Origin of the sequence: Escherichia sp. WS3227_2 (genome assembly GCF_046486495.1) — a bacterium.
Classification (GTDB): Bacteria; Pseudomonadota; Gammaproteobacteria; order Enterobacterales; family Enterobacteriaceae; genus Escherichia; species Escherichia coli.
This window is the reverse complement of the sequence record NZ_JBJQLG010000005.1, coordinates 57,006-172,348: the sequence shown is the minus strand read 5'-3', so window position 1 is coordinate 172,348 and position 115,343 is coordinate 57,006. Positions and strand designations below refer to the sequence as shown.

116 protein-coding genes and 1 tRNA gene (2 of these 117 cut by a window edge) are annotated in these 115,343 nt (G+C 51.0%); 45 read left to right on the top strand and 72 right to left on the bottom strand.

Annotated elements, in window-relative coordinates:
- The 3 genes in view from potD to ACJHXB_RS09145 are tightly spaced (at most 57 nt apart) and all read left to right on the top strand, a layout consistent with a single transcriptional unit that may run on beyond the window.
- On the top strand, window positions 1-360 hold the 3' portion of the coding sequence (gene potD / locus ACJHXB_RS09155; RefSeq protein ID WP_000759309.1) for a spermidine/putrescine ABC transporter substrate-binding protein PotD. Its footprint begins 687 nt before the window's first position; only the last 360 of its 1,047 coding nucleotides appear in the window; its start codon lies off the left edge, out of view; it ends in the stop codon at window positions 358-360.
- Window positions 361-417: 57 nt separating this feature from the next.
- Window positions 418-879 carry a DUF3592 domain-containing protein gene (locus ACJHXB_RS09150; RefSeq protein ID WP_001366277.1) on the top strand — a complete coding sequence of 154 codons (462 nt, stop codon included), beginning with the start codon at window positions 418-420 and terminating at the stop codon, window positions 877-879.
- Window positions 876-1,661 (top strand): TPM domain-containing protein, encoded by a 786-nt coding sequence (locus ACJHXB_RS09145; RefSeq protein WP_000720218.1) that lies wholly within the window; start codon window positions 876-878, stop codon window positions 1,659-1,661. Before ACJHXB_RS09150 ends, ACJHXB_RS09145 begins: the two co-directional genes overlap by 4 nt.
- Before the next feature lie 137 nt (window positions 1,662-1,798).
- Here the strand turns inward: ACJHXB_RS09145 and cobB are convergent, their stop codons facing one another.
- From cobB to lolC, 5 genes are read right to left on the bottom strand one after another with little or no spacing between them, the layout of a single operon-like run.
- Window positions 1,799-2,620, bottom strand: coding sequence for a Sir2 family NAD+-dependent deacetylase (gene cobB, locus ACJHXB_RS09140; RefSeq protein WP_000952736.1), 822 nt, complete (start codon window positions 2,618-2,620; stop codon window positions 1,799-1,801).
- Window positions 2,621-2,635: 15 nt separating this feature from the next.
- Entirely contained in the window at window positions 2,636-3,547 is a 912-nt protein-coding gene (gene nagK, locus ACJHXB_RS09135) for an N-acetylglucosamine kinase (RefSeq protein WP_410233485.1), read from the bottom strand.
- Window positions 3,548-3,575: 28 nt separating this feature from the next.
- Window positions 3,576-4,820, bottom strand: coding sequence for a lipoprotein-releasing ABC transporter permease subunit LolE (gene lolE, locus ACJHXB_RS09130; protein WP_001251381.1), 1,245 nt, complete (start codon window positions 4,818-4,820; stop codon window positions 3,576-3,578).
- Entirely contained in the window at window positions 4,820-5,521 is a 702-nt protein-coding gene (gene lolD / locus ACJHXB_RS09125) for a lipoprotein-releasing ABC transporter ATP-binding protein LolD (protein ID WP_001033695.1), read from the bottom strand. The genes lolE and lolD overlap by 1 nt, the downstream gene beginning before the upstream one ends.
- Window positions 5,514-6,713, bottom strand: a complete 1,200-nt coding sequence (gene lolC / locus ACJHXB_RS09120) for a lipoprotein-releasing ABC transporter permease subunit LolC (protein WP_000284714.1) — start codon at window positions 6,711-6,713, stop codon at window positions 5,514-5,516. Before lolC ends, lolD begins: the two co-directional genes overlap by 8 nt.
- 261 nt (window positions 6,714-6,974) lie before the next feature.
- On the opposite strand from lolC, the gene ACJHXB_RS09115 reads away from it, so the two are divergent.
- From ACJHXB_RS09115 to ldtC, 3 genes are all read left to right on the top strand, one after another.
- Entirely contained in the window at window positions 6,975-8,048 is a 1,074-nt protein-coding gene (locus tag ACJHXB_RS09115) for an acyltransferase family protein (RefSeq protein ID WP_000810252.1), read from the top strand.
- 127 nt (window positions 8,049-8,175) lie between these two features.
- Entirely contained in the window at window positions 8,176-11,622 is a 3,447-nt protein-coding gene (gene mfd, locus ACJHXB_RS09110) for a transcription-repair coupling factor (RefSeq protein ID WP_001469338.1), read from the top strand.
- A gap of 143 nt (window positions 11,623-11,765) precedes the next feature.
- Window positions 11,766-12,728: a L,D-transpeptidase LdtC gene (gene ldtC / locus ACJHXB_RS09105; RefSeq protein WP_001469339.1), complete on the top strand. Its 963-nt coding sequence runs from the start codon at window positions 11,766-11,768 to the stop codon at window positions 12,726-12,728.
- An 82-nt stretch (window positions 12,729-12,810) separates the two neighbouring features.
- Here the strand turns inward: ldtC and bhsA are convergent, their stop codons facing one another.
- The gene (bhsA, locus tag ACJHXB_RS09100; RefSeq protein WP_000800153.1) at window positions 12,811-13,068 is read right to left on the bottom strand and encodes a multiple stress resistance protein BhsA; all 258 of its coding nucleotides are present in this window, start codon (window positions 13,066-13,068) and stop codon (window positions 12,811-12,813) included.
- A gap of 240 nt (window positions 13,069-13,308) precedes the next feature.
- Here bhsA and comR point away from each other — a divergent pair, with 240 nt between their 5' ends.
- Window positions 13,309-13,941, top strand: a complete 633-nt coding sequence (gene comR / locus ACJHXB_RS09095) for a TetR family copper-responsive transcriptional repressor ComR (RefSeq protein ID WP_020240320.1) — start codon at window positions 13,309-13,311, stop codon at window positions 13,939-13,941.
- A gap of 61 nt (window positions 13,942-14,002) precedes the next feature.
- On the opposite strand, the gene ACJHXB_RS09090 is transcribed toward comR, so the two are convergent.
- The 8 genes from ACJHXB_RS09090 to hinT form a co-directional block, all read right to left on the bottom strand.
- Entirely contained in the window at window positions 14,003-14,542 is a 540-nt protein-coding gene (locus ACJHXB_RS09090; protein ID WP_001469340.1) for a glycine zipper 2TM domain-containing protein, read from the bottom strand.
- A gap of 226 nt (window positions 14,543-14,768) precedes the next feature.
- On the bottom strand, window positions 14,769-16,073 hold the full coding sequence (ndh, locus tag ACJHXB_RS09085; protein ID WP_000211045.1) for an NADH-quinone dehydrogenase: 1,305 nt from the start codon (window positions 16,071-16,073) through the stop codon (window positions 14,769-14,771).
- Between the two features lie 399 nt (window positions 16,074-16,472).
- Window positions 16,473-17,015, bottom strand: a complete 543-nt coding sequence (gene ycfP, locus ACJHXB_RS09080; protein WP_000587933.1) for an alpha/beta hydrolase YcfP — start codon at window positions 17,013-17,015, stop codon at window positions 16,473-16,475.
- Between the two features lie 22 nt (window positions 17,016-17,037).
- The gene (gene nagZ, locus ACJHXB_RS09075) at window positions 17,038-18,063 is read right to left on the bottom strand and encodes a beta-N-acetylhexosaminidase (RefSeq protein ID WP_000529283.1); all 1,026 of its coding nucleotides are present in this window, start codon (window positions 18,061-18,063) and stop codon (window positions 17,038-17,040) included.
- A 10-nt stretch (window positions 18,064-18,073) separates the two neighbouring features.
- Window positions 18,074-18,898 carry a thiamine kinase gene (thiK, locus tag ACJHXB_RS09070; RefSeq protein WP_001116587.1) on the bottom strand — a complete coding sequence of 275 codons (825 nt, stop codon included), beginning with the start codon at window positions 18,896-18,898 and terminating at the stop codon, window positions 18,074-18,076.
- A complete protein-coding gene (gene lpoB / locus ACJHXB_RS09065; protein ID WP_000164439.1) occupies window positions 18,879-19,520 on the bottom strand; it encodes a penicillin-binding protein activator LpoB in 642 nt (213 codons plus the stop codon). The genes thiK and lpoB overlap by 20 nt, the downstream gene beginning before the upstream one ends.
- A gap of 13 nt (window positions 19,521-19,533) precedes the next feature.
- The gene (locus ACJHXB_RS09060) at window positions 19,534-19,911 is read right to left on the bottom strand and encodes a YcfL family protein (RefSeq protein ID WP_001225291.1); all 378 of its coding nucleotides are present in this window, start codon (window positions 19,909-19,911) and stop codon (window positions 19,534-19,536) included.
- Between the two features lie 2 nt (window positions 19,912-19,913).
- Window positions 19,914-20,273, bottom strand: coding sequence for a purine nucleoside phosphoramidase (gene hinT, locus ACJHXB_RS09055; RefSeq protein WP_000807125.1), 360 nt, complete (start codon window positions 20,271-20,273; stop codon window positions 19,914-19,916).
- 333 nt (window positions 20,274-20,606) lie between these two features.
- Between hinT and fhuE the strand changes: the two genes are divergently transcribed.
- Window positions 20,607-22,796, top strand: a complete 2,190-nt coding sequence (fhuE, locus tag ACJHXB_RS09050; RefSeq protein WP_410233484.1) for a ferric-rhodotorulic acid/ferric-coprogen receptor FhuE — start codon at window positions 20,607-20,609, stop codon at window positions 22,794-22,796.
- Between the two features lie 59 nt (window positions 22,797-22,855).
- On the opposite strand, the gene ptsG is transcribed toward fhuE, so the two are convergent.
- From ptsG to yceD, 14 genes are all read right to left on the bottom strand, one after another.
- Complete coding sequence (ptsG, locus tag ACJHXB_RS09045; RefSeq protein ID WP_000475720.1) at window positions 22,856-24,289, bottom strand: PTS glucose transporter subunit IIBC; 1,434 nt, start codon at window positions 24,287-24,289, stop codon at window positions 22,856-22,858.
- A 293-nt stretch (window positions 24,290-24,582) separates the two neighbouring features.
- Window positions 24,583-25,380, bottom strand: a complete 798-nt coding sequence (locus ACJHXB_RS09040) for a metal-dependent hydrolase (protein ID WP_000480245.1) — start codon at window positions 25,378-25,380, stop codon at window positions 24,583-24,585.
- A gap of 10 nt (window positions 25,381-25,390) precedes the next feature.
- Complete coding sequence (holB, locus tag ACJHXB_RS09035; protein WP_001267948.1) at window positions 25,391-26,395, bottom strand: DNA polymerase III subunit delta'; 1,005 nt, start codon at window positions 26,393-26,395, stop codon at window positions 25,391-25,393.
- A complete protein-coding gene (gene tmk, locus ACJHXB_RS09030) occupies window positions 26,392-27,033 on the bottom strand; it encodes a dTMP kinase (RefSeq protein ID WP_001257003.1) in 642 nt (213 codons plus the stop codon). Before tmk ends, holB begins: the two co-directional genes overlap by 4 nt.
- Window positions 27,023-28,045: a cell division protein YceG gene (yceG, locus tag ACJHXB_RS09025; RefSeq protein ID WP_000756838.1), complete on the bottom strand. Its 1,023-nt coding sequence runs from the start codon at window positions 28,043-28,045 to the stop codon at window positions 27,023-27,025. Before yceG ends, tmk begins: the two co-directional genes overlap by 11 nt.
- A gap of 2 nt (window positions 28,046-28,047) precedes the next feature.
- Entirely contained in the window at window positions 28,048-28,857 is an 810-nt protein-coding gene (gene pabC, locus ACJHXB_RS09020; RefSeq protein ID WP_000478686.1) for an aminodeoxychorismate lyase, read from the bottom strand.
- 119 nt (window positions 28,858-28,976) lie between these two features.
- A complete protein-coding gene (gene fabF, locus ACJHXB_RS09015) occupies window positions 28,977-30,218 on the bottom strand; it encodes a beta-ketoacyl-ACP synthase II (RefSeq protein WP_000044681.1) in 1,242 nt (413 codons plus the stop codon).
- Window positions 30,219-30,305: 87 nt separating this feature from the next.
- Window positions 30,306-30,542, bottom strand: a complete 237-nt coding sequence (gene acpP / locus ACJHXB_RS09010; protein ID WP_000103754.1) for an acyl carrier protein — start codon at window positions 30,540-30,542, stop codon at window positions 30,306-30,308.
- Between the two features lie 210 nt (window positions 30,543-30,752).
- A complete protein-coding gene (fabG, locus tag ACJHXB_RS09005) occupies window positions 30,753-31,487 on the bottom strand; it encodes a 3-oxoacyl-ACP reductase FabG (RefSeq protein ID WP_000007233.1) in 735 nt (244 codons plus the stop codon).
- Between the two features lie 12 nt (window positions 31,488-31,499).
- Window positions 31,500-32,429 (bottom strand): ACP S-malonyltransferase, encoded by a 930-nt coding sequence (gene fabD / locus ACJHXB_RS09000; RefSeq protein ID WP_000191372.1) that lies wholly within the window; start codon window positions 32,427-32,429, stop codon window positions 31,500-31,502.
- A gap of 15 nt (window positions 32,430-32,444) precedes the next feature.
- Entirely contained in the window at window positions 32,445-33,398 is a 954-nt protein-coding gene (fabH, locus tag ACJHXB_RS08995) for a beta-ketoacyl-ACP synthase III (RefSeq protein WP_000288132.1), read from the bottom strand.
- Between the two features lie 67 nt (window positions 33,399-33,465).
- The gene (gene plsX / locus ACJHXB_RS08990; protein ID WP_000197578.1) at window positions 33,466-34,536 is read right to left on the bottom strand and encodes a phosphate acyltransferase PlsX; all 1,071 of its coding nucleotides are present in this window, start codon (window positions 34,534-34,536) and stop codon (window positions 33,466-33,468) included.
- Window positions 34,537-34,616: 80 nt separating this feature from the next.
- Window positions 34,617-34,790 carry a 50S ribosomal protein L32 gene (gene rpmF / locus ACJHXB_RS08985; protein WP_000290727.1) on the bottom strand — a complete coding sequence of 58 codons (174 nt, stop codon included), beginning with the start codon at window positions 34,788-34,790 and terminating at the stop codon, window positions 34,617-34,619.
- Window positions 34,791-34,841: 51 nt separating this feature from the next.
- Window positions 34,842-35,363: a 23S rRNA accumulation protein YceD gene (yceD, locus tag ACJHXB_RS08980; RefSeq protein ID WP_001174481.1), complete on the bottom strand. Its 522-nt coding sequence runs from the start codon at window positions 35,361-35,363 to the stop codon at window positions 34,842-34,844.
- 198 nt (window positions 35,364-35,561) lie between these two features.
- Here yceD and yceF point away from each other — a divergent pair, with 198 nt between their 5' ends.
- Entirely contained in the window at window positions 35,562-36,146 is a 585-nt protein-coding gene (gene yceF / locus ACJHXB_RS08975) for a 7-methyl-GTP pyrophosphatase (RefSeq protein ID WP_001125202.1), read from the top strand.
- A gap of 111 nt (window positions 36,147-36,257) precedes the next feature.
- Here yceF and rluC read toward each other — a convergent pair whose 3' ends face one another.
- Complete coding sequence (gene rluC / locus ACJHXB_RS08970) at window positions 36,258-37,217, bottom strand: 23S rRNA pseudouridine(955/2504/2580) synthase RluC (RefSeq protein ID WP_000846342.1); 960 nt, start codon at window positions 37,215-37,217, stop codon at window positions 36,258-36,260.
- A 572-nt stretch (window positions 37,218-37,789) separates the two neighbouring features.
- Here rluC and rne point away from each other — a divergent pair.
- Complete coding sequence (rne, locus tag ACJHXB_RS08965) at window positions 37,790-40,975, top strand: ribonuclease E (RefSeq protein WP_001605239.1); 3,186 nt, start codon at window positions 37,790-37,792, stop codon at window positions 40,973-40,975.
- Window positions 40,976-41,169: 194 nt separating this feature from the next.
- On the opposite strand, the gene flgL is transcribed toward rne, so the two are convergent.
- The 11 genes from flgL to flgB all read right to left on the bottom strand — a co-directional run bounded on the left by flgL (window position 41,170) and on the right by flgB (window position 51,100).
- Window positions 41,170-42,123: a flagellar hook-associated protein FlgL gene (gene flgL, locus ACJHXB_RS08960; RefSeq protein WP_001212787.1), complete on the bottom strand. Its 954-nt coding sequence runs from the start codon at window positions 42,121-42,123 to the stop codon at window positions 41,170-41,172.
- Between the two features lie 11 nt (window positions 42,124-42,134).
- Window positions 42,135-43,778: a flagellar hook-associated protein FlgK gene (gene flgK / locus ACJHXB_RS08955; protein WP_000096489.1), complete on the bottom strand. Its 1,644-nt coding sequence runs from the start codon at window positions 43,776-43,778 to the stop codon at window positions 42,135-42,137.
- Between the two features lie 65 nt (window positions 43,779-43,843).
- Complete coding sequence (gene flgJ, locus ACJHXB_RS08950) at window positions 43,844-44,785, bottom strand: flagellar assembly peptidoglycan hydrolase FlgJ (protein ID WP_001305885.1); 942 nt, start codon at window positions 44,783-44,785, stop codon at window positions 43,844-43,846.
- On the bottom strand, window positions 44,785-45,882 hold the full coding sequence (gene flgI / locus ACJHXB_RS08945) for a flagellar basal body P-ring protein FlgI (RefSeq protein ID WP_000589326.1): 1,098 nt from the start codon (window positions 45,880-45,882) through the stop codon (window positions 44,785-44,787). Before flgI ends, flgJ begins: the two co-directional genes overlap by 1 nt.
- An 11-nt stretch (window positions 45,883-45,893) precedes the next feature.
- A complete protein-coding gene (gene flgH, locus ACJHXB_RS08940; protein WP_001295442.1) occupies window positions 45,894-46,592 on the bottom strand; it encodes a flagellar basal body L-ring protein FlgH in 699 nt (232 codons plus the stop codon).
- Between the two features lie 52 nt (window positions 46,593-46,644).
- Window positions 46,645-47,427 (bottom strand): flagellar basal-body rod protein FlgG, encoded by a 783-nt coding sequence (flgG, locus tag ACJHXB_RS08935; RefSeq protein WP_000625837.1) that lies wholly within the window; start codon window positions 47,425-47,427, stop codon window positions 46,645-46,647.
- Between the two features lie 136 nt (window positions 47,428-47,563).
- Window positions 47,564-48,319: a flagellar basal-body rod protein FlgF gene (gene flgF, locus ACJHXB_RS08930; RefSeq protein ID WP_000349312.1), complete on the bottom strand. Its 756-nt coding sequence runs from the start codon at window positions 48,317-48,319 to the stop codon at window positions 47,564-47,566.
- A gap of 19 nt (window positions 48,320-48,338) precedes the next feature.
- Window positions 48,339-49,544, bottom strand: a complete 1,206-nt coding sequence (gene flgE / locus ACJHXB_RS08925) for a flagellar hook protein FlgE (protein ID WP_000885855.1) — start codon at window positions 49,542-49,544, stop codon at window positions 48,339-48,341.
- A 24-nt stretch (window positions 49,545-49,568) separates the two neighbouring features.
- Window positions 49,569-50,264 carry a flagellar hook assembly protein FlgD gene (gene flgD / locus ACJHXB_RS08920; RefSeq protein WP_000020484.1) on the bottom strand — a complete coding sequence of 232 codons (696 nt, stop codon included), beginning with the start codon at window positions 50,262-50,264 and terminating at the stop codon, window positions 49,569-49,571.
- Between the two features lie 11 nt (window positions 50,265-50,275).
- Entirely contained in the window at window positions 50,276-50,680 is a 405-nt protein-coding gene (gene flgC / locus ACJHXB_RS08915) for a flagellar basal body rod protein FlgC (RefSeq protein ID WP_001196460.1), read from the bottom strand.
- Window positions 50,681-50,683: 3 nt separating this feature from the next.
- A complete protein-coding gene (gene flgB, locus ACJHXB_RS08910) occupies window positions 50,684-51,100 on the bottom strand; it encodes a flagellar basal body rod protein FlgB (RefSeq protein WP_000884702.1) in 417 nt (138 codons plus the stop codon).
- Window positions 51,101-51,254: 154 nt separating this feature from the next.
- Here flgB and flgA point away from each other — a divergent pair, with 154 nt between their 5' ends.
- The 3 genes from flgA (at window position 51,255) to flgN (ending at window position 52,704) form a co-directional block, all read left to right on the top strand.
- Window positions 51,255-51,914 carry a flagellar basal body P-ring formation chaperone FlgA gene (gene flgA, locus ACJHXB_RS08905; protein ID WP_000879689.1) on the top strand — a complete coding sequence of 220 codons (660 nt, stop codon included), beginning with the start codon at window positions 51,255-51,257 and terminating at the stop codon, window positions 51,912-51,914.
- A gap of 75 nt (window positions 51,915-51,989) precedes the next feature.
- Complete coding sequence (gene flgM / locus ACJHXB_RS08900; protein ID WP_000020873.1) at window positions 51,990-52,283, top strand: flagellar biosynthesis anti-sigma factor FlgM; 294 nt, start codon at window positions 51,990-51,992, stop codon at window positions 52,281-52,283.
- A gap of 4 nt (window positions 52,284-52,287) precedes the next feature.
- Window positions 52,288-52,704 carry a flagella biosynthesis chaperone FlgN gene (gene flgN, locus ACJHXB_RS08895; RefSeq protein WP_000197345.1) on the top strand — a complete coding sequence of 139 codons (417 nt, stop codon included), beginning with the start codon at window positions 52,288-52,290 and terminating at the stop codon, window positions 52,702-52,704.
- Window positions 52,705-52,743: 39 nt separating this feature from the next.
- Here flgN and murJ read toward each other — a convergent pair whose 3' ends face one another.
- The 4 genes from murJ to rimJ all read right to left on the bottom strand — a co-directional run bounded on the left by murJ (window position 52,744) and on the right by rimJ (window position 56,556).
- Window positions 52,744-54,279, bottom strand: coding sequence for a murein biosynthesis integral membrane protein MurJ (gene murJ / locus ACJHXB_RS08890; protein ID WP_001050683.1), 1,536 nt, complete (start codon window positions 54,277-54,279; stop codon window positions 52,744-52,746).
- Between the two features lie 109 nt (window positions 54,280-54,388).
- Window positions 54,389-55,312, bottom strand: a complete 924-nt coding sequence (locus tag ACJHXB_RS08885; protein ID WP_000736139.1) for a Gfo/Idh/MocA family protein — start codon at window positions 55,310-55,312, stop codon at window positions 54,389-54,391.
- Window position 55,313: 1 nt separating this feature from the next.
- Window positions 55,314-55,961 carry a YceH family protein gene (locus tag ACJHXB_RS08880; RefSeq protein ID WP_000877109.1) on the bottom strand — a complete coding sequence of 216 codons (648 nt, stop codon included), beginning with the start codon at window positions 55,959-55,961 and terminating at the stop codon, window positions 55,314-55,316.
- Window positions 55,962-55,971: 10 nt separating this feature from the next.
- Window positions 55,972-56,556 carry a ribosomal protein S5-alanine N-acetyltransferase gene (gene rimJ / locus ACJHXB_RS08875; protein WP_000468186.1) on the bottom strand — a complete coding sequence of 195 codons (585 nt, stop codon included), beginning with the start codon at window positions 56,554-56,556 and terminating at the stop codon, window positions 55,972-55,974.
- A gap of 235 nt (window positions 56,557-56,791) precedes the next feature.
- Between rimJ and mdtH the strand changes: the two genes are divergently transcribed.
- The 10 genes from mdtH to ACJHXB_RS08825 all read left to right on the top strand — a co-directional run bounded on the left by mdtH (window position 56,792) and on the right by ACJHXB_RS08825 (window position 64,220).
- A complete protein-coding gene (gene mdtH / locus ACJHXB_RS08870) occupies window positions 56,792-58,000 on the top strand; it encodes a multidrug efflux MFS transporter MdtH (RefSeq protein WP_000092206.1) in 1,209 nt (402 codons plus the stop codon).
- A 63-nt stretch (window positions 58,001-58,063) separates the two neighbouring features.
- The gene (grxB, locus tag ACJHXB_RS08865) at window positions 58,064-58,711 is read left to right on the top strand and encodes a glutaredoxin 2 (RefSeq protein WP_000780912.1); all 648 of its coding nucleotides are present in this window, start codon (window positions 58,064-58,066) and stop codon (window positions 58,709-58,711) included.
- A 133-nt stretch (window positions 58,712-58,844) separates the two neighbouring features.
- Complete coding sequence (locus ACJHXB_RS08860) at window positions 58,845-59,405, top strand: lipoprotein (RefSeq protein ID WP_001366232.1); 561 nt, start codon at window positions 58,845-58,847, stop codon at window positions 59,403-59,405.
- Between the two features lie 105 nt (window positions 59,406-59,510).
- Entirely contained in the window at window positions 59,511-60,557 is a 1,047-nt protein-coding gene (gene pyrC / locus ACJHXB_RS08855) for a dihydroorotase (protein WP_000126523.1), read from the top strand.
- 73 nt (window positions 60,558-60,630) lie between these two features.
- Window positions 60,631-60,876, top strand: coding sequence for a DNA damage-inducible protein I (gene dinI, locus ACJHXB_RS08850; RefSeq protein ID WP_001217754.1), 246 nt, complete (start codon window positions 60,631-60,633; stop codon window positions 60,874-60,876).
- 289 nt (window positions 60,877-61,165) lie between these two features.
- Window positions 61,166-61,420, top strand: coding sequence for a biofilm formation regulator BssS (gene bssS, locus ACJHXB_RS08845; RefSeq protein WP_000414437.1), 255 nt, complete (start codon window positions 61,166-61,168; stop codon window positions 61,418-61,420).
- Between the two features lie 114 nt (window positions 61,421-61,534).
- The gene (solA, locus tag ACJHXB_RS08840) at window positions 61,535-62,653 is read left to right on the top strand and encodes an N-methyl-L-tryptophan oxidase (protein ID WP_000872831.1); all 1,119 of its coding nucleotides are present in this window, start codon (window positions 61,535-61,537) and stop codon (window positions 62,651-62,653) included.
- Between the two features lie 47 nt (window positions 62,654-62,700).
- Window positions 62,701-62,814, top strand: coding sequence for a YceO family protein (locus tag ACJHXB_RS08835; protein WP_001253418.1), 114 nt, complete (start codon window positions 62,701-62,703; stop codon window positions 62,812-62,814).
- A gap of 260 nt (window positions 62,815-63,074) precedes the next feature.
- Window positions 63,075-63,641: a cytochrome b gene (locus tag ACJHXB_RS08830; protein ID WP_000011118.1), complete on the top strand. Its 567-nt coding sequence runs from the start codon at window positions 63,075-63,077 to the stop codon at window positions 63,639-63,641.
- Between the two features lie 3 nt (window positions 63,642-63,644).
- Window positions 63,645-64,220, top strand: a complete 576-nt coding sequence (locus tag ACJHXB_RS08825; protein WP_000749257.1) for a YceI family protein — start codon at window positions 63,645-63,647, stop codon at window positions 64,218-64,220.
- A gap of 41 nt (window positions 64,221-64,261) precedes the next feature.
- Here the strand turns inward: ACJHXB_RS08825 and ACJHXB_RS08820 are convergent, their stop codons facing one another.
- On the bottom strand, window positions 64,262-65,314 hold the full coding sequence (locus ACJHXB_RS08820) for a rhodanese-related sulfurtransferase (RefSeq protein ID WP_001305889.1): 1,053 nt from the start codon (window positions 65,312-65,314) through the stop codon (window positions 64,262-64,264).
- Between the two features lie 224 nt (window positions 65,315-65,538).
- Between ACJHXB_RS08820 and lpxL the strand changes: the two genes are divergently transcribed.
- From lpxL to ACJHXB_RS08805, 3 genes are all read left to right on the top strand, one after another.
- A complete protein-coding gene (lpxL, locus tag ACJHXB_RS08815; protein ID WP_000183364.1) occupies window positions 65,539-66,459 on the top strand; it encodes a kdo(2)-lipid IV(A) lauroyltransferase in 921 nt (306 codons plus the stop codon).
- Window positions 66,460-66,630: 171 nt separating this feature from the next.
- Complete coding sequence (mdtG, locus tag ACJHXB_RS08810) at window positions 66,631-67,857, top strand: multidrug efflux MFS transporter MdtG (RefSeq protein WP_000074172.1); 1,227 nt, start codon at window positions 66,631-66,633, stop codon at window positions 67,855-67,857.
- Between the two features lie 82 nt (window positions 67,858-67,939).
- A complete protein-coding gene (locus ACJHXB_RS08805; protein ID WP_000180056.1) occupies window positions 67,940-68,314 on the top strand; it encodes a MysB family protein in 375 nt (124 codons plus the stop codon).
- Here the strand turns inward: ACJHXB_RS08805 and ACJHXB_RS08800 are convergent, their stop codons facing one another.
- The 3 genes from ACJHXB_RS08800 to mdoG all read right to left on the bottom strand — a co-directional run bounded on the left by ACJHXB_RS08800 (window position 68,315) and on the right by mdoG (window position 72,785).
- Window positions 68,315-68,542: a YceK/YidQ family lipoprotein gene (locus ACJHXB_RS08800; RefSeq protein WP_001237205.1), complete on the bottom strand. Its 228-nt coding sequence runs from the start codon at window positions 68,540-68,542 to the stop codon at window positions 68,315-68,317. It abuts the gene before it with no gap.
- Window positions 68,543-68,713: 171 nt separating this feature from the next.
- On the bottom strand, window positions 68,714-71,257 hold the full coding sequence (gene mdoH / locus ACJHXB_RS08795) for a glucans biosynthesis glucosyltransferase MdoH (RefSeq protein WP_001309403.1): 2,544 nt from the start codon (window positions 71,255-71,257) through the stop codon (window positions 68,714-68,716).
- A complete protein-coding gene (mdoG, locus tag ACJHXB_RS08790; protein ID WP_001300662.1) occupies window positions 71,250-72,785 on the bottom strand; it encodes a glucans biosynthesis protein MdoG in 1,536 nt (511 codons plus the stop codon). Before mdoG ends, mdoH begins: the two co-directional genes overlap by 8 nt.
- Window positions 72,786-73,178: 393 nt before the next feature.
- On the opposite strand from mdoG, the gene mdoC reads away from it, so the two are divergent.
- Entirely contained in the window at window positions 73,179-74,336 is a 1,158-nt protein-coding gene (gene mdoC / locus ACJHXB_RS08785; RefSeq protein WP_001070350.1) for a glucans biosynthesis protein MdoC, read from the top strand.
- Between the two features lie 7 nt (window positions 74,337-74,343).
- Here mdoC and clsC read toward each other — a convergent pair whose 3' ends face one another.
- The 6 genes from clsC to csgB form a co-directional block, all read right to left on the bottom strand.
- A complete protein-coding gene (clsC, locus tag ACJHXB_RS08780) occupies window positions 74,344-75,825 on the bottom strand; it encodes a cardiolipin synthase ClsC (RefSeq protein WP_001605229.1) in 1,482 nt (493 codons plus the stop codon).
- A complete protein-coding gene (gene ymdB, locus ACJHXB_RS08775) occupies window positions 75,767-76,300 on the bottom strand; it encodes an O-acetyl-ADP-ribose deacetylase (protein ID WP_000857405.1) in 534 nt (177 codons plus the stop codon). The genes clsC and ymdB overlap by 59 nt, the downstream gene beginning before the upstream one ends.
- Window positions 76,301-76,394: 94 nt before the next feature.
- A complete protein-coding gene (locus tag ACJHXB_RS08770; protein ID WP_000489565.1) occupies window positions 76,395-76,706 on the bottom strand; it encodes a type 1 fimbrial protein in 312 nt (103 codons plus the stop codon).
- A 120-nt stretch (window positions 76,707-76,826) separates the two neighbouring features.
- On the bottom strand, window positions 76,827-77,159 hold the full coding sequence (csgC, locus tag ACJHXB_RS08765; protein WP_000992814.1) for a curli assembly chaperone CsgC: 333 nt from the start codon (window positions 77,157-77,159) through the stop codon (window positions 76,827-76,829).
- A 58-nt stretch (window positions 77,160-77,217) separates the two neighbouring features.
- Window positions 77,218-77,676: a curli major subunit CsgA gene (gene csgA / locus ACJHXB_RS08760; protein ID WP_000771429.1), complete on the bottom strand. Its 459-nt coding sequence runs from the start codon at window positions 77,674-77,676 to the stop codon at window positions 77,218-77,220.
- A gap of 40 nt (window positions 77,677-77,716) precedes the next feature.
- Window positions 77,717-78,172 (bottom strand): curli minor subunit CsgB, encoded by a 456-nt coding sequence (csgB, locus tag ACJHXB_RS08755; RefSeq protein ID WP_001469343.1) that lies wholly within the window; start codon window positions 78,170-78,172, stop codon window positions 77,717-77,719.
- Between the two features lie 754 nt (window positions 78,173-78,926).
- On the opposite strand from csgB, the gene csgD reads away from it, so the two are divergent.
- Genes csgD through csgG form a run of 4 tightly spaced genes read left to right on the top strand, consistent with a single transcriptional unit; the run spans window position 78,927 to window position 81,272 of the window.
- On the top strand, window positions 78,927-79,577 hold the full coding sequence (csgD, locus tag ACJHXB_RS08750) for a biofilm master transcriptional regulator CsgD (protein WP_000481500.1): 651 nt from the start codon (window positions 78,927-78,929) through the stop codon (window positions 79,575-79,577).
- A gap of 4 nt (window positions 79,578-79,581) precedes the next feature.
- Window positions 79,582-79,971, top strand: a complete 390-nt coding sequence (gene csgE, locus ACJHXB_RS08745; RefSeq protein ID WP_000833288.1) for a curli production assembly/transport protein CsgE — start codon at window positions 79,582-79,584, stop codon at window positions 79,969-79,971.
- 24 nt (window positions 79,972-79,995) lie between these two features.
- Window positions 79,996-80,412 carry a curli production assembly/transport protein CsgF gene (gene csgF, locus ACJHXB_RS08740; protein ID WP_001264096.1) on the top strand — a complete coding sequence of 139 codons (417 nt, stop codon included), beginning with the start codon at window positions 79,996-79,998 and terminating at the stop codon, window positions 80,410-80,412.
- Window positions 80,413-80,438: 26 nt separating this feature from the next.
- Window positions 80,439-81,272, top strand: a complete 834-nt coding sequence (gene csgG, locus ACJHXB_RS08735) for a curli production assembly/transport protein CsgG (RefSeq protein ID WP_001189321.1) — start codon at window positions 80,439-80,441, stop codon at window positions 81,270-81,272.
- Window positions 81,273-81,335: 63 nt separating this feature from the next.
- Here the strand turns inward: csgG and ACJHXB_RS08730 are convergent, their stop codons facing one another.
- The 4 genes from ACJHXB_RS08730 to ghrA form a co-directional block, all read right to left on the bottom strand.
- Complete coding sequence (locus ACJHXB_RS08730; protein ID WP_032159295.1) at window positions 81,336-81,827, bottom strand: DUF1097 domain-containing protein; 492 nt, start codon at window positions 81,825-81,827, stop codon at window positions 81,336-81,338.
- A gap of 101 nt (window positions 81,828-81,928) precedes the next feature.
- A complete protein-coding gene (gene ycdY / locus ACJHXB_RS08725; protein ID WP_001001926.1) occupies window positions 81,929-82,483 on the bottom strand; it encodes a molecular chaperone YcdY in 555 nt (184 codons plus the stop codon).
- Window positions 82,484-82,506: 23 nt separating this feature from the next.
- Window positions 82,507-83,244 (bottom strand): zinc-binding phosphatase, encoded by a 738-nt coding sequence (gene ycdX, locus ACJHXB_RS08720; protein WP_000283664.1) that lies wholly within the window; start codon window positions 83,242-83,244, stop codon window positions 82,507-82,509.
- A 54-nt stretch (window positions 83,245-83,298) separates the two neighbouring features.
- On the bottom strand, window positions 83,299-84,237 hold the full coding sequence (ghrA, locus tag ACJHXB_RS08715) for a glyoxylate/hydroxypyruvate reductase GhrA (RefSeq protein ID WP_000351297.1): 939 nt from the start codon (window positions 84,235-84,237) through the stop codon (window positions 83,299-83,301).
- A gap of 233 nt (window positions 84,238-84,470) precedes the next feature.
- On the opposite strand from ghrA, the gene ACJHXB_RS08710 reads away from it, so the two are divergent.
- Window positions 84,471-84,558 (top strand) — tRNA-Ser (locus ACJHXB_RS08710).
- 270 nt (window positions 84,559-84,828) lie between these two features.
- Here ACJHXB_RS08710 and ACJHXB_RS08705 read toward each other — a convergent pair.
- The 5 genes from ACJHXB_RS08705 to efeU form a co-directional block, all read right to left on the bottom strand.
- Window positions 84,829-85,515, bottom strand: coding sequence for a DUF2726 domain-containing protein (locus ACJHXB_RS08705; protein ID WP_001605227.1), 687 nt, complete (start codon window positions 85,513-85,515; stop codon window positions 84,829-84,831).
- A gap of 561 nt (window positions 85,516-86,076) precedes the next feature.
- The gene (gene phoH / locus ACJHXB_RS08700; RefSeq protein WP_000533536.1) at window positions 86,077-86,865 is read right to left on the bottom strand and encodes a phosphate starvation-inducible protein PhoH; all 789 of its coding nucleotides are present in this window, start codon (window positions 86,863-86,865) and stop codon (window positions 86,077-86,079) included.
- Between the two features lie 598 nt (window positions 86,866-87,463).
- Window positions 87,464-88,735 carry an iron uptake transporter deferrochelatase/peroxidase subunit gene (gene efeB, locus ACJHXB_RS08695; protein WP_001199465.1) on the bottom strand — a complete coding sequence of 424 codons (1,272 nt, stop codon included), beginning with the start codon at window positions 88,733-88,735 and terminating at the stop codon, window positions 87,464-87,466.
- A gap of 5 nt (window positions 88,736-88,740) precedes the next feature.
- The gene (efeO, locus tag ACJHXB_RS08690; protein WP_000154392.1) at window positions 88,741-89,868 is read right to left on the bottom strand and encodes an iron uptake system protein EfeO; all 1,128 of its coding nucleotides are present in this window, start codon (window positions 89,866-89,868) and stop codon (window positions 88,741-88,743) included.
- 57 nt (window positions 89,869-89,925) lie between these two features.
- Window positions 89,926-90,756, bottom strand: coding sequence for an iron uptake transporter permease EfeU (gene efeU, locus ACJHXB_RS08685; protein WP_000497935.1), 831 nt, complete (start codon window positions 90,754-90,756; stop codon window positions 89,926-89,928).
- Window positions 90,757-91,946: 1,190 nt separating this feature from the next.
- On the opposite strand from efeU, the gene ACJHXB_RS08680 reads away from it, so the two are divergent.
- The gene (locus ACJHXB_RS08680; protein WP_001247486.1) at window positions 91,947-93,290 is read left to right on the top strand and encodes a hypothetical protein; all 1,344 of its coding nucleotides are present in this window, start codon (window positions 91,947-91,949) and stop codon (window positions 93,288-93,290) included.
- Window positions 93,291-93,437: 147 nt separating this feature from the next.
- Here the strand turns inward: ACJHXB_RS08680 and putP are convergent, their stop codons facing one another.
- Entirely contained in the window at window positions 93,438-94,946 is a 1,509-nt protein-coding gene (gene putP / locus ACJHXB_RS08675) for a sodium/proline symporter PutP (RefSeq protein WP_001018485.1), read from the bottom strand.
- Between the two features lie 158 nt (window positions 94,947-95,104).
- Complete coding sequence (locus ACJHXB_RS08670) at window positions 95,105-95,314, bottom strand: hypothetical protein (protein ID WP_000979516.1); 210 nt, start codon at window positions 95,312-95,314, stop codon at window positions 95,105-95,107.
- A 54-nt stretch (window positions 95,315-95,368) separates the two neighbouring features.
- Here ACJHXB_RS08670 and putA point away from each other — a divergent pair, with 54 nt between their 5' ends.
- Window positions 95,369-99,331 (top strand): trifunctional transcriptional regulator/proline dehydrogenase/L-glutamate gamma-semialdehyde dehydrogenase, encoded by a 3,963-nt coding sequence (gene putA, locus ACJHXB_RS08665; protein ID WP_001469502.1) that lies wholly within the window; start codon window positions 95,369-95,371, stop codon window positions 99,329-99,331.
- Window positions 99,332-99,370: 39 nt separating this feature from the next.
- Here putA and rutR read toward each other — a convergent pair whose 3' ends face one another.
- Window positions 99,371-100,009 (bottom strand): HTH-type transcriptional regulator RutR, encoded by a 639-nt coding sequence (gene rutR, locus ACJHXB_RS08660; protein WP_237998192.1) that lies wholly within the window; start codon window positions 100,007-100,009, stop codon window positions 99,371-99,373.
- Window positions 100,010-100,296: 287 nt separating this feature from the next.
- Between rutR and rutA the strand changes: the two genes are divergently transcribed.
- The 7 genes from rutA to rutG are packed head-to-tail and all read left to right on the top strand — an operon-like array spanning window position 100,297 to window position 105,740.
- Complete coding sequence (gene rutA / locus ACJHXB_RS08655; protein WP_001605219.1) at window positions 100,297-101,388, top strand: pyrimidine utilization protein A; 1,092 nt, start codon at window positions 100,297-100,299, stop codon at window positions 101,386-101,388.
- On the top strand, window positions 101,388-102,080 hold the full coding sequence (gene rutB / locus ACJHXB_RS08650) for a peroxyureidoacrylate/ureidoacrylate amidohydrolase RutB (protein WP_024185248.1): 693 nt from the start codon (window positions 101,388-101,390) through the stop codon (window positions 102,078-102,080). The genes rutA and rutB overlap by 1 nt, the downstream gene beginning before the upstream one ends.
- Window positions 102,081-102,091: 11 nt before the next feature.
- The gene (gene rutC, locus ACJHXB_RS08645) at window positions 102,092-102,478 is read left to right on the top strand and encodes a 3-aminoacrylate deaminase (RefSeq protein ID WP_001126780.1); all 387 of its coding nucleotides are present in this window, start codon (window positions 102,092-102,094) and stop codon (window positions 102,476-102,478) included.
- A 7-nt stretch (window positions 102,479-102,485) separates the two neighbouring features.
- Window positions 102,486-103,286, top strand: a complete 801-nt coding sequence (gene rutD, locus ACJHXB_RS08640) for a pyrimidine utilization protein D (RefSeq protein ID WP_001605216.1) — start codon at window positions 102,486-102,488, stop codon at window positions 103,284-103,286.
- 9 nt (window positions 103,287-103,295) lie between these two features.
- On the top strand, window positions 103,296-103,886 hold the full coding sequence (locus ACJHXB_RS08635; RefSeq protein ID WP_001001058.1) for a malonic semialdehyde reductase: 591 nt from the start codon (window positions 103,296-103,298) through the stop codon (window positions 103,884-103,886).
- A gap of 10 nt (window positions 103,887-103,896) precedes the next feature.
- Window positions 103,897-104,391, top strand: coding sequence for an NADH-dependent FMN reductase RutF (gene rutF, locus ACJHXB_RS08630; protein ID WP_001028095.1), 495 nt, complete (start codon window positions 103,897-103,899; stop codon window positions 104,389-104,391).
- A gap of 20 nt (window positions 104,392-104,411) precedes the next feature.
- The gene (gene rutG / locus ACJHXB_RS08625) at window positions 104,412-105,740 is read left to right on the top strand and encodes a pyrimidine utilization transport protein G (protein WP_001240613.1); all 1,329 of its coding nucleotides are present in this window, start codon (window positions 104,412-104,414) and stop codon (window positions 105,738-105,740) included.
- Window positions 105,741-105,822: 82 nt separating this feature from the next.
- Here the strand turns inward: rutG and ACJHXB_RS08620 are convergent, their stop codons facing one another.
- Complete coding sequence (locus ACJHXB_RS08620) at window positions 105,823-105,996, bottom strand: general stress protein (protein WP_001273658.1); 174 nt, start codon at window positions 105,994-105,996, stop codon at window positions 105,823-105,825.
- Between the two features lie 372 nt (window positions 105,997-106,368).
- Here ACJHXB_RS08620 and wrbA point away from each other — a divergent pair, with 372 nt between their 5' ends.
- Entirely contained in the window at window positions 106,369-106,965 is a 597-nt protein-coding gene (gene wrbA / locus ACJHXB_RS08615) for an NAD(P)H:quinone oxidoreductase (protein ID WP_001151437.1), read from the top strand.
- Between the two features lie 20 nt (window positions 106,966-106,985).
- Window positions 106,986-107,213 carry a YccJ family protein gene (locus ACJHXB_RS08610; RefSeq protein ID WP_001143120.1) on the top strand — a complete coding sequence of 76 codons (228 nt, stop codon included), beginning with the start codon at window positions 106,986-106,988 and terminating at the stop codon, window positions 107,211-107,213.
- 37 nt (window positions 107,214-107,250) lie between these two features.
- Here the strand turns inward: ACJHXB_RS08610 and agp are convergent, their stop codons facing one another.
- Window positions 107,251-108,492 (bottom strand): bifunctional glucose-1-phosphatase/inositol phosphatase, encoded by a 1,242-nt coding sequence (gene agp / locus ACJHXB_RS08605; RefSeq protein WP_001044305.1) that lies wholly within the window; start codon window positions 108,490-108,492, stop codon window positions 107,251-107,253.
- A gap of 290 nt (window positions 108,493-108,782) precedes the next feature.
- Window positions 108,783-110,045 (bottom strand): YccE family protein, encoded by a 1,263-nt coding sequence (locus tag ACJHXB_RS08600; protein ID WP_000535339.1) that lies wholly within the window; start codon window positions 110,043-110,045, stop codon window positions 108,783-108,785.
- A gap of 259 nt (window positions 110,046-110,304) precedes the next feature.
- Between ACJHXB_RS08600 and cbpA the strand changes: the two genes are divergently transcribed.
- Together cbpA and cbpM are read left to right on the top strand one after the other, a co-directional pair.
- Window positions 110,305-111,225 (top strand): curved DNA-binding protein, encoded by a 921-nt coding sequence (cbpA, locus tag ACJHXB_RS08595; RefSeq protein WP_000420621.1) that lies wholly within the window; start codon window positions 110,305-110,307, stop codon window positions 111,223-111,225.
- Window positions 111,225-111,530 (top strand): chaperone modulator CbpM, encoded by a 306-nt coding sequence (gene cbpM / locus ACJHXB_RS08590; RefSeq protein WP_000024560.1) that lies wholly within the window; start codon window positions 111,225-111,227, stop codon window positions 111,528-111,530. Before cbpA ends, cbpM begins: the two co-directional genes overlap by 1 nt.
- 92 nt (window positions 111,531-111,622) lie before the next feature.
- On the opposite strand, the gene torD is transcribed toward cbpM, so the two are convergent.
- The 3 genes in view from torD to torC are tightly spaced (each overlapping or abutting the next) and all read right to left on the bottom strand, a layout consistent with a single transcriptional unit that may run on beyond the window.
- On the bottom strand, window positions 111,623-112,222 hold the full coding sequence (gene torD / locus ACJHXB_RS08585; protein WP_001605214.1) for a molecular chaperone TorD: 600 nt from the start codon (window positions 112,220-112,222) through the stop codon (window positions 111,623-111,625).
- The gene (torA, locus tag ACJHXB_RS08580; RefSeq protein WP_001062077.1) at window positions 112,219-114,765 is read right to left on the bottom strand and encodes a trimethylamine-N-oxide reductase TorA; all 2,547 of its coding nucleotides are present in this window, start codon (window positions 114,763-114,765) and stop codon (window positions 112,219-112,221) included. The genes torD and torA overlap by 4 nt, the downstream gene beginning before the upstream one ends.
- Window positions 114,765-115,343: the 3' portion of a pentaheme c-type cytochrome TorC gene (gene torC, locus ACJHXB_RS08575; protein ID WP_001230244.1), read on the bottom strand. 594 nt of this gene lie beyond the right edge of the window; 579 of the gene's 1,173 nt are visible here — the last part of the coding sequence; the start codon falls outside the window, past its right edge; its stop codon occupies window positions 114,765-114,767. Before torC ends, torA begins: the two co-directional genes overlap by 1 nt.

Sequence of the window (115,343 nt, the reverse complement as noted above, 5' to 3'; positions counted from 1 at the left end):
AACGGTTCTGCTTTCGTTGCACGCCAGGCGGGTACGCCTATTGACGTGGTGTGGCCGAAAGAAGGCGGCATTTTCTGGATGGACAGCCTGGCGATCCCAGCAAATGCCAAAAACAAAGAAGGCGCGCTGAAATTGATCAACTTCCTGCTGCGCCCGGATGTGGCAAAACAGGTTGCTGAAACTATCGGTTATCCAACGCCAAACCTTGCGGCGCGTAAGCTGTTAAGTCCGGAAGTGGCGAACGATAAAACGCTCTACCCGGATGCTGAAACCATTAAAAATGGTGAATGGCAGAATGACGTTGGCGCAGCCAGCAGCATTTATGAAGAGTATTATCAGAAGCTGAAAGCAGGACGTTAATTCAGCAAGCGGGCGGTGGTATTACCGCCCGTTTTTTATTTAGCAAGGATGTGGCTAATGAGTCAGGACAGTAGAGTTTTCTTTCGTATATTCCTCGGTATCGGTCTGGTACTGATCCTCATTTCTGTTGTTGTCTTTTATAACCAGTTCACCTATAGCAAAGACGCGATTCATACTGAAGGCGTCATTGTTGATACCGTCTGGCACTCCAGTCATTCTCATCGCACGGGTAAAAATGGTTCGTGGTATCCCGTCGTTGCCTTTCGACCGACGCCTGATTACACGCTAATTTTCAATTCGAGTATCGGCAGCGATTTTTATGAAGACAGCGAAGGCGATAAAGTTAATGTTTATTATTCTCCAGGGCATCCTGAAAAGGCTGAGATAAATAACCCGTGGGTTAATTTTTTTAAATGGGGGTTTATCGGCATTATGGGCGTTATTTTTATCGCCGTCGGTTTATTAATCAGTATGCCCTCCTCTAAAAAGTCACGCAGGAAACGGAAGTCCCGTCCATGAAAAAAATCATAATACTGCTCAGTTTACTGATACTGCTGCCTCTGACAGCAACCAGTAAGCCCTTAATCCCAATAATGAAGACACTTTTTACGGATGTTACAGGTACTGTACCGGATGCTGAGGAGATTGCGCAGAAAGCGGAGCTTTTTCGTCAACAAACCGGGATTGCGCCGTTTATCGTGGTTGTACCTGGCGTTAATGAAGCAAGCTTCAGGCAAAATGGCAAAGCGATGCTGGCGCATGCGTCATCTTCATTGAGTGATGTAAAAGGCAGCGTCCTGTTACTTTTTACCACCCGCGAGCCACGGTTAATTATGATAACCAACGGCCAGGTTGAAAGCGGTCTGGACGATAAACATCTCGGCCTTCTGGTAGAAAATCACACTCAGGCTTATTTACATGCGGACCTCTGGTATCAGGGAATCAATAATGCATTGGCTGTTTTACAAGCACAGATATTAAAACAACCGACGCCGCCACTGACATATTATCCGCATCCCGGACAACAGCAGGAGAATGATCCTCCCGGCAGTACCACGATATTAGGTCTTTTTGCCTGGGCAGTTGCATTCATCGTCTTTACTGCATTTTTTTACTACACGACGCGCCTTAATTATGCATTAAAGTTTGCAGTGGCGATGACTATTGCCAATATGGGTTATCAGGCTTTATGTTTGTACATCGATAATAGCTTTGCGATTACCAGAATATCGCCGCTCTGGGCAGGGCTGATTGGTGTCTGTACGTTTATTGCCGCGTTGTTATTGACGAGTAAACGGTAAAAGAGGCAGTAAAGTGTGCGTTTATTATGCCGGATGCGGCGCGAACGCCTTATCTGGCCCACAAAACCCGCAAATTCAATTAATTGCGTCCCCTTGTAGGCCTGATAAGCGTAGCGCATCAGGCAATGCTTCCTGCTTTATAAGCCCTTCAGCAACTTTTCAACAAACTCTGGCACCACCTGGCTTGCCGGGCCGTAATATTTCTCGGCAAATTCATTACCGACCTGGCTTGGTTCAAGATTCAGTTCCACGGTGTGTGCGCCATGCAGTTTCGCTTCGTGAACAAACCCAGCCGCCGGATAAACATGCCCTGATGTACCAATGGCAATGAAAATATCGGCCATTGACAACGCCATATAAATTTCATCCATGCCGAGTGGCATTTCGCCAAACCAAACGACGTGCGGGCGCAAGGGTGCCGGGAACTGGCAACAATGGCATTTATCTTCTGGCGTAACGTCTCCGGTCCAGTCGAGAACCTGACCACTTTGCGAACAGCGAACTTTCAGCAGTTCCCCATGCATATGAATGACATTGGTATTACCTGCGCGTTCATGCAGGTTGTCGATATTCTGCGTCACCAGCAAAAAGCGATCGCCGAGGGCGTCTTGCAGTTTAGCCAGCGCAAGATGCGCGGCGTTAGGCTGAATTTCTGGCTGCTGTAGCTGTCGACGACGGGCGTTATAAAACGCTTGCACCAGTTCAGGATCGCGATCGAAACCTTCCGGCGTTGCCACATCTTCAACCCGATGTTCTTCCCACAGGCCATCTGCGGCGCGAAAGGTACGAATACCTGATTCCGCAGAAATCCCTGCCCCTGTCAGTACGAGTACTCTTGGTTTTTCCATTGCTTCCGGCACCACTTTATCTCTGAAAAAAATACGCTGACGCAAACGCTCGCGCAGGCGGCGTTTATTTTTACGAAAACGACTTAACCGATGACCCCGACGCGACAGCATAGCAACCTCTGTTGTTTAATCGGTTAGATGTAGGAAAGCCGCACCACGCATTCCTCCCGCATCACCGTGGCGCGCGCGTTCAATGCGCGGAACACGAGCTACAGGTAAGAGATGACGAGGCAGCCTGTCCGCCAGTTGCGTTGTGATTGCCGGGAAATTCGATAAGCCACCACCAATGACGACCAGGTCAGGGTCAACAATGGTCAGGATATTTCCCAGACAAACCGCTAATAAATCCAGATAACGCTCAACGTGCGCCCTTGCCTGCTCATCGCCTTGATCATAAAGCGCAATAATTTTGGGAGCCTGCAACGGTTGATGATAATAGTGTTGATACAGCCACGCAAAACCGCGACCAGACAGATAATTTTCAATGCAGCCATGCTGACCACAGCCGCAGCGGCGTAACGGGAAATCCAGCCCCATCATGGTTAACGCATCAACCGGCAGACGCATATGGCCAAACTCGCCGGTAATATAGCTTTTACCGGTAATTGGTTTACCGTTGAAAATCAGCCCGCCGCCAACGCCGGTGCCGAGAATCAACCCCATCACCAGTGGATATTGAGTAAATTCATCATCCCAGGCTTCTGAAAGGGCAAAACAGTTGGCATCGTTATCAAGGCGGACATCGCGATCAAGACGTACGCTCAGGTCGGCACGCAACGGTTTACCGCTGGCAGCGGGGACATTGGCAGCATACAGCGTACCATCTTCTGTTTCCGGCATTCCCGGAATACCGATGCCTACAGAACCTTTACAGCCAAAACGCTTATCGGCTTCAGTCACCAGCTCGCACACTGCATCTAAAAATGCGTCATAGCTGTCACGCGGTGTCGGCACCCGCTTTTCCCACTGCAACTGCCGACCACTATCAAACACGCCAAGCGCAATTTTCGTTCCACCAATATCAAACCCGTAATACATTGCCGCTCCTTGTTTTAATGTACTGCCTTTACTGGCCGCTAAGGACTCGCGCAGGGTCAATATTACTGGCGCGCCGCGCCGGATACCAACTTGCCAAAAGACTCAGCAACAATGCTGTGACCAGTACGTAGAAGACGTCCAGCCAGTGCAATTCCGATGGCAGGAAGTCAATAAAATAGATATCGCTGGAGAGGAACTGATGACCGATCAACTTTTCAATCCACTCAATAATCGGGGTAAGTTGCAGTGAAACAACTACGCCGATAATCACACCACACAGGCTGCCGAACAGCCCTGCCAGCAATCCATACCAGACAAAGATGGCGCGAATTAAACCATCTTTCGCCCCCAGCGTTCTTAATACTGCGATATCGCCACTCTTGTCTTTCACCGCCATAACTAAGGTTGAGACGATGTTGAAACAGGCCACGCCAATCACCAGTACCATCGCCAGATACATAATGGCGCGGATCATCTGGATATCGCGATACATATAGCCGTAAGTACCAATCCAGCTTTTAATATAAACATAGCTGTTGGTCACTTCACCCGCATCGCGTACCAGCTTATTGGCGTTGAAAACATCCGTCATTTTAAGGGCAATACCTGACACGCTGGAACCCATATCAAGATATTGCTGGGCATCTGCCAGCGGGATCATGGCAAAACTGTGATCGAGTTGACCACTCAACTGCAAAATACCGGCAACGTGCAAACGCACACGTTTTGGCTGCATCAGTTTATGCTCGGGATTCGAGTTGGGGATCATAATCGACACCCAATCGCCCTGCTTCACTTTCAGCGCATCCGCCACGCCTTTGCCGATGATAATTTGCTGTTCGCCCGCTTTAAAATTATTCCAGGCATCCCCCTGAACAAACGAGGGTAATGCGCTCAGACGCTGTTCCTGTTGCGGATCAACGCCTTTAACCTGCAGAGCGCGCAGATTCGCGCCGCTCTCCACCAGCCCGGTGAAATTGATATACGGCGCAGCGGCGGCAATACCCGGCACTTTCTGCACTTTATCCAGTGCTTCCTGCCAGTTAGTCCATGGCTGATTTACCGCTTCGATTTCACCATGCGGCACCACCGCCAGAATACGGTTGTTCAGTTCGCGTTCAAAGCCGTTCATCGCGCTTAAGCCGACGATCAATACCGCCACGCCGAGGGCAATGCCAATGGTAGAAATGACGGAGATCAGCGACACCATGCCGCCGCGTCGCCGTCCGCGGCTAAAACGCAGGCCAATTAATAACGATAAAGGCATCGCCATTACTCCGCCCCCATCAGGCTCAGTTCCGCCGTCAGACGTCCATCACGCATTTCCAGTTGGCGGCTCATACGTTTCGCCAGTTGCAGGTCGTGAGTGACCACCAGGAAGGCGGTGCCCTGCAAGCGATTCAACTCCCCAAGCAACTGGAAGATGCTGTCGGCGTTACGCGCATCAAGGTTACCGGTAGGTTCATCCGCCAGTACCAGACGAGGGTTATTGACCAGCGCACGGGCAATCGCCACACGCTGGCGTTCGCCACCAGAAAGTTCAGATGGGCGGTGATTCGCACGATGCTCCAGCCCCACCGCTTTTAACATTTCCAACGCTCGACTGTTGATTTCAGCGGGCTTTTTCTTGCCAATCAGCAGTGGCATAGCCACGTTTTCCAGGGCAGTAAAATCCGGCAGCAGGTGGTGAAACTGATAAATAAAGCCCAGCTTCTGGTTGCGCAGTTCTGCTTTCGCCGCCGAAGACAGTTTGCTCATCGGTTGACCGTTAAAGATCACATCGCCGGAGGTTGGCGTATCCAGCCCGCCCAGCAGGTGCAGCAAGGTACTTTTACCGGAACCAGAGCTACCGACGATCGCCATCATTTCACCTTCGCCGACGCTGAAACTGACATTGTGCAGTACATCGGTTTGCACACTGCCTTCCTGATAGCGTTTGCACAGGTTGTCGCATTGCAACAGGATCTTATTCATAACGTAAAGCCTCAGCGGGTTGAGTGGCGGCAGCGCGCCATGAAGGGTAAAGCGTAGACAGCAGCGCGATAGCCATCGCCACCAGCGCAATAACAATGACCTGTAAAGGTTCGATAGCGACCGGCAGTGCCGCGCCATCAAGCAGGACGCCGATTATCGGCATCAGATTATTTAACTGGCTGGCAAGCAGTGCGCCAAGCGCCGCTCCGAGGATCGCACCGATAATCCCGGCGCTGGCCCCTTGCACCATAAAGACCATCATGATTTGTCGCGGAGTTAAGCCTTGCGTTTGCAGGATCGCTACTTCGCCCTGCTTCTCCATCACCATCAGCCCTAGCGAGGTAATAATGTTAAACGCCGCTACGGCGACAATCAGGCTCAGCAGCAAGCCCATCATATTTTTTTCCATGCGTACGGCCTGGAACAGCTCGCCTTTACGGTCACGCCAGTCCTGCCATTTGCTGCCTTCAGGCAGTTTTTGCTGGCTTAAAGAATCCACTTTCAGTGGTTCATCCAGCCACAAACGCCAGCCGGTAATATTGCCTGCCGGATAACGCATCAGACGCGAGGCATCCTCAATATTCACCAGCATTTCATAGCCATCGACTTCACTGTTGGCGGCGAAAGTGCCAATCACATTGAACAGGCGCTGGCTTGGAATACGCCCCATCGGCGTGAACTGGCTGGCAGATGGCACCATCACGCGGATTTGATCACCGCGATTGACGCCCAACTGTGAGGCCAGCTGTTCACCGAGGATGACATTATATTTCCCCGGCTCGAGGTCAGTTTGTTTCACATTGACCAGATACGGCGTTAGTGGATCTTTTTGCGCCGGGTCGATACCCAGCATCACCCCGACCGCCACGCTGCGCGCGCTTTGCAGTACCACATCACCGGTAGTGATAGGTGCGACGCGATTAACGCCGTCCAGTTTGACGGCCGTTTCCGGGAGTTGCTGCGGGTTAAGAGAGCCATGCTCAGAAGAGAGAATTGCCTGTGGCATCAGGCCAAGGATGTTGTTTTGCAGCTCGCGCTCAAAGCCGTTCATCACTGACAATACTGTGACCAGCGCCATCACCCCGAGGGTAATGCCGATGGTAGAAAGCCAGGAGACGAAACGACCGAAGCGATCCGCTGCACGCCCACGCATGTAACGCAGGCCAATAAATAGAGCGACAGGTTGGTACATGAAATCCGTCTGGTTGCTGTTAGCAAAGACACGAGTATATAAGCGAAAGCGGGATGGGTAAACGTCTGAACTGTAAGTGATCGTCAGGGCTAATCTGAAAAGTGCCAGCAAATCAATCGGCTAAAGGGCCTCATTTTCTCATCGGCCTTGTAGCCTGATCTTTATCTGAAAAATAACCAAATACAGACAGATACGCATTACACCACGCGACTGGCCCCTCAGGATCAACAGCATGTTAAATAAAAAGAGCGTGTTGTCCTGATGAAACAAAAAGAGCTATGGATTAACCAGATCAAAGGGTTATGTATTTGTCTGGTGGTGATTTATCACTCGGTTATTACCTTTTATCCGCATCTGACCACTTTCCAGCATCCGTTATCGGAAGTCCTGAGCAAATGCTGGATCTATTTCAATCTTTACCTTGCACCCTTTCGTATGCCGGTTTTTTTCTTTATATCCGGCTATTTGATTCGCCGCTATATCGACAGCGTACCGTGGGGAAATTGTCTCGATAAACGGATCTGGAACATCTTCTGGGTGCTGGCGCTTTGGGGCGTGGTGCAGTGGCTGGCGTTAAGTGCGCTGAACCAGTGGCTGGCACCTGAGCGCGATTTAAGCAATGCCTCCAATGCCGCTTATGCCGATTCCACCGGTGAGTTCCTGCACGGGATGATCACCGCCAGCACCAGCTTGTGGTATCTGTATGCGTTAATTGTCTATTTCGTGGTATGTAAAATTTTTAGCCGTCTGGCGCTGCCACTATTCGCCTTGTTTGTACTGCTGAGTGTGGCGGTTAATTTCGTTCCCACGCCGTGGTGGGGAATGAACAGTGTGATCCGCAATTTGCCTTATTACAGCCTTGGCGCATGGTTTGGCGCAACAATAATGACCTGTGTTAAAGAGGTGCCGTTGCGCCGCCATCTGCTGATGGCTTCTTTGCTTACCGTTCTGGCGGTCGGTGCCTGGTTGTTTACTATCTCGCTGCTGTTGTCGCTGGTATCGATTGTGGTGATCATGAAGCTGTTTTATCAATACGAGCAACGTTTCGGTATGCGCTCCACCATCCTGCTGAATGTGATTGGTTCCAACACCATTGCTATCTACACCACCCATCGCATTCTGGTTGAAATATTCAGCTTAACTCTGCTTGCGCAAATGAACGCAGCACGCTGGTCGCCGCAAGTCGAACTGACACTCCTGCTGGTTTACCCCTTTGTTAGTTTGTTCATCTGTACTGTTGCGGGCTTGCTGGTAAGAAAACTTTCACAGCGCGCATTCAGCGATCTGTTGTTCTCCCCGCCTTCTCTGCCCGCGGCCGTCAGTTACTCCCGCTAAGCCATCGCCCCAGCCGGGGCGATTCAATTTGCTAAACCATGTCGATTACGGATAATGAACAGCATTGCTTATCAGAGATATGCCCCCATATGTTGAGGCATATCCTAACGAGAATCTGACAACCGTTATGCCTGAACAATATCGTTATACGCTGCCCGTCAAAGCGGGTGAGCAGCGTCTGCTGGGCGAGTTAACCGGCGCTGCCTGCGCGACGCTGGTAGCGGAAATTGCCGAACGTCACGCCGGTCCGGTGGTACTCATTGCACCAGATATGCAAAATGCCCTGCGTTTGCATGATGAAATCAGCCAGTTTACCGATCAGATGGTGATGAATCTGGCGGACTGGGAAACCCTTCCCTACGACAGTTTTTCGCCTCATCAGGACATTATCTCCTCGCGCCTTTCCACCCTTTACCAGCTACCGACGATGCAGCGTGGCGTACTGATTGTTCCGGTGAATACGCTTATGCAGCGCGTTTGCCCGCACAGTTTTCTCCACGGTCATGCGCTGGTGATGAAAAAAGGTCAGCGCCTGTCACGAGATGCATTACGAACCCAACTGGACAGCGCCGGTTATCGCCATGTTGACCAGGTTATGGAGCACGGCGAATACGCCACGCGCGGCGCGTTGCTGGATCTCTTCCCGATGGGAAGTGAGCTGCCTTATCGTCTTGATTTCTTTGATGATGAAATCGACAGTCTGCGGGTGTTTGACGTCGACAGCCAGCGCACGCTGGAGGAAGTAGAAGCGATCAATCTGCTGCCCGCGCACGAATTTCCGGCCGATAAAGCGGCAATTGAACTGTTCCGCAGCCAGTGGCGCGATACCTTCGAAGTAAAGCGCGATCCGGAACATATTTACCAGCAAGTGAGTAAAGGCACATTACCTGCCGGGATCGAGTACTGGCAGCCATTGTTCTTCAGCGAACCACTGCCGCCGCTGTTCAGTTATTTCCCTGCCAATACCTTGCTGGTGAATACTGGCGATCTGGAAAACAGTGCCGAACGTTTCCAGGCTGACACGCTGGCGCGTTTTGAGAATCGCGGCGTCGATCCGATGCGCCCACTGTTGCCACCACAATCGCTCTGGCTGCGGGTGGACGAGCTCTTCTCAGAGCTGAAAAACTGGCCCCGAGTGCAGCTAAAAACTGAACATTTACCGACAAAAGCCGCGAATGCCAATTTAGGTTTCCAGAAACTGCCAGACCTGGCCGTTCAGGCACAACAAAAAGCGCCGCTGGATGCGCTGCGTAAGTTCCTCGAGTCTTTCGACGGTCCGGTGGTGTTCTCGGTAGAAAGTGAAGGTCGCCGTGAAGCGCTGGGTGAACTGCTCGCGCGAATTAAAATTGCTCCGCAACGCATTATGCGTCTTGATGAAGCCAAAGACCGTGGGCGTTATCTGATGATTGGCGCTGCCGAACATGGTTTTGTCGATACGGTACGTAATCTGGCGCTGATTTGCGAAAGCGATCTGCTCGGTGAACGCGTTGCCCGTCGTCGTCAGGATTCTCGCCGCGCCATCAACCCCGATACACTGATCCGTAACCTTGCGGAGCTGCATATTGGTCAGCCGGTGGTCCATCTGGAGCACGGCGTCGGTCGTTATGCCGGAATGACCACGCTCGAAGCTGGAGGCATTACTGGCGAGTATTTGATGCTCACCTATGCCAACGACGCCAAACTGTATGTTCCGGTGTCGTCACTGCATCTGATTAGCCGTTACGCAGGTGGCGCGGAAGAAAACGCCCCGCTGCATAAACTTGGCGGCGATGCGTGGTCACGCGCGCGGCAGAAAGCGGCGGAAAAAGTGCGTGATGTGGCGGCGGAATTGCTGGATATCTACGCGCAACGCGCCGCCAAAGAGGGCTTCGCGTTTAAACACGATCGTGAGCAGTATCAGTTGTTCTGCGACAGCTTCCCGTTTGAAACCACGCCGGATCAGGCGCAGGCCATTAATGCGGTACTTAGCGACATGTGTCAGCCGCTGGCAATGGATCGTCTGGTGTGCGGCGATGTTGGCTTTGGTAAAACAGAAGTGGCGATGCGCGCCGCTTTCCTGGCAGTAGATAACCACAAGCAGGTGGCGGTGCTGGTGCCTACCACCCTTCTCGCGCAGCAGCATTACGACAACTTCCGCGACCGTTTCGCCAACTGGCCGGTACGTATCGAAATGATCTCCCGTTTCCGCAGCGCCAAAGAGCAGACGCAAATCCTTGCGGAAGTAGCGGAAGGGAAAATCGATATTCTGATCGGTACGCACAAACTGCTGCAAAGTGACGTCAAGTTTAAAGATTTAGGCCTGCTGATTGTCGATGAAGAACACCGCTTCGGGGTGCGTCATAAAGAGCGCATTAAAGCGATGCGCGCGAACGTGGATATTCTGACGCTTACCGCTACGCCGATCCCACGTACGCTGAATATGGCGATGAGCGGAATGCGCGATCTGTCGATTATCGCCACACCGCCCGCCCGTCGTCTGGCAGTTAAAACCTTTGTCCGTGAGTATGACAGTCTGGTGGTCCGGGAGGCGATCCTGCGTGAAATTTTGCGCGGGGGACAGGTTTATTATCTCTACAATGATGTGGAAAACATCCAGAAAGCCGCCGAACGGCTGGCAGAACTGGTACCTGAAGCGCGGATTGCCATCGGTCACGGGCAGATGCGTGAGCGCGAACTGGAACGGGTGATGAATGATTTCCATCATCAACGTTTCAACGTGCTGGTTTGTACCACCATTATCGAAACCGGGATCGACATCCCGACAGCCAACACCATTATCATTGAACGCGCGGATCACTTCGGTCTGGCGCAGCTGCACCAGTTGCGCGGTCGCGTCGGACGTTCGCATCATCAGGCATATGCATGGCTGCTGACGCCGCATCCAAAAGCGATGACTACCGATGCGCAAAAACGTCTTGAAGCGATTGCCTCGCTGGAAGATCTCGGGGCAGGTTTTGCGCTGGCAACGCACGATCTGGAGATTCGGGGCGCGGGTGAACTGCTTGGCGAAGAACAAAGCGGCTCAATGGAAACCATCGGTTTCTCGCTGTATATGGAGTTGCTGGAAAACGCCGTCGATGCACTGAAAGCCGGACGCGAGCCGTCGCTGGAAGATCTCACCAGCCAGCAAACAGAAGTCGAGCTGCGGATGCCGTCGCTATTGCCAGATGATTTCATTCCTGACGTGAATACGCGTTTGTCGTTCTATAAACGTATTGCCAGCGCCAAAACGGAAAACGAACTGGAAGAGATCAAAGTCGAGCTTATCGATCGCTTCGGCCTGCTGCCGGATCCGGCGCGTACCCTGCTGGATATTGCCCGTCTGCGCCAGCAAGCGCAGAAACTGGGGATCAGGAAGCTGGAAGGTAATGAGAAAGGCGGCGTGATCGAATTTGCCGAGAAGAATCACGTTAATCCGGCATGGCTGATTGATTTGCTGCAAAAACAGCCGCAGCATTATCGCCTCGATGGCCCGACTCGCCTGAAGTTTATTCAGGATTTGAGCGAGCGAAAAACGCGTATCGAATGGGTACGCCAGTTTATGCGTGAACTGGAAGAGAACGCGATCGCTTAATAGTAAATCGGGGGCGTTTCTGCGCCCCCATCTGCAACATTTACAAATTCTTTGCACTTCCCTGCACTATCCGACACTGTCACCATCCATAATTCAGGCTTATCTGTTTATTACAATAACCTTATATTTATTATGGATTTTTGGTGATGATCAAAACGCGTTTTTCTCGCTGGCTAACGTTTTTTACGTTCGCCGCTGCCGTGGTGCTGGCGCTGCCGGCAAAAGCCAACACCTGGCCGCTGCCGCCAGCGGGCAGTCGTCTGGTTGGCGAAAACAAATTTCATGTGGTGGAAAATGACGGTGGTTCTCTGGAAGCCATCGCCAAAAAATATAACGTCGGCTTTCTCGCTCTGTTACAGGCTAACCCCGGCGTTGATCCTTACGTACCGCGCGCGGGTAGCGTGTTAACGATCCCGTTGCAAACCCTACTTCCAGATGCGCCGCGCGAAGGCATTGTGATCAATATTGCGGAGCTGCGTCTCTATTACTACCCGCCGGGTAAAAATTCGGTAACCGTGTATCCAATAGGTATTGGTCAGTTGGGTGGTGACACGCTGACACCGACAATGGTGACCACCGTTTCAGACAAACGAGCAAACCCAACCTGGACGCCAACGGCAAACATCCGCGCCCGTTATAAAGCACAGGGAATTGAGTTGCCTGCGGTAGTGCCGGCTGGACCGGATAACCCAATGGGCCATCATGCGATTCGTCTGGCGGCCTATGGCGGCGTTTATTTGCTTCATGGTACGAACGCCGATTTCGGCATTGGCATGCGGGTAAGTTCTGGCTGTATTCGTCTGCGGGATGACGATATCAAAACACTCTTTAGCCAGGTCACCCCAGGTACCAAAGTAAATATCATCAACACCCCGATTAAAGTCTCTGCCGAACCAAACGGTGCGCGTCTGGTTGAAGTACATCAGCCGCTGTCAGAGAAGATTGATGACGATCCGCAGCTGCTGCCAATTACGCTGAATAGCGCAATGCAATCATTTAAAGATGCAGCACAAACTGACGCTGAAGTGATGCAACATGTGATGGATGTCCGTTCCGGGATGCCGGTGGATGTCCGCCGTCATCAAGTGAGCCCACAAACTTTGTAAATCCTGGATAAAAAAATCCCCGCGACACGGCATGTCGCGGGGAAAAAAATCAGCAGTAGCAGGCATTAATGAGGGTTAATGCTTATTTATAAATTACTGCTGTTCCATGGAGGGTATTCGGACCGGTTACAGAAGTAATACGGAAAGATTTTGCGCCCATCTCATCCGCTTTTTGCGCCAGCTGCTCTTCCAGCGATCCCAGATTTGTCCCCGCGTTAGCACTGATAGTACCGACTTTTTGTTGGCCTTCTGGCGTTGACTGAACTTCGACAGCCGCAAAGCTGGCAAATGACATTGAGCTTAAAATCGCCGCAGCGATGAGGGTTTTTACGTTTTTCATAATAGTGGCCTTATGCAGATGAATGACGTCGCAAGCAATTACTTAACGATCGATAACTAAATGATAGATGTGATCTGGATCACATACAAGATATTTTTTATAACAATCATTAATTAATTTAAAAATCCTTAAATTTCAGTTAAATAGAAAGCAATTATTTTTATGGGATCTGGACTGGTGAACGGAGGTAATTATTTTTATAATAACCTTTCATTCACAGTCACCAGGTACAACGGCATCATGGCAACTGACTCAACACAATGTGTAAAAAAAAGCCGTGGCCGCCCAAAAGTGTTCGACAGGGATGCCGCGCTTGATAAGGCCATGAAATTGTTCTGGCAACACGGTTATGAAGCGACTTCTCTTGCGGACCTCGTCGAAGCGACCGGAGCCAAAGCGCCCACGCTATACGCGGAATTTACCAACAAAGAGGGGTTATTCCGCGCCGTACTCGACCGCTATATCGATCGTTTTGCCGCTAAGCATGAAGCACAGCTGTTTTGTGAAGAGAAAAGCGTGGAGACTGCGCTGGCTGACTATTTTGCTGCCGTCGCCAACTGCTTTACCAGCAAAGACACCCCGGCTGGCTGCTTTATGATCAACAACTGCACCACCCTCTCCCCGGATTCCGGAGATATCGGCAATACGCTGAAATCACGCCATGCGATGCAAGAGCGCACTTTGCAGCAGTTTTTATGTCAACGACAAGCGCGCGGGGAAATCCCGACCCACTGTGACGTGACGCATCTGGCAGAATTCCTTAATTGTATTATTCAGGGGATGTCGATCAGCGCACGCGAAGGTGCATCGCTGGAAAAACTGATGCAGATTGCCCGAACGACTTTGCATTTATGGCCCGAACTGGTGAAATAAGTCGCAAAAAAAGCCCCTCAGCCTGAGCGAATGAGGGGCTAAATTGCAGAGTACAGCCTTGTTATACTTTGTTATTCAAAATCAGTTGCCCGTTGCTATCTAGCGGGATCTGCGTACCCGGATCGCGGTCCATGCGGATTTTGCCCTGCTGATCGCCAATCTTATAGGTCACATCATAACCGAGCATTTTTTCTGACTTGTCATACACCGTTTTACAACGCTGTTGCGTAGTCGTGTAAGTATCGCTTTCCTGGAGAGAGCCCTGGATCTGGTTACCGGCATAGCCACCTCCCAGCGCCCCCACAACAGTGGCGACATCTTTACCGCGACCACCGCCAAACTGATGCCCTATCACGCCGCCAGCAACAGCGCCGAGCACCGACCCGGTAATGCGATTTTCATCCTGCACCGGTCGACGATGGGTCACTGTGACGTTGCGACACTCCTGACGCGGTGTTTTAACCGTTTCCTTGATTGGGGTTGCAGAAACAACCTGAGCGTATTGCGGGCCACGTTCAAACACGTTCAGACTGGCCACTGCCGCTACGCCCAACGCAGCTGCGACACCAATCCCCATACCCGCCAACATTGATTTATTCACGGGAACACCTCCTTCTTTGCTGTTATGCCAATCATGCAAGCGAAGGAGAAAAGCAGCTATCAGACAGAAGATGAAAAGCGCGGGAATGGCTGGAAATACTTAGGGATTCGGAGGAGTCTGAAGGAATGCCTGATGCGACGCTTAACGCGTCTTATCAGGCCTACCGCTCGTACCATTTGTCCAGGGCGGATAAGGCGTTTACGCCGCATCCGCCAGTACAAGCCGATTAATGCAACTTCAAACGTGGACGGATAACGCGGTTAATACTCCCCACCAGCATCATTAATCCGGTTTTAAAGTAACCATGCAGCGCAATCTGGTGCATTCGGTATAGCGAGATGTATACAAAGCGCGCAATTCGTCCTTCAATCATCATTGAGCCGCGCGTCAGGTTACCCATCAGGCTACCGACGGTGGAGAAGTTCGACAGCGATACCAGAGAACCGTGATCTTTATACTGATAATTTTTCAGCGGCTTACCATTCATCTGCGCCAGAATGTTGTTCATTGCGCAAGTTGCCATCTGGTGTGCAGCCTGAGCGCGCGGCGGAACAAAGCCCCCTTCCGGACGCGGGCATGACGCGCAATCGCCAATAGCGTAAATGTCTGGATCGCGAGTGGTTTGCAGCGTCGGTTCCACCACCAGCTGGTTGATACGGTTGGTTTCAAGACCACCGATATCTTTCAGGAAGTCTGGCGCTTTGATCCCGGCTGCCCACACCATCAGATCAGCCTCAATATATTCGCCATCTTTAGTATGCAGGCCGCCTTCATCAGCACTGGTGACCATGGTTTGCGTCAGCACGCGAACGCCAAGTTTCGTTAACTCATTATGGGCCGCAGCAGAGATACGTGGCGGTAATGCAGGCAAAATACGTTCGCCCGCTTCTACCAGCGTTACGTTCAGGGCTTCGTTGGTCAGACCTTTATAGCCGTAGCTGTGCAGTTGCTTGACCGCGTTGTGCAATTCAGCGGAGAGTTCTACACCCGTCGCGCCGCCACCGACAATCGCAATGTTCACTTTGCCATTCGCGCCCAGGTTGGCGGAGTATTTCAGGAACAGATTCAGCATCTCCTGGTGGAAGCGACGCGCCTGGTGCGGGTTATCGAGGAAAATGCAGTTCTCTTTGACACCTGGCGTATTGAAATCGTTAGAGGTGCTACCCAGCGCCATTACCAGGGTGTCATAGGCGATTTTACGTTCCGGAACCAGCAATTCACCTTTTTCGTCGCGCAGTTCTGCAATAGTGATTGTTTTCGCTTCACGATCAATATCAATGACGGAACCCAGCTGGAACTGGAAACCATGATTACGCGCATGGGCCAGATAGCTCAACGCATCGACGCCTTCATCAAGCGAGCCAGTCGCCACTTCGTGCAGCAGCGGTTTCCACAGGTGGCTGTGGTTACGATCGACCAGCGTGATTTTGGCTTTTTTCTTGCGTCCCAGCTTATGCCCCAGCTGTGTTGCCATTTCCAGCCCACCAGCACCGCCGCCGACAATCACAATTTTTTTCAATGGCGTAGTCAACGTGACCCCCTTAAATTTATTAACCAATTGTTAATTAATAGTTATTAACATAGCTCTTAATTAACAACAGGTTACAGCAATGAAAATGTTCTTCGCTATTGAGAATAACATGAATGGTGCATTGGTCATACCAAAATTGATGTTAATCAAGTTTTGTTGCTGAAAAGATAGGCGACTTTACCGGGCGAGATCAAAAAACAGAGTTTGTTGTTTATTATTTGAGCTGATTTGTGAGAATGATATAGAGTGAGGTGTGTATGGAGGGCGTTCGGTAGGCCTGATAAGAAGCGCATCAGGCATTGATGCTCGACTGTCGGATGCGGCGTGAACGCCTTATCCGACCCACAGAATCCGGAGCGCATCAGGTACCGGCAAGGTTACCTGATGCGACGAGGGCATTTACCCGAGGGTTTTGAACGCTTTAATGCGCTGTAAATGCGGGGAGATATTCTTAAATTTGTGCGTCTGCTCTTCGTCCCAGACAATCTCGTAATAATGATGCAACTCTTCAGATGTCCGCTGGCTGTTAAGCGCTTCATCATTACGCGACAAAATCACCAGGCAACGATCGCGATTCTTTTCGCGGAAGTTGGTCACACACTTAGTGGCAATATCGGCATACTCTTCCGGGCGATCAATCTTGCCTTCCATGTTCTCATAAGGGAACAAATTAGGGTTGAAGATCACCTGGCGGATATCGCAAAGAAAACCAATCCGTTCCGCCCAGTATCCGCCCAGACCAACGCCGCAAATCAGCGGACGCTCGTCGACGTTCAGTTGCAACATTTTGTCCACTTCTTTGAGCAGATGCTGCATATCATGTTTCGGATGCCGCGTACTGTAGCTTATCAAGCGTACATCCGGGTCAATAAACTGCAATTGTAAGACTTTCTCGTGGTTACCCGGACTGTTAGAGTCAAAACCGTGTAAATAGATAATCATCGCTTCCTCACATAAGCCAGGGTTAGTGACCTGCTTTCTCTTCCTGCCAGCGTTCATGTAACTGATTCAGACGGGCGCTAATCGCTTTCCAGCGAGCCGAGTCCATCAGTTCCTGTCGCGAAAATGAACCTTTATGATACAAACGTGTAACACGTTCTGCCTTGATCGGTGACAGATTATCTAACACGCTGACGGCCCCTTTACGATTATTGCAGACCAGGATCATATCGCAACCCGCGTCCAGTGATGCCTGCCCGCGTTCGGCATAACTGCCCATAATCGCGGCACCTTCCATCGATAAATCGTCAGAGAAAATCACGCCATCAAAACCCAGTTCCTGACGCAAAACGTTTTTCAGCCAATAGGGAGAACCGCTCGCCGGACGCGGGTCGACATCACTGTAGATCACATGCGCAGGCATAATGGCGTCGAGTTTATTTTCGCGGATTAAGGAACTGAAGACCGACATATCTTTAGCGCGAATCTCCGCTTGCGGACGTGGGTCACACGGTGTTTCTTTGTGTGAGTCTGCCGTTACTGCACCGTGTCCTGGGAAGTGTTTCCCGGTAGTTTTCATTCCGGCTTCATGCATACCATCAATAAACCGGCTGGCAATTGCCAGGGCTTTTTCGGGATCGGCATGATAAGAACGCTCGCCAATCGCCGCGCTGATATGCCCGACGTCCAGCACTGGCGCAAAGCTGATATCAATATCCATAGCAATCATTTCGCTGGCCATCAACCAACCTGCCTCTTGCGCCAGTTTTCCGCCTTCTTCCATTCCCAACAGCGCAGCAAATGATTGTGCCGCTGGCAAGCGGGTAAAACCTTCACGAAAACGCTGCACGCGTCCACCTTCCTGATCAACCGCCACCACCAGATGATTGCGCGAAGCTGCGCGGATCTGGCGCACCAGTTCACGTAACTGGGCAGGATCATGATAGTTACGCGTAAAGAGAATCAGCCCTCCCACCAGCGGATGCGCCAGTATTTCACGCTCTTCCGCGTCCAGTTCGTAACCTTCGACATCCAACATTACTGGACCCACACTGCTCTCCTTATTGTTTTATTAATAGCTGCCGCCAGGTGTCATCGGCCAGCCTGATAAATTGTTGATCGCCGGTTTGTCGCCAGCGGTACTCAAACCACCCTGCTTTGAGCATCAGCAGCCAGGGAAACCATCGCCTGACCTGACGCCATAATTGCGCCGGGTAAATCTTCGCGCGAGTGGCATAGTCATTGACCAATTGCCGGTGCTGGTCAGTATTTTCCACCCACACCGCCGCCAGTTCCAGCGCGATATCACCATCTCCGGCATACTCCCAGTCGATGAGTTTTAACCCTGACGCGCTATGCACTAAATTTCCGGCGTGGACATCCATATGCAATGGACTTAAGCGTAAAGGCCGTGGTTCCCGCGCTTTGCGCAGACGTTTTAACCTTCGCAGCCAACCCACTGTCCGCCGAGCCGGATCGCTTTGCTGCCAGTACAGTTCCAGTAACGGCAACAGCGTTATTCGCCAGCCAAAACGCGGTTGTTGATGTAGATAATACAGCAAGCCTGCCAGTTCGTTGGTATCCGGCAAATACGTTTTTACCTCGCCGGGCAGATAGTCGACCACCATCCAGTCACGGAGATATAAATGCGGCTTCGGTGCAATGCATGCGGGTAGTTGTGATAAAGCCCGATACTGGCGCAAGAACGCGAACCGCGGCGCATCAGGATCGTGCGGCTGACGTACAACAAAACGCTGGCCCTGGTGTTCAATGAGAAAACTCCCGCCACTAAGCCCACTATTAAACGTCGTGACGGGATGAAATTGCGGGAAAAAGCGCGACAGCAATTCGTCGCGCGTGATGGGATTATTGCTGCGAAACGGCACCTTTACCTGACCAGATAATTTCGCCCGTCTGCACCAGCATCAGCTGCATTTGTAGGGTCGGAGCGTTAACGTTGCCAGAGGCGCTGGAGTACAGCACGTAATGAGCGCCGACATTGCGGGCAATGCCTATGGCTTTACTACGGGTGCCTAAACTGTCCTGCGGCGACAAACCTAACTGTTGCTTTGCCATCGACAGCTGCTGGGCGGAAACCAGGGTAAATTTACCGTTATTAGCCAGCGCATTTCGCAGCGTTTCGGTCGCTTCTGCGGCATTCAGCGAACCGTTAGTACGGTTGTTAACGCTGTCAACCAGCAGGACGCTACCCGCAGTCACGCCGTCAGCCCCAAGCATCTTACTGACCATCGGCTGCATTGCGCCATTCCAGTCATAATGGCGAATATGCGGCGCAGGCGGTGCAGTTTGATCTTCGTGCTCAATTGGGCCTGGCTGCTGCGGTATCGTCGGCACCGATGGCACTGTGGGGACAGGCTGTTGCGGCTCGGCTGGTTGTTCCGGCGCTGGTTTCACTTCTTCTACCGGAGCAGGTTCACGTTGCCCCACACACCCGGCGAGAAACATCGCCAGCGCGGTAATCAAGGCGTAGCGACTCATTTTGGTCATCAAGATTCACCCCTTACAAATATAGATAAAGTCTGACTTTGTGCGCCCCCAGAAAATTGGCGCTGCCGTACAGCGTTACCGCCGAATGTGCGGGAATGGTAACGCTGCGTGGCCTTTCCAGAGGATGCATCTCCAGCCCTCTGGCGTCATACCAGTAAAAACGATAATGAACGGTAACGGGTTCTTGCCTTTCGTTATAAAGCGTTGAGGATGCTGAAGGTTGAATATCAGACGTCGAAAGGACGGGCTTTTCTGCACTGATGCCCGCAGCCAATAAAGATGACTCCATCACCAGCGACTGCTCATCATTCACCGGAATTTCCGGATGTGAACGACAGCCCACCAGCACTAACAACGCCAGAGACACCAGCCCAAAGCATCCTTTTCTCATCGTTACAGACCTTTATGCGCCAGCATTGGTCCCAGCGGACGGCCACCCAACAAGTGCATATGGATGTGGTAAACCTCTTGTCCGCCGTGGCGGTTGGTGTTCATGATCAGACGATAGCCATCTTCGGCAATACCTTCTTGCTCAGCAATTTTTGCCGCTACGGTGATCATGCGTCCCAGCGCCTGCTCATGCTCAGCAGACACGTCGTTCACAGTCGGAATGAGGATATTCGGAATGATCAGAATATGCGTTGGCGCTTGCGGCGAAATATCGCGAAACGCCGTTACCAGATCATCCTGGTAGACGATATCGGAGGGGATCTCACGACGAATAATTTTGCTGAATATAGTTTCTTCTGCCACGACATTTTCCTTTTTCAAATAGCCATGCGTTGCGCCATGCTACGCCGCGCCACACTGCGAGTATAGAGTATGGTCGAGTTAAACCTGCTCTTTCAACCTTAACTCACGATTTCTTAAGCAAAAAATCGTTTTGCTGCCGTATATATCGCCATTATTCCCATTTCTGCCTGCGAATGCGCTGAAAAGACATTCTCTGTTTGGTTTACACGTCAAATATGAATGCGTATATTTCTCATTTGCATTTACATGCAAAATTATTCGCACACTAAATATAACCGCTCATCACCCTCCTCCGGCATGAGCCTGACGACAACATAAACCAAGAGATTTCAGATGCTTTCAACACAATTTAACAGGGATAATCAATATCAAGCCATCACCAAACCGTCACTGCTTGCCACCTGCATAGCACTGGCACTCTTACCTTCCGCCGCTTTTGCTGCACCAGCCACTGAAGAAACGGTGATTGTTGAGGGTTCAGCCACTACTCCAGTTGATGACGAAAATGATTACAGCGTAACGTCTACCTCTGCGGGTACCAAAATGCAGATGACTCAACGTGATATTCCTCAGTCGGTCACTATTGTTAGTCAGCAGCGGATGGAAGATCAGCAGTTACAAACGCTGGGCGAAGTGATGGAAAACACGCTGGGGATCAGCAAAAGTCAGGCGGATTCCGATCGTGCTCTTTATTATTCCCGCGGATTCCAGATCGATAACTATATGGTTGATGGTATCCCCACCTATTTTGAATCGCGCTGGAATCTGGGCGACGCACTTTCTGATATGGCACTGTTTGAACGCGTAGAAGTAGTGCGTGGCGCGACAGGACTCATGACCGGGACGGGTAATCCATCTGCGGCAATTAATATGGTTCGAAAACACGCGACCAGTCGTGAATTTAAAGGCGATGTCTCGGCGGAATACGGTAGCTGGAACAAAGAACGGTATGTGGCGGATTTACAAAGCCCACTCACCGAAGATGGTAAAATCCGCGCGCGAATTGTCGGCGGCTACCAGAATAACGACTCATGGCTGGACCGCTACAACAGTGAAAAGACCTTCTTCTCCGGCATTGTCGATGCTGATTTAGGCGATCTTACGACGCTTTCAGCCGGTTACGAATATCAGCGCATTGATGTTAATAGCCCAACCTGGGGCGGTTTACCGCGCTGGAATACTGATGGCAGCAGCAACAGTTACGATCGCGCACGCAGTACCGCACCTGACTGGGCGTATAACGATAAAGAGATCAACAAGGTCTTTATGACCCTCAAGCAGCGGTTTGCTGATACCTGGCAAGCGACACTGAATGCCACCCACTCCGAAGTCGAATTTGACAGTAAAATGATGTATGTCGATGCCTATGTAAATAAAGCGGATGGTATGCTGGTTGGGCCATACAGTAATTATGGACCTGGCTTTGATTATGTCGGCGGCACCGGTTGGAACAGCGGCAAACGTAAAGTTGATGCGCTGGATTTGTTCGCTGACGGTAGTTATGAATTGTTTGGTCGTCAGCACAATCTAATGTTTGGTGGCAGTTACAGCAAACAAAACAATCGTTACTTCAGTTCATGGGCCAACATCTTCCCGGATGAAATTGGCAGTTTCTACAACTTTAATGGCAATTTCCCACAAACCGACTGGTCACCACAGAGTCTGGCGCAGGACGATACCACACATATGAAATCGTTATATGCTGCCACTCGAGTCACCCTTGCCGATCCGCTGCATCTGATCCTCGGCGCTCATTATACCAACTGGCGGGTTGATACGCTGACTTACAGTATGGAGAAAAACCACACCACGCCTTACGCTGGTCTGGTGTTTGACATCAATGACAACTGGTCGACCTACGCCAGCTATACCTCTATTTTCCAGCCGCAAAATGATCGTGACAGTTCAGGCAAATATCTGGCTCCAATCACCGGTAACAACTACGAGCTGGGTCTGAAATCGGACTGGATGAATAGCCGTCTGACCACCACGTTAGCCATCTTCCGTATTGAGCAGGATAATGTCGCTCAGTCCACCGGTACACCTATCCCCGGCAGCAACGGCGAAACCGCCTATAAAGCGGTGGATGGGACAGTCAGTAAAGGTGTGGAATTTGAACTCAACGGCGCAATTACCGACAACTGGCAGCTGACGTTTGGCGCAACGCGCTATATTGCAGAGGATAACGAAGGAAACGCCGTTAATCCTAATCTGCCACGCACCACGGTTAAAATGTTCACCAGCTACCGGTTGCCTGTCATGCCAGAGTTGACGGTCGGCGGTGGTGTTAACTGGCAAAATCGCGTGTATACCGACACCGTGACACCGTATGGCACCTTCCGCGCCGAGCAAGGTAGCTACGCGCTGGTGGATCTCTTCACCCGCTACCAGGTGACGAAAAACTTCTCGTTACAGGGGAACGTCAATAACCTGTTCGACAAAACCTATGATACCAACGTGGAAGGTTCTATCGTCTACGGCGCACCGCGTAATTTCAGCATTACCGGCACGTATCAATTCTGAATAACACCTGTAAAAAAGGCAGCCATCTGGCTGCCTTAGTCTCCCCAACGTCTTACGGATTAGTGGTTACGGATGTACTCATCCATCTCGGTTTTCAGGTTATCGGATTTAGTACCGAAAATCGCCTGAACACCAGAACCAGCAACCACTACGCCCGCTGCGCCCAGTTTCTTCAGGCCAGGCTGATCCACTTTAGACACATCAGCAACGCTGACGCGCAGACGGGTAATACATGCGTCGAGGTTAGTAATGTTTTCTTTACCACCAAATGCAGCAACCAGAGCCGGTGCCATTTCGCTGGTACCAGTCGCTTTTGCATCTTCAGTCGCATCTTCACGACCCGGCGTTTTCAGATCCAGTGCTTTAATCAGCACGCGGAAGATGGTGTAGTAAACAATCGCATAACCGATACCGACGATCGGGAACAGCCACAGTTTGCTGCTGTTACCAGACAGAACGATGAAGTCGATCAGACCGTGCGAGAACGACGTACCGTCACGCATCCCCAAAAGAATACAGATTGGGAATGCCAGGCCTGCCAGAATCGCGTGGATGATGTACAGGATCGGCGCAACGAACATGAAGGAGAACTCGATCGGCTCGGTGATACCGGTCAGAAACGAGGTCAGCGCCGCGGAGATCATAATACCGCCCACTTTCGCGCGGTTTTCTGGTTTAGCAGAGTGCCAGATAGCAATTGCGGCAGCTGGCAGACCGTACATTTTGAACAGGAAGCCACCAGACAGTTTACCCGCAGTCGGGTCACCCGCCATATAACGCGGAATGTCGCCGTGGAAAACCTGACCTGCTGCGTTGGTGTATTCACCAATTTGCATCTGGAAAGGTACGTTCCAGATGTGGTGCAGACCAAACGGTACCAGGCAACGTTCGATGAAACCGTAAATGCCAAACGCAACTACCGGGTTCTGGTAAGCAGCCCACTGAGAGAAGGTCTGGATTGCAGAACCAATCGGCGGCCAAATGAAGGACAGCACAACGCCAGTAAAGATGGCAGCCAGGCCAGAAATGATCGGCACAAAGCGTTTGCCGGCAAAGAAGCCAAGATACTCAGGCAGCTTAATACGGTAGAAACGGTTAAACATATACGCTGCAATCGCACCGGAGATAATCCCTCCGAGTACGCCAGTATCCGCCAGGTGTTTAGAGGCGATTTCTTCAGCAGGTAAATGCAGTACCAGTGGCGCAACCACGGCCATGGTTTTAACCATGATGCCATAGGCAACAACTGCAGCCAGCGCGGATACGCCATCGTTATTGGTAAAGCCGAGGGCGACACCGATCGCAAAAATCAGTGGCATGTTTGCAAAGACGGAACCGCCTGCTTCTGCCATAACATGCGATACAACGGCGGGCAGCCAGCTGAAATTCGCGGAACCGACGCCCAGCAGAATACCTGCGATAGGCAGTACGGATACCGGCAGCATCAGCGATTTACCGACCTTTTGCAGGTTAGCAAATGCATTCTTAAACATAATTGAGAGTGCTCCTGAGTATGGGTGCTTTTTTACGTTCTCACGCGTGGCAAGGGGGGAGAGCCTCGCCGTATACAGGGCATCTAAGCGCCCTTTATTTATTACACAGAGTAAAATAATTCAGTGCCAATTTGTTTGACGGCTATCACGTTTCAACTTCAGATCATTGGAGAAGTTGCACATTTTGACAAAACATATGTCACAATATTTCAAACGTGGTTATTCACCGCCCAATTTTAGGCGGTGAACTTTACTCGTTTTAGCCATTAATTACGAGCTTTAAAAAAACTCATTCAACGGATGGATTGAAGGCGGGAAGCATCGATGTGAAACAGACGGGCGAAGTTATCGGTGGTTACCTGCGCCAGTTCTTCAACGGCAACACCTTTCAACACAGCCATGTATTCTGCAACGTCACGAACCATCGCAGGTTGATTCTCTTTTCCTCGATGCGGCACCGGCGCAAGGTAAGGTGAGTCAGTTTCCACCAGTAACCGATCCAGGGGGACATAACGCGCAGCATCGCGCAGTTGCTCCGCATTACGGAAGGTCACAATGCCGGAAAAGGAGATGTAAAATCCGAGATCCAGTAATTTACCCGCCGTTTCTCTGTCCTCTGTAAAACAGTGTAGTACGCCACCGCAATCCGTCACTTTTTCTTCGCGCAGAATTGCCAGCGTATCGGCGCGGGCGTCACGGGTATGGACGATAACCGGCTTGTTCAGTTCACGACCAATCTGGATATGATGAATGAAGGACTCTTGCTGACGTACTTTAGTTTCCGGTGTGTAATAATAATCCAGACCGGTTTCACCCAGCGCTACAACACCCTCTTCTGCCGCCAGACGGCGTAAATCTTCTACATCGTAGGGATCATTCTGGTTGAGTGGATGCACGCCACAAGAAAATACGACGTTGTCACGTTCGCCTACCAGATCCCGCATATGTAAATAACCTGGTAATGTTGTGGCGACTGCCAGACAAAATTTCACATCGCGTGCGGCGGCTTTCGCCAGAACGTCATCCACGTCCTTATGCAAAGATTCATAATCCAGACCATCGAGATGGCAGTGTGAGTCGACTAAAAACATGATGTCTCTCTTAAAGATGAGGAACCGGTAGCACAACGCCCGGTTGCAGGTAATGCTCAATACGCAGTAAAAGATCGGTGATGAGAAGCTCGCGGTTGATGCCTGTGACAGACATTAACTGTTCACGAATGTGGCAAACATCCCCCAGTATAGCCTGCAGGCGCGAGGGAGAAAGATGGTTTGCCAGTTCGACGACCAGTCCCGGCACATCAACATTGGTCACCTGCGCAGCGCCATGATGGCGTTTTAGCGCATCCATCAGCAACGTTGCCAGCCAGTGTAAACGCGCCGGAGCTTGTTCATGATTAAGGGCCGCTAGCAGCGAATACCAGTCGCCCGATTGCACGCTATATGCCAGCGCCTGACACAATGTTTCACGAGCCTGCCAGTTATCTCCCTGAAACAACGCCAGTGCCGCGCCAGGCGAACCGGCGCTTAAGCGCAATGCGGCAAGTAGTGCATCCTGTGACATTGTCACTTCGCGTGAAAGCCAGGTCACGGCGTACTGTTCCGGCGGCGGCGCAAGGTAATGTAACCGACAACGACTACGTAATGTTGCCAGTAAACGTTCTGGCTCGCGGGTAGCAAGGAAAAACCACGTTTCTGCTGGTGGCTCTTCAAGCGTTTTCAGCAATGCGTTAGCCGCGGCGTCGGTTAGTAAGGCAGCATCGGTTACCCAGACAACTTTCGCACCACCTAAGCGTGCGTGCTCATTCAGCTTTTCGGTGACCTCACGTACCGCATCAATGCCCAGCGTATTTTTCCCTTTTTCGGGAGCCAGGGTGTAGTAATCGGGATGCGTGCCAGCCTGCATCAACTGACATCCACGACAGTGACCGCAACTTTTGTGGCCCTGCGGTTGTTGGCAGAGTAAATAACGGCTCAGGGCGTAGATTAAAGCATCATCGCCCATGCCCGGTAACGCCTGAATGAGCAGCGCATGGTGACCTCTTCCGGCCTGATAGCTGGCTACCAGTTTTTCGAAATCAGGTCGTAACCATGGATACCATCTCATGCGTCCGACTCCTTCACCCAGTTGGTCACGGTAGTGCGGATTGCATCCATCACGGCCTCCAGCGGCTGGGTGGCATCAATGGTATGAATGCTTTTATCTTGTGCTGCCAGTTCCAGATAGCGGGCGCGGGTGCGATTAAAGAAATCGAAAGACTCTTGCTCAATACGATCCAGCTCGCCGCGCGCACGCGCGCGTTTTAAGCCAACTTCCGGGGTAACATCGAGATAGAGCGTTAAGTCGGGGCGAAAATCCCCGAGAACAGCATCACGCAATGTTGCCAGCATATGTTGGTCAATACCACGTCCGCCGCCCTGATACGCCTGAGTGGAGAGATCGTGGCGATCGCCAATCACCCAAGTGCCGTTAGCCAGCGCAGGTTTGATGACCGTTTCTACCAGTTGAACGCGCGCGGCATAAAACATCAGAACTTCGGCTTTATCGGTAATGACTTCATCGCCTACCGATTTGATATCCAGCACCAGGCTTCTTAACTTTTCGGCAAGTTGCGTACCGCCAGGTTCCCGAGTGAAAACCATGTCGCGGATACCCAGTTGCTCGAGCGTCTCAACCACCACGTTACGCGCGGTAGTTTTGCCTGCGCCTTCCAGCCCCTCAATGACGATATACTTACTGCGCATTTTTTTCCTTAAGCACTTTCAGATAATCCTGCACAGACTTGTTATGACTGGCAAGATTGGTATTAAACGTGTGACCACCTTTACCATCGGCCACAAAATAGAGATACGGCGTTTTTGCCGGATGCGCAGCAGCCTTCAGCGAATCCGCCCCCGGCGTCGCTATCGCACCTGGAGGCAAACCGGTAATGGTATAGGTGTTATACGCTGTCGGCGTTTCCAGGTCTGCACGAGAAAGTTTGCCATTATAACGCTCTCCCATCCCGTAAATCACGGTCGGGTCGGTCTGCAGGCGCATACCAATGCGTAAACGGTTGATAAATACCGAGGCAACCTGATCGCGTTCACTGGCAACGGCGGTTTCTTTTTCGATAATTGATGCCATCGTCACCAGCTGGTTCTTATCTTTATAAGGCAGACCGTCCGCACGCCCTTCCCAGGCGCTATCGACCGCTTTCACCATTTTCTTGTGCGCTCGCTTGAGTAACGCGACATCGGTGGTATTGGCGGTATACATCCAGGTGTCTGGCCAGAACCAACCTTCAATCCACTCCGGGTTTTCCAGTTCAAGTGCCTGCGCTACGGTGGCGTACTTATCGTCGCTCAGCGTGTGCTTGATATACGGAGCCTCACGCAATTGCTTGAGGTAGTCGCTCAGACGCATCCCTTCTACCAGTCGCAGCGGGAACTGTGCTTCTTTACCGCTTTCCAACAATTTCAGCATCTCGCGCACGGTCATCTGCGGTGTAAAGCGGTAAGTCCCGGCTTTAAAGTGAGAAAGATCCGGTTCGATACGCAGCAGCCATTGAAAAACCCGTGGGCGATTGATGATCTTATCGGCGTAAAGCTGTTCACCGAGCGCCAGACGTCCGGTCCCTGGCTTCAGGGTAAATATCGTCTCTTCTTTGATAAGCAATTTGCTGTCGGCAAGATGGCGAACCTTCCAGACGCCCACACCAGCGGCGATACCCAGTACCACCAGCAATAATAAGATAATCAATAACACTTTTTTCATGACTAATTCGGGCGCTCACAAAGTGGGGCTAAATATTCATATAACGTTGCTGACGAAAAGGAGACATCGCCACAGGCACGTACGGGCATCACTGGCATTAACGCATTACAAATAACCATCTCATCTGCCTGCAACGCCTCTTCCAGAGTGGCTTGCACTTCGACAAGCTGATAAGAGGATTGTGCCAGTAAACGGATACAGAATTGTCGCATAATGCCGTTAACACCTGCCTGATCCAGTCGCGGCGTATAAACTACGTTGCCCTTCCGCCAGAACAAATTAGCCGCACAGCATTCCGTAACCCACCCTTCGCTGTCAAGGACCAGCGCCTCATCAGCGTTTGTCTGCTCAAGATGAGAGCGGATCAATACTTGCTCAAGCCGATTAAGATGTTTAATACCTGCAAGATGAGGATTGCGCCCCAGCCGCACCGGGCTTAGCGCCAACGTCATCCCTTCGTTACGCAAACGGTCGTAATGTGCAGGATAAGCCGTAACGGAGAGAATCCGCGTTGCCGGTCCACTGTTCAATGTGCTGTACCCTCGCCCGCCACTACCGCGACTGATCACGACTTTCAGTACACCATTTTGCTGTTCTGCTGCCAGCGTTTTCATCTCTTGTTCAAGCTGAGGCCAGAAGTCACAGGAAATCATCAACCGCTGACAAGCATCCTGTAGTCGCTGGATATGCGCCGATAACAAACTGACTTTACCGTCGATAACTCTGGCGGTGGTAAAACAACCATCACCAAACTGCGTTGCCCGATCGCTTACTGCCAGCGATTCCTGCTTATGACCGTTAATTAAGAACATACCGGCTCCTTATCAGAGAATTGTTAGTGTGGCAGCATGTTCACTACGGAACAAGTCGGAATAAAAGCTAAGAAAAAAGGCCCGCAAGCGGACCTTTTATAAGGGTGGAAAATGACAACTTAGATCTTTTTAAAGATCAAAGAACCATTAGTGCCACCGAAGCCGAAGGAGTTACACAGCGTGTATTCCATTCCGCTGACCTGACGCGCTTCGTACGGTACGAAATCCAGATCGCAACCTTCATCCGGGTTATCCAGGTTAATGGTTGGCGGAACAGCCTGATCGCGCAGCGCCAGGATGGAGTAGATAGATTCTACTGCACCCGCCGCACCTAACAGGTGACCGGTCATAGATTTCGTGGAGCTTACCAACACACGGCTTGCAGCTTCACCGAAGATGGTTTTCACCGCCTGCGCTTCAGCTTTATCGCCAGCCGGAGTAGAAGTACCGTGTGCGTTAACGTAGCCAATCTGACTCGCTTCAATGCCTGCATCACGCAAAGCATTTGCCATTGCCAGAGCTGCGCCTGCGCCATTTTCTGGCGGTGACGTCATATGATAAGCATCGCTGCTCATACCAAAGCCGACGAGTTCAGCGTAAATTTTCGCACCGCGTTTTTTCGCGTGTTCGTACTCTTCAAGTACCAGCATACCGGCACCATCGCCCAGTACGAAACCATCACGCTCTTTATCCCACGGGCGGCTCGCCGCTTGCGGGTTATCATTGCGGGTAGATAATGCACGTGCCGCGCCAAAACCACCAACGCCCAGCGGCGTACTGGCTTTCTCTGCGCCACCTGCAACCATCACGTCAGCATCGCCATACGCGATAATACGCGCAGCATGGCCAATGTTGTGCACGCCGGAAGTACAGGCGGTCGCGATAGAGATGCTTGGGCCACGCAGGCCATACATGATAGTCAGATGACCTGCCACCATGTTCACAATCGTTGACGGAACGAAGAATGGGCTGATCTTACGTGGACCACCGTTCATCAGAGATGTGTGGTTTTCTTCGATCAGTCCGAGGCCGCCAATCCCGGAGCCAATTGCGGCACCAATGCGGGTTGCGTTCTCTTCCGTTATTTCAAGGCCAGAATCCTGCATGGCCTGAACGCCAGCGACAATTCCATATTGAATGAAGGCATCCATCTTGCGCTGTTCTTTGCGCGAGATAATGTCCTCACAGTTAAAATCCTTTACTAAGCCAGCAAATTTCGTTGCATAGGCGCTAGTATCGAAATGGTCGATTAGGCTGATGCCACTCTGACCGGCAAGCAGAGCTTTCCAGGTAGACTCTACGGTATTGCCGACAGGAGACAACATGCCCAGTCCGGTCACAACTACACGACGCTTAGACACGTTTGTCCTCCAGGGAGGGAAAAAATGATTCTAGTGGGACAAAAAGATAAAACTCAGGCGGTCGAACGACCGCCTGGAGATGTTCACTTACGCCTGGTGGCCGTTGATGTAATCAATGGCAGCCTGAACGGTGGTGATTTTCTCAGCTTCTTCGTCCGGAATCTCAGTATCAAACTCTTCTTCCAGAGCCATTACCAGCTCAACGGTGTCAAGAGAATCCGCGCCCAGGTCTTCAACGAAAGAAGCATTGTTGGTAACTTCTTCCTGCTTAACGCCCAGCTGTTCGCCGATAATTTTCTTAACGCGTTCTTCGATAGTGCTCATACTCTTAAATTTCCTATCAAAACTCGCTTTCGCGATGGTTTTCGTAGTGTATAAAATGTTGAAAAATTTGCAACTAAATCCCGGCAGGTCTTACCACGATTTTACGTTATTTTGAGGCCTTACCCCCCAATAACGCAAATCATTTTGCACTAATTATTACTCATAACCACGCAGACTGCGCGCAACATGAGCATTTTGTGCAAATCGCGGTCAGACCATGTACATCCCGCCGTTCACATGCAAAGTTTCACCCGTGATGTAAGCTGCTTCGTCGGATGCCAGGAATGCAACCGCGTTGGCGATTTCCTGTGCGCCGCCGAGGCGACCCGCAGGAACCTGCGCCAGGATACCCGCACGCTGGTCATCGCTCAGCGCACGTGTCATGTCCGTTTCAATAAAGCCCGGAGCAACAACGTTTACAGTAATACCGCGTGACGCAACTTCGCGCGCCAGTGATTTACTGAAGCCGATCAAGCCCGCTTTCGCCGCAGCGTAGTTGGCCTGACCGCCATTTCCCATGGTACCAACCACAGAACCGATAGTGATAATACGACCATGACGCTTTTTCATCATAGCGCGCATTACCGCTTTTGACAGACGGAAAACAGATGAAAGGTTGGTTTCGATAATATCGTTCCACTCTTCATCTTTCATTCGCATTAACAGGTTATCACGAGTGATACCGGCATTATTGACCAGGATATCCACTTCACCAAATTCTGCGCGAATTTTTTCCAGAACAGATTCGATAGATGCCGGGTCGGTCACATTCAACATCAGACCTTTGCCGTTGGCACCTAAATAATCACTGATCGCCTGAGCGCCATTTTCACTGGTCGCAGTGCCAATAACTTTCGCGCCACGGGCTGCGAGCGTTTCAGCAATTGCGCGGCCAATTCCGCGGCTTGCACCGGTTACCAGTGCGATTTTTCCTTCAAAACTCATGATTTTCCTCTTTTAAAGCTCGAGCGCCGCTGCCATCGCTGAAGGTTCGTTCAGCGCCGAGGCGGTCAGGGTGTCGACAATGCGTTTCGTCAGGCCAGTAAGCACTTTGCCCGGGCCGACTTCATAGAGATGTTCTACGCCTTGCGCTGCCATGTATTCAACAGACTTCGTCCACTGAACCGGGTTATACAACTGACGTACCAGTGCGTCACGGATGGCATCACCATTGGTTTCGCATTTCACATCAACGTTATTCACAACAGGAACTGTTGGTGCGTTAAAGGTGATTTTCGCTAATTCTACTGCCAGTTTGTCGGCTGCTGGTTTCATCAGCGCACAGTGAGACGGTACGCTCACTGGTAACGGCAGAGCGCGTTTTGCGCCCGCAGCTTTACAAGCAGCGCCAGCACGCTCAACTGCTTCTTTATGACCGGCAATAACCACCTGTCCCGGAGAGTTAAAGTTTACCGGAGAAACGACCTGACCTTCTGCAGCTTCTTCACACGCTTTCGCAATAGACGCATCATCCAGACCGATGATTGCCGCCATAGCGCCCGTGCCTTCCGGTACGGCTTCTTGCATGAACTTGCCGCGCATCTCAACCAGACGCACCGCATCAGCGAAATCAATCACACCAGCGCAAACCAGCGCGGAGTATTCCCCCAGGCTGTGACCAGCCATCATTGCCGGTGCTTTACCGCCCTGCTGCTGCCATACGCGATACAGCGCAACAGATGCAGTCAACAGCGCTGGCTGGGTTTGCCAGGTTTTATTCAGTTCTTCAGCCGGCCCCTGCTGGGTCAGCGCCCACAGGTCGTAGCCCAGCGCCGCAGAAGCTTCAGCAAACGTTTCTTCGACAATTGGATAGCTCGCCGCCATATCAGCCAGCATTCCAACGGTTTGAGAACCCTGTCCAGGGAACACAAATGCAAATTGCGTCATGTTTTAATCCTTATCCTAGAAACGAACCAGCGCGGAGCCCCAGGTGAATCCACCGCCAAAGGCTTCAAGCAGAACCAACTGCCCCGGCTTAATGCGCCCGTCGCGTACAGCTTCATCCAGAGCGCACGGGACAGAGGCCGCAGAGGTATTACCGTGGCGATCCAGCGTCACCACGACATTGTCCATCGACATGCCGAGTTTTTTCGCCGTTGCACTGATAATACGCAGGTTAGCCTGATGCGGAACCAGCCAGTCCAGTTGAGAACGGTCAAGATTATTCGCCGCCAGCGTCTCATCAACGATGTGCGCCAGTTCCGTTACCGCAACCTTGAAGACTTCGTTGCCCGCCATCGTCAGATGAATTGAATTCTCTGGATTTACGCGGTCGGCGTTTGGCAGCGTCAGCAATTCACCATAACTACCGTCGGCATGCAGATGGGTGGAAATGATTCCCGGCTCTTCAGAGGCAGCCAGCACCGCAGCGCCCGCGCCATCGCCAAAAATAATAATAGTCCCACGATCTGTTGGATCGCAGGTGCGCGCCAGTACATCGGAACCGACGACCAGAGCATACTTCACCGCCCCAGATTTCACGTATTGATCGGCTACGCTTAATGCATAGGTGAAACCTGCGCAGGCTGCTGCAACGTCAAATGCCGGGCAACCTTTAATGCCCAGCATGCTTTGAATCTGACAAGCTGCGCTCGGGAAAGCGTGCGTAGCAGAAGTCGTTGCCACAACGATCAGGCCAATCTGGTCTTTCTCAATGCCCGCCATCTCAATTGCGCGTGTCGCCGCTTCAAAGCCCATGGTTGAAACGGTTTCGTTTGGCGCGGCAATGTGGCGTTCGCGGATACCGGTACGAGTGACAATCCACTCGTCAGAGGTGTCCACCATTTTTTCCAAATCGGCGTTTGTCCGCACTTGTTCGGGCAGATAGCTGCCAGTACCAATAATCTTCGTATACATGTACGCTCAGTCACTTTTCGGTTATATACCGTCACTTGCAAACTGCGAGTTCGCTGGCAGCGTCCTGCTACCGCAGAGTTCCGCTTTTGCCACCGTCCAGCAGCTCAAAACCAGCTGGGTATACAGATTCCAGGCGAGCGGCAATTCGCTGAGGAACTTGTCGCTGCACCGCCTGCACTGCCTGTTCAATCGCGACCGCAAAAGCTCGCTGATTGGCTGCACCATGACTTTTTATCACCGTGCCGCGCAATCCTAACAGACAGGCGCCGTTATACTGGTCGGGGTTGAGGTGACTGAATCGCCTCGTCAGGCTCTTTTGTAGCCAACGCTTTAATAACAGTAGCCACCACGACCGTTTTTTCCCTTCACCCTGAGATTTCAGCAGAGAAAGGAACATCCTGACAACACCTTCCATCGTCTTTAATGTGACATTTCCTGTAAAGCCATCACAAACCAGCACATCTGTCTTGCCAGTTAACAACTCATTGGCTTCAAGATAGCCGATATAATTGATAGAAGGGATTGTTTTAAGCACCGCTGAGGCATCCCGAATACTGTCGAGACCCTTTACTTCTTCTTCACCAATATTGAGCAACGCCACGCGAGGATTGGGAATTTCCACCACCTCTTCAGCCAGAACTGAGCCCATAATGGCAAATTGCACCAACATTGTGCTGTCACAATCGACGTTGGCCCCTAAATCGAGGACCACCGTTTTGCCCTTTTGCTGATGCGGTAATACCGTCACCAGCGCCGGACGCTCAATCCCCTCCAGGGGCTTGAGTAATAATTTTGCCAGCCCCATCAGCGCCCCGGTATTACCGGCACTAACACAGGCTTGCGCTCGACCTTCTTTCACCAGCTCCAGGGCCACGCGCATTGAACTCCCACGACTGGCGCGGATAGCTTGCGAAGGCCGGGCATCACTGGCGATAACTGACTGCGCAGGAATAATCTGCAGACGCGAACGTTGTTCAAAGTCAGCTTTAGCAAGTAATGGCGTGATGGCGTCGGGATTGCCGACTAAAAGAAGAGTGAGTTGCGAATTAGAATTCAGTGCCTGCAATGCTGCAGGCACTGTCACGGAAGGGCCAAAATCCCCTCCCATGACATCTAACGCCAGGGTTAGACGTGTCAAGGTATCGTCGCCGCCCGGTTTGGTCTTTCCCCAGTTGCCTGGGGAAAATCCTCACTAAGCTTCATCACGCAGACGCGTGATTACTTAGCGATGACCTTGCGGCCGCGGTAGTAACCGTCGGCAGTGATGTGGTGACGCAGGTGTTTTTCACCAGAAGTTTTGTCTACAGACAGGCTGGTGACTGCGGTCAGCGCGTCATGGGAACGACGCATGCCACGTTTGGAACGGGTTGGTTTATTCTGTTGTACGGCCATGGACCTTACTCCTCAATTACGGTTTATCCCCGATCCAACGGGGAGCACCAATTACTTACGCTTTAAGCTGGCTAATACGGCAAATGGGTTTGGCTTTTGCGCTTCTTCAGGCAGTTCACCAAAGACCATGTCCGCTTCGGACACTTCACAGTGTTCAGAATCATGCACCGGAACTACCGGCAAGGCGAGGATGATTTCATCTTCAACCATTGCAAGCAGATCGATTTCACCGAATTCGTTAACCTCAATCGGTTCATACGCTTCCGGCAGTGCTTCAGCCTGTTCGTCTGAACGCACAGGACTAAAACAATACGTTGTGTAGACCTGATGAGTAAACGGCTTCCCGCAACGCTGACACTCGAGCGTTACCGTCACCTTCGCATCGCCGTTTAACACTGCGAGACGTTGGTTATCGATAGCGAACGACATGGAGCATTCCACATCACTGTCCACACTGACTACGGATTCGGCGACGCGCTCAACCTGATCAGGAGTATAGATACCCTGGTAATCAAGGCGTTTTTGAGCCGTACGAACCGGATCGAGAGTCAGGGGTAATTTTACCTTTTGCATAGGGCGCGCATATTAACTTTGTAACGTCATAGAGTCAAAGAAAAAGGCAGCATGTGGTTGCCTTTTGCCAATAATTCGCACACATTGCGGGTTACTGCTTTATTTTCGTTCAGTGCTGATAACGAACATCAACCTGCAAAACGAAGCGCATAGTTTAAAATGGCTATCATCAATACGCTATATCTGATGGAAAAAAATATGCCTAAACTTATTTTAGCCTCCACCTCGCCATGGCGTCGCGCTCTTCTGGAAAAACTGCAAATCTCTTTTGAATGTGCAGCACCAGAGGTCGACGAAACCCCACGCAGCGACGAATCACCGCGACAGTTGGTGCTTCGACTGGCACAAGAAAAAGCGCAATCTCTGGCGTCACGTTATCCGGATCATTTAATTATTGGTTCAGACCAGGTATGTGTTCTTGATGGCGAAATCACCGGTAAACCGTTAACGGAAGAAAATGCCCGTCTGCAATTACGCAAAGCCAGCGGCAATATCGTCACCTTCTATACTGGACTGGCGTTGTTTAATTCGGCGAATGGGCATCTACAAACAGAAGTGGAGCCTTTTGACGTCCATTTCCGTCACCTGAGCGAGGCGGAGATTGATAATTACGTGCGTAAAGAGCATCCCCTGCACTGCGCGGGTAGCTTTAAGAGTGAAGGATTTGGCATTACTCTGTTTGAGCGTTTAGAGGGGCGTGATCCTAACACGCTGGTTGGTTTACCGCTAATCGCGCTGTGTCAGATGTTACGTCGGGAAGGGAAAAACCCGCTGATGGGATAGTTATTTGCGCCGGATGCGGTTACGTCGCATCCGGCAATCGGTGCTGGCAGCCTGATGCGGCGTAAACGCCTTATCAGGCCAACCGCCCATTATCATGCTTATATGCTCGTATTAGCGCGCGTTACGCAGTTTTTGCAAACAACGCTTCAAACCATCATCCATCGGCGCTTCGATACGCATCACCTCACCGGTCCCCGGATGGGTAAACTTCAACGCTGCGGCGTGCAGGAACAGACGATTTAATCCTGTGCCTGCTTCAGTGAGCTGTCTGTCAAATTCACGGTCACCGTAGCGATCGTCAAAGGCAATCGGATGACCCGCATACTGTGTATGCACACGGATCTGATGAGTACGCCCTGTTACCGGGCTACAACGCACCAGGGTGGCAAATGCATAGCGTTCTTCCACTTTAAAGCGTGTTTCCGACGGTTTGCCTTCCTGACTGACACGCACGATACGTTCGCCGCTTTGCAGAATATTTTTCAATAACGGCGCTTGAACGCTCTTCACATGCGACTGCCACTGACCGCGCACCAGCGCCAGGTAATCTTTTTGCATCCCTTTTTCACGTAATTGCTCATGCAGAGAACGCAACGCCGAGCGTTTTTTCGCTACCAGCAACACACCTGAAGTGTCCCGGTCGAGACGATGAACCAGTTCAAGGAACCGCGCTTCCGGGCGCAACGCCCGCAAACCTTCGATAACGCCGAAGCTTAAACCACTGCCGCCATGTACCGCCGTACCGGAAGGTTTATTCAGCACCAGGATATGGTCATCTTCATATAAGATGACGTCCGCCAGCGCTGCCACCTTTTGCAGATGTGGCGATACCGCCTCTTCTTCCCGTTCAGCAACGCGAACCGGTGGGATACGCACCTCATCACCCGCTTCGAGTTTATATTCAGGCTTAATACGTTTTTTGTTCACCCGCACTTCGCCTTTACGCAAAATACGGTAAATCATACTTTTTGGTACGCCTTTCAATTGGGTACGCAAAAAGTTATCGATACGTTGCCCCGCTTCGTCAGCGGTGATAGCAACAATTTTTACGGATGGAGTCTCTGTTTTCATGGTGGGCGATTCTAATTAGCCAACAGGATTCGCGCCACTCATTTTTCTATGCTTATATTTAGTTTTGCACCTTATTACTTCACTACGTGATCACTTTATTGATGGTTATTAAACCAATCACCAGCAAGAAGTGAAAAAACTGTGAGTAAGCGGGTGATAAATGGTAAAAGTCATCTTGCTATAACAAGGCTTGCAGTGGAATAATGAGGCCGTTTCCGTGTCCATCCTTGTTAAAACAAGAAATTTTACGGAATAACCCATTTTGCCCGACCGATCATCCACGCAGCAATGGCGTAAGACGTATTGATCTTTCAGGCAGTTAGCGGGCTGCGGGTTGCAGTCCTTACCGGTAGATGGAAATATTTCTGGAGAGTAATACCCAGTCTGTTTCTTTGATAATTGCGCTGTTTTTCCGCATGAAAAACGGGCAACCGACACTCTGCGCCTCTTTGAGCTGACGATAACCGTGAGGTTGGCGACGCGACTAGACACGAGGCCATCGGTTCACACCCGGAAAGGCGTTACTTTGCCCGCAGCTTAGTCGTCAATGTAAGAATAATGAGTAAGTTACGATGAAAAGAATGTTAATCAACGCAACTCAGCAGGAAGAGTTGCGCGTTGCCCTTGTAGATGGGCAGCGTCTGTATGACCTGGATATCGAAAGTCCAGGGCACGAGCAGAAAAAGGCAAACATCTACAAAGGTAAAATCACCCGCATTGAACCGAGTCTGGAAGCTGCTTTTGTTGATTACGGCGCTGAACGTCACGGTTTCCTCCCACTAAAAGAAATTGCCCGCGAATATTTCCCTGCTAACTACAGTGCTCATGGTCGTCCCAACATTAAAGATGTGTTGCGTGAAGGTCAGGAAGTCATTGTTCAGATCGATAAAGAAGAGCGCGGCAACAAAGGCGCGGCATTAACCACCTTTATCAGTCTGGCGGGTAGCTATCTGGTTCTGATGCCGAACAACCCGCGCGCGGGTGGCATTTCTCGTCGTATCGAAGGCGACGACCGTACCGAATTAAAAGAAGCACTGGCAAGCCTTGAACTGCCGGAAGGCATGGGGCTTATCGTGCGCACCGCTGGCGTCGGCAAATCTGCTGAGGCGCTGCAATGGGATTTAAGCTTCCGTCTGAAACACTGGGAAGCCATCAAAAAAGCCGCTGAAAGCCGCCCAGCTCCGTTCCTGATTCATCAGGAGAGCAACGTAATCGTTCGCGCATTCCGCGATTACTTACGCCAGGACATCGGCGAAATCCTTATCGATAACCCGAAAGTGCTCGAACTGGCACGCCAGCATATCGCTGCATTAGGTCGCCCGGATTTCAGCAGCAAAATCAAGCTGTACACCGGCGAGATCCCGCTGTTCAGCCACTACCAGATCGAGTCACAGATCGAGTCCGCCTTCCAGCGTGAAGTTCGTCTGCCATCCGGTGGTTCCATTGTTATCGACAGCACCGAAGCGTTAACGGCCATCGACATCAACTCCGCACGCGCGACCCGCGGCGGCGATATCGAAGAAACCGCGTTTAACACCAACCTCGAAGCTGCCGATGAGATTGCTCGTCAGCTGCGCCTGCGTGACCTCGGCGGCCTGATTGTTATCGACTTCATCGACATGACGCCAGTACGCCACCAGCGTGCGGTAGAAAACCGTCTGCGTGAAGCGGTGCGTCAGGACCGTGCGCGTATTCAAATCAGCCATATTTCTCGCTTTGGCCTGCTGGAAATGTCCCGTCAGCGCCTGAGCCCATCACTGGGTGAATCCAGCCATCACGTCTGCCCGCGCTGCTCCGGTACCGGTACCGTGCGTGACAACGAATCGCTGTCGCTCTCTATTCTGCGTCTGATCGAAGAAGAAGCGCTGAAAGAGAACACCCAGGAAGTGCACGCCATTGTTCCTGTGCCAATCGCTTCTTATCTGCTGAATGAAAAACGTTCTGCAGTGAATGCGATTGAAACTCGTCAGGACGGCGTGCGCTGTGTGATTGTGCCAAACGATCAGATGGAAACCCCGCACTACCATGTGCTGCGCGTTCGCAAAGGGGAAGAAACCCCAACCTTAAGCTACATGCTGCCGAAGCTGCATGAAGAAGCGATGGCACTGCCGTCTGAAGAAGAGTTCGCTGAACGTAAGCGTCCGGAACAACCTGCGCTGGCTACCTTTGCCATGCCGGATGTGCCGCCAGCACCAACCCCAGCTGAACCTGCCGCGCCTGTCGTAGCCCCAGCACCTAAAGCTGCACCGGCAACACCAGCAGCTCCTGCACAACCTGGGCTGTTAAGCCGCTTCTTCGGCGCACTGAAAGCGCTGTTCAGCGGTGGGGAAGAAACCAAGCCGACCGAGCAACCAGCACCGAAAGCAGAAGCGAAACCGGAACGTCAACAGGATCGTCGCAAGCCTCGTCAGAACAACCGCCGTGATCGTAATGAGCGCCGCGACACCCGTAGTGAACGTACTGAAGGCAGCGATAATCGCGAAGAAAACCGTCGTAATCGTCGCCAGGCACAGCAGCAGACTGCCGAGACGCGTGAGAGCCGTCAGCAGGCTGAGGTAACGGAAAAAGCACGTACCACCGACGAGCAGCAAGCGCCGCGTCGTGAACGTAGCCGCCGCCGTAACGATGATAAACGTCAGGCGCAACAAGAAGCGAAGGCGCTGAATGTTGAAGAGCAATCTGTTCAGGAAACCGAACAGGAAGAACGTGTACGTCCGGTTCAGCCGCGTCGTAAACAGCGTCAGCTCAATCAGAAAGTGCGTTACGAGCAAAGCGTAGCCGAAGAAGCGGTAGTCGCACCGGTGGTTGAAGAAACTGTCGCTGCCGAACCAATTGTTCAGGAAGCGCCAGCTCCACGCACAGAACTGGTGAAAGTCCCGCTGCCAGTCGTAGCGCAAGCTGCACCAGAACAGCAAGAAGAGAACAATGCCGATAACCGTGACAACGGTGGCATGCCGCGTCGTTCTCGCCGCTCGCCTCGTCACCTGCGCGTGAGTGGTCAGCGTCGTCGTCGCTATCGTGACGAGCGTTATCCAACCCAATCGCCAATGCCTTTGACCGTAGCGTGCGCATCTCCGGAACTGGCCTCTGGCAAAGTCTGGATCCGCTATCCAATTGTACGTCCGCAAGATGTACAGGTCGAAGAGCAGCGCGAACAGGAAGAAGTACAAGTGCAGCCGATGGTGACTGAGGTCCCTGTCGCCGCCGCTGTCGAACCTGTTGTTAGCGCACCGGTTGTTGAAGAAGTGGCTGAAGTTGTAGAAGCCCCCGTTCAGGTTGCCGAACCGCAACCTGAAGTGGTTGAAACGACGCATCCTGAAGTGATTGCCGCCGCGGTAACTGAACAGCCGCAGGTGATTACCGAGTCTGATGTTGCCGTAGCCCAGGAAGTTGCAGAACACGCAGAACCGGTGGTTGAACCGCAGGAAGAGACGGCTGATATTGAAGAAGTTGCCGAAACTGCTGAGGTTGTGGTTGCTGAACCTGAAGTTGTTGCTCAACCTGCCGCGCCAGTCGTCGCTGAAGTCGCAGCAGAAGTTGAAACGGTAGCCGCGGTTAAACCTGAGGTCACCGTTGAGCATAACCACGCTACCGCGCCAATGACGCGCGCTCCGGCACCGGAATATGTTCCGGAGGCACCGCGTCACAGTGACTGGCAGCGCCCTACTTTTGCCTTCGAAGGCAAAGGTGCCGCAGGTGGTCATACGGCAACGCATCATGCCTCTGCCGCTCCTGCGCGTCCGCAACCTGTTGAGTAATAATTAGCTCAAGCAATCAAGCCCTGGTAACTGCCAGGGCTTTTTTATTTCATCTTTAAATCAACATATTAAAATTCATCAAATGGCATCCTTGCTAACCAACAATACAAAATAGGCAAAAAAATGCCCGCCCCGGCGATCCCAGAGCGGGCAGACAAAACATACCCAGTTTCATGATATGTTTTAAAGCGAGCTTATTTGTTGAGCTGGAAGAGCGACAATCCCTGCATATCGGTAAATGCTTTATACGATGCCTGCAATGCCGTTTGCTGCATGATGTAAGATGAAATAGTTGCATTCCAGTCCACATCAACCAGATCGCTCATCTGCTGCGTTTGCCCTAAAGCGCGATCGCTACCTAATGAATCCAGCGACTCCAGTTCGTTCAGCTGCGTGCCTAATTCCGCGCGAACAGTCAGCACATTGTTCAGCGAGTTTTTCAGTCCGCGGTTGGTTTTATCCAGTGCCGCAGCGGCGGTTTCTTTATCCGCTTCGCTATCCGCGACCGGCGTTTTCAGGGCTGCGATGGCACTATCCAGCATGGCAAAAAGATTGGTTTCAGAAGCGCTACCGTCTGGTTCCGCTACCGCGTTGCTGGTAATACTGTCGAAAATTTTGTCACCCGTGTGCCCTATCACCATCGAACGCGAAGCATCGACCTGTTGTTTAATACTTTCTGCTCCGCCAACATATTCGCCGTCTGCCACACTAAACGGCGCAGTTTCTGTTTTATAACCGGCAAAAATGTAGCGCCCGTTACCGTCAGTGGTGTTCGCCAGATTCAGCAACTGGTCACGAAGCCCCTGAATATCCGTAGCCAGCGAGGCCCGGTCATCGTCACTCAAGGTGCCATTGCTGGCGTAGACAATTTTTTCCTGAGCATTCTGGATAGCGGTGGTGACCTGGCTAAGTACACTCTCTTCCAGTGACACTTTTTGAGTGGCGAAAGTACGCGCCAGCGTGTACTGGCTGTTTTGCGCCTGTGCCTGGGAGAGAACAACAGCTTGTGATGCAGCAATGGGATCATCTGAAGGGTTAACGACTCGCTTACCCGTCGACATCTGTTCACCGTACTTCATCCATTCTGCCTGAGAATTGGTGATGCCGCGCATGTTTTGCTGGTACATCATCTGGGTACTGAAACGCATTTTATCTCCCCTTAGCGAATGTTAACCAGCGCATCAAAAATCGCGTTTGCCGTCTGCAGAACCTGCGCATTCGCGAGGTAATACTGCTGAAAACGTTGCAGATTTCCGTACTCCTCATCGAGATTGACACCGGAAATCGACTGCTGCTGATTGGAAAGCTGCGTCACCACATTACCTTGCGTGGTGCTACTGGTTTTCAACGTCGCGGTTTTATTACCGATATCACTCACTAACGAGGCATAAGCGTCGTTAAAGGATTTCGCACCGCCCACCGTTTTACTGTTGCTTTGCAGATCGAGCAGGGCCTGACCGTTGCGGTTGTCGCTATCACCCGCATCTTCTGCGCTCGCCATGGCGATTTTCGCTTCGTCGGTGATTAATACATCCATGTTGACGATGGCGTCACTTACCGGTTTCAGTGTGAAGCTGTCGTTAACGGCAGGCGTTCCTGTAAACGTCAACTCCAGACCATCAAATGCCACTTTACCGTTGGCATCCGGCGTCACCGTAAAAGTGGTATTGCTGGCAAGGCGGGTGACCTGCCACTGATTATTATCGAACGAGATTTTGTAATCTGTCGCCAGTACCGCGGAGGCATCAGTTACCGTTGCACCGATCGCAACGTCACCTTTGTTTTTCGTGTTTTGCAGAACCGCGGGCTTACCGATAGCAAAGAAATCTTCACCGGCATCGCCGTTAGCATCAAATCCGGCTTTGTGTTGGGTGTTGAAAGCCTCGGCAAATGCCAGCGCCATTTGTCCAAGCGTATTACGCGTCTGGTCCAGATCCTGAGAACGGAATGTCAGAATGCCGCCCAGCGACCCGGTATTCAGTAATTTTTCAGGGATCTCAATATTGCCTGCCGTCCCATCAACATAAGCGACAGTCGTACGAGAAGGGTCGGCGCTGGAAGGAACTGCCGCAAGTTGCCGCGCCGTACTTCCCTGAACCAGTGAGTAGCCATTGGCCATCGTGATGTTATAAGTGCCACCATCCTGAACGCTGACTTCTACGCCAACAATCTGGTTTAATTCGCTCACCAGTTGATCGCGTTGATCCAGCAGATTGTTAGGTGACGCCCCTGCCCCCACGCCTGTCAGGCGGGAGATCTGATCGTTCAGGCTGGCGATTTGTTTAGCGTAATTGTTGATCTGATCAACGCTGGCACCTATCGCGATATTGACCTGTTTGTCCTGGTCGCGCAGATATTGATCGGTGGTTTTAAACTGATTTACCAACCCTTCTGATTTCCCAATCAGCGCCTGGCGCGCTGCCGGATCTTCCGCGTTACTCACCAGCGTTTGCAGGCTGGTGAAAAAATCCTGCATCTGTGTTGCCAGCGAAGAGGTACTGGTGGAGAGCATATTGTCGATTTTCGACATCTGCTCATAGCGGGCAGTCAGGCCGCTACTTTGCGTCTGCGCAGCACGTAACTGGTTGGTAATAAACGCATCATACTCACGCTGCACACCAGAAACGTAGACGCCATTGCCAACCCAGCCGCCAGCGCCCAACGTGCTATTGGCCTGCGCCATAATAGTGGTTTGGCGGGTATATCCGGCAACGTTATAGCTGGAGATATTATTACTTGCCGTATTTAACGCCGCCTGGGCCGCGTTCAGTCCGCTCATGGCGTTATTGATCAAGCTGGACATGGAGGTTCCTTATAAGCCTTCAATTACAGAGTATTATCGGCAGCGACCCGCCGGACTTGAGTTATTCAGAACAGATTATCAATGTTCATGCTGTAGGTTTTGCTCACCTTGTCGCTTATCGATTTCATTTGCTGAATCATGTTGGTGAGTTTACGGGCATAGTGAGGATCGGTGGCATAGCCCGCGTCCTGTAGGGCCTGCGCCCCCTGCTCCGCACTCGCGGCGGTCGTCACGGCGGCGTAGCGCGGGTTACGTGTTAACAGCCCAACGTAATCCGACAATGCTTCCAGATACGAGCTGTAGACCCGAAACTTCGCTTTTACTTTCTTCGCTTCGCCGTTTTCATATTCAGTCGTGGTAATTTCAGTGACTGGCCCTTTCCAGTTGCCAGAGGCTTTGACACCAAACAGGTTATAGCTCGGCTCGCCGTTTTCACGGCGGATTTGCCGTTGTCCCCAGCCAGATTCCAGCGCCGCCTGAGCGAGGATCAAATGATGTGGCACACCACTTTGCTGGCTTGCCAGTTGGGCTGGCAGCGAGAGTTGCGCGAGGAATGCTTTACTGTCACCCGGCAGCGAATCATCGTAGTTACGTGGTACGGCCTTTTGCACCAGCTGCGAAAGCGTCTGATTTTGATAACGCACCACGGTTTCGAGCGGGAATTTCATCGGTGCTGCTGGCGTGGACTCCTCTGGCAATGGTTGTTCTGGCGTCATCTGTTTAACCATCATCTCTGCCAGCCCCAGACCTTTGCCCGCCGTCATCTGTTGGGCAATCTGCTGGTCATACATACTGGTATACAGGCGAGTGTGCTCGCTGCTGAACAGGCCATCTTTTGGTAAAGCGTCGCGCATGCTTTTCAACATCATCTGCACGAACATCCCTTCCACCTGGCGGGCCACCGGACGGATATTTGCCGCCGGATCTTCGCCCGCTTTCGCCTTAAGTTCGTTGAGCGATTGTGCATCCCAGGCCGCACTTGCCAGTAGTTTGCTGTCGCTGATCATCAGATGATTTCCAGTTTTGCCCGCAGACATCCCGCACTTTGCATTGATTGCAGTATGGACATCAGATCCATCGGCGTAGCGCCCAGCGCATTGAGCGCACGCACCACGTTATTGAGGCTGGCGCTGGAACGTACGCTTTGCAGCGAACCGCCGCTCTGGCGTAAATCGATCTGCGTTTGTGGCGTTACCACGGTCTGCCCGCCACCAAACGGTGTATCTGGCTGGCTGACATTGGCCTGACGATTGACCGTAACCGAGAGATTCCCCTGCGCTACTGCGCAGCTGTCGAGGGTCACTTCGCGATTCATCACCACCGAACCGGTACGCGAGTTAATCACTACTTTGGCGTCCTGCGGGGTGACATTAACCTGCATATTCTGGATATCGGCAAGGAAACGGACCTGGGAACTGTTGCCACTTGGTACGCGCACCTGAATAGTCCGCGCATCTAACGCGGTGGCGCTGCCATATCCACGCACGCGGTTGATGGTGTCAGCGATTTGCTGCGCCATGCTGAAATCTTCGTCGTTAAGTTGCAAATTAAGGGTATTCCCGACGCCAAACTGGCTGGGCAATTCACGTTCAATAACCGCACCATTGGTGATCCGTCCACCGTTCAGTTGGTTCACCTGAACACTGCTACCGCCAGCGGAGGCTCCTGCGCCGCCAACCAGAATATTGCCCTGCGCCAGCGCATACACCTGACTGTCAACGCCCTTAAGCGGTGTCATCAACAACGTACCTCCACGCAAGCTTTTGGCATTACCCATGGAAGAAACCACCACATCGATGGTTTGCCCCTGACGTCCAAACGGTGGAAGTGACGCTGTCACCATAACCGCAGCGACGTTTTTTAGCTGCATATTAGTGCCCGTCGGAACGGTAATTCCCAGCTGTGAGAGCATGTTATTAAGCGTTTGTGTGGTAAACGGCGTCTGAGTTGTCTGGTCACCTGTACCATCAAGCCCCACCACCAGGCCATAGCCAATCAGTGAGTTTTGCCTTACCCCCTGAACACTGGTGAGATCGCGAATACGCTCAGCCTGAGCCGCCGTGGTAACCAGTAAAAGAATTAATGCAGAGAGAAATTTAATCACCACAGCCTCACTTACATTGGTGACAGGTTGAGGAAGAAACGCTGCAACCAGCCCATATTTTGTGCTTCGTTAATGTAGCCATTGCCTACGTATTCAATGCGCGCATCCGCCACCTGAGTAGACGGTACGGTATTGCTGCCGCTGATAGTGCGTGGATTAACTACACCAGAGAAGCGAATAAATTCGGTACCCTGATTAATGGCGATCTGTTTTTCACCCACCACATGCAGGTTGCCGTTGACCAGTACCTGGTCAACCGTCACCGTCAACGTGCCGCTAAAGGTATTGCTGGCATTGGCCCCGCCCTTTCCGTTGAACGTGTTACCACCGGAGGCTTCGACATCGGCACGAGCGTTACCAAACAGCCCCTGCAAATAGCGTGGCACAGTATCAAAGCCAAAATTAGTTTTACCGTCACGGCTGGCATTCGCAGAGGAGCTTTTGCTGGCGCTGACGTTCTCCTGCAACACGATGGTCAGCGTATCGCCAATATTGCGTGGTCGACGATCTTCAAACAGCGGTTGATAGCCATAGTTAATCGGCTGAGCAGACTGGAAAATAGAACCGTTGGCGACGGGCGTCGGACCGGGAACCGGTTGTGCACTGGTCGCCCCCTGTACCAGCGGCGTGGAGGGTATCCAGGCGCAGCCGGTTAGTGAAAGCACCAACAAGCTGGAAATGGCATAAGTATGCGCAGCGTTTTTTTGCATGGCTATCATCTTCAAAAATCAGTAAACCGGTGAATCTGCCACCGGTTATGCCTTAGAGTTGCGTCAGTTTTTGCAGCATCTGATCGGTGGTGGATACCGCTTTACTGTTGATTTCGTAAGCGCGTTGCACCTGAATCATATTGACCAGTTCTTCCGCCACGTTGACGTTAGACGTTTCAACATACCCTTGATACAGCAGTCCCGCGCCGTTCAGGCCCGGCGTGCTTTCGTTCGGTGCACCGGAGGATTGCGTTTCGGTGTAGAGGTTTTCGCCAATACTCTCCAGTCCGGTATCATTCATAAAGGTGGTGAGATTGAGCTGCCCAACCTGAACCGGAGCTGCCTGGCCTTGTTGTGTTACGCTGACCACGCCATCACGACCGATGGTGATACTTAGCGCATTCGCCGGTATGGTGATCGCTGGCTGCACCTGAAAACCACCAGCCGTCACCAGCTGCCCGTTCTGATCCACCTGGAAAGAGCCGTCACGGGTATAGGCTGATGAGCCATCTGGCAACATCACCTGGAAAAAGCCCTGCCCTTTAATCGCGACATCTTTACTGTTATTGGTTTGCGACAGGTTGCCCTGGCTGTGTAAGCGTTCAGTGGCGACCGGGCGTACCCCCGTGCCGATTTGTAATCCGGAGGGTAAGGTGGTTTGTTCGGAAGACTGTGCCCCCGGCTGGCGAATGGTTTGATAAAGCAGATCTTCAAACACCGCGCGCTGACGCTTAAAACCGTTAGTACTGACGTTTGCCAGGTTGTTGGCAATGACGTCCATATTGGTTTGCTGGGCGTCAAGGCCCGTTTTGGCGATCCATAATGAACTGATCATAAAATGTCCTGTAGTGGATTAGTGACAAGCAGAGCAGAAGCACGCGGCGGTGCGCATTTCCCCTCACCCTAACCTCTCCCCAAAGGGGCGAGGGAACAGTCCGCGCGCTTTTATTGCAATGTCATCAATCGATTAATTAACTCATCGACAGCAGTTGGTTGGCACGGCCTGCGTTATCATCGACGCTGCTGATCACCTTCATCTGCATTTCAAAACGCCGCGCGCTGGCAATCATGTCGCTCATTGCCGCAACGGCATTGACGTTACTGCCTTCCAGAACACCCGACATCACACGCAAGGTTGGCTCTGCCTGCAGTACAGGCCCACGCGTGGCCTGGCTTTCTGCGCTTAAACGAAAAATGCCGTCGTCACCGCGCTGCACTTCGCTGCCCGTGGCTTTCACCAGTTTCAGACGCCCCACTGGCGCAACCGTATTTGCCGGATCGCCCGGATTCAGCGCCGAGATTGTGCCATCGGCAGCAATAGTGATTTCCGCCCCTTCCGGCACAGCAATTGGCCCCGCCTCGCCTATCACCGGATGCCCCTGAATTGTCAGTTGCCCAGTGGGATCAACCTGAATGCTGCCATTACGCGTATACCCTTCGCTGCCGTCAGCGGTCTGCACGGCCAGCCAGCCATCCTGCTGCAACGCAACGTCCAGCGGGCGCGAGGTGTAATCCATCTTGCCGGGCGTCATGTCTGCACCCGGCGTTGACGCCGTTACCAGCGTGCGCGTAGGCAGTGAAAGCCCTTCCACCGGCACTGCGCGCAAGGCGTTTAACTGCGCGCGAAAACCGGGCGTAGAGGCATTGGCCAGATTACTGGCGGTTACCGCCTGTTGATTCAACGTCTGGCTGGCTGCTCCCATCGCGGTATAAATTGCGTGATCCATTGAGCTATCCCGTCAGCGATTAGCGTAAGTTAACCAGCGTGTTGAGGATCTGGTCCTGGGTTTTGATGGTCTGGGCGTTAGACTGATAGTTACGCTGAGCAACGATCATATTGACCAGTTCTTTACTGAGATCGACGTTAGACGCTTCCAGCGCACCGTTGGTCAGGGTGCCAAAGTTGCCCGTCCCGGCTGTCCCCAACAGCGCCACGCCAGAAGATTGCGTCGCAGACCAGACGTTGTCGCCTTCGGATGCCAGACCTTCGTTGTTGGCAAAGTTCGCCAGTACAATCTGCCCCAGCAGTTGGGTTTGTTCGTTGGAATAGTTGCCGACAACCGTACCGTCATCATTGATTTGATAACTCACCAGATCGCCCGGTTTGTAGCCGTTCTGGGTGGTTGCCACAATGTTGTTAGCACCGGTATTTTGCTGCATGGAGTTGAGGAAACTCAGGCTAAACGTGGCGGGATCTGCGCCGTTAATTGCGCCAGTGGAAATATTCGCTGTTGGATCTGAGGTCAGAACGCCATTGGCATTAAACACCAGTGTTGTCGCTGTCTTCGCAATGCTGTTTGGATCACTACTATCCTGGGTGTAGACCTGCCAGTTATTATCCCCGGTCTTCACAAAGTAGACGCTCATGTCATGAGCATTACCCTGACTATCGAAAACAGTCACCGAACCTTTTTTGTTATAGCTATCCGCATTGCTGGCATCAAATGCGTTAACAGAGGGAAGCGGATCACTGGAATTCAGGTTGATCTGCATCGACGCCGTGGTGGTAGTTTTCGCTGCCATCAGGGTATTCGGGATCGAAATATTGGTCGGATTCGCCCCTTGCTGAATAGTCGGCGGCGTACCGGTTGCCGGGTAACCCGTCAGCTGTAAACCTTGCATATTCACCAGGTTACGGTTTTCATCCAGCTTAAATTGTCCGTTACGGCTGTAGAACACCGAACCGTTGCTGTCTACCAGACGGAAAAAACCGTTCTGGCTGATAGCAACGTCCAGACCACGCCCGGTGTTGGTGGTCGTGCCATCGGTAAAGTCCTGAGTGATACCGGCAACTTTTACCCCCAGTCCCACTTTCGAACCGGCAAACATATCGGCAAAAGAGGCCGTGCCTGATTTAAAGCCGTAGGTGGCGGAGTTGGCGATATTGTTGCCAATAACATCGAGGTTGGTGGCGGCAGCGTTTAATCCGCTAACCGCTTGAGAAAAGGCCATGACTGACTCCTGAAATGTGAAGGCTTAAATTATCTGCCGTACTTCGTCGAGGGTGGTGGTGCCGTAAGTGCCGAGATCCAGCGTATTACCGTTGTTGCCGCGGATCACACCCTGCACCAAAGCAAACTGCAGCGGCTGGGCAACCAGTTGTGTACCACCGTTACTGGCGCTAATCGCTACGTTGTAAGAACCGTTCGGCGCAGTGCTGCCGTCAGTCAACGTACCGTCCCAGGTGAAACTGTGGACTCCGGCGGTCAGTTCACCAATATCAATGGTGCGCACAACCGCGCCATTTTTATCGGTGATGGTGGCCGTAACTTTGTCTGCCGCCTGTTGCAGCTCAACACCAAACGGCGTGGTCGTGGTCACAGCCCCTTCTTCACTGCCGGTTCCCGCAAGAACAGTGGTGCCGGGGATCATCACGCCGTGACCGATCAGGTTACTGGCCTGTAACGACTGGCTGTTATCAATCTGTCCGGAAATAGATCCGAGCGTGGTATTGAGTTTTTCAATCCCGCTGACCGTGCTGATTTGTGCCAGTTGCGACGTCAGCTCGTTATTTTCCATTGGATTGGTCGGGTCCTGGTTTTTCAGCTGCGCCACCAACAAAGTCAGAAAACTGCTTTGTAAATCTGCGGCGTTGCTGCCCGTGAGCGAACTACTACTGGTGGTGCTGACGCCGGTATTTGTCGGATCGGTGGTGGTTACCGCAATGGACATAGCTTTCTCCTTTATTGACCGAGCGTAAGGGTTTTCAGCATCATGCTTTTCACCGTGTTGAGCACTTCAACATTGGCCTGATAGCTGCGTGACGCCGACATGGTGTTAACCATCTCTCCGACGACATCAACGTTTGGCATTTTCACGTAGCCCTTTGCATCCGCCAGCGGATTACCCGGTTCATAAACCAGTTTGTCCGGGGCCTGACTTTCTATAACATCGGCAACCTTTACGCCGCCTGTCGCAGCACCTGGTGCAGCGTTAACCTGGAATACCACCTGTTTTGCCCGATATGGCTGTCCATCGGGACCGGTCACGCTATCAGCATTCGCCAGATTACTGGCCGCCACGTTCAGGCGCTGGGACTGGGCAGTTAACGCCGACCCGGCGATATCAAAAATATTCAGCAGTGCCATCCGTTAATTTCCGCTCTGTAAAACGTTCATCATGCCTTTGATTTGCCCGCTCAACGCGCTAAGGCTCATCTGGTATTGCAGGCTGTTATCGGCAAACTGGGTGCGTTCGCGATCCATATCGACGGTATTACCGTCAAGCGAAGGCTGGTCCGGAATACGGTATTGCAGTTCTGCGGTAGGAGGGGTCAGCGCCTGCGCCGGAATGTGTTGCGTTGAGGTCATCGTCAGTGCAACCACACTGGTTGCATCCCGTCCACGTTGCATGACTTTTTTAAGTTCACTGGCAAAATCGATATCGCGCGCCTGATAACCAGGGGTATCGGCATTGGCGATGTTTGCTGCCAGCACTTCCTGACGCTGGGCGCGCAGATTGAGCGCCTCTTGTTGAAAACGTAAGGCGGCGTCGAGCTTATCGAGCATATCTCCTCCGCAGGTATCAAAATTCTGCCATCAGCTTAAATGCCTTTACGCGCGCGTTATCGGCGGAATAAACGCAAAATGGGTCGCTATTTATGCCGTTGATGGTCATTGCGGACAGGTACAATTCACGTTGTAGAAATGGCAGGGGGCGAAAATGCTGGCAATAAAACGTAGCGTGGCAATCATCGCGATACTGTTCAGTCCGTTAAGTGCGGCGAGCAATCTCACATCGCAATTGCACACCTTTTTTAGCGCCCAGCTCGCGGGGGTAAGTGATGAGGTTCGTGTTTCTATTCGTACAGCGCCCAATCTACTACCGCCGTGCGAGCAGCCATTGCTTTCGATGAGCAATAATTCCCGCCTGTGGGGCAATGTGAATGTGTTGGCACGCTGCGGTAACGACAAACGATATTTACAGGTTAATGTGCAGGCCACAGGAAATTATGTGGTTGCCGCAATGCCCATTGTGCGGGGAGGAAAGCTGGAAGCTGGCAATGTCAAACTGAAACGCGGACGGCTGGACACCTTGCCACCGCGTACGGTGCTGGATATCAATCAACTTGTTGATGCCGTTAGCCTGCGCGATCTATCACCCGATCAACCTATCCAGTTAACCCAGTTTCGCCAGGCATGGCGGGTAAAAGCGGGACAACGCGTCAACGTGATCGCCAGTGGTGATGGGTTTAGCGCCAACGCAGAAGGTCAGGCGCTGAACAATGCAGCCGTCGCACAGAATGCGCGGGTGCGCATGGTATCGGGACAGGTGGTCAGCGGCGTTGTTGATGCAGATGGGAATATTCTTATAAACCTGTAAGCTGTTAAAGATTACCCGTCCCTTGCCGATAAATAAGCAACACATGATAAAAGCGCCCTCAATGAGGAATAAACCATGAGTATTGATCGCACTTCGCCTCTGAAGCCCGTAAGCACCGTTCAACCGCGCGAAACCATTGACGCGCCGGTAACGAACACCCGGGCGGCAAAAACAACCGCCTCCACCAGCACCAGTGTGACGTTAAGCGACGCGCAAGCAAAACTGATGCAACCCGGCAGCAGTGATATCAATCTTGAACGTGTCGAAGCGTTAAAACTGGCGATTCGTAACGGTGAACTAAAAATGGACACCGGCAAAATTGCCGATGCGCTGATCAACGAAGCGCAGCAAGACTTGCAGAGTAACTGATCGTATGACGCGTCTTGCAGAGATCCTCGACCAGATGTCCGCTGTGCTTAACGATCTCAAAACGGTAATGGATCAAGAGCAGCAACATCTCTCTATGGGGCAGATCAACGGCAGCCAGTTGCAATGGATTACAGAACAAAAAAGCTCTCTGCTGGCGACGCTGGATTACCTCGAACAGTTACGCAGGAAAGAACCCAATGCAGCAAATAGCGTTGATATTAGTCAACGCTGGCAGGAAATTACTGTGAAAACGCAGCAACTACGCCAAATGAATCAACATAACGGCTGGTTACTGGAAGGACAGATTGAGCGCAATCAACAGGCGCTGGAAATGTTGAAACCGCATCAGGAACCGACGCTATATGGAGCGAACGGTCAGACCTCAACAACCCATCGCGGCGGTAAAAAGATTACGATCTGAAGATTATCTCCGGCCTGCACTGCAGGCCGGAATGCATTGTTACACCGTCCGGCGGGCAAACTCTTTAACTTTGAAGCCCAGTACCGCCAGTGCAGCGAAGTACGCGGCAATCCCCGCCAGCACGACCGCCATTAAACGCAGTAAGCGCCAGGGCATGGTACCCAATGACCACTCCGGCATGATATGTAACATACCTAAAAGCACGCCAGACATCACCAGTACCGCTACCACCAGACGCAACAGAAACGCCATCCAGCCAGGTTGCGGGGTAAAGATTTTCTGCTTACGCAACTGCCAGTAAAGCAGCGAAGCATTCAGACACGCCGCCAGACCAATAGAAAGTGACAGCCCGGCATGTTTCAACGGACCGATAAACGCCAGGTTCATCAATTGCGTTAAAATCAGCGTAACGATGGCAATTTTCACTGGCGTTTTAATGTCCTGGCGGGAATAAAAGCCAGGAGCCAACACTTTCACTACAATCAGGCCAATCAAACCCACCGAGTAGGCAATTAACGCCCGCTGGGTCATCAGCGCATCAAAGGCGGTAAATTTACCGTACTGGAACAGCGAAACGGTCAACGGACCTGAAAGAATGCCCAACGCAACCGCACTCGGCAGCGCCAACAGGAAACAAAGACGCAGCCCCCAGTCCATCAAACGGTTGTATTCATCATGATTGCCACTGGCAAAACTTTTCGACAGCGACGGCAGCAAAATGGTGCCAAGCGCCACGCCCAGCACACCGGACGGAAACTCCATTAAGCGGTCGGCGTAATACATCCAAGACACCGAACCGGAAGCAAGAAACGAGGCAAAAATGGTGTTGATGATTAAGGAGATCTGGCTCACAGAGACGCCAAGGATCGCCGGTCCCATCTGTTTCACCACGCGCATTGCTCCGGCATCGTGGAAGTTAATGCGCGGCAGGACCAGCATGCCGATCTTCTTCAGGTGCGGTAGCTGATACACCAGCTGCAGGACGCCGCCGACCGTAACAGCCCACGCCAGCGCCAGCACCGGTGGGTTAAAGTACGGTGCGGCAAACAGCGCGAAACCAATCATGCTGATGTTAAGCAGTGTTGGAGCAAACGCCGGAATCGAGAAGCGGTTCCACGTATTCAGAATCGCTCCCACCAGCGACGCCAGGGAGATCAGCAAGATATAGGGAAAGGTAATCTTTAGTAGCTGGCTGGTCAGGGCAAATTTGTCAGCTGTGTCAGCGAAGCCTGGCGCGGTCACCATGATCACCCAAGGTGCAGCGAGCATGCCTGCGACCGTCACAACCGCCAGCGCGAGTGTCAGCAGGCCAGAAACATAAGAGACAAAGACCCGCGTGGCGTCTTCACCCTGCTTGCTTTTGTATTCCGCCAGAATCGGTACAAATGCCTGGGAAAATGCCCCTTCGGCAAAGATACGGCGTAACAAGTTAGGAAGTTTAAAAGCGACGAAAAAGGCGTCGGTTGCCATCCCTGCGCCAAAGATTCTGGCGACAATTGCGTCACGTGCGAAGCCAAGCACACGCGAAAACATGGTCATCGAGCTGACGGCGGCCAGCGATTTTAATAAATTCATCGGTGTTCTAATCCAGACCCACGGGCAAAACGCCTGCAAGGCAGGCGCTGAAAGAGGCGAATAGTCTACCTGGATTATGGTGAATTGCTACCGCCAGATGTTACAGGGTTTATTCACTCATCGCATCGCGCCAGATCTTGTCAACGATACGTTGCGCCAGCACTGCCTGTTCGCCGGCGGTTTGCGGAACTGTCTGATTTTGCACGCATTCAATGAAGTGCCGCGCACAGCCGACAAATCCACGTTGCTCAAGCGTACTCTGCCAACCAGGAATCGGTTTATTCACTACACCCTGCCCACGCTCCTCACGCCATTCGCGCATATCTGTAATGTCGATGAGCGCACCGTCAGTCACGGCCTGCACGGTTTCACGCTGACTTCCGGCACGGCGATGCATACAGGTGGTGATCTGCAAAGGGCCGGCCGAAAAATGGTGCTCGGCAAACAGCATTTCGCCAGCGTCGTTAGTCAGTAGCGTACCGCCATCCAGAGAGGCTTTGCCGCCCGACAACCACAGCGCGGTATCCACCACATGCAGATAATCATCCAGCAACGTGAAATAAAGATCGTGTGGCCCGACGCTATTGCTACGATGTTTATCCATTCTTAGCGAGGCTGCGGTGGCGAGTTGCGTTTTTAACTCACCGTAGAGTGGTGCGAAACGACGGTTAAAACCGACCATCAACGTCAGTTTTTTCCGTGCCGCAAGTTCCACCAGCCGTTCAGCATCGCGCAGATTTTCTGCCAGCGGTTTATCGACACAGACATGTACCCCCGCATTGAGTAACGTACTGACCACGTCAAAGTGGCTGGCGGTGCTGGAATGCACAAAAACCGCATCGCAACTGGCGGCAAGGCTGGATAACGAATCGGCATAAGGAATGCGCCAGCTGTCACAAATTGGCAAGGCTTTCGCGCGCGTAGGCGACCACGCACCTTGTAACGTCCAGTCAGACGCTGCCGCCAGCACCGGTAACCACGCCTTTTGCGCGATGCCGCCTAACCCCACTACGCCGATACGTAATTTTTTCACTTTAATCTCCCAGATGGGCCAGCAACGAATCAAGACGCTGTTTCAGTTCTGCCACTTCGATTTCCAGGGCTTCAACGCGTGCCTGTAAATCACCGTCAACCGCGTTCGACATATCCATCACCGCCGGCTGATCTTCAACCTCACCACTGAAAAGATGCATGTAGCGGCTTTCACGTTTACCCGGTTCGCGGGCCAGACGCACCACAAAAGGACCATCTTCGCGATTTGCCAGTTGTTCCAGCGTCGACTCCACTTCCGCCATATCGCTGAATTCATACATTCGCGCGGCGCGGCTGCGCAGTTCACCCGGCGTCTGGGCACCACGCAATAACAACGTGGTGATTAACGCCACTTCTGCGGCGCTCAGTTTCAGATCGCCAAATTCTGAATTACAAAAACGTTGCTCATATTTGGTGACCCGATTACCAAAACCGCTCACTGTGCGTAGATAATGACGTTTGACCAGATTATCCAGCTGTTCCTGCACTTCGGATTCACTCAGATTCATGACCGGTTCACGGTTCGTTTTCTGATTACAGGCCGTGACTACACCATTGACTGAGAGCGGGTATTGCTCCGGCGTGGTCACCTGCTTTTCCAGCAAGCAACCAATCACGCGAGCTTCAAGGGCAGTAAGTTGATATTTCATGAGATTCTCCTTAGCGGCCGGGCGTCCAGTCTGGGGTAGTTAATGCCGTCAGTACGTGATCGCGCCATTGTCCATCAATCAACAGATAGTCTTTCGCATAGCCTTCTTTTTCAAAACCCAGTCGCGCCAGTAAATCACCGCTGCGTTTATTGTGCGGCATATAATTAGCCATAATGCGATGAATATGTTGGGTGCGCTGCATATAACGAATGGCTGCGGTCAGGGCTTCAAACATGAGTCCTTTGCCCTGCCATTTTTGCCCAATCGAATAACCGAGATAGCAGGCATGAAAAGAGCCACGAACAACATTGGAAAAATTGGCAACGCCAATAATCTCTTTTTCGTCCGGGTCGAATAAGCCAAAGTAGAAAGCTGAACCTTGTTTATGAAATTCGTTAATCATCCCTAGCCTGGCCTGCCAGCCTGATGGATAACAGTGGCTTTCGTCGCGCACTGGCTCCCAGGGCTTGAGGAAATGGCGATTCTCTGCGTAATAATCCGCAAGACGCCAGGCATCACGATCATGCACCAGACGCACGACCAGTCGGTCTGTGGTTAAGCGCACTTTTGGCACGTTACTGCGATAGCCAAACATTCTATACCTACTCCTTCCCGTAACGTCTTTAATACGCTGTAAGTATTACTATACCTGCGCAACCAGACCCTGTGAAAAGTCCAGAATGCCATTTTCTGCATTATTCACATATTTGATAAAAACTCTCTATCAAAGCGACGTTTTGATAAAAAAATATTGTCCCCGAAGTGATGGGAAAAGTCTTAGCGGCAATGCAGAATAGAAAGTGCTCATCTTTTATTTCCCGGGAGGGGAAATGTCCCGCGTGTCGCAGGCGAGGAACCTGGGTAAATATTTCCTGCTCATCGATAATATGCTGGTCGTGCTGGGGTTCTTTGTTGTCTTCCCGCTGATCTCTATCCGCTTCGTTGATCAAATGGGCTGGGCCGCCGTCATGGTCGGTATTGCCCTCGGCCTACGCCAGTTTATTCAGCAAGGTCTGGGTATTTTCGGCGGAGCAATTGCCGACCGCTTTGGTGCCAAACCGATGATTGTTACCGGTATGCTGATGCGTGCCGCCGGATTCGCCACGATGGGTATCGCCCACGAACCGTGGCTATTGTGGTTTTCATGCCTGCTCTCGGGACTCGGCGGCACGTTGTTTGATCCGCCGCGTTCGGCGCTGGTGGTGAAACTAATCCGTCCACAACAGCGTGGTCGTTTTTTCTCGCTGTTGATGATGCAGGACAGTGCCGGTGCGGTCATTGGCGCATTGTTGGGTAGCTGGCTGTTGCAATACGACTTTCGCCTGGTCTGCGCCACAGGGGCAGTTTTGTTTGTGCTGTGTGCAGCGTTCAATGCGTGGTTGTTACCGGCATGGAAACTCTCCACCGTACGCACGCCCGTTCGCGAAGGCATGACCCGCGTGATGCGCGACAAGCGTTTTGTCACCTATGTCCTGACGCTGGCGGGTTACTACATGCTGGCTGTACAAGTGATGCTGATGCTGCCAATTATGGTCAACGACGTGGCGGGCGCGCCCTCTGCCGTTAAATGGATGTATGCCATTGAAGCGTGTCTGTCGTTAACGTTGCTCTATCCTATCGCCCGCTGGAGTGAAAAGCATTTTCGTCTGGAACACCGGTTGATGGCTGGGCTGTTGATAATGTCATTAAGCATGATGCCGGTGGGCATGGTCAGCGGCCTGCAACAACTTTTCACCCTGATTTGTCTGTTTTATATCGGGTCGATCATTGCCGAGCCTGCGCGTGAAACCTTAAGTGCTTCGCTGGCAGACGCAAGAGCTCGCGGCAGCTATATGGGGTTTAGCCGTCTGGGTCTGGCGATTGGCGGCGCTATTGGTTATATCGGTGGCGGCTGGCTGTTTGACCTGGGCAAATCGGCACACCAGCCAGAGCTTCCGTGGATGATGCTGGGCATTATTGGCATCTTCACTTTCCTTGCGCTGGGTTGGCAGTTTAGCCAGAAACGCGCCGCGCGTCGTTTGCTTGAACGCGACGCCTGATTTGATACTCCCCCCTGACTCCTCCATACTGAAAGTGAACTGACAGCCAAATGGAGGAGTCACGTGAAGCTATACATTTACGATCACTGCCCTTACTGCCTCAAAGCCCGCATGATTTTCGGCCTGAAAAATATCCCCGTCGAATTACATGTTCTGCTCAACGACGACGCAGAAACACCCACCCGGATGGTCGGTCAAAAACAGGTTCCCATTCTGCAAAAAGATGACAGCCGCTATATGCCAGAAAGCATGGACATCGTTCACTATGTCGATAAACTCGACGGCAAACCGTTACTGACCGGCAAACGTTCCCCTGCCATTGAAGAGTGGCTGCGCAAGGTCAATGGCTACGCCAACAAACTGCTGTTGCCGCGTTTTGCCAAATCGGCATTTGATGAGTTTTCTACTCCCGCCGCGCGCAAATATTTCGTCGACAAGAAAGAGGCCAGCGCGGGTAATTTTGCCGACCTGCTGGCCCACTCTGACGGTCTGATTAAGAATATCAGCGATGATTTACGTGCGCTGGACAAACTGATCGTCAAACCGAACGCCGTGAATGGCGAACTTTCGGAAGATGATATTCAGCTTTTTCCGCTACTGCGTAATCTGACGCTGGTAGCCGGAATCAACTGGCCAAGCCGCGTTGCTGATTACCGCGATAATATGGCGAAACAGACACAAATCAATTTGTTATCATCAATGGCGATTTAATCCTGACCCGCCGCGGCAGCCTGTATTCGCGGGTTGCCGCCGTTTTCAGTTTTTTCTGCTGGCGCGTTTATCGCTGGTGACACATGCTGCGTTGTGTCAGGATATTGACGCAGATTTCATGTCGAGGACTACCATGAACAAGTTTTTATTTGCCGCTGCATTGATCGTCAGTGGCCTGCTCGTTGGCTGTAATCAACTCACCCAATACACCATCACCGAACAAGAAATTAACCAGTCGCTTGCGAAACATAATAATTTCTCAAAAGATATCGGTTTACCCGGCGTGGCTGACGCCCATATTGTTCTGACAAACCTGACCAGCCAAATTGGTCGCGAAGAGCCGAATAAGGTTACCCTAACCGGAGACGCCAATCTGGACATGAACTCCCTGTTCGGTAGCCAGAAAGCGACCATGAAACTGAAGCTGAAAGCGCTGCCCGTGTTTGATAAAGAAAAAGGTGCGATCTTCCTGAAAGAGATGGAAGTGGTCGGTGCGACGGTACAACCGGAAAAAATGCAAACGGTGATGCAAACGTTGCTCCCCTATTTGAACCAGGCATTACGCAATTACTTTAACCAGCAACCAGCTTACGTCCTGCGCGAAGATGGCAGCCAGGGCGAAGCAATGGCGAAGAAACTGGCGAAAGGCATTGAAGTGAAGCCAGGCGAAATTGTCATTCCGTTTACTGATTAATCACGAGGGCGCATTCGCGCCCTTTATTTTTCGTGCAAAGGAAAACGTTTCCGCTTATCCTTTGTGTCCGGCAAAAACATCCCTTCAGCCGGAGCATAGAGATTAATGACTGCACCATCCCAGGTATTAAAGATCCGCCGCCCAGACGACTGGCACCTTCACCTCCGCGATGGCGACATGTTAAAAACTGTCGTGCCGTATACCAGCGAAATTTATGGACGGGCTATCGTAATGCCCAATCTGGCTCCGCCCGTGACCAGCGTTGGGGCCGCCGTGGCGTATCGCCAGCGTATTCTTGACGCCGTACCTGCCGGGCACGATTTCACCCCGCTGATGACCTGTTATTTGACAGATTCACTAGACCCTAATGAGCTAGAGCGCGGATTTAACGAAGGCGTGTTCACCGCTGCAAAACTTTACCCGGCAAACGCAACTACTAACTCAAGTCACGGCGTGACGTCAGTTGACGCAATCATGCCGGTACTTGAGCGCATGGAAAAAATCGGTATGCCGTTACTGGTGCATGGTGAAGTGACACATGCAGATATCGACATTTTTGATCGTGAAGCACGCTTTATAGAAAGCGTGATGGAACCGCTGCGCCAGCGCCTGACTGCGCTGAAAGTCGTTTTTGAGCACATCACCACCAAAGATGCTGCCGACTATGTCCGTAACGGAAATGAACGGCTGGCTGCCACCATCACTCCGCAGCATCTGATGTTTAACCGCAACCATATGCTGGTTGGTGGCGTGCGTCCACATCTGTATTGTCTACCCATCCTCAAACGCAATATTCACCAACAGGCATTGCGTGAACTGGTCGCCAGCGGTTTTAATCGCGTATTCCTCGGTACGGATTCTGCGCCGCATGCACGTCATCGCAAAGAGAGCAGCTGCGGCTGCGCGGGCTGCTTCAACGCCCCAACCGCGCTGGGCAGTTACGCTACCGTCTTTGAAGAGATGAATGCTCTGCAGCACTTTGAAGCATTCTGTTCTGTAAACGGCCCGCAGTTCTATGGCTTGCCGGTCAACGACACATTCATCGAACTGGTCCACGAAGAACAACAGGTTGCTGCAAGCATCGCACTGACTGATGACACACTGGTGCCATTCCTCGCCGGGGAAACGGTACGCTGGTCCGTTAAACAATAAAAATCGTAGCTTCCTGTTGTCATTAGGTTATTTTACCTGTATAAATAACCAGTATATTCAACAGGGGGCTATTATGCGAATTGAAGTCACCATAGCGAAAACTTCTCCATTGCCAGCTGGGGCTATTGACGCCCTGGCTGGCGAACTTTCCCGCCGTATTCAGTATGCGTTTCCTGATAATGAAGGCCACGTATCGGTACGTTATGCCGCAGCGAATAATTTATCGGTTATTGGCGCAACAAAAGAAGATAAACAGCGCATTAGCGAAATTCTCCAGGAAACGTGGGAAAGCGCCGATGACTGGTTTGTCAGCGAATAATATGCAGTGATTTTTGTTTTTGCCGGGTCGCCCCGGCTTTTTTATTTTACTTACAAATTTTGAGTACAAAATTTCTACACTTCCTCAAAATAATTGCACAATATGCTAAAAAAATATGAATGACATGCTGTTTTATTGTTCATATAAATCTTAAAAGCAAAAATTTATCTGTTCCCCCCTTTAAAAATTCGGTGAATACCCTTACTTATTGGTATACTGAAGTTGCTTCAGATAAAAACGCATTGAACCTCGAATAACGTTGTCTAGTAACACGAATTAGGGGGCCATGATGGAAAAAAATAATGAAGTCATTCAGACTCATCCGCTCGTAGGGTGGGACATCAGCACCGTTGATAGCTATGATGCGCTGATGTTGCGTTTGCACTACCAGACCCCAAATAAGTCCGAGCAGGAAGGGACTGAAGTTGGTCAGACGCTCTGGTTAACCACTGATGTTGCCAGACAATTTATTTCGATATTAGAAGCAGGAATCGCCAAAATTGAATCCGGTGATTTCCCGGTAAACGAGTATCGGCGTCATTAACATGACATGACCATCCACCCAAAAGGCACCTCACCGGTGCCTTTACCATTTCTGGGTTGTATATCTGCATTCAGTTAATTACTCTGCTTAAACCATGAGAGCAGAGAGAAAAAAATGAAATACGATCTCATCATTATTGGCAGCGGTTCCGTAGGCGCTGCCGCCGGGTATTATGCAACCCGTGCCGGTTTAAACGTGCTAATGACCGACGCCCATATGCCACCACATCAACACGGCAGCCACCACGGCGATACGCGATTAATTCGCCATGCTTATGGTGAAGGCGAAAAGTATGTCCCGCTGGTTCTTCGCGCGCAAACGCTGTGGGATGAACTCTCCCGCCACAACGAAGAAGATCCCATTTTTGTACGCTCTGGCGTCATTAACCTTGGCCCGGCTGATTCCACATTTCTCGCCAACGTCGCCCACAGCGCCGAACAATGGCAACTCAACGTTGAAAAGCTCGATGCGCAAGGGATTATGGCCCGCTGGCCGGAAATACGCGTCCCGGACAACTACATCGGCTTATTTGAGACTGATTCCGGTTTTTTGCGCAGCGAACTGGCGATTAAAACCTGGATCCAACTGGCGAAGGAAGCGGGCTGTGCGCAGCTGTTCAACTGCCCGGTCACCGCAATTCGTCATGACGATGATGGCGTAACTATTGAAACGGCTGACGGTGAGTATCAGGCGAAAAAAGCGATTGTCTGCGCGGGAACATGGGTAAAAGACCTGCTCCCGGAGTTGCCTGTCCAGCCCGTACGCAAAGTATTTGCCTGGTATCAGGCCGATGGGCGCTATAGCGTGAAGAATAAATTCCCGGCGTTTACCGGTGAACTGCCCAATGGCGATCAATATTATGGTTTTCCGGCAGAAAACGACGCGTTGAAGATTGGCAAACATAACGGAGGCCAGATTATCCATTCAGCGGATGAACGTGTTCCGTTTGCGGAAGTGGTCAGCGATGGTTCGGAAGCCTTCCCGTTCTTGCGCAATGTCTTGCCGGGTATCGGTTGCTGCCTGTACGGCGCTGCCTGCACCTATGATAATTCGCCTGACGAAGATTTTATTATCGATACTCTACCCGGCCACGATAATACACTGCTCATTACCGGCCTGAGCGGGCACGGTTTTAAATTTGCGTCAGTTTTAGGGGAAATAGCTGCCGATTTTGCGCAAGACAAAAAAAGCGATTTTGATTTGACGCCATTCAGGCTTTCCCGCTTCCAATAATCATCATTACGGCCTCCAGAATGAGGCCGTTTTTACAGGAGTATTTAATGCGTCGGCTGTTGCACTATCTCATCAATAATATTCGCGAGCATCTGATGCTTTATCTTTTTCTCTGGGGATTGTTGGCAATTATGGATCTGATCTATGTGTTTTATTTTTAGTTTTCCGCACTGACATAAACTGACAAATATTTAATCTCCCTTTCATTTAGCGTGAAAAATTGAATGAGATTATTCCTGCTTCTACAGCACTCACCAGACATCTCTGATGCTGAACCCACTAAACTTATGAAGATTCTTTCATTATTAATTCAAAATTATTGAAATAAAAATAAATATCATTCAATTTGTTTTTTTTGTGTTGCAATTCACTCTCCGACACGCCATTTTCTTTCTCTCGCAAATTCGTTTTGGATGCACTTATGTCATTCACAAATACCCCTGAACGCTATGGTGTTATATCTGCGGCCTTCCATTGGCTAAGCGCAATTATTGTCTACGGCATGTTTGCTTTAGGTCTGTGGATGGTCACGCTCAGTTATTACGATGGCTGGTATCACAAAGCACCCGAACTGCATAAAAGCATCGGTATTTTGTTAATGATGGGGCTGGTTATTCGCGTTCTGTGGCGCGTCATATCTCCACCGCCGGGTCCGCTGCAGAGTTATTCGCCCATGACTCGTCTTGGCGCAAAGGCTGGACATCTCGCATTGTACTTATTGCTGTTCGCCATCGGCATCAGCGGCTATCTGATCTCAACTGCCGATGGTAAACCGATCAGCGTTTTTGGCTGGTTTGACGTCCCCGCGACCCTCGCCGACGCTGGCGCACAGGCTGACTTTGCCGGTGCCCTGCATTTTTGGCTCGCGTGGAGCGTCGTAGTACTGTCCGTTATGCACGGATTTATGGCCCTGAAGCATCATTTCATCGATAAAGACGACACTCTGAAGCGCATGCTGGGAAAGTCGTCATCTGACTATGGAGTATAAAAAATGAAAAAAAGCCTGCTTGGTTTAACCTTCGCTTCCCTGATGTTCTCTGCCGGTTCAGCGGTTGCCGCCGATTACAAAATTGACAAAGAAGGTCAGCACGCCTTTGTTAACTTCCGCATACAGCACCTTGGCTATAGCTGGTTATACGGCACCTTTAAAGATTTCGACGGTACTTTTACCTTTGATGAAAAAAATCCAGCTGCCGATAAAGTGAATGTGACAATTAACACCACCAGCGTCGATACTAACCACGCCGAACGCGATAAACATCTTCGCAGTGCGGATTTTCTCAATACCGCAAAATATCCACAGGCAACATTCACCTCCACCAGCGTGAAGAAAGACGGTGACGACCTGGATATTACCGGCGATCTGACGCTGAATGGCGTAACCAAACCCGTCACGCTGGAAGCGAAATTAATTGGTCAGGGCGACGACCCGTGGGGCGGTAAACGTGCAGGCTTCGATGCCGAAGGCAAAATTAAGCTCAAGGACTTCAATATCAAAACAGATTTAGGTCCAGCTTCTCAGGAAGTGGATCTGATTATTTCAGTGGAAGGCGTACAGCAGAAGTAAGCGTGAAATGTTGCCGGATGGCACGCATCCGGCAATGATATTTATTCTGTTGGATCAGGAATGCCCAGTGTTGTATTCAGACGTCCACGAGACTTATTAAAGATCTTATTGCCATTTTCACGTCCTGCCCGACGGCGTCGCTGTTCTTCAGGCGGTAACGCGCTTTCTTCGCAGCAAATCTCACTACAACAACCTTTGTATTTTTCCGCACATACTGGACACTGAATAAAAAGCAGGTGGCAGCCATCATTTTTACAGTTGGTATGGCTGTCGCACGGCGCACCGCACTGGTGGCAATGCGCGATAATCTCATCAGAGATACGTTCGCCCATCCGCTCGTCAAAAACAAAATTTTTGCCAATAAAACGCACCGGCAAGCCCTGCTCGCGCGCCTTACGGGCGTATTCAATAATTCCGCCCTCGATATGCCAGACTTTGTTGAATCCGTTATGTTTCATCCAGGCACTGGCTTTTTCACAACGAATGCCGCCGGTGCAGTACATGACGATTTTTTTATCTTTATGTGCCTGCATCATCTCGACTGCTTTTGGCAGCTGCTCACGGAAGGTATCTGCCGGAATTTCCAGCGCGTTTTCAAAGTGCCCCACTTCATACTCATAGTGGTTACGCATGTCGATAAACAATGCATCGGGATCGTCAAGCATGGCGTTCACTTCCGCCGCTTGCAGATACTCACCCACATTGCTGGCATCAAAGTGAGGATCGTCAATACCGTCGGCAACGATACGATCGCGGACCTTCATGCGCAGTACCCAGAAGGATTTCCCGTCATCATCCAACGCGATATTCAGGCGTAAGCCCTCTAAAGCCGGGTCGAAGGCATAAAGCTGCGCGCGAAATGTTTCAACATTGCTCGCAGGTACGCTGATTTGCGCGTTAATGCCCTCATGCGCCAGATACACTCGCCCAAAAACATCCAGCGCGGTAAACAGCTGATATAAAGCGTCACGGGTCGCCTTAGGATCGGCGATGTGGAAATACTTATAAAACGAAATGGTGGTTCGCGGTTCGCTCTCAGCCAACATTTTGGCTTTTAACGCGTCGTTGGAAATGCGGTTGTGTAACACTGGCATGGTGTACGGTTCCTGCGAGATGGGAAAGTAAAAATCCGCGGCATGATATAGCAATTATCGATAATTAACATCCACACATTTTACGCTACATTTGCGCATTAAAAATTATTTGTTATTTACAAGCGCGGCAATTTCGCCCAGTCTTCAGTCACAAATTTTGGTTGCGGGCGAAAAAATGCGACAATACATACAATTGCCCGTATAGGTTGAAAAACAGGATTGATATGACGAATCTACCCAAGTTCTCCACCGCACTGCTTCATCCGCGTTATTGGTTAACCTGGTTGGGTATTGGCGTACTTTGGTTAGTCGTGCAATTGCCCTACCCGGTTATCTACCGCCTCGGTTGTGGATTAGGAAAACTTGCGTTACGTTTTATGAAACGACGCGCAAAAATTGTGCATCGCAACCTGGAACTGTGCTTCCCGGAAATGAGCGAACAAGAACGCCGTAAAATGGTGGTGAAGAATTTCGAATCCGTTGGCATGGGACTGATGGAAACTGGCATGGCGTGGTTCTGGCCGGACCGCAGAATCGCCCGCTGGACGGAAGTGATCGGCATGGAACACATTCGTGACGTGCAGGCGCAAAAACGCGGCATCCTGTTAGTTGGCATCCATTTTCTGACCCTGGAGCTGGGTGCGCGGCAGTTTGGTATGCAGGAGCCGGGCATTGGCGTTTACCGCCCGAACGATAATCCACTGATTGACTGGCTACAAACCTGGGGCCGTTTGCGCTCAAATAAATCGATGCTCGACCGCAAAGATTTAAAAGGCATGATTAAAGCCCTGAAAAAAGGCGAAGTGGTCTGGTACGCACCGGATCATGATTACGGCCCGCGCTCAAGCGTTTTCGTCCCGTTGTTTGCCGTTGAGCAGGCTGCGACCACAACCGGAACCTGGATGCTGGCACGGATGTCCGGCGCATGTCTGGTGCCCTTCGTTCCACGCCGTAAGCCAGATGGCAAAGGGTATCAGTTGATTATGCTGCCGCCAGAGTGTTCTCCGCCGCTGGATGATGCCGAAACCACCGCCGCGTGGATGAACAAAGTGGTAGAAAAATGCATCATGATGGCACCAGAGCAGTATATGTGGTTACACCGTCGCTTTAAAACACGCCCGGAAGGCGTTCCTTCACGCTATTAAATCTCCCATGCCGGATGCTTCAGAAGGGTATCCGGCATTACCACAGCAAATCCCCCTGATTTAGCGATAAAAGCTCTCTGGATTGCGCCCCCTGGAAGTCGGGCGCATAATTAGTGTGCTTATCTTTTCTTCTTATGTTCACCGCGCCTGGCGCACCAACAGCGGATTGCTATGTCACCCTGTGAAAATGACACCCCTATAAACTGGAAACGAAACCTGATCGTCGCCTGGCTAGGCTGTTTTCTTACGGGTGCCGCCTTCAGCCTGGTAATGCCCTTCTTACCCCTCTACGTTGAGCAGCTTGGCGTTACGGGCCACTCCGCCTTGAATATGTGGTCCGGTATTGTCTTCAGCATTACATTTTTATTTTCGGCCATCGCCTCACCGTTTTGGGGTGGACTCGCCGACCGTAAAGGCCGCAAACTCATGCTATTACGCTCTGCCCTCGGCATGGGCATCGTGATGGTGTTGATGGGGCTGGCACAAAATATCTGGCAGTTTTTGATCCTGCGGGCGCTTCTTGGGTTACTTGGCGGATTTGTCCCCAACGCTAATGCTCTTATCGCCACACAAGTACCGCGTAATAAAAGCGGCTGGGCGCTGGGGACGCTTTCCACAGGCGGCGTTAGCGGTGCGTTGCTCGGCCCAATGGCTGGCGGCCTGCTCGCCGATAGCTACGGCTTACGTCCGGTATTCTTTATTACCGCCAGTGTGCTCATACTCTGCTTTTTCGTCACCCTGTTTTGCATCAGAGAAAAATTCCAGCCGGTCAGCAAAAAAGAGATGCTGCACATGCGTGAAGTGGTGACATCACTTAAAAACCCGAAACTGGTACTCAGCCTGTTTGTCACCACGTTAATCATCCAGGTGGCAACGGGCTCAATTGCCCCCATTCTGACGCTGTATGTCCGCGAACTGGCGGGTAACGTCAGTAACGTCGCCTTTATCAGTGGCATGATCGCCTCGGTGCCAGGCGTAGCTGCTCTGCTGAGTGCACCACGACTCGGCAAACTTGGCGATCGAATCGGCCCCGAAAAGATCCTGATTACGGCGCTGATCTTTTCTGTACTGCTGTTGATCCCAATGTCTTACGTTCAGACGCCATTGCAACTTGGGATTTTACGTTTTTTGCTCGGTGCCGCTGATGGTGCACTACTCCCCGCCGTACAGACACTGTTAGTTTATAACTCGAGCAACCAGATCGCCGGGCGTATCTTCAGCTATAACCAATCGTTTCGTGATATTGGCAACGTTACCGGACCATTGATGGGAGCCGCGATTTCAGCGAACTACGGTTTCAGAGCGGTATTTCTCGTCACCGCTGGCGTAGTATTATTCAACGCAGTCTATTCATGGAACAGTCTACGTCGTCGTCGAATACCCCAGGTATCGAACTGATTTTTCGCCTTTCATACTTGCAAAAGCGGAGAATCAGCTATCCTTTTCCCTGAAACCTCATCAACTCAAAGGGAGAATCGTGATGACCATGTACGCAACGCTTGAAGAAGCCATTGACGCTGCACGCGAAGAATTTCTTGCAGACAACCCCGGCATCGACGCCGAAGACGCGAATGTGCAACAGTTCAATGCCCAAAAATACGTTTTGCAGGACGGCGACATCATGTGGCAAGTTGAGTTTTTTGCCGACGAAGGGGAAGAAGGTGAATGTTTACCTATGCTTAGCGGTGAAGCCGCGCAAAGTGTTTTTGATGGCGACTATGATGAGATAGAGATCCGCCAGGAGTGGCAGGAAGAGAATACATTACATGAATGGGACGAGGGGGAATTTCAGCTTGAGCCACCGCTGGATACCGAGGAAGGACGCGCAGCAGCTGATGAGTGGGATGAACGTTAATCACTCATACGGGCCATGATGAATGTCGATCGGCAGCAGTAAAGTATCAAAAACCAGGGAGAATGGCAGATCAAGGATCGTGACATAACGCCAGGCGGAGTCACGCACATCCCATTGCACACCGGGATAATATTGGTTGCCATGCCCCTGCCCCGGTATAGTGCGACTAATAATGCTGCCACAGCCACTCAGCAAGGTCACCATGATGCTCACCACAATTAAACGCATTTGATACCTCTTCCGTAAAAAATACCGGCATAACGCCGGTATTTTTATTGGCTCGTTGTTTTTGCCAGATGTGGCGTGAACGCCTTATCCGACCTACAAAATCTTGCAAAATCAACATATTGCAGGAGCGATGTAGGCCTGATAAGCGTAGCTCATCAGGCAACTACGTTTTTATTGCGAAGCCGCATCCGGTTTACGCAATGCCAGTGGATTGAGCTTTATCCCTTCGTAATAACTCACCCATGAAGAATATCTCTCAGGGGAATTCCAGACGCGGAAATGCAGACGGGCCATCGTCACCGGATCGCTTAGCAGCACCAGGCGACGATCGCGATTCAGCTTCTCTGGCGTCTCGTTCAGCGCCTGTTCAACGTGGCGGTCACGGGCGATTTCCAGCACCTTACTGGCCCGGTGACGCGCGGTCGCCATTGCGGTTGCCAGAGCGTTAAATGACGGGTTAAACACTGCGTGCATAAAGCCATCGTCAAGGGAGCGTTGACGGTTCATCTCAAGGAACCGATCGGTATCAACCAGTACCTGCGGCGGTGAATACTCTTCCGGGATCAGGAACAGTTTCCAGCGTTTGGTGCGCAGACCAACGGTGGCACGGCTGGAAATCACCGAAACAAACGGTGACAGGATCAACGAGAAGACAATCGGTGCCAGCCAGAACAGGAAACGCAGATCCAACCACGCCATCCCAACAGCCCACACTAACCCTAATAGCAGCTGTGAGCCGTGGCGTTTGAACGCTTCACCCCAGGAAGTGGAGTCATCATCACGCTGCGGTGAATTCCACACCACTTCCCAGCCAAGGAACGCGCTGACGACGAAGACCGTATGGAACAGCATGCGTACCGGAGCCAGCAGCACAGAAAACAGCACTTCCAGCAGCAACGATAATGTAACGCGCCAGAAGCCGCCGTATTCTTTCGTTCCTTTGCACCAGATAAGCAAAATGCTCAATAGCTTTGGCAGGAACAACAGCACCATGGTCGAAGCAAAAAGTGCAATCGCCAGCTCAGGACGCCACTGCGGCCACACCGGGAACAACTGCCGTGGTTGTAGGAAGTATTGCGGTTCGGTTAACGCATGCACTACCTGCAATGCAGTAGAGAGCGCGAGGAACATAAACCACAGCGGAGCGGAGAGATAAGACATCACGCCCGTCAGGAACACCGCACGGTGAACCGGGTGCATACCCTTCACCAGGAACAGACGGAAGTTCATCAGGTTACCGTGGCACCAGCGGCGGTCACGTTTTAGCTCATCAAGCAAGTTAGGCGGCAATTCTTCATAAGAACCTGGGAGATCGTAAGCAATCCAGACCCCCCAACCTGCACGGCGCATCAACGCTGCTTCCACGAAGTCATGTGACAGGATTGAACCGGCAAAGGAACCTTCGCCCGGCAGCGGAGCCAGTGCGCAGTGCTCGATAAACGGTTTCACGCGGATAATCGCGTTATGTCCCCAGTAGTGCGACTCGCCAAGTTGCCAGAAGTGCAAACCGGCTGTAAACAGTGGCCCATACACGCGGGTCGCGAACTGCTGACAGCGCGCATACAGCGTATCCATACCGGACGCTTTCGGCGACGACTGAATGATCCCGGCGTTCGGGTTGGCTTCCATCAGGCGCACCAGGCCGCATAAACAATCACCGGTCATTACCGAGTCAGCATCCAGCACCACCATGTAGCTGTACTGGCTGCCCCAACGACGGCAGAAGTCATCGATATTACCGCTTTTACGCTTCACGCGACGGCGGCGGCGGCGATAGAAAATCTGACCTTCGCCACCGACTTCAGCGATAAGCTCCATCCAGGCTTTTTGCTCTGCGACGCAGATATCCGGGTTATAACTGTCACTCAGAATGTAGACATCAAAGTGTTTGGCATTCCCGGTGGCTTTTACTGATTCCCACGTTGCACGCAAGCCAGCAAAAACACGGTTCACGTCTTCGTTACAGATAGGCATGATCAACGCCGTGCGATGCTCCGGGTTTAATGGTTCATCGCCAACTGTTGACGCAGATATACTGTATTTATCGCGACCAATAAGCAGTTGCAGGAAGCCCATCAACGCCGTCCAGAATCCGGCGGACACCCAACAGAACAGCACCGCAAAGAGGATCAGGATACCGGTTTGCAGCATATAAGGCAGAAGCTGCATAAAGGAAACCCACACATCCTGACCAACCATATCCATAGGATTAATCAGCGCCCACCCCTGATAAGGAAGAATGGTCTTCATATACCAGGTCGCGACAACAGTTTGCGCGAGCGTAAGGATTAACAAAATGTAACGGCGGATGGTACCGACGGTACGCCACTTTTGCTCGCTTTCCTGCTCTTCTTTGGTCAAACGAGCCAGATAGCGCGGCGTGACATCGCGTCCACGCAGACGATCCCAGAAACGGCCTACCGGGTTGGTACGCCACGGGTCGGGAAACATCGAGGAGCGTTTTGCTTCTGGCATCGCTTTAAGCTGATCGCGCCCTTCGTCGTCTTTAATTAACTGTCCATCAGCAAGTGAATCTGGCCAGGCTTGTTCCAGACGCGCCTTTACCGAGCCTTGCGGGGAGTCATCCTCCCGCGCCCAGGTACGGTGGTCGGCATCCAGCGCCTGATGAACGGCGCGGATATCAGTCTTCGGCAATGCCGCTTTCTCGCTTGCGGCGATGGGCATTGCGTCAATGTACTCAGTTGTCTTATTCATTGGCAGGTAACTGGTAGCTCCAGGTTTCACTCAACGTCTGATCGGCATTCACCAGCGCAGCACGCATTTCAGTGGTTTTCTTGGCATCTTTCACTTTCACACGCATCACCAGACGCCAGCCTTTGGTAACCGGGTTATAGCGCACCGTGCTTTCAACTATCTCACCATTATCACCAATGCTGGTTTGCGCTGTGACCGGGGTATCCTCTGGCAGTTTTTTCATCTCTGCGCCGGTAAAATCGACCACAAAGGCGATAGTACCGTCAGGTTGGCGAATCAGGTTCGACTGCTTCACATCCCCCGTTGAACGACGCGTTTGTTGCACCCATGCGTTATCTGGCGCATGCAGTTTGTCTTCATCACGGCTGAAGGTGATGGTGTATTTAAAGTTCATCTCTTTACCCGGCTCCGGCAGCTGATCCGGCGTCCAGTAAGCGACGATGTTATCGTTGGTTTCATCGTTGGTTGGAATTTCCACCAGCTCAACGCTGCCTTTGCCCCACTCCCCTTTCGGAGTCACCCATGCGCTTGGACGAAGATCGTAACGATCATCAAGATCTTCAAAGCGGGAGAAATCACGACCGCGCTGCAACAGACCGAAGCCTTGCGGGTTTTCCATCGAGAAACTGCTGACCGCTAAATGTTTCGGGTTATTCAACGGACGCCAGATCCACTCACCATTACCGGCATGGATAGAGAGACCGTTAGAGTCGTGCAACTCCGGACGATAGTTATTTGCAGGCGACGGTTGGTTCGGCCCAAACAGGAACATACTGGTTAACGGTGCAACCCCCAGTTTGCCGACTTTATCGCGCAGATAGATTTTCGACTGCACATCCACAACCGTGTCACGCCCTGGCATAACTACGAATTTGTAAGCACCTGTCGCGCGCGGCGAGTCAAGCAATGCATAAATGGTTAAACGTTTATCAGTCGGTTTTGGACGCTCGATCCAGAACTCTTTGAAGCGTGGAAATTCTTCACCCGATGGCAAGGCGGTATCAATTGCCAGGCCGCGTGCAGAAAGGCCATAAACCTGACCTGCACCAATCACGCGGAAATAGCTGGCCCCGAGCATGCTGACGATTTCATCGTTTTTATCTTTGCTGTTGATCGGGTAAAGCACTTTAAAACCGGCAAAACCAAGGTCTTTTACCGTGTCTTTGTCATGCTGAACATCGCCGAAAGTGAAATAATCCGGGCTGTATTTGATTCGTTTGACTGCGGTGGCAGTCACTTCATTTATTTTGACCGGGGTATCGAAGTACATACCCTGATGGTAGAACTCGAGTTTGAATGGGGTCTTCAGATTGTTCCAGTACGCTTTGTCATGATTAAACTGGATCTGCTGATAGTCCGCGTATTTCATATCGCGGAAAACGGAGGGCAAGTTGCTTTTAGGCGCCTCATAGCCTTTCCCGGCTAAGGATTGAGCTTGCTTTGCGACATCATCAATACTGAAAGCCCAGCTTGAAGATGTATACAGGGTTAACATTACTGCAGCACTCAACCAACGCATTTTCATCATTTGTAGTTTATGTTTCATAATTAGTAAGCACTTCCCCCTTTGTGTGCTTATATCGATCCGATCTATTTTAATGGATAACCAGCCATTCCGACAACAGAATCCCGGTATCGTTCAGCACGCTGGCTCATGGATTAAGCACCTGATTGCAACCGTTTTCACTTTCCGTGCTTCTCCTAAAGACAGAAGCATCGACTTCGTGTAGGGTTTGCCAGCAAATTTATTTATCAACCGTCTTACAGACGCTTCCATTCTGGTTAGTGGTAGCGATGATGCTATGCATAAAAACCTTGAAGCCTGCGCCTGGCGCGGTCAGGTCGGTGTCGCTATGGCAACAAGCCTAAAGGCATAACCCGACAGGGATAAGACGAAAAATCCGAGATTAGTTAACCATATATGAATCCAGTACCCGCGCAACGTGAATATTTTCTCGACTCCATCCGCGCCTGGCTGATGTTGTTAGGGATCCCTTTTCATATTTCTTTAATCTATTCGAGCCATACATGGCATGTGAATAGCGCCGAACCGTCATTGTGGCTGACCCTTTTTAATGACTTCATCCACTCGTTCCGCATGCAGGTATTTTTCGTTATATCCGGGTACTTTTCCTACATGCTTTTTTTACGCTATCCCTTGAAAAAATGGTGGAAAGTACGTGTCGAACGTGTAGGTATCCCGATGTTAACAGCCATCCCCCTACTGACATTACCGCAATTTATTATGCTGCAATACGTCAAAGGGAAAGCGGAAAGTTGGCCTGGACTGTCATTGTATGACAAATATAATACGTTGGCCTGGGAATTAATATCGCACCTGTGGTTTTTATTGGTGTTAGTGGTCATGACGACGCTGTGCGTCTGGATATTTAAACGCATCAGAAATAATTTAGAAAATTCTGATAAAACGAATAAAAAATTCTCGATGGTAAAACTATCGGTGATTTTTTTGTGCCTCGGCATCGGCTATGCGGTAATAAGAAGAACGATTTTTATTGTGTATCCGCCCATTCTGAGTAACGGCATGTTCAATTTTATTGTCATGCAAACGCTATTTTATTTGCCGTTCTTTATCCTCGGCGCACTGGCTTTCATTTTCCCTCATCTTAAAGCCTTGTTTACCACGCCGTCTCGTGGCTGTACCCTCGCAGCAGCATTGGCATTTGTCGCTTACTTACTCAACCAGCGCTATGGCAGTGGCGATGCCTGGATGTACGAAACCGAGTCGGTGATCACCATGGTCCTCGGTCTGTGGATGGTGAATGTGGTCTTCTCCTTCGGCCACCGTTTGCTTAACTTCCAGTCAGCGCGGGTGACTTACTTTGTTAACGCATCGCTGTTTATCTATCTGGTTCACCACCCGTTAACGCTGTTTTTCGGCGCGTACATTACACCGCACATCACCTCCAACTGGCTTGGTTTTCTCTGTGGCCTGATATTCGTAGTAGGGATTGCGATAATTCTGTATGAAATTCATTTACGCATCCCATTACTGAAGTTTTTGTTCTCTGGTAAACCGGTTGTTAAGCGTGAGAACGATAAAGCACCAGCCCGTTAAGCCGCGTTTACAATAACCATTCCACGGGCAATATCGACGCCAGTTTGACCATAACCCGCTTCCAGAAACTGGTGGCGGGTTCTTTTTTGAGAACAATCTCTTTCTTTGCATGACGATCAACCCAGTTGATCCGTCCCCACCTGTCCAGACGGAGCTGCCAGGCCGCATCATACTGGCTCTGAATAAAGCGTTTATCAATTAACTGTGCCAGCGTTTCGCTCTCTATCACGAAGCCCATTTCAGTATTGAGCAATGTCGAACGTGGATCGAAATTGAAAGAGCCGATAAACACCGTTTTACCATCGATGCTAAAGGTTTTAGCATGCAGGCTGGCACCGGAATTACCGGTTATGCCGCGATCGTGTAACGTACTACTTTGTTCACGCGTCGGCTTGAGTTCATATAATTCCACGCCATAGCGGAGCAATTTTTTGCGCCAGCGCGCGTATCCGGCATGGACGACAGCAACATCGTTAGCGGCAAGAGAATTGGTTAGGATCGCAATCTTTACCCCTTTTCTCACCATCCGTAAGAGTTGCGCCACACCTGCGCGTGTCGGTACAAAATAGGAAGAGATAATATCGATGCGTTCACTGGGTGAGCCCATGATATCGAACAGGCGCTGCGGTAACAGTGAATGCCGTTTTGCCTTGCCTTCCCCTTTCGCCGGATCATCACTTAATAAACGTGTTTTCGCCCAGATAAGCGGCAACGTTCCATCAACCAGATGATTTATAAACGGGCTGGATTCCATTTTGCGTAAATAACGATGCGTCATGGCATCGTTGTGCCAGGATGCTGGTAACTCGATGCGATCCGCCATTTCACCTTCCGGGACATCCAGCACCTGCTGTAGGGGTGAAACCGATTTGCAATACCAGTAGCGGGCGAAATCATCGGCAACGTCCTCTACAACTGGTCCTATTGCCATGACATCTAAATCCGAAAAAAGTGGCTCTTCCCCTGCACCAAAATAGGCATCACCAATATTTCGTCCTCCCACCAGGGTAACCACGCCATCGACAGTGAAACTTTTATTGTGCATACGGCGATTGAGACGGGAAAAGTCGGTGATATAACCAAGCGGACGCAGCAAGCGAAACGAGAAAGGATTAAAAAGCCGGACTTCAATGCGTGGATGACTGTCAAGCAAGCGTAAAATGTCGTCAAGTCCGGGCGTATTGTTGTCATCCAGCAACAAACGGACGCGAACGCCACGCTTTGCTGCGGCTAACAGGGCGGAAAACAGTAACCGACCCGACATATCGTCCTGCCAGATGTAATACTGAACATCCAGCGTATGCTCTGCCATTTCGGCCAGACGATACCGGGCGGCAAACGCATCCAGACTTTTCTCCAGAGGAAAAAGGCCACACTGACCGGGATGTTGCGAACACAGTGGCAGCACCGCGCTCGCCAGCCGGGGCAAATCATTCATCTCCTTGTTGAGTAAGGAGTCTTTCGTAGAGGTGGGCGTTTTCTTCATCATAACAGACAAAGTATACCTGTTCGGGTAAAGCGTGACGGGTAATAAATTCTGAAACGGTTTTTACTGCGATTTCAGCCGCTGCCGCACGAGGGTAACCATAAACCCCAGTACTAATTGCAGGAAAAGCCACTGACGTATAGCTGTTTGCCGCCACCAGTCGTAGGCTATTGAGATAGGCATCCTGCAAAAGCTGGTCTTCGTTTTGTTCACCACCACGCCAGACTGGCCCGACGGTGTGCACTACGGCTTTAGCGGGAAGATCGCCTGCAAGCGTAATAACGGCATGCCCCGTAGGGCAATCGCCCTGCTGTTGCCTGACTTTTAAACAGGCATCCAGCAGCGCCGGACCCGCTGCGCGATGAATGGCCCCATCGACGCCGCCGCCTCCCATTAATGACGGATTAGCCGCATTCACAATCACATCAACGGCCAGTTTGGTAATATCACCCTGCACAACATGAATACGCGTTTTCATAACGCCTCCTTACACCTTCTTGTTTCTTAAGTGTACAGCAGGCTTTTTGGTTAAATCGCATTTTTCTGCTCAGCAAGGTGAGTTGTTCAGAAACTTAGTTATATTCGATGTTCATTACAGCCAGCTTTTTCTGTTTATCAAGATACTGCACTTTTACTGAGGCTATTTGCGCGTTTTTGACATTGCCGCTCATTAACGCTTTGCTGGAATAGGTTCTGCCCGGAACAGAGCCATTCTGTGGGCAGTTCATTTCTACGGGTGATGACTGGGTGCTGACGTCACATGCCGGTTCCACAATTTGGCCATAAAAGTGGATCACGCCCCCTTGCGCGCTGCTTCCTGCGATGGCAATAAAAGGAAAAAACATACTGCCGAGCATGAGAGAGTCTAAAAAAGGTCTGAACATTTATTCTATTTCCTCAATGATTAGTCATCCTTGAGGGTTGTGTTATCCATACTTTCAGGTTGGCTGATCCGCAGCAGACCATTCTCTCCAGATTCATCTTATGCTCGATATTTCAACAAATTAAGACTTTTCTGAAGAGGGCGGCCATTGTTGTGATAAATGAAGTGACTGTCCATCAGAAACAGTAACAACTATTTTCACCCGATCGTCCGGGGAAATATTTAAACTCAACTTCGTCAAAGCAATGGGTTGATTAGCAGGCAATGAGAGGGTCTTTTCTTGCTTCGTCTGACTTTTCCCTGAACTGCCTTCGCGCAGGGACAATATTTGTACTCTGCACAGACAAGATTGAGTAAGAGTGACTTCAGGAATAATGGTGTACATATCCCCTTGCTGGGTCGTATTAAAGGTTATCTGACTGGAAAGTGCCGCAAGGAGTAATAACGCATTCATATTCTTCTCCCGAAAAAAAACAGGGCTTGCGCCCTGTTTCTTTAATACAGAGGATGTATTAGTACTGATGAGCGGTCGCGTTGTTACCAAAGCCAACCTGAGTGACGTTAACGCTGGAGTTAGATGCAGTCTGGTCAACAGCAGCACCGTTACCGCCACCGAACTGTTTAACAGTCATAGTAGAATCTTTACCATTCCACTGATCAAGAGTAGCGCTGTTGCCGAAACCACGCTGAGTCAGATCGATTGAGCTGTCATCAGAACCTTGGCCAACATCTGCGCCGTTACCGCCGCCGTGCTGGGTAATGGTCAGATCAGAGTTACGGGCGTCAGCTTGCAGAGCAAGAGCAGAGTTACCGCCACCGTACTGGTAAATGTTCAGCTCTGAATTCGGGCCGCTGTTATTACCGCCACCACCGTGGTTACCGCCACCGCCGCCGTACTGAGGAACAACACCTGCCAGAGCGCTACCGGAGAATACGATTGCTGCAATTGCTGCTACTTTTAAAAGTTTCATGTAAAACCCCCATCGGATTGATTTAAAAGTCGAATAGTAATTAACGTTGTGTCACGCGAATTGCCATTTGCGACTGTCTCTGCACTACAATTGCCGTTTTTTGAGTACCATACTGTGTAATATTTGCTTTATTACCAGAACCTTTCTGGATAATCATCGCAGTATTACCATAAGCACCTTGCGAAATACTGGCATCGTTGGCACTGCCCGCCTGATCAATATATGCAAGGTTATAATCTCCTGTCTGGTCAATCTTTGCCCGATTGCTACTACCTTCTTGCGCAACAACCGCCAAAAGTTTTGAGCCTCCCTGCCGTACCTGAGCACTATTATTAGTCCCAGCTTGACCAATTATGGCTGCCTGATTAAATGAAGACTTACTCAATTCATTTACCGCGAAGTTATATTCTGAATTAGCTAAATCATAACCTGCTGCGGCTGCAATCCCAGGCGCACCCAGTATTGTTAACATCATAAATAACAATTTGTTTTTCATGTTGTCACCCTGGACCTGGTCGTACATTTAAGAAATTAAATCATTTCAACTTGGTTGTTAACGCAACCTGTATTTTGTTAACGCTGCGTTACGATGGAAAGTATGTCTGCGGAAATATTTTTAATAACTCACCCGCGCGTTGTATTTTTCTTTTTTTGTTCATACCAAAGTATTAAAACCCACGTAAATACGCTGTTATCTACGCAAAAAAATATTTTGTTTTCTTTTAAATCTCCGTTTTCCGCAATCAAAAATCACCAGACAGCCATTCTTCTTGCCCGTCGCTGATTGCTGCGATATGTCTTGCGCACAAGCCGTGACAAACCTCGTCTTTTTGCAGTAAAAAATTGTCCACGGAGGTGTGAAGAAAAAACAAGAACGTTTTACATGACGAAAGGACTACACCGAAATATTTTTTATATGCATTATTAGTAAGTTAGCACCATTTGTATGATTTTTTAAAATTGTGCAATAAAAACCAAATGTACAACTTTTCTATCATTTCTAAACTTAATAAAACCTTAAGATTAACATTTTAATATAACGAGTTACATTTAGTTACATGTTTAACACTTGATTTAAGATTTGTAATGGCTAGATTGAAATCAGATGTAATCCATTAGTTTTATATTTTACCCATTTAGGGCTGATTTATTACTACACACAGCAGTGCAACATCTGTCAGTACTTCTGGTGCTTCTATTTTAGAGGCAGCTGTCAGGTGTGCGATCAATAAAAAAAGCGGGGTTTCATCATGTTTAATGAAGTCCATAGTATTCATGGTCATACATTATTGTTGATCACCAAACCTTCTTTGCAGGCGACAGCTCTCTTGCAGCACCTTAAACAATCGCTGGCAATTACAGGAAAATTACATAATATTCAACGTTCTCTGGACGATATATCTTCAGGCTCTATTATTCTTCTGGATATGATGGAAGCGGATAAAAAGCTTATCCATTATTGGCAGGATACTTTGAGCAGGAAAAACAACAATATCAAAATATTGTTGCTAAATACGCCTGAAGATTACCCGTACCGCGACATTGAAAACTGGCCTCATATCAACGGCGTTTTTTATGCCATGGAGGATCAAGAACGTGTTGTCAATGGGTTGCAAGGCGTCCTGCGCGGCGAATGCTACTTTACGCAAAAGCTTGCCAGTTACCTGATTACGCATTCGGGTAACTATCGTTATAACAGCACGGAATCAGCCCTCCTTACTCATCGGGAAAAAGAGATCCTGAATAAGCTGCGTATCGGCGCGTCTAATAACGAGATCGCTCGTTCGTTGTTCATCAGCGAAAATACGGTTAAAACGCATCTTTATAATCTTTTCAAGAAGATAGCCGTAAAAAACCGGACACAAGCGGTTTCCTGGGCAAACGATAACCTCAGGCGATAAAGCCATGAAACGTTATTTACGCTGGATTGTGGCGGCAGAATTTCTGTTCGCCGCAGGGAATCTTCACGCCGTTGAGGTAGAAGTCCCGGGATTGTTAACTGACCATACTGTTTCATCTATTGGCCATGATTTTTACCGAGCCTTTAGTGATAAATGGGAAAGTGACTATACGGGTAACTTAACGATTAATGAAAGGCCCAGTGCACGATGGGGAAGCTGGATCACTATAACGGTCAATCAGGACGTTATTTTCCAGACTTTTTTATTCCCGTTGAAAAGAGACTTCGAAAAAACTGTCGTCTTTGCACTGATTCAAACTGAAGAAGCACTAAATCGTCGCCAGATAAATCAGGCGTTATTAAGTACGGGCGATTTGGCGCATGATGAATTCTAAATAAAAAATTGTTCGGAGGCTGCAATGCGTGTCAAACATGCAGTAGTTCTACTCATGCTTATTTCGCCATTAAGTTGGGCTGGAACCATGACTTTTCAGTTCCGTAATCCAAACTTTGGTGGTAACCCAAATAATGGCGCTTTTTTATTAAATAGCGCCCAGGCACAAAACTCGTATAAAGATCCGAGCTATAACGATGACTATGGTATTGAAACACCCTCAGCGTTAGATAACTTTACTCAGGCCATCCAGTCACAAATTTTAGGTGGGCTACTGTCGAATATTAATACCGGTAAACCGGGCCGCATGGTGACCAACGATTATATTGTTGATATTGCTAACCGCGATGGTCAATTGCAGTTGAACGTGACAGATCGTAAAACCGGACAAACCTCGACCATCCAGGTTTCGGGTTTACAAAATAACTCAACCGATTTTTAAGCCCCAGCTTCATAAGGAAAATAATCATGCAGCGCTTATTTCTTTTGGTTGCCGTCATGTTACTGAGCGGATGCTTAACCGCCCCGCCTAAAGAAGCCGCCAGACCGACATTAATGCCTCGTGCTCAGAGCTACAAAGATTTGACCCATCTGCCAGCGCCGACGGGTAAGATCTTTGTTTCGGTATACAACATTCAGGACGAAACCGGGCAATTTAAACCTTACCCGGCAAGTAACTTCTCCACTGCTGTTCCGCAAAGCGCCACGGCAATGCTGGTCACGGCATTGAAAGATTCTCGCTGGTTTATACCGCTGGAGCGCCAGGGCTTACAAAACCTGCTTAACGAGCGCAAGATTATTCGTGCGGCACAAGAAAACGGCACGGTTGCCATTAATAACCGAATCCCGCTGCAATCTTTAACGGCGGCAAATATCATGGTTGAAGGTTCGATTATCGGTTATGAAAGCAACGTTAAATCGGGCGGTGTTGGGGCAAGATATTTTGGGATCGGTGCCGACACGCAATACCAGCTTGATCAGATTGCCGTGAACCTGCGTGTCGTCAATGTGAGTACCGGTGAGATCCTCTCCTCGGTGAACACCAGTAAGACGATACTTTCCTATGAAGTTCAGGCGGGGGTCTTCCGCTTTATTGACTACCAGCGCTTGCTGGAAGGGGAAGTGGGTTACACCTCGAACGAACCCGTTATGCTGTGCCTGATGTCGGCTATCGAAACAGGCGTCATTTTCCTGATTAATGATGGTATCGACCGCGGTCTTTGGGATTTGCAGAACAAAGCAGAACGGCAGAATGACATTCTGGTGAAATACCGCCATATGTCGGTTCCACCGGAATCCTGATAGATAAAAATGCCGGAATTATCATCCGGCATTTTACTGTTTAAGCGAAAGCGTGAGTGCCCCTCACGCTTTATTTTTGATTTGCTGCTCACGGTGAGCGGTCTTCGTACTACGCGCCGCCAGCCACAAGCCGCTGTTTTTCATTGCGTAACCAAATATCAACCCGAGCGCCAGCGAAGGTAACACCAGTTTCCAGTCACCCTGCCCGGCAAACGTCGCGCATGCGCCTATAAACGTTCCCGGAACAAATGAAAGCAGCAGCTGTTTGGCCTGAATACACATCAGAAACGCGACAATACCGGTTATGACATAACCGAGAATTTCCAGATGTGGTGCCAGTGCACTACCGTAAATAATGACCATCGCCCACACCACGCCACTAAGCAGGGTTGCAGCGGAGATCGCCAGCCCTTTCAGCCCACCTTTCGGGCAGGCAAAGTAGGCCGTACAGCCCAGGAAGCCCGCCCAGCTTAGTAAGCCCAGGGAAACAGCCACCCATCCCCAGATACCGGAGAGAATGCCTGTTGTGATTGCAATAGAGAGAAGTATGTTCATGCCGCGCATGATAGCAGAAAACGCGGCCATGAATGAGATCGAGCACACATTTTATGCAACAACAAATTATCTGTTGCAGTTATGAGTGATGCAGATCACATTTACTCTTCAGAATCTTCTTCCAGCTCGTCCCACATTGCACTAATGGCATCGCGGGTTAGCGGTGCCATGGTGCGCCAGAAAGGCGTGGTTGCATGAGCCTCCACTTTGCCGAGGAACGCACCACACCAGGGTAACAGATACTCACTGAACAGTGTTTCCAGTGCTTCGCTCTCATCTTCCGTTGACTGATCTTCCAGCCAGGAAGCCGCGAGCAGCAATGTACCGATGTGATCGGCTGGCGTATCCGCTAATGGCATCCCTCGTTCGGAAAGAAAAGTGCGCACTTCCGCTTCCGTCGCGCCCTCAACCCATGCACTACGATATGGCGGCACAGCACATTCATCGCCGATAAACAACGCATTGTAATCGGCAGAGACTTGCGTCATATCACAGCTTTTCTGTAAACGCGTCAGTAACTCATCCTGCTCCAGTGGCCAGTTCGCAGCCAGTTTCCCCTCACGAATCAGGGTAAACAGCGGCACCAGTAAAGGATCTTGTGGTTGGCGGTAATAGAGCGAACCCAGCACACGACAGAGGATAGAAAACTCGTTCATTAATATATTTCCATTACTAGTAATTAAAGGTCTGCAAATTCCGCAATCGGTGCCATACCGCGAGATTCAAGGAAGTTCAGTAAGCGGCGCGGAGAAACATTCAAAATGCGCTCTGGCGGAAAATCTACCGCGTCGAGGATTTTAAGACACTCTTCAAATTCACCCATGGTAAACGCGGTGTGAGAATCCGAGCCTAATGCCACCCAACCTCCAGCGTCACGTACCGCTGCGGCTACCGCACGACAGTTGTCTTCACTGCCCTTACGTGAGTGTAAAAATGAGGAATTATTGATTTCCAGCGCCACCTGATGTTTCGCAGCTGCTTCAGCAACGGCTTTAACATCTATTTCATATTTCGGATTTCCGGGATGGCTTATTATATGCACATTGCCGCTGGCGATAGTGGCGATCATCGCTTGCGTATTGGTCGCTTTGTCATGCGGCGCAAACACCGGCTCATGAAAACCGGCAATAATCAGATCCAGCGAATCAAACATTTTGCCACTGCAGTCAATTTCACCGTCAACATTTTTAATGTTAGCTTCGATGCCGCGCAGGATCCCTACTCCATCAACCACTCGCGGCCAGATACGCATGTTAATGAAGTGCCAGTGATGCGGCGCATCTTCCATATCCGGGCCATGATCGGTGATCGCAAAAAGTTTAATGCCCTTTTGTTTGGCCTGGGCAATGTAATCACTCAATGTGCTATATGCATGCGTGCTAGCAACGGTATGCATATGAAGGTCGACGGGATACATAACTCTCTCCTGTATTCAATTCCCGCCAAGGATAGCAGGAAACCTGATGCTTTATTAGTAGCCGCGTGCTCGGTCGACTTGCCCGCAGACCCTCTCCCCTTTTTCGAGCTGGGCAATAGTGCGAGAAATGTACTCCACAGCTTCAGCGGGACGGGTAATCGCGGCGACATGTGGTGTTATCGCCACGCCAGGATGTAGCCAGAGCGGACTTTCCGGCGGTAAGGGTTCGCGATTAAAGACATCCAGCATTGCACCTTTAACTTTGCCGCTATCCAGCGCCGCGAGAAGGTCATCTTCCACGACATGAACACCACGCGCCAGGTTGAGGAGATACGCGCCATCCGGTAATTTTTCGAGTAATTGTTGATTAATAATGCCGACGGTTTCAGGGGTATTCGGTAACAGATTAATCAATACCCGGCATTGGCTCAGAAATGCAGAAAGTTCTTCCCGTCCGGCAAAACTTTGCACGCCAGGCCACGATTTACGGGTTCGACTCCAGCAACGCAGCGGGAAGCGCCAGGTTTGCAGACTCTGTGCAACTTTACTGCCCAGTACGCCTGCGCCCAAAATGCCGATGGTAAAATCTTCCCGATGATATTCAGGAAGCGGTTGCCAATGCGAACTATTTTGCTGGATGCGATAATCGTCAAAACGTCGAAACCAATGCAGCACCTGACTGACAGCATATTCCTGCATTTGCTCGCCCATACCGGTATCTTCCAGGCGAAAAAGTGGAACAGAAGGCTTCAGCATTTCAGGGTGTGCCTGTAGCTTGCTCAAAATAGAATCAACACCGGCCCCGAGTGCGAACACCGCTTTAAGATCGCGCCCTGCCAGCATTTCAACTGGAGGATGCCAGACTAAAGCATAATCAGCAGAGTCATTATCTCCGCTTTTCCATGCTCTGACTCTTGCCTGAGGAATAGCTTTGCGCAGTGCCTCAATCCACCATTGGGTATCGAACGTTGGGTGATAAAAGATGATGTCCATACTGACTCCCGAAAAGCGTTGCGCGAAATTTATTCGCACTTATCGTTATGATCTACAAAAGCCACCAGCATAACAAATCCGTGGTCGGTGGCAAAAAAAGCAGATTTCGCTTATTAAAACTGCATATTGATTGAAGTTTGAATAAACGCGCGATTTTTTAAAAAAGTTTGTTGACCTCAGGTCATGATTTCCCTAAATTAGCGCCCGTTCCAGCAAGACAGGAACAACAATTTGGTGAGGTGTCCGAGTGGCTGAAGGAGCACGCCTGGAAAGTGTGTATACGGCAACGTATCGGGGGTTCGAATCCCCCCCTCACCGCCATCTTTAAAGAAGAGCTCGTACGAAGGTACGGGCTTTTTTTTCGTATATTGCACACACAGGGGGATGAGAAGCCCCGACCGGGGTTCGACAACTGGCGACAGCCAGTTGGACAGACCGTGAACGCAGTGAGCGGGCTGCCCGCAGGGCGAGCGAAGCGAGTCAATCCCCCCCTCACCGCCATCTTTAAAGAAGAGCTCGTACGAAGGTACGGGCTTTTTTTTCGTATATTGCACACACAGGGGGATGAGAAGCCCCGACCGGGGTACTTAGTTAATGCAACGGTTCACCCTTTGTCGCCGCGGCTAATGGGCGCATTTTGTCACGGGTATCCCAGACCGGAGGGATTTCATCCAATTTAGTGACAGAAGCTCGTACAAAAGGCACCCGTGCAATAGTCATAATCGTATTCAACCAACGGTCACGAATAATGCGATCTGCCCTTTCATGACTCGGATCATCCAGCTCAATAACACAGACTATTTTATTGTTCTTCTTTGAAACCAGAACATAATCCATTGCCATTCCATTATAAATTGCAAAGAAACGCTTTCTTTCTTCTTCGCTAAACTCGGGTTGTTCTGGAAAGTTGATCAAGCGCCCCAGAGAGACCTGGCAATGGATATGACAATAATGTCCAAACCATTTCTCCAGATTATCAAAATAGATTTTTTCACAACGCGTAATTAACCACTCTTTTCCTTCCAATAAAATACCTTCGGCAACCATTCCCTGGAACAACTCATCTCGTTCTTGCCAACGAGAGTCACGATAGGTTTTCTGCGGTGTATAGCTCCTTGTCGACGTCTTAGCCGCAGGGGAAGTTGCAGAGGAAGGGACTGGTTGCGATCTAGTGATGATTACCGATGAGGCAACTTTTCGGAGTGTCAATTTTCTGGCAACAGCAAAACCGGCGGCAAATGCAATTGTCAAACAAGTTACAAAAACCATAAAGCTCATAATTAATCTTCACCTATCCATGTTGATTATATTTCATTACTAACGCTACTCGCTGTAGCGAGTTACATGCCAACAATTCAACGATCTATATATAGTTAGTATCATGTTTTGATTATTACAACCATACCTATTTTGCCATTGCGGCTTGCCGTCCACAAAAAATAACAACACACAATATTAGCCAAAAATTTAATTAAGATTAACCTTATATTTTTAATATTATCCCTAAAAAATAAAATCAGGAGAATATATTCGGTGTTAATCAGTCAGTCAAATTTTGGCCCATTGTTGATTAAACCTCATACGCAAAATTGGCACCAGACCTCCTGTACAGGTTGAATGGCTGGAAAAAGATAGGCAAAAAACTCTCCGCGCTGGCGGCATTACATTGGTCGCGTGCTATGACGAAAAATGCCTGGTAAAAGTATCTAAACCAGAATTCATTTCAGCTTATCAACACGCTCAAAGTCGCCCCCAGAACGTTAACCTGAAGTGAAAGTCTTTGCTGTTAATGAAATAAAACAAAGCCCGGTTCGCCCGGGCTCTGCGCCGATAATACACTTAACTGTATGCATGTAGCGTACGTTGGCAAAGTGCCGAACGTACGCAATCCTCTTTACCGAATCGGACGATCCCGACCATTTCATCTTCTTCGAAACGTTCCAGCGCGTCACTTAATCCGGAGCGCACGCCGCGAGGCAAATCGCATTGCGTGATATCACCGTTGACGATAACCGTCACGTTCTCCCCGAGGCGGGTTAAAAACATTTTCATTTGCGCGGCAGTCACATTCTGCGCCTCGTCAAGAATGACGACTGCATTTTCAAAGGTACGTCCACGCATATAGGCGAACGGCGCAATTTCCACCTTCCCTATTTCCGGTCGCAGGCAGTACTGCATAAAGGAAGCCCCTAAGCGCCGGACCAGCACGTCGTAGACCGGACGAAAATAGGGAGCAAACTTTTCTGCGATATCTCCAGGTAAGAAGCCAAGATCTTCATCGGCTTGCAGAACTGGACGGGTGACGATAATCCTGTCGACATCCTTATGTATCAGGGCCTCTGCCGCTTTTGCTGCGCTGATCCAGGTTTTTCCGCACCCGGCTTCGCCCGTGGCGAATATCAGCTGCTTACTCTCAATAGCCTTCAGATAGTGCAATTGCGCTTCATTTCGCGCGAGGATGGGCGAGGTATCGCGACTGTCGCGGGCCATACCAATGGCTTCTACGCCGCTCATCTGCACAAGCGAGGTGACCGATTCTTCTTCACGCTGCTTATGGCTGCGCGAATCCCGTCTCAGCACACGTTTTGCCTCGCGACGAGCTTTGATCACTGCTTTTTGTCTTCCCATGGAGAGCACCTTGAGTTGTTTGTATTCATCACACGCGCCGTTGGCAGCGCGATTATGCGCACGAACATCAGAGGGTTGGCTTCCTTGTAAGCCATAGTTTGCTTTTGGATAAAATGCCGAAAAACGGCTACGCGCACCGTTTACGGCGTCGGTAACACATGAAAAGAAAGGATGAGGTTGAAAATACAAAGTGACGAGATGACTACCGGAGGAGAAATCTCCGCGAGTGGTGGCGCGCTGATTATCTAAAACATGTCCAGTACAGGACGTTACCATCCGCGATCTCCATAGTGACTGACTATCACTGCCGGGAACTTCCGCTGCTACTTAATAAGTACAACAGATCTCGCATTCATTGCAACAATATATTCACTTATATTTAACGATAAACACCCATTTCGGTGACATTAGTTTCTACTGGAAAGATGACAGAGTGATGACAGAGATGAAAAAAGCTGTGTGCTTTCAGCAGGATTCGCAGTACTGGTAAAAGCTTGCCGGATGCGGCGTGAACGCCTTACCCGACCTACAAGTGATTAATAATTTGTGCACCAAACTCATGCCCGATAAACCTGCGCATCGGGCATATTTGCGTCGTTCAAACCTGTAATAGCGCCCTTCCCAGATAATCGTTCGTGTCCTTCACCCCCGGCAGCGCAAAAAAATAACCGCCGCCGATAGGTTTAACGTATTCCTCCAGCGCTTCGCCATTGAGCCTTTTTTGTACTGTCAGGAAGCCTTTTTCCAGATCGTGTTGGTAACAGACAAACAGTAGCCCCATATCCAGTTGTCCGGAGTTGGTGACGCCCAACGAATAACTGTAGCCACGACGCAGCATCAGGCTGGACTCACTCTCTGGCGTGCGGGGATTCGCCAGCCGGATATGGCTGTCCAGCGCAATCACCTTCCCCTCCGGATCGCTGGCGTAATCGGGAACATCATGCTCATGCTGCATTCCCAGCGGCGCACCGGTTTGTTTGTCGCGACCAAAAATCGTCTGCTGTTCTTTCAGTGGCGTTCTGTCCCAAAACTCCACCCGAAACTGAATCAACCGCACCGCCTGGTAGCTGCCGCCGATTGTCCACGCAGGCTCCTGCTGATCTGCCGTCACCCACACCACTTGTTGCATCAACTTATCATTCTGGCTATCGGGATTGGCAGTGCCGTCTTTGAAACCCAGCAAATTTATCGGCGTCTCTTTGCCTTTACTACGCGCCGCGTGATCGGAAATAAACCCTTCCCGCTTCCAGCGCACACTGAGCAAATCCGGCGTGTGTTTGATGATATCGCGCAGCGCATGGATCACCGTATCCTGGGTGTTGGCGCAAATTTGTAGCAACACATCACCATGACATAACGCCGCATCCAGCGAGTCATTAGGGAAACGCGTCATCTTCTGCAACTTTTTTGGCATCTGTGGCGCAAGGCCAAAGCGCTCATCAAACAATGAGTGACCCACCGATAACGTGATGGTGAGATTATCGGGCGCAATGTAGCCGCCAAGAATGCCGGAATCGAGTGGTGGCAGGCGCGGATTTGGCGTTTCTGGTGCCGCTCCGCCCTGAGTCAGAAAAGCAAAACGCTGAGTCAACAAGCGAAACAACCGTTCAAGATCGGCTTTATCGCTGGCAAGCACATCAAACGCCACCAGCATCATTGCAGCCTGTTGTGGTGTCAGGATCCCTGCCTGATGCTCACCATAAAACGGCTGTTTCTCATTGCGTGCATACGGTGAAAGCGTACCCGGCGCACTTTGCGTTTTTTGTGCATGAGCGACCGGACAACTTCCCGCCAGCGCCAGTGCACCAATCCCTTTCAGTAAACGTCGGCGTGACGGTTCATTCACGCCGTTTTCATCTTTATACTGCATAACGTTTAATCCAGTCCCAGCACACCGCGAAGTTGCGCCAGATCTTCCGCCAGCGCAGTAATCGGTCCTTTCAGTGCATTCCGGTCGGCATCGGTCAATTTGTCGTAGGTTTCAAAACCGTCTTTAGTACGGTATTTCGCCAGAATGGTATCGACCTTTTTAAAGTTGGCATCGACTTTTGCCAACAGTTCCGGGTTGGCTTTTTGCAGTTGTGGACGCAGTAGATCGACAATTTTCTGCGAGCCTTCAACGTTAGCCTGGAAATCCCACAGATCGGTGTGGCTGTAGCGATCTTCTTCACCGCTGATTTTGCTGGCTGCCACTTCCTCAATCAGTCCGGCTGCACCGCCGACCACTTTTGAAGGTGGGAAAGCCAGTTCACTGATGCGTTTTTGCAAATCGACCACATCGGTATAAAGCTGGTCGGCATACTTATCCATCCCTTTGGTGGTGTTGTCGCCAAACAATGCTTTTTCCAGACGGTGGAAACCGGTGAATTTTGGATCGGCGGCTTTTTGCTCGTAATCATCTTCACGGGCGTCAATACTGCCATCCAGATCGGAGAACAGTTCAGCAATCGGTTCAATGCGCTCATAGTGCTGGCGCGTCGGTGCATACAGTGCTTTCGCTTTTTCGATATCGCCTGCTTTAATCGCGTCGGTAAAGGCTTTGGTGTCGGCCACCAGCTGCGTGGTTTCCGCCATGACATACGCTTTATATGCAGTAATTGCACCACCAAGACTTAACAGCGCATCACTTTGCGCCGCATCCGCCGTTGCCTCACCTTTGACAATCAACTTCCCTTTCGGGTTAGTCAGCAGACCGCAGGTCATATCGTATTCGCCAGGCTGTAAATTCGCCGTCATTTTCTGGCTAAAGCCAGGGGCGATATTTTCTCGCTCTTCCACCACCATCACGCCTTTGAGGATCTCCCACTCCAGCGCCTTCTGGCTGTGGTTCTGAATAATGAACTGTGTTTTCCCGGCGTTAACCGTAATGGTCATCGGTTCGCACTGCTTATCCGTCACGGTCACTTTGACCTGCGGCACATCAGCGGCGTTAGCCATAAAAGCAGAAGAAAACAGCGCAGCCACGCTCAACTGCAATGCGTTACGGCGGAAGTTAATGGTCATGACGAGACTATCCCTTTAAAGTATGTTGTAACTAAGCAAGAGTTTGCGTCGTATTTGCTACGCGGAGCGAGACGCTGTCGCCCCTGCGCGTGGTGGCAGGGCAAATGCCACCAGCGCCGGGATGAGATAAATAAACCAGACGGCGACTTCGCTGACACTTGGCGCTTCCTGATAGCCAAAAATCCCTTCCATCAGCGTGCCAAACAGCGAGTGAGTTGACAGCACCGCGCTCATATCGAAGGCGATTTCCTGAAAGTGGTTCCACAATCCGGCTTCATGAAATGCGCGAATAGCACCAGCTGCCAGCCCTGCGGCGACGAAGAGAATAAACAGGCTGGTCCATTTAAAAAATGCACCAAGATTGAGGCGAATACCGCCCCAGTAGAGCAGGAAGCCGAGCACCACGGCTGTAGCAAGACCGAGCATTGCACCCAGCGGCGGCCAGATCCCGACATCTTGTTGAAATGCCGCCAGCAGGAAAAAGACCGACTCCAGCCCTTCCCTTGCAACGGCAAAAAAGACCATCATCACCAGCGCCCAGCCATGATGATTTCCACGCTGCAATGCGCTATCGACTGCCTGTTCCAGTTGCACTTTGACGTTGCGCGACACTTTGCGCATCCAGAAAACCATCCAGGTAAGGATCACCACGGCGATCACCGCCACGATACCTTCAAACAGTTCCTGTTCTTTTTGCGGAAATTCGCCGGTGGTTTCGTTAATGAAGATACCCAAGCCCAGGCACAACGCAGCGGCAAACAGCACGCCAATCCACATCACACCAATCCATCGGCCTCGCTGGGTACGCTTAAGATAGCTGGCAATCAAACTGACAATCAGCGCGGCTTCAAGTCCTTCGCGCAACATAATGAGAAACGGAACAAACATGCCACCCACCCTTAAACGTTTTTCTGAGTCAATCTATGCAAAGAAAAGTAAATCGCAGTGATATCGATTATCATTACGGTAAAGAAAAATACAAGCGGAATGTTTATAAAATGATGTTGGAATGTAAAAACGAGGAGATCAAATCAGGAGATAAAAGCGATTATTTTAAGGTATTTAGCTGACTTTTCGCCCGGCAGATGAAGCTTGCACGAATGTTGGTGGCGACAAACTCGCTGCAGCGTGCCCCGAAGGGTTGAATTTTCATTTTGTCGTTTCACAAAAGAACGTTGTTTTTTGCTTATTAATAGATAGTGATAAGGTTGTGAATAAAATTATACCTCATCTCCTCATCGAATTTTTCGCCCCAACCTAAACAGGAGAAAACGTGTATTTAAGCCTGGAATGAGCGATTTTTGATAGTGCGTAATTAACCCCAAAAACTATAATCCTCCTTATTATATTTCCAGTGATATCATTTTATGGCTAATGCTATATACAATTCTACATCACGATAAAACGAAGCAGGATGCGAATTAAAAAAGTCACATAGAATAAAAATAGAAATCTTAACCAAAAGTAAGAGATTCTCGTGAAAATCAATCATCAAACACACTAATACATAAAAATCAATAAGCTGATAATTAATCAAAGCTTTTTACTCACGATTTTTTACTATATTATTACAACCCCACTAGTATTGAATACAGAAAGAGAAGGAATAAGATGAGACGCCACTGTTTTCAGATGAACCCTGTAATTAGGGTCGAGCATATAATCCATCTATTTCTCGGTCGATGAATTTGAAAATCTTACGCGTTAATTTTCCCTCTGGCCAAGGGCTAACATCGAATTAACAACAAGGCTCACGAATAATTGTAACTACGTACTTTATGAAACACAGGAAGAAATTATTATTTACCGCGATGATTCAAGGCGTAAAAAAAATAACAATCTTCATGAAACTCACCCCGATGGCAGCATTGTAAATTCGCCAATAACTGGCATTCCTCCTGCTTTTTACGGGTGCTTTCGTAGTTACACCATTAACACCAGAATGAGCGGATTGATTACTACATCAAGAACGCATCCGAAGTGTACATCCTGGTGCGCAGACTGAATCGCCCGGAGCCATGCGGATGGCTACGACTTAATACGAATCATTAACCCTGTAAGGATACGGAGAGCATGACATGAGACCAATATCCAACCTCAATACGAGCGCAGCAACCTATATTCCACCGCAGCAACTCCCGAGTAGTTGTCTGGAAACTTTGTCGCTTCTGGTGCAGATGAATAATTATATCAAAAGGGATGCGGACTACAGCACGGGCATGGCTGTTACTCCACTGGTTCCTGAAGAGGTTCACTTGCTGGCTGTTGCGATGACAACCGAACTACATCGACATCAGTTTCAACCGGTGGTAAATGCAAATGATCTGCAACTTCCTGAACCGTTCACCTTCGATGTTGCCGGTTTCACCATCACCTTCACGAAGACGCAAGAGCATGACAACTCGGGCAATCTCGTGAAAATTGCAGTCAGTAAGAACGGTGTATGCACCAGCACAAATATTGCTCTTGAGCTGTTTCACTCCATCGTCACAACACTGATGTCACGCAGTCAGTATGGAACATTTGATCTCTGGTCCGTACGGCCAATACTCACGGATGAAAGTCAAAACAGGGTGCATGAAGCAGCTCGCTACTCCCCGGCCCAACAATACGGAGGAGAAGAAACACACATTACCAACAACGGCATGCGAGAATTTGGAAATATGTCCCCGCTGGCGTGGCGTAACGATGGGGAATTACAGCAATCGTGTAATACAAGCAACTTCCCACCAAATAATGCAAATGACGACATAAACAACACCAGGCAGACCACCGAGGACCAGCCAGAGGCGGACGAGCCACAGCAATATGTTAAATTGACTGTCGACGACATGCGAAAATGGGCGGCGATGGACCAGCAGGCGCGAAACGATCTAGGGGGAGTTCAAGGATGGTGTACGCACAATCATTTTAATATCAAAAATGCCAGGAATTACCTGACCGATCACGGCCTGAACTACGCGGGAGAGGTAAAGGTAAACGGGCCGCATGAATATGCCAAATTCACCCTTGAACATATCCGCCAGTGGGCAGCCTTAGACAAGCATGTGCGAAAACCGGTTGGTTATTTAGAAAAGTGGTGTAAGAAAAGAAACCTCTCGCGGACTACTGCCAGGAACTACCTGAAGAACGACGGGCTTACCGCCCTGGGTGAGTTGAAGCTGAAAGGGCCGCAGAAATGTGTCTCTTTCACCTTCGGGGACATCGTGCAATGGGCGAATATGAGCCAGGAGGATCGTGACCGCGCAGGGGGAGCCCACAAGTGGAGTAAAGGACGCGGCTTCCAGTGGTCTACTTCCAGATCCTACCTGAAATTGAGCGGATTGACGGTACAAGGCGCGAAAAAACTGGCGTGGCTGAACAAGAGCGGGAATATGTCGAATCCACACTATCTCGCCCAACCTACCAGCCGCAGGACATAAGCTGAAGGTACCGATAGCGGCAATTTTGTTCATCTGAGCCAGGTGGCAAATAGCAATTGCCCCCGAACACTCCCTGCCAGGCAATTTATACGGCATGGCAGGGAACATTCGGATTAAAAAGCAAAAGATAAATTATTGCTCTTCAGCTTACCCTTCCTGCAACCGTGACGGCGGAGCCGAATGATAGTGCGCATCGGCCTCGGCAAAGCGTTTTTGCATCGCCGCTGACGGCGCTTTACCCAGCAAACTAAACACTACAATCCCGATACTGCCGAAGATGAAGCCCGGAATAATTTCGTACAGTCCCAGCCAGCCGAACTGCTTCCAGACGATAACCGTCAGCGCACCGATGATCATCCCCGCCAGCGCACCGTTGCGCGTCATGCGTGACCACATCACCGAGAACAGCACCACCGGACCAAACGCCGCGCCAAAGCCTGCCCACGCGTAGCTCACTAAGCCAAGCACGCGGTTTTCCGGGTTCGCCGCCAGCGCAATCGCCACCAGCGCCACCACCAGCACCATCACACGCCCTACCCACACCAGCTCTTTCTGGCTGGCATGTTTACGCAGAAACGCTTTGTATAAATCTTCGGTAATCGCACTGGAACATACCAGCAGCTGGCAACTTAAGGTTGACATTACCGCCGCCAGAATCGCCGACAGCAGAATCCCGGCAATCCACGGGTTAAACAGAATTTGCGCCAGTTCGATAAACACGCGTTCAGCGTTCTGGTTTACCGCACCTGCTACCGCCGGGTGCTCATTAAAGTAAGCAATACCAAAGAAGCCGACAGCCACCGCCCCTGCCAGGCAGAGGATCATCCAGGTCATACTGATACGACGCGCATGGACAATGCTGTGGTGAGAATCCGCCGCCATAAAACGCGCCAGGATGTGCGGCTGCCCGAAGTAACCCAGTCCCCAGCCCATCAGCGAGATAATGGCAACAAAGTTCAGCCCTTTGAGCATATCCACGTTTTCGATGCTCTTTTGTTTGATTACTTCCAGCGAGTCACCAAAGCCACCGACACTGATAATGACGATAACCGGCGTCAGGATCAGGGCAAAAATCATCAGGCTGGCCTGTACAGTGTCAGTCCAGCTCACCGCGAGGAAACCGCCAATAAAGGTGTAAAGGATCGTCGCCGCAGCGCCCGCCCACAGAGCCGTTTCGTAGCTCATGCCAAAGGTACTTTCAAACAGACGCGCGCCTGCCACGATGCCCGAAGCGCAATAAATGGTGAAGAACAGCAAAATCACCAGCGCGGAGATAATGCGCAAAATACGGCTTTTATCTTCAAAGCGCCCGGTGAAATAATCCGGCAATGTCAAGGCGTTATTGTTGTATTCGGTATGCACACGCAACCGCCCGGCCACCAGCTTCCAGTTAATCCACGCGCCTAATGTCAGGCCAATGGCGATCCAGCTTTCGGAAATCCCGGAAAGAAAAACAGCGCCCGGCAACCCCATTAACAGCCAGCCGCTCATATCCGATGCACCCGCCGATAATGCCGTCACGAATGGCCCAAGGCTACGACCGCCCAGAATATAGTCGTCGAAGTTTTTCGTTGATCGCCAGGCGATAAACCCAATCAATATCATGCCAAAGATATAGACACAAAATGTCACCAACATCGGTGTGCTAATAGCCATCTAAAGTCTCCAAAAAATTATTATCGGCAATGTCGAAACTTGCCGTTATATCTGCCACCGGAACGGGGTAACAGAGTTTATGTTTTACCAGGGCGACCGTATCCTGCCGGAAGCGCTGGTTATTCACAATCGATTTAACACACCATTTACATTAAATTTTAGTGCTCAGCGACACTATTTTTCATCAGGTTGCACTCTCTCACATTTTTTGCGGTTGCACCTTTCAAAAATGTTAACTGCCGCAGAGAAAAAGTCTGAGTTATTTTTTTAATCCCTGTCATATCGATTTCTTTTATTAACATTTCATTCATTTTTAAGCTTGCTACGCAGGTCACATTTAACATGGTTGCACAAAGTTGCAACATCATGGATATTTCACGATAACGTTAAGTTGCACCTTTCAGAACAACAGGAGTAATGGCATGGGAACCACCACCATGGGGGTTAAGCTGGACGACGCGACGCGTGAGCGTATTAAGTCTGCCGCGACACGTATCGATCGCACGCCACACTGGTTAATTAAGCAGGCGATTTTTTCTTATCTCGAACAACTGGAAAACAGCGATACTCTTCCGGAGCTACCTGCGCTGCTTTCTGGCGCTGCCAATGAGAGCGATGAAGCACCGACTCCGGCAGAGGAACCACACCAGCCTTTCCTCGACTTTGCCGAGCAAATTTTGCCCCAGTCGGTTTCCCGCGCCGCGATCACCGCTGCCTATCGCCGTCCGGAAACCGAAGCGGTTTCGATGCTGCTGGAACAAGCCCGCCTGCCGCAGCCAGTTGCTGAACAGGCGCATAAACTGGCATATCAACTGGCCGATAAACTGCGTAATCAAAAAAATGCCAGTGGTCGCGCAGGTATGGTCCAGGGGTTATTGCAGGAGTTTTCGCTGTCATCGCAGGAAGGCGTGGCGCTGATGTGTCTGGCAGAAGCGTTGTTGCGTATTCCCGACAAAGCCACCCGCGACGCGTTAATTCGCGACAAAATCAGCAACGGTAACTGGCAGTCACACATTGGTCGTAGCCCGTCCCTGTTTGTTAATGCCGCCACCTGGGGGCTGCTGTTTACTGGCAAACTGGTTTCCACCCATAACGAAGCCAGCCTCTCCCGCTCGCTGAACCGCATTATCGGTAAGAGCGGTGAACCGCTGATCCGCAAAGGTGTGGATATGGCGATGCGCCTGATGGGCGAGCAGTTCGTCACTGGCGAAACCATCGCGGAAGCGTTAGCCAACGCCCGCAAGCTGGAAGAGAAAGGTTTCCGTTACTCCTACGATATGCTGGGCGAAGCCGCGCTGACCGCCGCAGATGCACAGGCGTATATGGTTTCCTATCAGCAGGCGATTCACGCCATTGGTAAAGCGTCCAATGGTCGTGGCATCTATGAAGGTCCGGGCATTTCAATCAAGCTGTCGGCGCTGCATCCGCGTTACAGCCGCGCCCAGTATGACCGGGTAATGGAAGAGCTTTACCCACGTCTGAAATCACTCACCCTGCTGGCGCGTCAGTACGATATTGGTATTAACATCGATGCCGAAGAGGCCGATCGTCTGGAGATCTCCCTCGATCTGCTGGAAAAACTCTGTTTCGAGCCGGAACTGGCAGGCTGGAACGGCATCGGTTTTGTTATTCAGGCTTATCAAAAACGCTGCCCACTGGTGATTGATTACCTGATTGATCTCGCCACCCGCAGCCGTCGCCGTCTGATGATTCGCCTGGTGAAAGGCGCGTACTGGGATAGTGAAATCAAGCGCGCGCAGATGGACGGCCTTGAAGGTTATCCGGTTTATACCCGCAAGGTGTATACCGACGTTTCATATCTCGCCTGTGCGAAAAAGCTGCTGGCGGTGCCGAATCTAATCTACCCGCAGTTCGCGACGCACAACGCCCATACGCTGGCGGCAATTTATCAACTGGCAGGTCAAAACTACTATCCGGGTCAGTACGAGTTCCAGTGCCTGCATGGTATGGGCGAGCCACTGTATGAGCAGGTCACCGGGAAAGTTGCCGACGGCAAACTTAACCGTCCGTGTCGTATTTATGCCCCAGTTGGCACACATGAAACGCTGCTGGCGTATCTGGTGCGCCGCCTGCTGGAAAACGGTGCTAACACCTCGTTTGTTAACCGTATTGCCGACACCTCTTTGCCACTGGATGAACTGGTCGCCGATCCGGTCACTGCTGTAGAAAAACTGGCGCAACAGGAAGGGCAAACTGGATTACCGCATCCGAAAATTCCCCTGCCGCGCGATCTTTACGGTCACGGGCGCGACAACTCGGCAGGGCTGGATCTCGCTAACGAACACCGGCTGGCATCCCTCTCTTCTGCCCTGCTCAATAGTGCACTGCAAAAATGGCAGGCCTTGCCAATACTGGAACAACCGGTAGCGGCAGGTGAGATGTCGCCCGTTATTAACCCTGCGGAACCGAAAGATATTGTGGGCTTTGTGCGTGAAGCCACGCCGCGTGAAGTAGAACAGGCGCTGGAAAGTGCGGTTAATAACGCACCAATCTGGTTTGCCACGCCTCCGGCTGAACGCGCGGCAATTTTGCATCGCGCTGCCGTGCTGATGGAAAGCCAGATGCAGCAACTGATTGGTATTCTGGTGCGTGAGGCCGGAAAAACCTTCAGTAACGCCATTGCCGAAGTGCGCGAAGCGGTCGATTTTCTCCACTACTACGCCGGACAGGTGCGGGATGATTTCGCTAACGAAACCCACCGTCCATTAGGGCCTGTGGTGTGTATCAGTCCGTGGAACTTCCCGCTGGCTATTTTCACCGGGCAGATTGCTGCTGCACTGGCGGCAGGTAACAGCGTGCTGGCAAAACCGGCAGAACAAACGCCGCTGATTGCCGCGCAAGGGATCGCCATTTTGCTGGAAGCGGGTGTACCGCCAGGCGTGGTGCAATTGCTGCCAGGTCGGGGGGAAACCGTGGGCGCGCAACTGACGGGTGATGATCGCGTGCGCGGGGTGATGTTTACCGGATCAACCGAAGTCGCTACGTTACTGCAACGCAATATCGCCAGCCGCCTGGACGCTCAGGGTCGCCCTATTCCGCTCATCGCTGAAACCGGCGGCATGAACGCGATGATTGTCGATTCTTCAGCACTGACCGAACAAGTCGTAATAGATGTGCTGGCCTCGGCGTTCGACAGTGCGGGTCAGCGTTGTTCGGCACTGCGCGTGCTGTGCCTGCAAGATGAGATTGCCGACCACACGTTGAAAATGCTGCGCGGCGCAATGGCCGAATGCCGGATGGGTAATCCGGGTCGCCTGACCACCGATATCGGTCCGGTGATTGATAGCGAAGCGAAAGCCAATATCGAGCGTCATATTCAGACCATGCGTAGCAAAGGCCGTCCGGTGTTCCAGGCGGTGCGGGAAAACAGTGAAGATGCCCGTGAATGGCAAAGTGGCACCTTTGTCGCCCCGACGCTGATCGAACTGGATGATTTTGCCGAATTGCAAAAAGAGGTCTTTGGTCCGGTGCTGCATGTGGTGCGTTATAACCGTAACCAGCTGCCGGAGCTGATCGAGCAGATTAACGCTTCCGGTTATGGTCTGACGCTTGGCGTTCATACGCGTATTGATGAAACCATCGCCCAGGTCACTGGCTCGGCGCATGTCGGTAACCTGTACGTTAACCGTAATATGGTGGGCGCAGTGGTGGGTGTGCAGCCGTTCGGCGGCGAAGGGTTGTCCGGTACCGGGCCGAAAGCAGGCGGTCCGCTCTATCTCTACCGTCTGCTGGCGAATCGCCCGGAAAGTGCACTGGCAGTGACGCTCGCGCGTCAGGATGCAGAGTATCCGGTCGATGTGCAGTTGAAAGCCGCATTGACTCAGCCGCTAAATGCACTGCGGGAATGGGCGGCAAACCGTCCAGAATTGCAGGCGTTATGTACGCAATATGGCGAGCTGGCGCAGGCAGGAACACAACGATTGCTGCCAGGGCCGACGGGTGAACGCAACACCTGGACGCTGCTGCCGCGTGAGCGCGTGTTGTGTATTGCGGATGATGAACAGGATGCGCTGACTCAGCTCGCCGCCGTGCTGGCGGTGGGCAGCCAGGTACTGTGGCCGGATGACACGCTGCATCGTCAGTTAGTGAAGGCATTGCCATCGGCAGTCAGCGAACGTATTCAACTGGCGAAAGCGGAAAATATAACCGCTCAACCCTTTGATGCGGTGATCTTCCACGGTGATTCGGATCAGCTTCGCGCATTGTGTGAAGCCGTTGCCGCGCGGGATGGCGCAATTGTTTCGGTGCAGGGTTTTGCCCGAGGCGAAAGCAATATCCTTCTGGAACGGCTGTATATCGAACGCTCGCTGAGTGTGAATACCGCTGCCGCTGGCGGTAACGCCAGTTTAATGACGATCGGTTAAACAGGTAGCCGGAGGATGTTACAACCTCCTCCGGCATCTTTAACGTGGTCGAATCCCCTCAACAATAATCCGCTGCACGTTTTCAACCGTTTGATTGAAAAATACCTCATCGCGCAACGTCGCGCCTGTCACCGCCTCCACCTGAGGGGCGAAATCGGCGTAATGTTGAGTGGAAGCCCAAATCATAAAAATCAAATGCTGCGGGTCAATCGGCGCGAGTTTGCCGCTTTTTACCCAACCGGCAATCAGCGCCGATTTCTCATCAATTAATGCCTTCAAATCGCCCGTCAGTTCATCCATTAACAGCGGCGCGCCTGCCAGCATCTCCATACAGAACAGGCGCGAAGCCTGCGGATAATCGCGTGAGACTTCCAGCTTCAGACGGATGTACTCTTTGATCGCCGCCAGCGGGGCGAAATCTTCACGAAACGCTTTTAACGGTGCCAGCCAGATATCGAGAATCTGCCGCAGCACGGCAATATACAGCGCCTCTTTTGACGGAAAGTAATACAGCAGATTGGTTTTTGAAACACCCGCCAACTCTGCGATCTGCTCCAGCCTTGTGCCGTGAAAACCGAATTGTGAAAAAGTGTCCAGTGCTGCGCTAAGAATCGCTTTTTTCTTCGCGCTCACTGCGCGCGAACGTTTACCCGTTGTTTTCACTGCGCCTTGCGTCATGCGCTCTCCCCTCTTGTAGATTGGCAACAGGATAGCAAAACCCCTGCCCGGCCTCGACCTTCTGCACTTTCATCGCGCACGGATGCATGTTTTATGTGCAACTGTTTTGACCGTTTAGTCCACTTTTTTCCAGATATTTTAGACAACTTAACATTAACATATTAATAACATTCACTTTTTAAAAACTGGCATCCGCTTTGCAAACAAACCATTACGCGGCTGAAAAGGATATGCAGGATGCAGCGCCCCGTCTGACTTTCACTTTACGAGACGAAGAGAGGTTGATGATGAAAATTGGCGTATTCGTACCTATTGGCAACAACGGCTGGCTCATTTCGACCCACGCGCCGCAGTACATGCCGACCTTTGAACTGAATAAAGCCATTGTGCAAAAAGCGGAGCACTACCATTTCGACTTCGCCCTGTCGATGATCAAACTGCGTGGCTTTGGCGGCAAAACTGAGTTCTGGGATCACAACCTTGAGTCGTTCACCTTGATGGCGGGGCTGGCGGCCGTCACCTCGCGCATTCAGATTTACGCCACTGCCGCCACCTTAACGTTACCTCCGGCAATCGTCGCCCGTATGGCCGCAACCATTGACTCCATCTCTGGCGGGCGTTTTGGCGTCAACCTCGTGACTGGCTGGCAAAAGCCTGAGTATGAGCAGATGGGTATCTGGCCTGGCGATGACTATTTCTCCCGTCGTTACGACTATCTCACCGAATATGTTCAGGTGCTGCGCGACCTGTGGGGCACGGGCAAAAGCGATTTTAAAGGCGATTTTTTCACCATGAATGATTGTCGCGTCAGCCCGCAACCGAGCGTACCCATGAAAGTGATCTGCGCCGGGCAAAGCGACGCTGGCATGGCGTTCTCCGCTCAGTATGCCGATTTCAACTTCTGTTTCGGCAAAGGCGTAAATACACCCACGGCTTTCGCCCCGACCGCTGCGCGGATGAAACAGGCCGCAGAGCAAACCGGGCGCGACGTTGGCTCTTATGTGTTGTTTATGGTGATTGCCGACGAAACCGACGATGCCGCTCGCACCAAATGGGAACACTACAAAGCGGGCGCGGATGAAGAGGCGTTAAGCTGGCTAACCGAACAAAGTCAGAAAGATACCCGCTCCGGTACTGACACCAACGTCCGTCAGATGGCCGATCCCACTTCGGCGGTAAACATCAACATGGGGACGTTAGTCGGTTCTTACGCCAGTGTCGCTCGCATGTTAGATGAAGTCGCAAGCGTGCCTGGTGCCGAAGGCGTGCTGTTGACCTTCGATGATTTTCTGTCGGGAATCGAAACCTTCGGCGAGCGCATTCAACCACTGATGCAGTGCCGCGCCCATCTCCCTGCGCTGACTCAGGAGGTGGCATGATGACAATCTTAACCGCTCGACCGGAAGCCATTACCTTCGATCCGCAGCAAAGTGCGCTGATCGTGGTGGATATGCAAAACGCTTATGCCACGCCAGGCGGCTACTTAGATCTCGCCGGGTTTGATGTCTCAACCACTCGCCCGGTCATTGCCAACATTCAAACCGCCGTGACCGCGGCACGAGCAGCAGGGATGCTGATCATCTGGTTTCAAAATGGCTGGGATGAACAGTATGTCGAGGCTGGCGGCCCCGGCTCACCGAATTTTCATAAATCGAACGCCCTGAAAACCATGCGTAAGCAGCCGCAGCTACAGGGGAAATTGCTGGCGAAAGGCTCCTGGGATTATCAACTGGTGGATGAACTGGTGCCGCAGCCTGGCGATATTGTGCTGCCTAAGCCGCGCTACAGCGGTTTCTTCAATACACCGCTGGACAGCATTTTGCGCAGCCGCGGAATACGCTATCTGGTTTTCACCGGTATCGCTACCAACGTCTGCGTCGAATCGACGCTACGCGACGGCTTTTTTCTGGAGTATTTCGGCGTGGTGCTGGAAGACGCAACACACCAGGCGGGGCCGGAATTTGCACAGAAGGCCGCGTTGTTCAATATCGAAACCTTTTTTGGCTGGGTCAGCGACGTCGAAACGTTCTGCGACGCACTTTCTCCCACGTCCTTTGCTCGTATCGCTTAAGGAGTTTAACGATGCCAAAATCCGTAATTATTCCCGCTGGCAGCAGCGCACCGCTGGCCCCCTTCGTTCCCGGCACGCTGGCTGATGGCGTGGTGTATGTCTCCGGTACGCTGGCTTTTGATCAACATAATAATGTGCTGTTTGCCGATGACCCAAAGGCGCAAACCCGCCACGTTCTGGAAACCATCCGCAAGGTGATCGAGACGGCGGGTGGCACGATGGCGGATGTGACCTTCAACAGCATCTTTATTACCGACTGGAAAAATTACGCCGCGATTAACGAAATCTACGCCGAGTTTTTTCCGGGTGATAAACCGGCGCGATTCTGCATTCAGTGCGGACTGGTAAAACCTGACGCGCTGGTGGAAATCGCCACAATTGCGCATATCGCCAAGTGAGGCCACGATGAAACTTTCACTCTCACCTCCCCCTTATGCTGATGCGCCCATAGTGGTGTTGATTTCGGGTCTTGGCGGTAGCGGCAGTTACTGGTTACCGCAACTGGCGGTGCTGGAGCAGGAGTATCAGGTAATCTGTTACGACCAGCGCGGCACCGGCAATAATCCCGACACGCTGGAAGAAGATTACAGTATCGCCCAGATGGCAGCGGAACTGCATCAGGCGCTGGTAGCCGCAGGGATTGAGCGTTACGCGGTGGTCGGCCATGCGCTCGGTGCACTGGTGGGAATGCAGCTGGCGCTGGATTATCCCGCGTCGTTAACTGTGCTGGTCAGCGTTAACGGCTGGCTACGAATAAACGCCCATACGCGCCGCTGTTTTCAGGTTCGCGAGCAGTTACTACATAGCGGCGGCGCGCAGGCATGGGTGGAAGCTCAGCCATTGTTCCTCTATCCCGCCGACTGGATGGCGGCCCGCGCACCTCGCCTGGAAGCTGAAGACGCGCTGGCACTGGCGCATTTTCAGGGCAAAAATAATTTACTGCGTCGACTTAACGCCCTCAAACGCGCTGACTTTAGTCACCATGCGGATCGCATCCGCTGCCCGGTGCAAATCATCTGCGCCAGTGATGATCTGCTGGTGCCAACAGCATGTTCCAGTGAACTTCATGCCGCCCTGCCCGATAGCCAGAAAATGGTGATGCGCTATGGCGGACACGCCTGCAACGTGACCGATCCCGAAACGTTTAATGCTCTGTTACTCAACGGGCTTGCCAGCCTGTTACATCACCGTGAAGCCGCCCTGTAAGGAATTGCTATGAACGAAGCCATTAGCCCAGGTGCGCTTAGTACCTTGTTCACCGATGCCCGCACTCACAACGGCTGGCGAGAGACACCCGTCAGCGATGAGACATTACGGGAGATTTATGCCCTGATGAAATGGGGGCCGACATCAGCTAACTGTTCTCCGGCACGGATCGTGTTTATTCGCACTGCAGAAGGAAAAGAACGTCTGCGCCCGGCGCTTTCCAGCGGCAATCTGCAAAAAACCCTGACCGCGCCCGTCACCGCTATCGTCGCCTGGGACAGTGAATTTTATGAACGGTTACCACAGCTGTTTCCTCACGGCGATGCCCGCAGTTGGTTTACCTCCAGCCCACAACTTGCCGAAGAAACAGCGTTTCGCAACAGTTCCATGCAGGCGGCCTATCTGATCGTTGCCTGCCGGGCGCTGGGACTGGATACCGGCCCGATGTCGGGCTTTGACCGTCAACACGTGGACGACGCCTTTTTTACGGGCAGCACGCTGAAGAGCAATCTGCTGATTAATATCGGCTATGGCGATAGCAGCAAGCTTTATGCGCGCCTGCCACGTCTGTCCTTTGAAGAAGCCTGCGGGCTGTTGTAAGGAGCAAACTATGAACATAGTTGATCAACAAACCTTTCGCGATGCGATGTCCTGTATGGGCGCGGCGGTCAATATCATCACCACGGACGGTCCAGCCGGGCGCGCCGGGTTCACCGCCAGCGCCGTCTGCAGCGTGACCGATACGCCGCCCACATTACTGGTGTGCCTGAATCGTGGGGCGTCCGTCTGGCCGGTATTCAATGAAAATCGAACGCTGTGTGTAAATACACTTAGCGCCGGACAGGAGCCGCTTTCAAACCTTTTTGGCGGCAAAACGCCCATGGAACACCGCTTTGCCGCCGCCCGCTGGCAGACTGGTGTGACCGGATGCCCGCAACTGGAAGAGGCACTGGTTTCGTTTGACTGCCGTATCAGCCAGGTGGTGAGCGTCGGCACCCACGACATTCTGTTTTGTGCCATAGAAGCGATTCATCGTCACGCCACCCCCTACGGGCTGGTGTGGTTCGATCGCAGTTATCACGCGTTGATGCGCCCTGCTTGTTAACCTCCTTAAGGAGACAGCTGATGGCAATGTTCGGTTTTCCTCACTGGCAGTTAAAATCGACCTCTACAGAGAGCGGCGTGGTCGCGCCGGATGAACGATTGCCGTTTGCTCAGACGGCAATAATGGGCGTTCAACACGCGGTGGCGATGTTTGGCGCGACGGTGTTAATGCCTATTCTGATGGGGCTGGATCCCAATCTTTCCATTTTGATGTCGGGGATCGGCACGTTACTGTTTTTCTTTATTACCGGCGGGCGCGTCCCCAGTTATCTCGGTTCCAGCGCGGCTTTTGTCGGCGTGGTGATTGCCGCGACGGGCTTTAACGGTCAGGGCATTAACCCGAATATCAGCATTGCGCTGGGCGGGATTATCGCCTGTGGGCTGGTTTATACCGTCATTGGCCTGGTGGTGATGAAAATCGGTACGCGCTGGATTGAACGACTGATGCCGCCAGTGGTGACGGGTGCGGTGGTGATGGCGATTGGCCTGAACTTAGCGCCTATCGCAGTGAAAAGTGTATCGGCTTCGGCCTTTGATAGCTGGATGGCGGTAATGACGGTGCTGTGTATTGGGCTGGTAGCGGTGTTTACCCGTGGCATGATCCAGCGGTTATTGATTCTCGTAGGATTAATTGTCGCCTGTCTGCTGTATGGCGTGATGACCAACGTTTTAGGGCTGGGAAAAGCCGTCGATTTTACTCTCGTCAGCCATGCTGCCTGGTTCGGTTTGCCACATTTTTCCACTCCTGCTTTTAATGGTCAGGCAATGATGCTGATTGCGCCCGTGGCGGTGATTCTGGTGGCGGAAAACTTAGGCCATCTCAAGGCGGTCGCCGGGATGACCGGACGCAATATGGACCCGTATATGGGGCGGGCATTCGTAGGCGATGGTCTGGCAACGATGCTTTCCGGCTCTGTCGGCGGTAGCGGCGTGACCACCTATGCTGAAAATATCGGTGTGATGGCCGTGACCAAAGTCTACTCGACGCTGGTGTTTGTTGCTGCTGCCGTCATCGCCATGCTGTTGGGCTTTTCGCCGAAATTTGGCGCGCTGATCCATACCATTCCTGCACCGGTGATTGGTGGTGCTTCAATTGTTGTGTTCGGGCTGATTGCCGTCGCAGGCGCACGGATCTGGGTACAAAACCGTGTCGATTTAAGCCAGAACGGTAATTTGATTATGGTCGCAGTAACCTTAGTGCTGGGCGCGGGTGATTTTGCTCTCACGCTGGGCGGTTTTACGTTGGGAGGGATCGGTACAGCAACCTTTGGCGCGATTTTACTCAATGCGTTGTTAAGCAGAAGGTTGGTTGACGTTCCACCGCCAGAAGTTGTTCATCAGGAGCCATAAACAGAAAACCGCCGGGGTAACCGGCGGTGATGACTTTTTGACGAGCTTCAGACAAAAATGCATTCGTCACTGATTAGTCCGGCTAGTTGTCACTTTTGCCGTGACTGCTCTTGCCACCTTTTTTACCTGCTTCTGATGCGCGCTGCGGGTCATTTTTGAAATTACCCCCGCTGTGCTGTCCACCTTTTTTACCTGCTTCTGATGCTCTTTCGCGGTCTTCTGCAAAATTGCCGGAACCGCCTCGATGGTTTGCCATTACTGACCTCCGTCTGGGTATAGACATCATATTGCATAGAATTAACGCGGCGTATGGCGGCTGCCATATTTTCGCTACGTGGGACTAAGCTTAGTGAACTGACGCGGGCAGACCCGCGTTTGGTAATATCCTGCAACAGCTTCTTAGCGAGAATAGATATCATCTCCAATAATTATCCATAAGCCGCTCTTATGATTAAAAAAACGCGATGAGATAAAAATGTGTCATTTTGCGACAAAATTACGTGCTTGTGAAAGTTGTTATAAATCAAATAAGTGGTTGTGAAATTTGCACTCTGAAAAGGACGTCTTATCTTTAAATAAGTGGTAGCGAATCGCTACGGAATAGAGATAACACGAGGAGTGGTTAGAAATGGCTAAAGTTCTGGTGCTTTATTATTCCATGTACGGACATATTGAAACGATGGCACGCGCAGTCGCTGAGGGTGCAAGCAAAGTGGATGGCGCAGAAGTTGTCGTTAAGCGTGTACCGGAAACCATGCCGCCGCAATTATTTGAAAAAGCAGGCGGTAAAACGCAAACTGCACCGGTTGCAACCCCGCAAGAACTGGCCGATTACGATGCCATTATTTTTGGTACACCTACCCGCTTTGGCAACATGTCCGGTCAAATGCGTACCTTCCTCGACCAGACGGGCGGCCTGTGGGCTTCCGGCGCACTATACGGAAAACTGGCGAGCGTCTTTAGTTCCACCGGTACTGGCGGCGGTCAGGAACAAACTATTACTTCAACCTGGACGACCCTTGCGCATCACGGCATGGTGATTGTCCCCATTGGCTACGCAGCGCAGGAATTATTTGACGTTTCACAGGTTCGCGGCGGTACGCCGTACGGCGCAACCACCATCGCAGGCGGTGACGGTTCACGCCAGCCCAGCCAGGAAGAACTGTCTATTGCTCGTTATCAAGGGGAATATGTCGCAGGTCTGGCAGTTAAACTTAACGGCTAATCTTCAACAGGAGGATACGCATGCCAACTCAAGAAGCGAAAGCTCATCACGTCGGTGAATGGGCATCTCTGCGCAATACGTCGCCGGAAATAGCCGAGGCCATTTTCGAAGTCGCCGGGTACGACGAAAAAATGGCGGAAAAGATTTGGGAAGAAGGTAGCGATGAAGTGTTAGTCAAAGCCTTTGCTAAAACCGATAAAGATTCGCTTTTTTGGGGCGAACAGACCATCGAACGTAAAAACGTTTAATCCGCGACTCCCCCGCTTCACGCGGGGGAGTTTTCTGTTATTTCACCGCTTCATTCAATACGCTATCAAACTTATCCATCGGGCAGAAACCGTTGGTATCTATCGGGCAACCGCTTAATTCCAGCGTCACGCGCTGAGCAGGTGCCTGAAGGGTTAACGCATCGGCATTACGTAACTGTTCCGCACTCTGGTACACATACTCGATTTTCATCAGGTCGCGATTGGCTTTGTTGTCATGCCAACGCTGGAAAACGATTTTGCCGCCAATCGGCGTGCGTTCGTTCTGGTCATGCAACTGATACGGTTTGAAATCCAGCGCCGTTAACAGAGAGGCAATGTTGGAGTCGTGCCCAACTAACACCGTGATTTTCGGTGCGCTGGTGCGATCGGTGACCAGGGCTTTGTCGATATAACTGACCAGCGGTTTCGCAACATTGCGCGCCACTTCCGGTGAGGTAAACAGGCTGTCCTGGTAGCCGTTTTTCAGCTTCGACAACACCTTCCACTGCTGGTCAGATTTGATTTCTCCCCAGGCCACCTGATCCATCGGAAAACCTTCGTAGTATTGCAAAGTAAACGCATCTACCAGCGAGTTGCCGACTTTCAGCGGCCCGGAAACACCTGGTTCTTGTTGATACTTGGCGCTAAAGGTATTTTTGCCATCCACCAGCGAACACTGTTGTTTCTCTTTACAGGCAGGGGAATCTTTATAGTTAACGATTTTTTCCAGTAGCTGGTAGCTGTCGGTAAGCTGGAGTTTGCTGAGCTCTTTCTCCATTGCCGCCACCGCCTGTTCACTGAATGCGGCGGAATCATCGGTGATCACCGGGTTAAAGGTTGGGTCCATGGTGCCCATTTTTTCCTGGTGATGCACAGGAATATCACAGCCGGGGAATGCGCCGGTAATAAAGAACTGTGCGGTCGCAACGGTACGTTGCAGACTATTGGCATAGGCATAAACGGTGTCCGGCGGCGGGCATTCCCCCGATTTTACCATCCCCTGCTCTGCCAGCCATTCACGCATGTAATGGCCCATATACACTTCGAGCACGCCACCTTTGGTGGTGAGTTGCCCACCGGGGACGTCCCATTCTGGCCATTTATTCGGCGTCGACTGCTCCAGCACACTGCCATTGTTCGCCAGCGGCGCACGTAAGTTATGGCGGCTCATCATGAGCACTTGCTGTAGCTGATAGCCTTCCGGTACGGTTTGTGCCTGAGCATTTGAAGCGAGTAAAACTATCCCTGCCACAGTTGCGGCGATTAGCGTTTTGTTCATTCCTGGCACCTCTTTTGTTATCAATCACTAAAGAGTGTGACAGAAATATGACATTTTTCCGGGAACAGGTTCGCAAAATGGCTTGTTGAGCGCCTGTTTTTGTATCTTCATCTTTAAAAACAGGCAAGTTATGACGCAAAACTATACCTGATTAGCCCCTGCCTCATGCACGCCGCTGATGATTACACCTGTGGCTAAACAGAATATCAGCGGCGTTACCAATACAGAGGCAATATTTACCAATAAAAAAGTGTGAGACTAATAACAATGGTTTTTAGCACATGCCCTTGTCAGTAAATTGCATAACGATTTAAATAGTCGAGTTGCGCATTCATTTCCTTATTGTTTAACTTGTAAGCCTGAGCAAAAAGTTCAGGAGGGAGGTAAACGTCATAATGATTGCCAGTGTTCATCAAATAACCATACTCAAGATCTTCATCTGTTGAAAAGGATTCATTCCCCAAGGAGATTGATGCCACATTACTATTAACAATAAATAATGAGCAAATGCTATCTGAAAGAGCAGTGAGGAAATTTTTCACCTCATTAATCCTCTTCTCTGGGTCGGTGTCTAAAACAAGGTGTGTCTTGTTATCATTAAATATAAAATCGGGTAAATGCAGTATGCATTTTTTGTCATTCAAGCAACTATCAATAAATTCTTTTTTAAAAAACAAAAAACTCCATGATAAAAAACTACCCCGCCCCTGAATTTTGTTGTCAGATTGTAGATCAACGCCAAATAACGTCTTTACATCTTCCCTGAGATTATAGAATGCCGTATCAACAAGAACCTCGATCGTTTTTTTATCAACCATTTTAATGAATTCGTCGTAAACTTCCTTTTGCGTCTTATAACTGACCAGCGCCCATGAATAATCATGTTGTTTTAAAACCAGTATAGCTCTTAACAGACAATATCCATCGCCATCTACAGGAGCATATTTTAATCCTAATGCCTGGTTAGTTTCACTCTGAATAAAAGATATACCAGACAAATCAATGCCAGAATCCAAATCAGATATTCCCAGCGTATTTATCCGCTCTGGCTGGATACTCATATTTTCATTATCATCTAAACAATACTCAGAAAAAACATCATCACACGCAGTAATGTTTTCAATATATTCCATAAAGCCATACCAATAATAACCTTTAAAATCTGTGATAGACTCTGACCCTCTGCCCGGTAAGGACACTCTAACAATATTAACATCTTCAACATATTGTATAGTATATGTAATACCTCCTGAAACCCCTGAATAAATTTGTTTATCATTAGTACGCAATGTTTTCATAAATAATGATAAATCATTATCATTCTGTATTTCCTCAAATTCTTTTTCTAGTGAATCGCATTCCAGGCATGGAATGTAGTCTTCAGCTTGTTGACGTCTGATTTCTTTATACAACCGCATAAAACACACCAGTGTGTTTTCAAAAAGCGTGATTGAATATTTTTGATTTTTTTCATGCTCATTTTTTATATCGTTCCAGGCTTGTTTCAAATAATTATTTGCAGTGCAACTAATTCCATGTATATTACTACCCATATATAGCGCCTATAAAATTTAATAAATAATGACGCCCTAGTTAAACTTAAAGTGCCTGTTTCAACTATCAAAAATCGCTCACCCTTTTTCACCTGTTTAAAATATGTTCAACACCCCACCTTGAGGCGACCTCCTCTCCGCGATGATTTCAATAACATATTCTGTGTTGGCATATGAAATTTTGAGGATTACCCTACACTTATAGGAGTTACCTTACAGGGGTTCCTTCAATTTGTGTTGATTTACGCGAGATAACGCTATGGAATTAAAGGATTATTACGCCATCATGGGCGTGAAACCGACGGACGATCTCAAGACAATCAAGACCGCCTATCGTCGACTGGCCCGCAAATACCATCCTGATGTCAGCAAAGAACCGGATGCCGAAGCCCGCTTCAAAGAGGTCGCTGAAGCCTGGGAAGTGTTAAGTGATGAACAACGTCGCGCTGAGTATGATCAGATGTGGCAACATCGCAACGATCCGCAATTTAACCGTCAGTTCCATCATGGCGACGGTCAGAGTTTTAACGCCGAAGATTTTGACGATATCTTCTCGTCAATTTTCGGTCAGCATGCCCGCCAGAGCCGTCAACGCCCCGCCACACGCGGCCACGATATTGAAATCGAAGTGGCGGTATTCCTCGAAGAAACGCTTACTGAGCATAAGCGTACCATCAGCTATAACCTGCCGGTTTATAACGCCTTTGGCATGATCGAACAGGAAATCCCGAAAACGCTGAATGTGAAGATCCCGGCGGGCGTCGGCAATGGTCAACGCATCCGTCTGAAAGGCCAGGGGACGCCGGGCGAAAACGGCGGTCCAAATGGCGATTTGTGGCTGGTGATTCATATTGCGCCACATCCGTTGTTTGATATTGTCGGCCAGGATCTGGAAATTGTGGTGCCGGTTAGCCCGTGGGAAGCGGCGCTGGGTGCTAAAGTCACCGTTCCAACACTGAAAGAAAGCATTTTGCTGACTATCCCGCCTGGCAGCCAGGCCGGGCAACGATTGCGCGTTAAAGGCAAAGGTCTGGTGAGCAAAAAACAGACCGGCGATCTGTATGCGGTACTGAAAATCGTGATGCCGCCGAAACCGGATGAAAACACTGCCGCGCTGTGGCAGCAACTGGCAGACGCCCAGTCGTCTTTTGATCCACGTAAAGATTGGGGGAAAGCATAATGGCTAATGTTACGGTGACTTTTACTATTACCGAATTTTGCCTGCATACCGGCATCTCTGAAGAGGAATTGAATGAAATTGTCGGTTTGGGGGTGGTTGAACCGCGTGAGATCCAGGAAACAACCTGGGTATTTGACGACCATGCAGCCATCGTGGTGCAACGCGCGGTGCGCCTGCGTCATGAACTGGCTCTGGACTGGCCGGGGATCGCGGTGGCGCTGACGTTAATGGATGATATTGCGCACCTGAAGCAGGAAAACCGCCTGCTACGCCAGCGGCTTTCCCGGTTTGTAGCTCATCCGTGATGTGTGTTTGCCGGATGTGATGACGCATCCGGCAACTGCGCCCTGATGCCTGATGCGACGCTAAACGCGTCTTATCAGGCCAACAAACGACGTTATCTGTTTTGGTGGTCGCATTCCACTAACACCAGCAATAACTGGCTTAGTGCCGCGTAAAAACCGAAACTGTCGTACTGATGGCAACGCGCAGCAAACTCTGGTAACCATTCCCACAGTGCCGTCAGTGTTTTTTGCCGCAAACTGTCGATTCTTCGCGCAGGAACGGTCCCCTCTCCCAGCGAAAAATGCAGATGGCTGAGCAATTCGAGATAGATCGCCAGATGATCTGCCGGTTCGTTGAAATTGCCGCTGGTTTCCATCCCCGCCTCAACTAACAAGCGTTTAATCTCTTGCTCGTCCTGTTTGTAGGCCGATGCATACGGCAGCGCCGCTTGTTTGTCGGTCATCAGAAACAGACCGCAAAAGTCAGCGGCCAGTTCCAGACGGGCATCGTCACGTACTGTCAGAGTGGCAATACGGTTTTCCAGCTCACTCACCGCCGCAGTGAGCGGCGGTTCGCTTTTCAGCAAAGAAAACCATTCAGCCATCTGCGCACTGGCGATTTGCGTCAGTTGTTCATCGTCCAGTTCACGGGAGAACAACTGCGCCAGCCAGGCGTAAACACAGGCAATCTGTTGTGCTGTCAGCGTGGTCATGATTTCACCTGCGACGCGGGAACATATTCGCACTGCGCCACCATCTCCACGGGGCCGTTAAACGCCGTCACCTGCTCCACTGTTCCGTTGTACTTCTCAATTTCCACCAGCGTAGTGTGCGCACTGGTCGCCTGCGCCAGCTGCGAAGTACCGATGTCGATGGTCAACACGTTGGGGTTACCGTATTTGCACAGCGCACCAGGCTCGCCGCCTTTATCTGGATCGTACCATGCCCCTTCATGAATTCGCGCCACGCCGGGTGCATAGCGGTCAGAAACCACTGCCCCTGCCAACACCTGACCGCGAGCGTTAAAGACGCGTACCACATCACCGTTACGAATACCGCGCGCGCTGGCATCCTGCGGGTTAATGAACACTGGCTCTTTACCCGCTACCGTATATTGCTGACGCAGCGTTTCCGACTCACATAACTGCGAGTGAAGTCGGAAATCCGGATGCACAGATTGCAGATGCAACGGATACTTCTGCGAGCCGGGCCCGCCGTGGGAGCGTTCGATTTTCTCAAACCACATCGGATGACCCTGACAATCGTCGTAGTTCATATCGGCGATGGTTTTCGAGTAGATCTCAATCAGGCCACTCGGCGTGCCCAGCGGTTCGAGATCCGGATCTTCGCGGAATGCCTGGTGGCGAACAAACATCTGCGGATGGTCAAACTCGACATACTCTTTGTTATTCCAGAAGTCATCAAACGCTGGCAGATGAACGCCGCGTCCTTTGCCCTGTTGTACACCTTCCTGCCAGATGCGTTTCAGCCAGCCCATTTCGTCCAGCCCTTCGGTAAAGGCTTCTTCGCGATTAAAGCGACGGCACAGCTCGCGGAAAATATCAAAGTCGTTGCGCGCCTCAAACTGCGGCGGCACGACCTGTTTCATGGCGATAATGCCACGGTTGGAGTGGTTGCCGTACTGGTCGAGATCGTTACGCTCAAACTGCGTGGTCGCAGGCAGTACGATATCGGCAAAGCGGCAGGTTGAGGTCCACTGGTTATCTATGGCGATAACCGTTTCCAGCTTGCGCCAGCCTTCAATAATGCGGTTGATCTGCTGATGGCGATGGAACGGGTTAGTTCCGGCAAAAATACACATTTTCAGCGGCGGCAGTTTTACTGATTTACCGTTCCAGTTGATCACTTTCCCCGGTTCGAGGATCGCATCGATAAAGCGGGCAATCGGAATGGTACTGCTGTAGCCTTTGTAGTCACTGTTGTCGTAAACAGGCGGAATCGACGTAGAGCCGGAGAAACCACTCAGAATAACGCCTTTACGTCCCGGCGTGCCTGCGCCGTTATAGTGCCAGCCAAAACCAAAGCCACCACCTGGCAGGCCAATTTGCCCCAGCATCGCCGCCAGAACCACAATCATCCACGCCCACTGTTCACCGTGCTGCATACGCTGTACGCACCAGCCAGCAATAATCTGCGTTCTGTTCGCCGCCATCTGCCGCGCCAGCCCACGAATGGTTTCGGCATTAATGCCAGTCAGTTTTTCAGCCCATGCGGCATCTTTCGGCTGACCGTCTTTCTCACCCAGCAGATACGGCAGGAACTGCTCAAAACCTACACAGTAGTTAGCGAGGAAGTTTTTGTCGTACAGGTTTTCACTGTACAGCGTATGCGCCAGAGCCAGTTGCAGCGGCACGTCAGTTTGCGGGTTAACCGCAATGTGCTTCACATGCTCGCGCCCCAGATACTCATGGGTGGATGTAACAACCGGATCGATGCTGATGACCTTAATTTCACCGGCGGCGACTTTCGCTTTCAACTGCTCGTAATATTCATAAACATCGTGATCCGGGCACCACCAGTTCGCTTGCTGATTTTTCAGCAAATCGGAGCCCCACAGCACAATGGTTTTGCTGTTCTGCAATACCAGCGGCCAGGAGGTTTGCTGTTCATACACTTCCATCGAACCGACTACGCGCGGCAGGATCACCTGCGCAGCCCCGGTAGAGTAATCTCCGCCCGTACCAACGCTATTACCATGCAAGGCAATAGCTTTCGCCAGCATCCCCGAAGCGTTATGGAACATCCCCGTCGATTGCCAACCACTGGCGGTCAGCAAGGCACTCGGCCCGTGCGTTTTCTGCACACGTTCCAGCTCTTCATAGAACATGTCGAGGGCTTCATCCCAGCTCACGCGCACAAATCGGTTATCACCGCGCTGGGAGGTGTCGCTCAGATGGCGCTTACGCAGCCAGTCCACGCGTACCATCGGGTAACGAATACGCGCCGCGTTGTGTACGTGATCCGGCAATCCGGCGATCATTTTCGACGGATATTTATCCAGTTCGAACGGTTTTGCTGCCACAAAGCGACCATCCTTCACCGTCGCACGGATAGCCCCCCAATGCGACCCGGTAAGAATGCCCTCTTTCGAGATGACAGCCTCAGTCGCCGCTTGCGCCGCAGTCGCACAGCGCGGCGTTAACAATGACGGCCCCAGCATCCCGGCGACGGTTAAGCCGCCGAGTTGTGCAAGAAAACGCCGACGTGATGCCTGAAAGAGATCGTTATTGTTCATTATTTTTCTTCCTTCTTATCGCCGTGAGCCTTACCTGCGGTGTCAGACGCATTCATTTGCAGATATTTCAACAAGGTGCGTTCTTCACGTTTATCGAGGCTGGTAAAGCCAATCATGCCGTTGAGCGTGCCGATCCAACCGTTAGCGTCAAAGTGAGAGATTTCCGGTGCGCCGTGGCACTGGTTACAGGTGCCGTTGTACAGCGAATCCGCATAAGCCCAGATCGGTTTGATATCGTTCACCATGTCACCTTTCTTCATCCACGCAGTGGCCTGCAACTTGCTCCACTCGGTATTGGTGTCGGCAACGGTGGTTTTCTCCAGCGTTTTCACCTGCTGCTGCACATCACCACGAATCGAGGCAACAAAGATGCGTTTGCCAGGGAACTGGGTGAGTACACGCTGACGCCCGGCGCTTTCTGTCCAGCCGGTAATTTCAATTTGCAGCCAGTCGCCGTCACGTTTAAGGACTTTCACTTCCGAGGCAGGCAGCAGAGAACCAGAGGCTTCTTTATCGCCTTTCGCCGCATAAATCGGCTTAATATCAATGGAGTACAGTGTGTCGCCACTGTCATTAGC

Bases quoted from the DNA above. Each gene is read 5' to 3' on its own strand.
- ymdB (WP_000857405.1), bottom strand. From the start codon at position 76,300: ATGAAAACGCGTATTCATGTTGTGCAGGGTGATATTACCAAACTGGCC.
- yceF (WP_001125202.1), top strand. From the start codon at position 35,562: ATGCCTAAACTTATTTTAGCCTCCACCTCGCCATGGCGTCGCGCTCTT.
- flgC (WP_001196460.1), bottom strand. From the start codon at position 50,680: ATGGCACTGCTGAATATTTTTGATATCGCCGGGTCGGCGTTAACTGCC.
- ycdY (WP_001001926.1), bottom strand. From the start codon at position 82,483: ATGAACGAGTTTTCTATCCTCTGTCGTGTGCTGGGTTCGCTCTATTAC.
- flgM (WP_000020873.1), top strand. From the start codon at position 51,990: ATGAGTATTGATCGCACTTCGCCTCTGAAGCCCGTAAGCACCGTTCAA.
- csgF (WP_001264096.1), top strand. From the start codon at position 79,996: ATGCGTGTCAAACATGCAGTAGTTCTACTCATGCTTATTTCGCCATTA.
- csgC (WP_000992814.1), bottom strand. From the start codon at position 77,159: ATGAATGCGTTATTACTCCTTGCGGCACTTTCCAGTCAGATAACCTTT.
- ACJHXB_RS09040 (WP_000480245.1), bottom strand. From the start codon at position 25,380: ATGTTTTTAGTCGACTCACACTGCCATCTCGATGGTCTGGATTATGAA.
- nagK (WP_410233485.1), bottom strand. From the start codon at position 3,547: ATGTATTACGGGTTTGATATTGGTGGAACGAAAATTGCGCTTGGCGTG.
- tmk (WP_001257003.1), bottom strand. From the start codon at position 27,033: ATGCGCAGTAAGTATATCGTCATTGAGGGGCTGGAAGGCGCAGGCAAA.
- acpP (WP_000103754.1), bottom strand. From the start codon at position 30,542: ATGAGCACTATCGAAGAACGCGTTAAGAAAATTATCGGCGAACAGCTG.
- ycfP (WP_000587933.1), bottom strand. From the start codon at position 17,015: ATGATTATCTATTTACACGGTTTTGACTCTAACAGTCCGGGTAACCAC.
- mdtH (WP_000092206.1), top strand. From the start codon at position 56,792: ATGTCCCGCGTGTCGCAGGCGAGGAACCTGGGTAAATATTTCCTGCTC.
- rne (WP_001605239.1), top strand. From the start codon at position 37,790: ATGAAAAGAATGTTAATCAACGCAACTCAGCAGGAAGAGTTGCGCGTT.
- ACJHXB_RS08670 (WP_000979516.1), bottom strand. From the start codon at position 95,314: ATGATGTTGCAACTTTGTGCAACCATGTTAAATGTGACCTGCGTAGCA.
- ghrA (WP_000351297.1), bottom strand. From the start codon at position 84,237: ATGGACATCATCTTTTATCACCCAACGTTCGATACCCAATGGTGGATT.
- ACJHXB_RS08610 (WP_001143120.1), top strand. From the start codon at position 106,986: ATGCCAACTCAAGAAGCGAAAGCTCATCACGTCGGTGAATGGGCATCT.
- rluC (WP_000846342.1), bottom strand. From the start codon at position 37,217: ATGAAAACAGAGACTCCATCCGTAAAAATTGTTGCTATCACCGCTGAC.
- flgJ (WP_001305885.1), bottom strand. From the start codon at position 44,785: ATGATCAGCGACAGCAAACTACTGGCAAGTGCGGCCTGGGATGCACAA.
- wrbA (WP_001151437.1), top strand. From the start codon at position 106,369: ATGGCTAAAGTTCTGGTGCTTTATTATTCCATGTACGGACATATTGAA.
- pyrC (WP_000126523.1), top strand. From the start codon at position 59,511: ATGACTGCACCATCCCAGGTATTAAAGATCCGCCGCCCAGACGACTGG.
- yceD (WP_001174481.1), bottom strand. From the start codon at position 35,363: ATGCAAAAGGTAAAATTACCCCTGACTCTCGATCCGGTTCGTACGGCT.
- ptsG (WP_000475720.1), bottom strand. From the start codon at position 24,289: ATGTTTAAGAATGCATTTGCTAACCTGCAAAAGGTCGGTAAATCGCTG.
- mfd (WP_001469338.1), top strand. From the start codon at position 8,176: ATGCCTGAACAATATCGTTATACGCTGCCCGTCAAAGCGGGTGAGCAG.
- mdoH (WP_001309403.1), bottom strand. From the start codon at position 71,257: ATGAATAAGACAACTGAGTACATTGACGCAATGCCCATCGCCGCAAGC.
- torD (WP_001605214.1), bottom strand. From the start codon at position 112,222: ATGACCACGCTGACAGCACAACAGATTGCCTGTGTTTACGCCTGGCTG.
- csgG (WP_001189321.1), top strand. From the start codon at position 80,439: ATGCAGCGCTTATTTCTTTTGGTTGCCGTCATGTTACTGAGCGGATGC.
- fabG (WP_000007233.1), bottom strand. From the start codon at position 31,487: ATGAGTTTTGAAGGAAAAATCGCACTGGTAACCGGTGCAAGCCGCGGA.
- ACJHXB_RS08770 (WP_000489565.1), bottom strand. From the start codon at position 76,706: ATGTTCAGACCTTTTTTAGACTCTCTCATGCTCGGCAGTATGTTTTTT.
- holB (WP_001267948.1), bottom strand. From the start codon at position 26,395: ATGAGATGGTATCCATGGTTACGACCTGATTTCGAAAAACTGGTAGCC.
- mdoG (WP_001300662.1), bottom strand. From the start codon at position 72,785: ATGATGAAAATGCGTTGGTTGAGTGCTGCAGTAATGTTAACCCTGTAT.
- agp (WP_001044305.1), bottom strand. From the start codon at position 108,492: ATGAACAAAACGCTAATCGCCGCAACTGTGGCAGGGATAGTTTTACTC.
- rutG (WP_001240613.1), top strand. From the start codon at position 104,412: ATGGCAATGTTCGGTTTTCCTCACTGGCAGTTAAAATCGACCTCTACA.
- csgA (WP_000771429.1), bottom strand. From the start codon at position 77,676: ATGAAACTTTTAAAAGTAGCAGCAATTGCAGCAATCGTATTCTCCGGT.
- lpoB (WP_000164439.1), bottom strand. From the start codon at position 19,520: ATGACCAAAATGAGTCGCTACGCCTTGATTACCGCGCTGGCGATGTTT.
- comR (WP_020240320.1), top strand. From the start codon at position 13,309: ATGGCAACTGACTCAACACAATGTGTAAAAAAAAGCCGTGGCCGCCCA.
- bhsA (WP_000800153.1), bottom strand. From the start codon at position 13,068: ATGAAAAACGTAAAAACCCTCATCGCTGCGGCGATTTTAAGCTCAATG.
- putP (WP_001018485.1), bottom strand. From the start codon at position 94,946: ATGGCTATTAGCACACCGATGTTGGTGACATTTTGTGTCTATATCTTT.
- murJ (WP_001050683.1), bottom strand. From the start codon at position 54,279: ATGAATTTATTAAAATCGCTGGCCGCCGTCAGCTCGATGACCATGTTT.
- efeU (WP_000497935.1), bottom strand. From the start codon at position 90,756: ATGTTTGTTCCGTTTCTCATTATGTTGCGCGAAGGACTTGAAGCCGCG.
- ACJHXB_RS08860 (WP_001366232.1), top strand. From the start codon at position 58,845: ATGAACAAGTTTTTATTTGCCGCTGCATTGATCGTCAGTGGCCTGCTC.
- flgH (WP_001295442.1), bottom strand. From the start codon at position 46,592: ATGCAAAAAAACGCTGCGCATACTTATGCCATTTCCAGCTTGTTGGTG.
- cbpM (WP_000024560.1), top strand. From the start codon at position 111,225: ATGGCTAATGTTACGGTGACTTTTACTATTACCGAATTTTGCCTGCAT.
- ACJHXB_RS08730 (WP_032159295.1), bottom strand. From the start codon at position 81,827: ATGAACATACTTCTCTCTATTGCAATCACAACAGGCATTCTCTCCGGT.
- rutF (WP_001028095.1), top strand. From the start codon at position 103,897: ATGAACATAGTTGATCAACAAACCTTTCGCGATGCGATGTCCTGTATG.
- ycdX (WP_000283664.1), bottom strand. From the start codon at position 83,244: ATGTATCCCGTCGACCTTCATATGCATACCGTTGCTAGCACGCATGCA.
- ACJHXB_RS09060 (WP_001225291.1), bottom strand. From the start codon at position 19,911: ATGAGAAAAGGATGCTTTGGGCTGGTGTCTCTGGCGTTGTTAGTGCTG.
- ACJHXB_RS08805 (WP_000180056.1), top strand. From the start codon at position 67,940: ATGACCATGTACGCAACGCTTGAAGAAGCCATTGACGCTGCACGCGAA.
- lolE (WP_001251381.1), bottom strand. From the start codon at position 4,820: ATGGCGATGCCTTTATCGTTATTAATTGGCCTGCGTTTTAGCCGCGGA.
- flgK (WP_000096489.1), bottom strand. From the start codon at position 43,778: ATGTCCAGCTTGATCAATAACGCCATGAGCGGACTGAACGCGGCCCAG.
- ACJHXB_RS09145 (WP_000720218.1), top strand. From the start codon at position 876: ATGAAAAAAATCATAATACTGCTCAGTTTACTGATACTGCTGCCTCTG.
- yceG (WP_000756838.1), bottom strand. From the start codon at position 28,045: ATGAAAAAAGTGTTATTGATTATCTTATTATTGCTGGTGGTACTGGGT.
- ACJHXB_RS08825 (WP_000749257.1), top strand. From the start codon at position 63,645: ATGAAAAAAAGCCTGCTTGGTTTAACCTTCGCTTCCCTGATGTTCTCT.
- csgE (WP_000833288.1), top strand. From the start codon at position 79,582: ATGAAACGTTATTTACGCTGGATTGTGGCGGCAGAATTTCTGTTCGCC.
- ACJHXB_RS08620 (WP_001273658.1), bottom strand. From the start codon at position 105,996: ATGGCAAACCATCGAGGCGGTTCCGGCAATTTTGCAGAAGACCGCGAA.
- ACJHXB_RS08680 (WP_001247486.1), top strand. From the start codon at position 91,947: ATGAGACCAATATCCAACCTCAATACGAGCGCAGCAACCTATATTCCA.
- pabC (WP_000478686.1), bottom strand. From the start codon at position 28,857: ATGTTCTTAATTAACGGTCATAAGCAGGAATCGCTGGCAGTAAGCGAT.
- ACJHXB_RS08800 (WP_001237205.1), bottom strand. From the start codon at position 68,542: ATGCGTTTAATTGTGGTGAGCATCATGGTGACCTTGCTGAGTGGCTGT.
- flgD (WP_000020484.1), bottom strand. From the start codon at position 50,264: ATGTCCATTGCGGTAACCACCACCGATCCGACAAATACCGGCGTCAGC.
- dinI (WP_001217754.1), top strand. From the start codon at position 60,631: ATGCGAATTGAAGTCACCATAGCGAAAACTTCTCCATTGCCAGCTGGG.
- mdoC (WP_001070350.1), top strand. From the start codon at position 73,179: ATGAATCCAGTACCCGCGCAACGTGAATATTTTCTCGACTCCATCCGC.
- flgB (WP_000884702.1), bottom strand. From the start codon at position 51,100: ATGCTCGATAAGCTCGACGCCGCCTTACGTTTTCAACAAGAGGCGCTC.
- fhuE (WP_410233484.1), top strand. From the start codon at position 20,607: ATGCTTTCAACACAATTTAACAGGGATAATCAATATCAAGCCATCACC.
- ACJHXB_RS08600 (WP_000535339.1), bottom strand. From the start codon at position 110,045: ATGGGTAGTAATATACATGGAATTAGTTGCACTGCAAATAATTATTTG.
- ACJHXB_RS08830 (WP_000011118.1), top strand. From the start codon at position 63,075: ATGTCATTCACAAATACCCCTGAACGCTATGGTGTTATATCTGCGGCC.
- rutR (WP_237998192.1), bottom strand. From the start codon at position 100,009: ATGACGCAAGGCGCAGTGAAAACAACGGGTAAACGTTCGCGCGCAGTG.
- efeO (WP_000154392.1), bottom strand. From the start codon at position 89,868: ATGACCATTAACTTCCGCCGTAACGCATTGCAGTTGAGCGTGGCTGCG.
- mdtG (WP_000074172.1), top strand. From the start codon at position 66,631: ATGTCACCCTGTGAAAATGACACCCCTATAAACTGGAAACGAAACCTG.
- ACJHXB_RS08635 (WP_001001058.1), top strand. From the start codon at position 103,296: ATGAACGAAGCCATTAGCCCAGGTGCGCTTAGTACCTTGTTCACCGAT.
- fabD (WP_000191372.1), bottom strand. From the start codon at position 32,429: ATGACGCAATTTGCATTTGTGTTCCCTGGACAGGGTTCTCAAACCGTT.
- phoH (WP_000533536.1), bottom strand. From the start codon at position 86,865: ATGGGAAGACAAAAAGCAGTGATCAAAGCTCGTCGCGAGGCAAAACGT.
- putA (WP_001469502.1), top strand. From the start codon at position 95,369: ATGGGAACCACCACCATGGGGGTTAAGCTGGACGACGCGACGCGTGAG.
- clsC (WP_001605229.1), bottom strand. From the start codon at position 75,825: ATGATGAAGAAAACGCCCACCTCTACGAAAGACTCCTTACTCAACAAG.
- rutA (WP_001605219.1), top strand. From the start codon at position 100,297: ATGAAAATTGGCGTATTCGTACCTATTGGCAACAACGGCTGGCTCATT.
- torA (WP_001062077.1), bottom strand. From the start codon at position 114,765: ATGAACAATAACGATCTCTTTCAGGCATCACGTCGGCGTTTTCTTGCA.
- flgE (WP_000885855.1), bottom strand. From the start codon at position 49,544: ATGGCCTTTTCTCAAGCGGTTAGCGGATTAAACGCTGCCGCCACCAAC.
- lolC (WP_000284714.1), bottom strand. From the start codon at position 6,713: ATGTACCAACCTGTCGCTCTATTTATTGGCCTGCGTTACATGCGTGGG.
- csgB (WP_001469343.1), bottom strand. From the start codon at position 78,172: ATGAAAAACAAATTGTTATTTATGATGTTAACAATACTGGGTGCGCCT.
- rutB (WP_024185248.1), top strand. From the start codon at position 101,388: ATGACAATCTTAACCGCTCGACCGGAAGCCATTACCTTCGATCCGCAG.
- flgA (WP_000879689.1), top strand. From the start codon at position 51,255: ATGCTGGCAATAAAACGTAGCGTGGCAATCATCGCGATACTGTTCAGT.
- ACJHXB_RS08820 (WP_001305889.1), bottom strand. From the start codon at position 65,314: ATGCCAGTGTTACACAACCGCATTTCCAACGACGCGTTAAAAGCCAAA.
- flgL (WP_001212787.1), bottom strand. From the start codon at position 42,123: ATGCGTTTCAGTACCCAGATGATGTACCAGCAAAACATGCGCGGCATC.
- bssS (WP_000414437.1), top strand. From the start codon at position 61,166: ATGGAAAAAAATAATGAAGTCATTCAGACTCATCCGCTCGTAGGGTGG.
- flgF (WP_000349312.1), bottom strand. From the start codon at position 48,319: ATGGATCACGCAATTTATACCGCGATGGGAGCAGCCAGCCAGACGTTG.
- lpxL (WP_000183364.1), top strand. From the start codon at position 65,539: ATGACGAATCTACCCAAGTTCTCCACCGCACTGCTTCATCCGCGTTAT.
- solA (WP_000872831.1), top strand. From the start codon at position 61,535: ATGAAATACGATCTCATCATTATTGGCAGCGGTTCCGTAGGCGCTGCC.
- fabH (WP_000288132.1), bottom strand. From the start codon at position 33,398: ATGTATACGAAGATTATTGGTACTGGCAGCTATCTGCCCGAACAAGTG.
- rpmF (WP_000290727.1), bottom strand. From the start codon at position 34,790: ATGGCCGTACAACAGAATAAACCAACCCGTTCCAAACGTGGCATGCGT.
- csgD (WP_000481500.1), top strand. From the start codon at position 78,927: ATGTTTAATGAAGTCCATAGTATTCATGGTCATACATTATTGTTGATC.
- ACJHXB_RS09150 (WP_001366277.1), top strand. From the start codon at position 418: ATGAGTCAGGACAGTAGAGTTTTCTTTCGTATATTCCTCGGTATCGGT.
- flgG (WP_000625837.1), bottom strand. From the start codon at position 47,427: ATGATCAGTTCATTATGGATCGCCAAAACGGGCCTTGACGCCCAGCAA.
- ACJHXB_RS08880 (WP_000877109.1), bottom strand. From the start codon at position 55,961: ATGAAATATCAACTTACTGCCCTTGAAGCTCGCGTGATTGGTTGCTTG.
- rutD (WP_001605216.1), top strand. From the start codon at position 102,486: ATGAAACTTTCACTCTCACCTCCCCCTTATGCTGATGCGCCCATAGTG.
- efeB (WP_001199465.1), bottom strand. From the start codon at position 88,735: ATGCAGTATAAAGATGAAAACGGCGTGAATGAACCGTCACGCCGACGT.
- flgN (WP_000197345.1), top strand. From the start codon at position 52,288: ATGACGCGTCTTGCAGAGATCCTCGACCAGATGTCCGCTGTGCTTAAC.
- lolD (WP_001033695.1), bottom strand. From the start codon at position 5,521: ATGAATAAGATCCTGTTGCAATGCGACAACCTGTGCAAACGCTATCAG.
- ACJHXB_RS08705 (WP_001605227.1), bottom strand. From the start codon at position 85,515: ATGAGCTTTATGGTTTTTGTAACTTGTTTGACAATTGCATTTGCCGCC.
- ACJHXB_RS08835 (WP_001253418.1), top strand. From the start codon at position 62,701: ATGCGTCGGCTGTTGCACTATCTCATCAATAATATTCGCGAGCATCTG.
- ACJHXB_RS09115 (WP_000810252.1), top strand. From the start codon at position 6,975: ATGAAACAAAAAGAGCTATGGATTAACCAGATCAAAGGGTTATGTATT.
- rimJ (WP_000468186.1), bottom strand. From the start codon at position 56,556: ATGTTTGGCTATCGCAGTAACGTGCCAAAAGTGCGCTTAACCACAGAC.
- cbpA (WP_000420621.1), top strand. From the start codon at position 110,305: ATGGAATTAAAGGATTATTACGCCATCATGGGCGTGAAACCGACGGAC.
- rutC (WP_001126780.1), top strand. From the start codon at position 102,092: ATGCCAAAATCCGTAATTATTCCCGCTGGCAGCAGCGCACCGCTGGCC.
- cobB (WP_000952736.1), bottom strand. From the start codon at position 2,620: ATGCTGTCGCGTCGGGGTCATCGGTTAAGTCGTTTTCGTAAAAATAAA.